Here is a 108,887-nt window from a genome sequence, read left to right as displayed (position 1 = left end):
TCAGATGGATGCCACGTGCCTTGGCGGCGTCGTACAGCGAGCGGTTCAGCGAACTGCCGCCGATGATCAGCTTCCAGCCGTTGAAATCCACGCCCTGGGCGGCCTTGGCGTTCATCACCATCTGCAGGATGGTCGGCACGCAGTGGGAGAAGGTGACCTTCTCGCGACGCCACAGCTCCACCAGCAGTTCCGGATCGTAACGCCCGGGGTAGACCTGCTTGACCCCCAGCATGGTAGCCACGTACGGCACGCCCCAGGCATGCACGTGGAACATCGGGGTGATGGGCATGTACACGTCATCGTTGGCCATCAGGCTCGGGCTGTGCACCGAGCCCATCATGCTGGCCATGGCCATGGTGTGCAGCACCAGTTGGCGGTGGGTGAAGTACACACCCTTGGGGTTGCCGGTGGTGCCGGTCGTATAGAAGGTGGTGGCGAGGGAGTTCTCGTCGAAGTCGGGGAAGTCGTAGCGGGTGGAGGCGGCGGCCATCAGGGTTTCGTATTCGCCGACGAGGTTCGGCAGGTCGGCGCTCTTGTCGGCGGCGTCGGTCAGCAGAAGGGTCTTCTCGACCGTGGTCAGCTGGCCCTCGATGGCCTTGTAGATCGGCACGAACTCGCTGTTGACCAGCACGAAGCGGTCCTCGGCGTGGTTCATGGTGTAGAGGATCTGGTCCGGGGACAGGCGGATGTTGATGGTGTGCAGCACCGCGCCGATCATCGGGATGGCGAACATGCATTCCAGGTAACGGTGGCTGTCCCAATCCATCACCGCCACGGTGTCACCCGCCTTTACGCCGGCATCGGTCAGCAGGTTGGCCAGGCGCGCGACGCGCTCGTTGAAGGTGGCGTAGTTGTAGCGCACCAGATCGCGGTAGACGATTTCCCGGGTCTTCTCGTAGCGGCTGCCGGAGAGCAGCAGGCCTTTGATCAGCAAGGGGTACTGGTAGGCGTTGTCGGCCGGTTTGATGACTCGGGTCTGCACCATGGAAATGCACCTGCGCGCTAGGGATGTAGTTATTGATTTCTCCGCACTCTAGGGCCCTGCGTCCAGGCATAAATCAGTCAAAAGAATGATTTGCACGTGACCCTTTGGCCACTTTCGGTCACGAGATAGAATCCGCCCCATCGGCCAGTCTCGGCCCATCACCCGAAGAGGTAGGAACAAGATGTCTGAGATCGTAATCGTCAGCGGCGCCCGCACCCCGATGGGCGGTTTCCAGGGCAGCCTTTCCGGCGTTTCCGCCGTGGACCTGGGCGCGGCGGCGATCCGCGAAGCGGTGGCCCGTGCCGGTATCGACGCCGCCGACGTGCAGGAAGTGATCATGGGCTGCGTGCTGCCCGCCGGCCTCAAGCAGGGCCCGGCCCGCCAGGCCTCGCTGAATGCCGGCCTGCCCGCCGCCACCGGCTGTACCACCATCAACAAGCTGTGCGGCTCCGGGATGAAGGCCGTGATGCTGGCCCACGACCTGCTCAAGGCCGGCAGCAACAGCGTGATGGTCGCCGGCGGCATGGAGAGCATGTCCAACGCCCCCTACGTGCTGGAGAAGGCCCGCACCGGCCTGCGCATGGGCCACGGCGAGATCAAGGACCACATGTTCCTCGACGGCCTCGAAGACGCCCGCACTGGCCGCCTGATGGGCTCCTTCGCCCAGGAAACCGCCGACACCTACAACGTCACCCGCGAGGAGATGGACGCCTACGCCATCGAATCCCTCAAGCGCGCCCAAGCCGCCATCGCCGACGGCTCCCTGGCCGCCGAGATCGTGCCGATCACCGTCACCACCCGCAAGGGTGAGACCCTGGTGAAGGACGATGAGCAGCCACTGACCGCCAACCTCGACAAGATCCCCGGCCTGCGCCCGGCCTTCCGCAAGGACGGCACCATCACCGCCGCCAACGCCAGCTCCATCTCCGACGGCGCCAGTGCCCTGGTGCTGATGACCGCCGAGGAAGCCCAGCGCCGCGGCCTCAAGCCCCTGGCCAAGATCGTCGCCCACGCCACCCAGAGCCAGGACCCGAGCGAGTTCACCCTCGCCCCCATCGGCGCCATGGCCAACCTGTTCAAGAAGACCGGCTGGACCAAGGACGATGTGGACCTGTTCGAAATCAACGAAGCCTTCGCCATGGTCACCATGCTCGCCATGCGTGAACACGGTCTGGACCACACCAAGGTCAACGTCTACGGCGGCGCCTGCGCCCAGGGCCACCCGGTGGGTTCCACCGGTTCGCGCATCATCCTCACCCTGATCAACGCCCTGCGTAACAAGGGCGGCAAGCGCGGCGTCGCCTCGCTGTGCATCGGCGGCGGCGAAGCCACTGCCGTGGCGGTGGAACTGCTGTAACTCGCCCGCACGGCCAATGAAAAGGGGCTCCCGGACGTTGGTCCGGGAGCCCCTTTTCATTCCGCCCGGGCGCGCCTCAGGCGGGCACCGCCTTGGGGGCGTGGGCCGGCGTCCTCGGGAAGACCAGCGCCGCCGCGAAGGTCAGCGCACCGAACACCGCCAGCACGAGGTACAGCCCCACCAACCCCTGGCGCGGTTCGATGAAGGCGATCATCGGGATGGCCGCTGCACTGGCGCCGAAGGACACGAAGTAGCGCAGGGCGAAGACCCGCGCCTGCCATTGCGGCGCGACGAAGTTGGCCACCATCGCGTCATTCACCGTCACCTGGCCGAACACCGCGAACATGAAGGCGGCGCCCAGGGCGATCACCATCCAGCCGTCGGCGTAGGCCATCGCCACCAGCAACGGGCCCTGGCACAGGGTCATCACCACGAAGGGCAGTTTCAGGCTGCAACGGTCCAGCACCCGCCCCATCAGCAGTTGCGCCACGGCGCCGAAGGCATAGGCGATGCTGACCACGATGCCCAGGCTCTCGGGCGACGAGAACAGCTCCACCAGACGCTCCTGGAACAGCTTCGGGTAGGTCATGGTCGAGGCATTAAAGATCACCCCGCCGGTGGCGGTCACCAGCGCCAGCACGCCGAACACCAGGCGCATCGACACCTGCCCCGTACCGGCACCGCGCTTCGCCCCGGCGGCCGCGACGGGGGCTGCCTCGTCCCGCACGCAGAAGGCGAACCAGACACCGATGGCCACGGACAGCGCCCCGGGCAGGATGAAGGCCGCGCGCCAGCCGAAATGAGCGGTGAGAAAGCCCGTCAGCAGCGCGGAGAAGGCCACGCCCAGGTTGCCCCACATGCCGTTGATGCCGATCTCGCGGCCACGGTTCTCCGCATGGGCCACCAGCATCGCCGTACCCACCGGGTGATAGATGGCGGCGAAGACACCCACCAGCGTCAGCCCCAGCACCAGCATCGGCGTGCTGTTGCTCAGCCCGGTGAAGATGGCGGCGGCGCCAATGCCGATGAAGAACGCCAGCATCATCTGCCGGCGGCTCCATTTGTCCCCCAGCCAGCCGGCCGGTAGCGAGCAGGCACCGAAGGCGATGAAGCCGCCCAGGGACAAGCCAATCAGTTCGGCATAGGACAGCCCGAAGGTGGCGGTCATGCCCAGCACGGCGGCAGGGAAGATGAGCATGAACATGTGATCGATGATGTGGGCGGCGTTGATGAAACGGATGACGGTACGCGGTCGGTTCATGGCAGTTTCGCTGCTGTTTGGTTGTTGTGGACCGTCATGCTAGGTTGGCCGACCGGCAGCTTTCTGCCAAAAAGATCATCGGATCAGCCATGTTCATCGACCACCTACCGCTGGGCCGGATCGGCGCCGTTGCCCTGGACTATCCCGACAACGCCCACGTCGACCTGCACCTGCACAACCAGGCGCAGTTCCTCTATGCCGCCCAGGGGCTGATGCGCCTGGTTACCGAAGCCGGCGCCTGGGTCATTCCGCCGACCCGCGCGGTGTGGATCCCACCGGGCATCGAGCACCAGATATTCATGTCCGGGCAGGTGCAGATGCGCACCCTGTTCATCGCCGCCGAGGCCGCGCCGCCAGCGCTGGATACCTGCTGCGTGCTGGCGGTGCCGCCGCTGTTGCGCGAGTTGATCCTGCGTCTGGTGGAGCTGGAGGCACGCGACGCCGACGACGAGCACCGCACCCTGGTGCAGCGCCTGATCCTCCACGAGATCGCCGCCCTGGAGCGCATGCCGCTACACCTGCCGATGCCCCGCGACCGCCGCCTGCAGGCCATCTGCCTGGCCCTGCTGGAGACGCCGGACAGCAGCCGCACCCTCGACGACTGGAGCCTGCAGGTGGGCGCCAGCACCCGCACCCTGTCCCGCCTGTTCGCCCAGGAACTGGGCATGAACTTCAACGACTGGCGTCAGCAGCTGCGCCTCACCGAGGCCCTGCCACGCCTGCTGGCCGGGCACAGCGTGCAGAAGGTCGCCAGCGACCTGGGCTACGGCAGCGGCCGCGCCTTCAGCGCCATGTTCCGCCGTCTGTTGGGGGAAAACCCGAGGGAATACGTCGCCAGCCTGGGGTTGCTGGCGACGCTGGAGAAGGAGTGAAGCCTGGACTTCGGAGGGTTCAGTGCGGATCGCGGTGATGGGTTTCGCGGAGCTCTACCCATCCTACGAATACGTGCGCCGTGCGGTGCGGTGATCGGAGCGCGCCCCCTTACTTCATCGAAGTGAACGCCAGCTTGACCCCCAGCCCCACCAGCACCGCACCCATCAGCCGGTCGAACCAGTGGCCCATGCGAGCGAAGCCGCTGCGCACCCGTTGCTGGCTGAACAGCAGTGCCACCAGGCAGAACCAGATGGCCGTGGCGCAAGCCAGGTAGAGGCCGTAGCCGGCCTGGATGGTCAGCGGTGTGTGCGGGTTGATGACCACGGTGAACAGTGAGAGGAAGAACAGCGTCGCCTTGGGGTTCAGGCCATTGGTGATGAAGCCGGTAACGAAGGCCCCGCGCGGGCTGCGCTCGGCGGCGGTGAGGTCGGCCTCGGTGGCGACCGGGTCCGCCGGCTTGGCACGCAGTGCCTTGATGCCGATGTACAGCAGGTAGGCCGCCGCCAGCCACTTCAGGGCATTGAAGGCGACGATGGACTGGGAAACGATCAAGCCGATGCCCAGCAGCGAATAGGCCACGTGGACGAAAATGCCGGTGCCCACGCCTATGGCCGTCCAGGTGCCGGCGCGGCGCCCGTGGGCAACGCTTTCGCGCACGACGATGGCGAAATCCGGACCGGGGCTGGCCACGGCCAGCAGGTGGATCAAGGCAACGGTGAGGAATTCCGCCCAGTACATGGGACCTCCGAATAATGGGAAAGGCTCTGATAGGCTGGCAACCTTACGCCTACCTCTGCTTCGGAAAAAGGTACAGCTGATGACCAACAGCCTCCGCGCGGTCTTCCTCGACCACGCTTCCCTCGACCTCGGCGATCTCGACCTCGCGCCACTGCGCCAGCACTTCGCCGACCTGCAGCTGCACGACCAGACCAGCCACAAGGATGTCGTCGAGCGCCTGCACGGCGCCCAGGTCGCCATCAGCAACAAGGTGACCATCGATGCCGCCGCCATCGCCGAGCTGCCGGAGCTGAAGCTGATCCTGGTCAGCGCCACCGGCACCAACAACATCGACCTCGCCGCCGCCCGCGCCCGTGGCATCACCGTGTGCAACTGCCAGGGCTACGGCACCCCGTCCGTGGCCCAGCACACCCTGATGCTGCTGCTCAACCTGGCCACCCGCTTCGTCGACTACCGCGAAGCCGTGCGCCACGACCACTGGCAGAAGGCGACCCAGTTCTGCCTGCTGGACTTCCCCATCGTCGAACTGGAGGGCAAGACCCTCGGCCTGCTCGGCCATGGCGAACTGGGCAGCGCCGTGGCACGCCTGGCCGAAGCCTTCGGCATGCGCGTGCTGCTCGGTGCCCTGCCCGGCCGGCCGCCTCGCGAAGACCGCCTGCCCCTGACTGCACTGCTGCCCCAGGTGGACGCCCTGACCCTGCACTGCCCGCTCAACGAGCACACCCGCAACCTGATCGACGCCGAGCAACTGGCGCTGATGAAGCCCGGCGCCTTCCTGGTCAACACCGCGCGTGGCGGCCTGGTCAACGAACACGCCCTGGCCGACGCGCTGCGCAGCGGCCACCTGGGTGGTGCCGCCACCGATGTGCTGACCCAGGAGCCGCCGAAGGACGGCAACCCGCTGCTGGCCGTGGACATCCCGCGGCTGATCGTCACCCCGCACAACGCCTGGGGCAGCTGTGAGGCGCGGCAGCGCATCGTCGTGCAGATGGCGGAGAACCTGGATGCCTGGCTGAAGGGAACGCCTCGCCGCACGGTCAGCTAAGGCCTAAAAGATTCTGATAAAATTCGCGGTTTTTATCAGGATCTACCCAATGGACCCGCGCAGCGAAGTACTGCTCCGACAGGCCGACCTGTTCCTTGGCCCGCTGCTTCTGGCGGGCCTTCCCGCCGACGACCTGCTGGGCGAACTGCCCCAGGCACGCGGCTGGACCTGGCACATCGGCGAGCAGAACGCCCTGGAAGCGCGCTTCCCCGGGCGCTGCGAATTCAGCGTCAACGCGCCCGAAGCCCCCTTCGAAGCCGCCGTGCTGTTCCTGCCCAAATCCCGCGAGCTGACCGACTACCTGCTCACCGCCCTGGCCGCGCGCCTGCCCGGCAAGCCGCTGTACCTGGTAGGCGAGAAGCGCGCGGGCATCGAACGTGCCGCCCGCCAGCTGGAGCCCTTCGGCAAACCTCGCAAGCTCGACAGCGCCCGCCACTGCCAGCTCTGGCAGGTGCAGGTGGACCAGGCGCCGGCGGTGCCGGACCTCGAAGCCCTGGCCCAGCGCTACAGCCTCGACCTGGCCGACGGCCCGCTGCAGGTGGTGAGCCTGCCCGGCGTGTTCAGCCACGGCCGCCTGGATCGCGGCAGCGCCCTGCTGCTGGACAACCTGGCCAAGCTGCCCACCGGCAAGGTGCTGGATTTCGGCTGCGGCGCTGGGGTGCTCGGTGCGGCGCTCAAGCGACGTTATCCACAGAGCCAGCTGGTGATGCTGGATGTCGACGCCTTCGCCATCGCCGCCAGCCGGCTGACCCTGGCCGCCAACGGGCTAGAGGCCGACGTGATCGCCGGTGACGGCATCCACGCCGCGCCCAAGCTGCTCTCGGCCATCGTCAGCAACCCACCCTTCCACCAGGGCGTGCACACCGACTACCAGGCCAGCGAAACGCTGCTGCGCGAGGCCGTGCGCCACCTGCTGGTGGGCGGCGAACTGCGCCTGGTGGCCAACAGCTTCCTCAAATACCAACCCCTGATCGAACAGGCGCTCGGCGGTTGCCGCACCCTGGCCGAAGGGGAGGGTTTCCGCATTTACAGCGCCCGCCGCTGACAGGCGGGTACCCGCGCACCATCCATACTCGAGCGGCACCCGATAGCCGCAACACGCCCGGCGAAGCACCGGGCACCTGGAGTTTTTCTTGACTGACCTCGACACTGCCGCCCCCACCGCCAGCAGCGGCCTGCACCGTTCGCTGAAGCCCCGCCACCTGAACATGATCGCCATCGGCGGCTCCATCGGTACCGGCCTGTTCGTCGCTTCCGGCGCCACCGTGGCCACAGCCGGCCCGGGCGGTGCCCTGCTGGCCTACGCGCTGATCGGCGTGATGGTCTACTTCCTCATGACCAGCCTCGGCGAGATGGCCGCACACATGCCGGTTTCCGGCTCGTTCAGCACCTATGGCAGCCGTTTCGTCGACGATGGCTTCGGCTTCGCCCTGGGCTGGAACTATTGGTACAACTGGGCGGTGACCATCGCCGCCGAGCTGGTGGCAGCGCAGCTGATCATGAGCTTCTGGTTCCCCGACACGCCGGGCATCTACTGGAGCGCACTGTTCCTGGCGCTGATGTTCCTGCTCAACGTCATCTCGGTGAAAGGCTTCGGCGAGAGCGAGTTCTGGTTCGCACTGATCAAGGTGGTGACGGTGGTGATCTTCATCATCATCGGCCTGGCCACCATCTTCGGCGTGATGAGCGGCATGGAATCCCCCGGTTTCAGCCACTTCACCCAGGGTGACGCGCCCTTCGTCGGTGGCCTGCAGGCCATGGTCGGGGTGGCAATGATCGCCGGCTTCTCCTTCCAGGGCACCGAGCTGATCGGCATCGCCGCCGGCGAGTCGGAGAACCCGCGCAAGAACATCCCCATCGCCATCCGCCAGGTGTTCTGGCGCATCCTGATGTTCTACGTCCTGGCGATCTTCGTGATCGGCATGCTGATCCCCTACACCGACCCGAGCCTGCTGCAGAACGACGCCAGCGACATCAGCGTCTCGCCCTTCACCCTGCTGTTCGAGCGCGCCGGCTTCGCCGCCGCCGCCGGGGTGATGAACGCGGTGATCCTCACGGCCATCCTCTCGGCCGGCAACTCGGGGATGTACGCCTCCACGCGCATGCTCTACACCCTCGCCACCCAGGGCAAGGCGCCACGCCTGTTCGCCCGCGTTTCCGCCAGCGGCGTGCCGCGCAACGCCCTCTACGCCACCACCCTGGTGGGCGCGCTATGCTTCTTCACCGCGGCCTTCGGCGAGTCGACCCTCTACACCTGGCTGCTCAACACCTCGGGCATGTGCGGCTTCATCGCCTGGCTGGGCATCGCCATCTCCCACTACCGCTTCCGCAAGGGCTACCTGCTCCAGGGCGGGCGCCTGGAAGACCTGCCCTACCGCGCCAAGCTGTTCCCCTTCGGCCCGCTGTTCGCCTTCGCCCTGTGCCTGGTGATCACCCTCGGGCAGAACTACGAGGCCCTGGTGGGCGAGCACATCGACTGGGCCGGGCTGGCTGCCACCTACATCAGCCTGCCGCTGTTCCTCGCCATCTGGTTCGGCTACCGCCTGAAGAACGGCAGCCGCACCGTGCGCTACGCCGAGATGGACGTGCGCGCCACCGACAGCTGACGAACAGCGCAACGGCGGGCTTGCCCGGCACGCCCGCCTTGTGCAAAATGCGCCCCGTCCTAGGGGAGTAGTCTCCCGCGAGCGCCCTGCTCGCCAGGCACGCGTCAACATACTTGGTCCACAGACCATGGCGCGTGCGACCCAAGCCTGCCTAGACAGGCCAGCGGTTTGACAAGACCTATGACACGAACAACCTGGCCCGGGGCGGGCAGGCTGTACGTGTCATGGTGATTAGTCGAACCCGCCCCCGTAGGAACCCTGATGCTGGAATCCCTGTTCGTCCCCACACTGATCGTTGCCCTGGCGGAAATCGGCGATAAGACTCAATTGCTCGCCCTGCTCCTGGCCGCGCGCTTCCGCAAACCCTGGCCGATCATCTGGGGCATCGTCGCCGCCACCCTGGCCAACCACTTCGCCGCCGGCGCCGTGGGCAACTGGGTCGCCAGCTTCTTCTCCGCCGCCACCCTGAGCTGGATCCTCGCCGCCTCCTTCGTCGCCGTGGCGCTGTGGACCCTGGTGCCCGACAAGCTGGACGACGACGAGGAGTCCGGGCTGAAGAAATACGGCCCCTTCCTCACCACCCTCATCGCCTTCTTCCTCGCCGAGATGGGTGACAAGACCCAGGTCGCGACCGTGATGCTGGCCGCTCAGTACCCGCATTTCATCCTCGTGGTCGCGGGCACCACCCTGGGCATGCTGCTGGCCAACGTGCCGGTGGTGCTGGCCGGCAACTTCGCCGCCGACAAGCTGCCGCTGACCCTGATCCGCCGCCTCGCCGCCCTGGCCTTCGCTGCCCTGGCCATCTACGCCGTGTACAAGGCGCTCACCCTCGGCGCGGCCTGAACCGCGTCACCGGCCTGACGCCAGTTCGCTGGCGTTTCGGCCAATGGCAGCGCCGCGCCAACTGGTAGATTCCTCGCCCTACTGCCGGCCCGACCAGGGAGGAGGAAAGCAGATGACGTCGACCGACGACCGCAAGCGCGTGGCGCGCCAGCATATCGACCTGTCCTGGAACAAGGGGCGCGTGGCGCTCGCCGAGCAGTTGCAGAGCAAGGACTTCCTCTACAAGAGCTCGTTCATGCCGGGCCCGCTGGACGGCGAGGGCTACCGCGAGATGGTGCTGAAGATCCGCGACGCCATGCCCGACCTGGAAGTGGTGGTGGAGGAATGCATCGCCGAGGAAGCCCATGTCTTCACCTGGTGCACCCTGATCGGCAGCATCCACAAGCCGGCCCTCGGCTACCCGCCCAGCGACCGCATCCTCAGCATCTCCGCCATGGCCTTCTGGACCTTCAACAGCCGGGGCGAAGTGCAGGAGATCTGCACCATGTTCGACATGGAAAGCTTCCGCGCCCAGCTCGGCCTGAGCAACCGCGCCTATGCGGAAAAAGCCCTGCCCTGATCAGCCCTCCACGGGTAGCCCGGGCTTCAGCCCGGGACGCCCCGTCCAACGCGTTCAGACATACCCGTTCTCACCGAACCAGCGGATGGCCCGGCGCAAGGTGTCGTCCAGCGCCACCTCCGCCTGGAAGCCCAGCTCGGCTGCAGCCTTGGCACCATCTAGAAACTGCCCGCCGGCCATGGCGGCGATGCTGGTCGGGTCGATTTTCGGCGCCTCGCCGCTCATGCGCTGGCGCAGGCGCTGCAGGGCCGCCATGCCCCGAGCCACCGCCAGTGGCATTGGCGTGGGCGCAGCCACCTCCAGCAGCCGGGCGATGTGCGCGGTCAGCTCGGCCATTTCGATGTTGGTCCCGGTGATCAGGTAGCGCTCACCGACACGGCCCTTCTCCATGGCCAGCAACAGCCCACGCCCGGCCTCGCCGGCATCGATGACATTGCGCTGCCCCTCCACGTAGCGGCTCATGGCGCCACTGGCGATGGCCGTGATCAGACGCCCGCTGGAAGGGCCGGCATCGAACTCGCCCAGGGCCATGCCGGGAATGCCGATCACCACCGGCAAGCCGGCACGGGCCTGCTCGCGGGCCTGTCGGTCCAGCGCCCATTTGCACAGCAGGTAGGGGTTCTTCCAGCGCGGCATCTCGTCGTAGAACAAGCCCTCGTGCCCCGGCTCACCGTCGGGATGGCGCGGCAACGCGACCGATGCACCGACATGGAGGATGCGCGGCACATGGGCCGAGAGACAGGCGGCGTAGAAATGGTTGGTTTCGTCGAGGGCGCTGGCCACGGCATCCTGCCAGCGCCGGTGCCGGGCGGGTGCGTCGTCGGGGCAGAACACCACGCCGTCCAGGTCGGCCAGGGCGCGGCTCAGTTGCGGGTGGTCGAACAGCGCGGCGGAACGCAGCTCCGGGTCGAGGTAGCCCAGGCGCTCGATGCGCGAGTCGGGGTGATGGATCAGCACCAGCTCGTGGCCCGCCGCACGGATGGCGCGAGCGGTGTGATGGCCCAGCAGGCCGGTGGCGCCAAGGACTGCGATCTTCACGGGAGACCTCCAGTACACGCCGCCTGCGTCATGCAGGCGGCGAGCCGCCTAGGACGGCCTTTACAAGGCCGCCGGCCTCACTTGCCCTTGGCTTGCTGATAGAACGGCATGACCTTGGGAATGGCCGCCTGGAGGGACGAGATACGCGAGCTGGAAGACGGGTGGGTGCTCATGAATTCCGGCGGCGCGCCTTCGCTGGCCTTGCTCATCTTCTGCCACAGGGTGATGGCGGCGTTGGGGTTGTAGCCGGCCCGGGCGGACAGCTCGAGGCCGATCAGGTCCGCCTCGTTCTCGTTGCCGCGGCTGTTGGGCAGGGTCATCAGGTATTCGACACCCTGGTTGGCCATCTGCAGGCTCTGGTCGCCGGCCCCCAGCAGGGAACCGAGCTGGGTGGCCATCTGCACGCCATAGGCCTTGGACATGGCTTCACGGCCGTGCTCGCGCAGGGCGTGGGCGATCTCGTGGCCCATCACCGCCGCCAGTTCGTCGTCGGTGAGCTTGAGCTGATCGATCAGGCCGCTGTAGACGATGATCTTGCCGCCCGGGCCGCAGTTGGCGTTGAGCTCTTCGCTGTCGATCACGTTGGCTTCCCAGGCCCAACTGCCGGCATCGGGGCGGAACACCGTGGTCTGGGCGATCAGCCGCTTGGCGATGGCCGAGACGCGCTTGGCGTCGGCACTGTTCTTGTCCAGCACACCCTGCTGCGACGCCTCGGACAGGGTCTGCTGGTAGGACTGGGCGTACATCTGGTTCACCTGCTGTTCGGACAGCATGCTGAACATGTACTGCTTGCGCTCGACGCCGACTGCGCCGCCGCTGGTGGTATTCACTGCCTGGCATCCGGCCAGCAGCAGGGACAGCGCGAGGCTGCCGAGGATGTGAGACTTCGTCACTGTGACTCTCCTGTGAAAACTGCGCCGTACTCTATGCCTGCGCCACACCCCGGAGCAACCGCAGGCCTTGCCATCCAGCGACTTGCGTTCTTTTCTTGTGAAGCAGGCTCATGCTTCGCCGACTGTCGGCCGATATGTCATGGACCAAGGCTGTACCTGAGACCCCGGGAGTTCCCATGAAATTCAGATCGATCCAGTTTTCGGTCGCGACGCTGGCCGGTGCCAGCGTGCTCGCCGTGGTGGTGGCCCTCGTCCTCTACGCGCTGTTCGCCGGCGCCCGGACCCAGGAGCTGGTACAGACACGAACCCAGGCGCTGCTCGAGCAGATCATCAGCGAGCGCCTGCTCAGCCTCGCCGCCTCCCAGGTCTCGGACATCCAGCGCGAACTGGCCTACCCGATGACCGTGGCCAGCAGCCTGGCGCAGACCAACGCCCTGGCCGGCGAGACCGACGAGAACGGCGCCGTGGCGATGGAAAGCAGCCGCAAGGAGATGATCAACCTGTTGCACCACATCCTCGCCAACAACCCCAAGCTGCTGGATGCCTATATCGGCTGGGAACCCAACGCCTTCGGCGAAGACGCCGCTTCCATCGGCCAGCCCGGGCAGAACGAGGGCGGCCGTTTCATGCCCTGGTGGTACCGCGACGCCGCCGGCAAGCTGGTGATGGAGCCCATGGGGGACACCCTGGAAAGCACCAAGGTGTTGCCCACCGGCGTACGCGAGGGCGAATACTACCTGTGCCCGCGCGACACCAAGCGCCCCTGCGTGGTCGACCCGGCGCCCTACGAGATGGGCGGGAAGATGGTGATGCTGGCGTCCTTCAACGCGCCGATCATGGTCAAGGGCCAATTCCGCGGCATCGCCGGCGCCGACCTCTCCCTCGACTTCATCCAGCAACTGCTCACCAGCGCCAACCAGAAGCTCTACGGCGGCGTGGGCGAGATGGCCCTGCTCTCCAGCAACAAGCGCCTGGTGGCCTACACCGCCGATGCCAGCAAGAACAGCGAACCGGCCGACCGCGTGCTGGGCAGCGCCGTGGCCGAGAGCCTCAAGTCCCTGCAGGGCGACCAGCCCGTCTACCGCGTCGATCGCGACAGCGGCCGCATCCTGCTGCTGGTCCCCTTCAAGGTCGCGGGCACCGACGCCACCTGGACCCTAAGCCTGAACATGCCGCTGGACACCGTGATGGCGGACCTGCACAAGCTGGAGACCGACCTCTCCACCCAGCGTGACGAGGACATCTTCGGCATGTCGGTGGTCGGCCTGCTGATCGCCGCCCTCGGCCTGGTGGTGATCTGGTTCGTCGGTTTCGGCATCGCCAGCCCGCTGCGGCAGATGGTGGCCATGCTCGACGACATCGCCCAGGGCGAAGGCGACCTCACCCGTCGCCTGCACTCCGAGCGCGCCGACGAACTGGGCTCCATCGCCAGCGGCTTCAACACCTTCCTCGCCAAGCTGCAGACCATGATCAGCCAGGTGGTGAGCTCGGTGCAGAAGGTCAGCGACTCCTCGGAGCACACCGCCGACATCGCCATTCGCACCAACCAGGGCGTGCAGAAGCAGCTGGCGGAGATCGAACTGGTGGCCACCGCCGTCCACGAGATGACCGCCACCGCCCAGGACGTGGCGCGCAACGCCACCCTGGCCGCCGAGGCCGCCAGCCATGCCGACCAGGCCGCCAACCACGGCAAGCGCATCGTGCAGAGCACCACTGCGGCCATCACCGCCCTGGCCGGCGAGATCAGCCGGGCCGTGGGCGTGGTGCAGAACCTGGCCAAGGACAGCGAGAACATCAACGCCATCCTGGTCGCCATCCGCGGCATCGCCGAGCAGACCAACCTGCTGGCGCTCAACGCCGCCATCGAGGCCGCGCGCGCCGGTGAGCAGGGCCGTGGCTTCGCCGTGGTCGCGGACGAGGTGCGCAACCTGGCGCAGAAGACCCAGCAGGCCACCGAAGAAATCCAGACCATGATCCAGCAGTTGCAGCAAGGCACCCGCGACGTGGTCAAGGTGATGCAGGACAGCCAGGACAAGACCGACACCAGCGTGCAATCCGCCAGCGAGGCGGCCCATGCACTGGAGTCCATCACCCAGGCGGTGTCGGTGATCAACGACATGAACACCCAGATCGCCAGCGCCGCCGAGGAGCAGAGCGCGGTGGCCGAGGACATCAACCGCAACGTCACCAACATCGGCCAGGTGGCCAATGAAGTGGCCGGCGGCGCCGACGAAGCCTCCCAGGCCAGCGCCGAGCTGACCAAGCTGGCCGAGCAGCAGCGCCGGTTGATCAATCAGTTCCGGGTGTAGATCGACTCAGTCGGGGCCCCGCGCTCGCGGGGATGACGCAGGGAGAATGGATTGTAGGGGCGACTTCAGTCGCCCAGGGCAACGCAGTTGCCCCCTTCCATTCGCCTGTCCCGCATGACTCCGCTGAGCAGCCCTTCGGCCTGCCTGGCGAATGAATTCGCCCCTACAGGGTCCACGCCGTTCTTTCGCGAATAAATTCCCACAAGACGCGCTCTGTAGCCCGGGCTTCAGCCCGGGAAGATCCGATCACGCCGGCGTCAGGCACTCCGGCCCATCCAGCTTGGGGTCGTTGACAAGGGTGGCCAGCGCCCGCTCGCGCAGGGGTGGCGAGGCGGCGGTGAGCAACGCGCGCAGCTCTTCCGGATCACTGTCCGCCGCCAGCCACAGCTGCTGGCCGGCTTCGTCCAGCACCAGCGGCCGACGCAGGTCCGCAGCGGGGCGGGTGATCATCGCCAGGCTGAGGTATTCGGCATCGCCCACCGGGAAGGGCTCCCAGAGTGCGGCGAAATGCAGCAGCGACGTTTCGCCGCTGACCCAGTAAGGCCGCTTGCGCACCCCGCGCCACTCGTAGAAGCCGTTGGCCGGGATCAGGCAGCGCCGCTGACGGAAGGCGTCGCGGAACATCGGCTGTTCCACCAGGGTTTCGGCACGGGCGTGGGCAGGCGTCTTCGACAGGTCGGTAAGCCAGGCCGGGGTCAGGCCCCAGCGGGCCAGGTCCAGGCGCTGCTCGCCGGCTTGCCCGCGCAGCATCAACACCCGCGCACCGGGCGCCAGGTTCCAGTGCGGCTGCTGCTCGGCGGGGAAACCGGGCAACGCGGCGAATGCGGGCGACCAGCGAAACAGGGCGAAGCGTCCGGACATCAGGCAAAGGGCTCGGGCAGGTTCAGCACAGCAGGGTGCCGGGGTAGCTGTCGGGCTCATCGCCCGGCATGGGTTGCGCGGCATTGTACGTGGCGATCAGCAGCCGCGCCCGCTCGGCGTCCTCATCCTCCACCAGCAGGCCCAGCAGCCCCATCAACGGCAGCTCGCCGATGCCGCCCAGCAGGTGCCCGCCGGCCAGGTGGGCCTCGATGCCCTCGCTGGCCAGCATGCCCAGGAGCAGCTCCGCCTCGATCAGGTCGCCGGGCTCATAGATGCGCTGCATCAGTCGTCCTCCCGGCGCACGTCGAGGCTCCAGTCCTCACCGTCGGTGGCGAGCGCGAAGACGATGGGCCGACAGCACACCGGGCAATCCTCGATGTACTGCTGGTCGCCGGCGGAAAGGTCGAGCACCGCTTCCACCGGTTCGCCGCAGTAGGGGCATTCATAGGCCTGGGTTTCCAGCATGCGAAACTCCCGTGTGACTTGGCTGTATAATCGCCGGTCTATTTCAGGCCCCGTGATTCGGGGCGCCACCCTTATCTCCAGCCGCAGCACAACAAGAGAACCCGATGGGCGAATTCGAAGCCATCCGACCCTACGACGATGCCGAGGTGGCCGAGGTGCTCGCGCGCCTGTCCGCCGACCCGGCTTTCCTCGGCGCCCTCACCCGCTATCGTTTCCCCCGCCTGGCAGGCCCGCTCGGCTGGCTGCTCAAGCCTGTTATAGCTCATCGCCTGCGTCGCGAGTTCCGCGGCATCGCTTCGGTGACCGCGCTGCAGGACAAGATCGAGCCCTACGTCGACCACACCATCGAGCGCGCCACCGACGGCGTGACCTACTCGGGCGTGGACAAGCTCAAGCCCGGCAGCCCCTACCTGTTCGTCGCCAACCACCGCGACATCGTCATGGACCCGGCCTTCGTCAACTACGCCGTGTACCACGCCGGGGTGCCCACGCCGCGCATCGCCATCGGCGACAACCTGCTGCAGAAGCCCTTCGTCAGCGACCTCATGCGCCTGAACAAGAGCTTCATCGTGCACCGCAATCTGGCGGGCCGACGCGAGAAGCTGGCGGCCTTCCAGTTGCTGTCGGCCTATATCAACCACTCGATCCGCGTGGACGCCCAGTCGATCTGGATCGCCCAGGCCGAGGGCCGCGCGAAGGACGGCGACGACCGCACCGATTCGGCGATCCTCAAGATGTTCCACATGAGCCGCAAGGACGAGCCCTTCGCCGCAGTGATCCACGACCTGCACGTGGTGCCGGTGTCGATCAGCTACGAATACGATCCCTGCGACCTGGCCAAGGCCCGCGAGCTGTATATCCGCGCCACCACCGGCGGCTACGAGAAGGCGCCGGGCGAGGACGACACCAGCATCGCCCTGGGCATCACCGGCTACAAAGGCCGGGTGCACATCGCCTTCAACGACGAGATCCGCGAGGACATCGCTGACGCCAAGCTGCTGGCCGCCGAGATGGACCGTCGCATCCTCGGCGGCTACCGGCTGTTCCCGGTGCACTATCTGGCCTACGCCATGTGGAGCGAGCGCGACCCCGAGCTGGCAGTGCCGACGCTGGAAAGCCTGTTCGGCACGGACGAGATCGCCCGCGCCCGCGCCGAGTGGCAGAAGCGCCTCAACGCCTGCCCCGAAGAGCAGCGCCCCTGGCTGGTGCTGCAATACGCCACCCCGGTGCGCAACCAGTACCGCATCAAGGCCGGCCTGCCGCTCTGACGGTAGCGCGCAATGCAAAACGGCGACCCTCGGGTCGCCGTTTTCATGTCCAGCCGGTCACCGGCAGCGCCGGGATCGCTCAGAGCTGGGTACTGGCCCAGGACACGCCAAGGGCCACGGCCAGGCTGAAATAGCCGAAGGCGTAGAAGAAGCGGTTCAGCCGCCGGGTGGTCTCGTCCTGCATCAGCGCCGGTTGCGCCATCCCTTCCACTTCGCTGTCGGCGGCCAGGCGCCCGGCGACGCGCTGCTCACGCAGGCGGGTGGCGACCAGCAGCCAGGAACCGACCAGGGCGAAGAACAGCGCCAGGGCGTTGACCACCTGGTGGGGATGGGCGAGGTAGACAGACCAGAGGTCCTGCAGGGACATCTTCAACTCCGAGCAGGCGCGGCCTGCGAGGTGGAAATGCGGCCGCGCGGGGAGCGGGCCATCCGGATTCGGCGGCGAGTCTACCCGAGCGCCCCGCTCCCCTGCGGCGTTTCCGACGAATCGCGCAGGCAAGAAAAAGCCCGGCACGGGGGCCGGGCTCGTTCGCAGCGGTGCAGCCTTACTGCGCCAGCATCTGCCCGATGGTCGGGTCCTTGAAGGCGCGGGTCAGGGCGTCGCTGAGCACACCGGATACCAGCTTGGTATTGGTTTCCTGGTTCGGCGCGGTGCCAAACTGCTGGGCCAGGGAGGCGCTGTAACGGCCGCTGTAGCGACGGCTGGCGTTCTGCACGTCGACACGGAAGGTGGCGCTGATGTCAGCCTTGGTCACGTAGACGCCTTCCTTGGGCGACTGGTACTTCAGGTCGGCCAGGGTCAGGGTCAGCTGCGGGGCGTTGAAGGCGTTGGGCGACGGCGTGAAGCCCAGGAGGCGCACGGCGGCTTCGGCTTCGGTCTGCAGGCGCGGCAGGATGTCCTGGCCCTGAACGGTGATGTTGCTGGTGTCCGCATAGAGGCCGCCACGGGTGCCGAGCACCGGCGAGGAGCGCCCATCGGCGACACGAACCACTACCGGCTGGCCCTGGCCGACGGGCGTGAGCGGGCCGGTGAGCTTGGGTTGCGGGCTGAGTTGTTGCGGGCTGAGGGCACAGCCGACCAGGGTCAGGCTGAGGCCGGCCAGCAGGCCGAGCAACGCGCGATTCAGCATGCTTGTTTCTCCAGGTTGGACGCGGAAGGCCGGGAGTATAACCAGCCGGCACGCCTACTGACAGAGCGCCATCAGTGGCCTGGAATGAGACCGTTGGGAGGCCCGGCGGGTTCCTGTAATGCCCCTGTCACGCAGGGATGGGATAAAGCGGCATACCCAAGGAGAAAGCCGTGATGATGTTCATCTGGTCCCTGTTCGCCCCTCGCGCCAAGATCCGCTGCTTCGCCCTGCTCGACGACAAGGGCCTGTGCCGTGGCTTCCACCAGGCTGCCGAGGCGCCCGCGCGGGGCCGATGGGTGCAGGTCCGCGAACAGCGCCTGTCGTGGATCGGCCAGCAACTGCCCGCCTCCGCGCTCATCCAGCAGGTCGTCCAGCAGTCACGCGGCGCGCGAGCGTTGGCGGCCTGACCGATGGATGAATAAAAGTCACGTACAAACGCTCAATTCCTCCTATTTCTTCGCTACAATCGCCCCCCGATTATAAGGTCGTCTCCTGATCGGGCCTCGCAACACCGGCCGAGCCTTCGCTTGGCACCCGCACAGCCCCACAGAGAGCCGTCCACTTTCGCTGCCATCACTGGCCTGCCGCACCTTCCGCCCGACGTGCAAATCCTTTTGCATGGACGCAGCGCCACCCGCGCTGATGGAAGCGGCCTGCCCCCGGTAGGCGATCTTTTGAGGTTCACGTCTCCAAAAGAGCGTGAGATGACGGTTTTTCACTACTTCACGAGAGAGTGGCGAGCAAATGGCGCAAGACGATTACCAAGCAGTGGACGTGTTGCTGGTCGGGGCCGGCATCATGAGCGCCACACTGGCGGTCCTGCTGAAGGAACTCGATCCAGGCATCAAGCTGGAAATCGCGGAGCTCCGCGAATCCGGTGCCATCGAGAGCTCCAACCCCTGGAACAATGCGGGTACCGGCCATGCCGGCCTGTGCGAGCTGAACTACACCCCCCAGGCCGCCGATGGTTCCATCGACATCAAGAAAGCGGTACTGATCAACACCCAGTTCGAAGTCTCCAAGCAGTTCTGGTCCTACCTGAGCGACAAGGAAGGCTTCGGTTCGCCCCGTGACTTCATCAACTCCGTGCCGCACCTGTCCTTCGTGCGCGGCAAGGACATCCCCTTCCTCAAGACGCGCTTCGAAGCCATCACCAAGCACCACGCGTTCGCCCACATGGAGTACTCGGAAGACCGAGCCACCCTGGCCGAATGGATGCCGCTGATGATGCCCGGCCGCCCTGCGGACGAAGCGGTCGCCGCCACCCGCGCGGCCAACGGCACAGACGTCAACTTCGGCGCCCTGACCAACCAGTTGCTGCAGTACCTCGCCACCCAGGCGGATACCCGCGTCAGCTACTTCCAGAAGGTCACCGACCTCAAGCGTACCGATGACGGCTGGAAGGTCAGCATCAAGAACACCCAGAGCGGTGCCAACCGCGAAGTCGCCGCGCGCTTCGTGTTCCTCGGTGCCGGTGGCGGCGCGCTGCCGCTGCTGCAGCTGTCGGGCATTCCGGAAGGCAAGGGCTTCGGTGGCTTCCCGGTCAGCGGCCAGTGGCTGCGCTGCGACAACCCCGACGTGGTCAAGCACCACCAGGCCAAGGTCTACAGCCAGGCCGAAGTGGGCGCCCCGCCGATGTCCGTGCCGCACCTGGACACCCGCGTGGTCGACGGCAAGAAGTCCCTGCTGTTCGGGCCTTATGCCGGCTTCACCACCAAGTTCCTCAAGCACGGCTCGTTCCTCGACCTGCCGCTGTCGGTACGCCCGAGCAACCTCGGCCCGATGCTGGCCGTGGCGCGCGACAACATGGACCTGACCCGCTACCTGATCAAGGAAGTGATGCAGTCCCAGGAACAGCGCCTGGATGCCCTGCGCAAGTTCTACCCGGAACTCGACCCGGCCGACTGGCGCCTGGAGGTGGCCGGCCAACGCGTGCAGATCATCAAGAAGGACGCCAAGAAAGGCGGCATCCTGCAGTTCGGCACCGAACTGGTGGCCGCGGAGGACGGCAGTATCGCCGCCCTGCTCGGCGCATCCCCGGGTGCTTCGGTGACCGTTTCGATCATGCTCAACCTGATCGAACGCTGCTTCGCCGAGCAGGCCCGCTCGGCCGAGTGGAGCGCCAAGCTGAAGGAGATCTTCCCCGCTCGCGAGAAAGAGCTGGAGACCGACGCCGAGCTGTACCACCGCGTCAGCCAGCACTGCGATGCGCGCCTGGGCATCGCCACCGCCAAGCCGGCCGAAGCCAGCGCCGCCACTGCGGGCTGAGCTTCAGCGCCATGAAAGAACCGCCCCTCGGGGCGGTTTTTTCGTTCTGGGGCAGAGCCAGCCCGCAGGATGGGTAGAGCGGAGCGAAACCCATCATGCAGAGCAATGGTCTTCGCGCCGATCACCACGCCAGCGGCGTTTCCTCGCCCTTCCAGAACAGCCAGCGGCGACGCTCGCGGTGCTCACCGGTGCCGATCTGCCACTCCGGGCGGCCAGCCTCCAGGTCGATGATGGCGATGATGCCGGCGTAGCTGGACGCCACCAGGGTGCGGCCATCGGCGGAGAGGTCGATGGCGCACAGGGTCGAACCGAGGAAGTGCTGCCAGATAGGCTCGCCCGTGGCATCGACGCAACGCAGGTAGCCGTAGGCGTCGCCGAGGATGAAGCGATCGCCCAGGGAGGCACCGGCGTAGACGCGCGCGCCCTCCTCCACCAGGGTCACGCCCTCCACCTCCTCGTAGTAGTCCGAATCCAGGCCCGGTGCCTGGGCGAGGTCCACGGCTAGGGTGCCGCCGTTGTAGAAGTGGCAGGCGTTGAAAGCGACGCTGCGGCCATCGCCACTGAACAGGGCGTAATGCGGGTACTCGCCATGGGGCCCGATGGCCGCCACCGGCTGCAGGTCGGCGTCGAACAGGTGATGGCGACCGTCCTGGCCGCCCACGGCGATCCAGCGACCATCCGCCGACACCGCGCCGTGCTCCATGCTCAGGCCCGTGGAGTACGGCGGCTCGTAGTCGGTAGCCTCGGCGTATTCCTTGAGGGAGGCGTTGTCCGGGTACAGGCGGCGCGCGCCTTCCGGGGCCAGCACGAAGATGCCCGAGCCGCTCACCAGCAGCACCCGGCGCCCGTCCGGGAAGGGTTGCAGGCGCGTGGGGCGCGGCGTCTCGGCGAAGGTTTCCAGCTCCACGCCCTCGGGCGCATCCTCGGTGCCCAGCGGCCAGGGGCAGTGCAGCACCACCGGGCCGTCCCAGCCATCCCGCACCTCCACGCCCGTCTCCCGCGCCAGGGCGTAGAAACGTCGATTGGGGCAGGCGCCGAAGAACGCCAGGCCCGGTACATCCTCGACCCGATCACCGACGATGCGCACCACGTGTCCCGGCTCCCAGGTGGCGCCGATGCGCGCGACGATGGAGCCATCATCCAGCAGCGCGAGCATGGGAATGGCCTGGCCCTGTTCGTCGAGCACCTCGTGCAGCGGCGCATGGGCCGGTGGCCAGGCTTCCTGCAGCCCTTCCAGGTGGCCACTGCGGTTGGCCTCGCGCAAGGCTTCCAGCAGCGCGGGAACCAGCTTCTCGCGCCCGGCGGAACTGGGCTCCTTGCCCGCGTTGTCCCAACCCTCGCGCAGGCCCTTCTCGACATAGGCGTTAATCGCGCGGGCGTAGGCGATGGTCTTCTGCTGCCAGCGTTGCGATGCGTCTTCCTTGCTCATGTGCACCTCCTCGTTCGTGCGTTGGGTCACTGTTTTTGCCAGGCCCAGAAAAGCAGAAACCCGCTCGAAGGCGGGTTCCTGTGGATAACTCGGGTCAGCCCCGGGCGGCCTGAACGGCCTCGATATAGGGTTCGGCCAGGCGCTGATCCTTGATCAGGGCGACGAAATCATTGCCCTGCTCGTCCTTGGCGCCGAGGTCGTAGCCGGCCTCGAGGAAGAACTGCAGGAAGCGTTCGAAGTCATCGATGCGCAGGCCGCGATAGGCCTTGACCAGCTTGTGCAGGGACGGCGGCGTCGCATCGGCCGGCTCCACCGTGAGGAACAGCTTGATCGAGTCCTCGCTGATTTCTTCGCCGATCACCTGCTTCTTGTCTTTGCGCATCGCTCACTACTCTCTGGCCGGAACACACGGGGCCCGAAGTTTACCCCCGCAGGCCGATGCCGCTCAACGCAGGCGTACGGGCCCCAGGTGCAGGTCGGCCCAGACATGGCCGTTGGGGTAGGCGGCGAACTGGCAGAACACCGTGCCGCTGCGCAGCAGATCGAGCACCGCGCGGTACTGGGCCTGCGGGTAGTGCAGCGTCAGTTTGCGGGTGGCTTCGTCGTAGGTCGCCTTCTTCAGGCTCTTGCCGTCGGCCTCGAAGTCGATCTGCACATCGACCGCTTCCGACCCCTTGCCGGTCGTCTTGCCCACGGGTGCGGCGCGCAGCTGGATCAGCATCGGCGTGGTGATGGGGATCGGCTGCTGGTTGGATTGGCGCTGGTTGCCCAGGGTGACGCGGTAGCTGACCACCTTCACCACCAGTTGCTGCTCGGGCTGCTCCTGGCGCAGGCCCTGTTCGTCGGGGGGCAGGAAGTCGGTCTGCAGGAGTGTGGTCGCCCCCTTCGGGGCCCCGCTCGGGGCGGCGGCCAGGGGCAGGCTGGCGGCGAGCAGGAGGATGGCAGCGAAGCGGGTACGGCGAGACATCGGCAACTCCCGGCAGAAACGAGCGCAGCACTCTAGCATGGGCCCTTGGCCTGTAGTCATTGGACTCAGGTCAAGGTGGCAAGCGCCACGCAGCCCCTATAATCGGTGCCTTCCGCCGAGGAGTCGCCATGTCATTACCCATGCCGCCACTGTTCGCTGCCCTGCGCCAGAGCCTGCGCAGCGGCTATTCCTGGAAATCCCTGCGCAGCGACCTGGGCGCCGGCCTGACGGTGGGCATCGTCGCCATCCCGCTGGCCATGGCGCTGGCCATCGCCGTCGGGGTCGCGCCGCAGCATGGCCTCTATACGGTGCTGGTGGCCGCCCCGCTGATCGCCCTCAGCGGCGGCTCGCGCTTCAACGTCTCCGGCCCCACCGCCGCCTTCGTGGTCATCCTCCTGCCCATCACCCAGCAATTCGGCCTCGGTGGCCTGCTGCTGTGCACCATGATGGCCGGGATGATCCTCCTCGCCATGGGCCTGGCGCGCTTCGGCCGGCTGATCCAGTTCATCCCCTACCCGGTGACCCTGGGCTTCACCGCCGGCATCGGCATCGTCATCGCCACCCTGCAGATCAAGGACGTGTTCGGCCTGGAGCTGGCCCACCCGCCACAGAACTACGTCGAGCAGCTTGGCCTGCTGGCCCAGGCACTGCCAAGTGCACACCTGGGCGACGCGCTGGTGGCGCTGGCCTGCCTCGCGGTTCTGCTGTTGTGGCCGCGCCTGGTGCCCAAGGTGCCGGGACACCTGGTGGCCCTGGCGGTCGGCGCCCTGCTGGGCCTGGCCCTGGATTACCTGGGCCTGCCGGTGGCGACCCTCGGCGAGCGCTTCACCTATGAACTCGATGGCATGGTGCACCCCGGCATCCCGCCCTTCCTGCCGAGCTTCGCGTGGCCCTGGGAGTTGCCGGGCGCCAGTGGCGCGCCGCTGGTGATGTCCTTCGAGCTGGTGCGTCAGTTGCTCGCCCCGGCCTTCGCCATCGCCATGCTGGGCGCCATCGAGTCGCTGCTCTGCGCCGTGGTTTCCGACGGCATGACCGGCACCCGCCACGACCCCAACGCCGAACTGCTCGGCCAGGGCCTGGGCAACCTGGTGGCGCCGCTGTTCGGTGGTATCACCGCCACCGCCGCCATCGCCCGCAGTGCCGCCAACGTCCGCGCCGGCGCCGTGTCGCCTATCGCGGCGGTGATCCACGCCGGGGTGGTGCTGCTGGCCATGCTGCTGCTGGCGCCGCTGTTCAGCTACCTGCCGATGGCCGCCCTGGCGGCGCTGCTGCTGATGGTGGCGTGGAACATGAGCGAGGCCCGCCACGTCGCCCACACCCTGCGCATCGCCCCGCGCAACGACGTGCTGGTGCTGCTCACCTGCCTGGTGCTGACGGTGCTGTTCGACATGGTGCTGGCGGTGGGCGTCGGCCTGCTGCTGGCGGCGGCCCTGTTCATCAAGCGCATGAGCGACCTCACCGACGCCCAGCCCCTGCCCGCGCACCTCGGCCAGGCGCTGGAGGGCCTGCCGGAACAGGTGGTGCCCTATGTGATCCGTGGCCCGCTGTTCTTCGGCGCCGCGGAAAAGGCCCTGAGCGTGCTGCGCCGGCTGAACCCGCAGGTGAAGGTGGTGATCGTGGAAATCAGCGCGGTACCGCTGCTGGACATGACCGCACTGGCGGCCATCGAGAACCTGCTGAACGACTACCACAAGCAGGGGATCGGCCTGGTGCTGGTGGGCACCACGACGCGGGTGCGGCTGAAGCTGCGCCGTGCCGGCATCCGTCGCGAGGACGGCCGCCTGGCCTATGTGCGTGATCTGGAACAGGCGCGGGCCAAGGCCCTGCGCTGGCTGGAGCCTCAGCCGAACTGAGCGCGCATCCAGGCCAGGTAGTCGAGGGCGGCGGCCTCGCCTTCGCGGGGCGCCCAAGGGGCGAACTCCCCATCCACCAACGGGCGATAGGGGCCGGCCTTGCATTCGAAGAGCAGGCTGTCGGCCTCCAGCACCACCAGGGCATGGAACTGGCCGGGCGTGAGATCGACCCCGACGCACTCGCCCCCGGCACGCAGCTCACGGGTCTGCTGCACGGCACCGTCCTCGCTGAACAGCAGCAGGCCCAGGGCGCCCTTGAGCACCAGCAGGGTCTCGGCCTTGTCGGCGGACAGGTGGCGATGGGGGGCGATGTAGGTGCCGGGTTGCAGCCCCACCGCCATGCGGTGGCAGGGCTCTTCCATGCCGTGGAAGTTGTGGTGCAGCCGCTGGCGCGGGCTGGCCGCGGCCCCTGCGGCCAGGTCGGCGAACAGGGCCTGGTCGAGGAAGCGCACAGCCACGGGCTTAGAGCCCTTTGACGGCGAAGATGCCGGCGGCGTTGCGCCAGTAGCCCTTGTAGTCCATGCCGTAGCCGAAGATGTAGCGGTCCACGCAGGGCAGGCCCACGTAGTCGGCCTTGAGGTCCGGGCGCGCCTTGCGGTCGTGGGTCTTGTCGATCAGCACGGCGGTGTGCACGTGGGCGGCGCCGGCGTGTTTGCAGAAGTCGATGATCGCCGCGAGGGTGTGCCCTTCGTCGAGGATGTCGTCGATGATCAGCACGTCGCGGTCGATGAAGGAGATTTCCGGCTTGGCCTTCCAGAACAGCTCGCCGCCGCTGGTTTCATTGCGGTAGCGGGTGGCGTGCAGGTAGGACAGCTCCAGGGGGAAGTCGAGCTTCGGCAGCAGCTTGCCGGCGAAGATCAGGCCGCCGTTCATCACGCAGAAGACCACGGGGTTGCGCTCGGCCAGCTCGCCATTGATGGCGCCGGCGATCTGGTCGATGGCGGCTTCGACCTGGGCATCGGTGTACAGGCAGTCGGCTTCGGCCATTACCTGGCGGATGTGGGCGAGATCGGCGGGCATGGCTTTTCCTCTGTTTTTGAGCGGCGTTGGCCCTGGCTTCCCGTGGGAAGTTGATCGGGGCGTCAAGATAAAAGTCGGCAAAGGTACTCATCCGTCTGTCCGGGAGCAAGCCCTGCCGGACGAGTGTCGAGGATAGTTTGTCGCAGCCCCGCAGGCCTCGTCATGCAACGCCCCAAAGGTCGCGCGACCGGCCAGTCAGTCACGACATGGCACAGGCAATGCTTTAATCTAACGCAATTTTTTTGCCAGCCCGCCGGAGTAACACCCCATGCCTATCCGAGAGATCCGCCACCCGCTGATCCGCCACAAAATCGGTCTGATGCGCCGCGCCGACATCAGTACGAAGAACTTCCGCGAACTGGCCCAGGAAGTGGGCGCCCTGCTCACCTATGAGGCGACCAACGACCTGCCCCTGGAAAACTACGAGATCCTCGGCTGGGCGGGCCCGGTGCAGGTGGAGAAGATCGCCGGCAAGAAGATCACCGTGGTGCCCATCCTGCGTGCCGGCATCGGCATGCTCGATGGCGTGCTCAGCCTGATCCCGGGCGCCAAGGTCAGCGCCGTGGGCGTGGCCCGCAACGAGGAAACCCTCGAAGCGCACACCTACCTGGAGAAACTGGCCCCCGAGATCGACGAGCGCCTGGCGCTGATCATCGACCCGATGCTGGCCACCGGCGGCTCCCTGGTCGCCACCATCGAGCTGCTCAAGCGTGCTGGCTGCAAGGAAATCCGCGCCATGGTGCTGGTGGCCGCGCCGGAAGGCATCAAGGTGGTCAACGATGCCCACCCGGACGTGATGATCTTCACCGCCTCCATCGACGAAAAGCTCAACGAGCATGGCTACATCATTCCGGGCCTGGGCGATGCCGGCGACAAGATCTTCGGCACCAAACAGAAGGACACCTGATCCATGAGCGATGAATTCAACGAACCGCTGTGGCGCCAGGTACTTTCTGGCGCGCAGATGCTCTTCGTGGCCTTCGGCGCCCTGGTGCTGATGCCGCTGATCACCGGTCTGGACCCGAACGTGGCGCTGTTCACCGCCGGCATGGGCACCCTGCTGTTCCAACTGGTGACCGGTCGCCAGGTGCCGGTGTTCCTGGCATCGAGCTTCGCCTTCATCACCCCCATCATCCTCGCCAAGGGCCAGTTCGGCCTGGCCGCGACCATGGGCGGCGTGGTGGCGGCGGGCTTCGTCTACACCTTCCTCGGCCTGGCGGTGAAGATCAAAGGCACCGGCTTCATCGACCGCCTGCTGCCCCCGGTGGTGATCGGCCCGGTGATCATCTCCATCGGCCTGGCCATGGCCCCCATCGCCGCCAACATGGCCATGGGCAAGGCCGGTGACGGCACCGAGCTGATCCCCTACGCCACCGCCATGTGGATCTCCATGCCGGCGCTGCTGACCACCCTGGTGGTGGCGGTGTTCGGCAAGGGCATCTTCCGCCTGGTGCCGATCATCTCCGGCGTGCTGGTGGGCTTCGCCCTGTCGTTCTGGTTCGGCGTGGTCGACACCGCCAAGATCCTCGCGGCGCCCTGGCTGGAACTGCCGGCCTTCACCGCCCCCGAGTTCAATTGGCAGGCCATCCTGTTCATCGTCCCCGTGGCCCTGGCCCCGGCCATCGAGCACATCGGCGGCGTGATCGCGGTGGGCAGCGTCACCGGCAAGAACTACCTGAAGACCCCCGGCCTGCACCGCACCCTGCTGGGCGACGGCCTGGCCACCTCGGCCGCCGGCCTGTTCGGCGGCCCGCCCAACACCACCTACGCCGAAGTCACCGGCGCGGTGATGCTGACCAAGAACTACAACCCGAAGATCATGACCTGGGCGGCGCTGTTCGCCATCGGCCTGGCCTTCATCGGCAAGTTCGGCGCCATCCTGCAGAGCATCCCGGTGCCGGTCATGGGCGGCATCCTCTGCCTGCTGTTCGGCTCCATCGCCGCGGTGGGCATGAACACCATGATCCGCCACAAGGTGGACCTGGCCGAGGCGCGCAACCTGGTGATCGTCTCGGTGACCCTGGTGTTCGGCATCGGCGGCGTGCTGATCGGCACCGGCACCGGCCCGGACGACTTCGGCCTCAAGGGCATCGCCCTCTGCGCCATCGTTGCCATCGCCCTCAACCTGATCCTTCCCGGCCACGACGCCTGGAAGCACAAGGCGGCGGACGACGCGCCGGACATCTGAGCCCCGCGCCACAAAAAAAGCCCCGCAATCGCGGGGCTTTTTATTGGCAGCGTGGCGTCATCGATGACGAGGCTCTCCGGGCTCATACCCCGTTCGGTAGCCTCCGTAGGATGGGTAGAGCGGAGCGAAACCCATCGATCAGGCATCCACCAGCTTGGCGCCCGGCACCGAACTCGGCGCCACCCACTGCTTCAGGCGCTCGATGCTTTCGCGGTAGGGCTTGAGCCCCATCCACAGCAGCACCACCGAGCTGAACACCGCCAGCGAGGTGACGATCAGCAGCGAGTAGCGCAACGCCTTGTCGTCGGCGAATACGTAGTCGGTCACCAGAGCCACGGCGGTGGGGCCGAGGCCCAGGCCGATCAGGGTGATGACGAACAGGTAGATGGCCGAAGCCTGGCCACGCATGGAGTTGGGCATGATCTCCTGGATCGCCGCCGGCGCCACGCCGAAGGGCATGCTGAGGAAGAACACGGTCGGCGCCATCAGCACGGTCACCCAGTTGGCGTTGTCCAGCAGCGGGAACACCAGCACCAGCGGCAGCGCGCCGAGCGCGGCGATGAGCCCGACCCGCATGTTGGCGTCGCAGCGCCCGCGCCTGGCCATGCGGTCCGCCAGGCGGCCGCCGAAGACGATGCCGAGGCAGCCGAACACCGCGACGATGCTGCCGTAGACCACGCCCACGTGGCCGGCATCCCAGCCATAGGTGCGGATGAAGAAGGTGGGTATCCACGCCGCACTGCCATAGCCGGCGAAAGCCAGGCCGGCGAAGCCGAAGTTGTGGCAGAGCACGGTGCGGCGGTTGGCGCGGATGTAGCGCCCCACTTCAGAGAAAGGCACCGCGACACCGGCGCCCACGCCGCGCCGGGCCGGCTCGCGCACCGCCAGCATCAGCAGGGTGAAGAGCACGCCAGCACCGCCGAGGATGAGGAAGATCAATTGCCAGGGGCGCACGTCACCCAGCAGCGGCAGGTGCACGTCGCCCTGGGCCGAGGCGAACTTGATCACCAGCCCGCCGAGCAGGAAGGCCAGCCCCGAGCCGAGGTACACGCCCATGGAATACACGCTGATGGCGGTGGCGCGGCGCTCCTGGGGGAAGCTGTCGGCGATCAGCGAATAGGCCGCCGGCGACAATGCCGCCTCGCCCACGCCCACGCCGATGCGGCAGACGAGGAACTGCCAGTACAGCTTGGCCATGCCGCAGGCGGCGGTGGCGGCGCTCCAGAACAGTACGCCGATGGCGATCAGCCCGCGGCGGCTGCGGGTATCGGCCAGGCGCCCGAGGGGGATGCCGCAGACGGTGTAGAACAGCGCGAAGGACAGGCCCATCAGCAGGCTCATCTGCGTATCGCTGATGACCAGATCACGGCGGATGGGCTCAACCAGCAGGTTGAGAATCTGCCGATCGATGAAGGAAAGCACGTAGGCCACCATCAGGATGGCGACGGTGGTCCAGGCTCGCAGGCCCGAGGGATAGCCATTGTTGTTGTTCTGCATGGGCTCTCCTCGGCGCCGCCGGTGCGGCGCACGACGGTGGAAGAAGCGCCCAGCTTAGGTGCAGGCGGGGTGAAGCAGCGGCTTTATAGGCCAGGCGAATGCCCGGGCTGTCCCCGGGCTGATGCTCAGAGCAGGCGCTGGGCCTTGCCGGAAAGGCTGGCCAGTGCCTGGGCCCATTGCGGGTGATCGTTCATGCAGGGCACCAGTACCAGGTCCTCGCCGCCAGCGGCGATGAACTGCTCGCGCCCGCGGTCGCCGATCTCCTCCAGGGTCTCGATGCAGTCGGCGACGAAGGCCGGGCACATCACCAGCAGTTTCTTCACCCCCTGTGCCGCCAGTTCGTCGAGGCGGCTCTCGGTGTAGGGCTCGATCCACTTGGCGCGCCCCAGGCGCGACTGGAAGGACACCGACCACTGCCCCGGCTGCAGCCCCATGCGCGCGGCAAAGCCTTCGCTGGTGCGGTAGCACTGGGCACGGTAGCAGCGGGCGAGCACCTGGCCCTCGGCACGCTGGCAGCAGTCCGCGCCCTTCAGGCAGTGGCTGCCACTGGTGTCGGCCTTGTGCAGGTGACGCTCGGGCAGCCCGTGGTAGCTCATCAGCAGGTGATCGAAGCCCTGTTCCAGGTGCGGGCGGGCGCTGGCCACCAGGGCATCGAGGTACTCGGGCTGGTCGTAGAAGGGGTCGAGCACCTGCACCTGGAGCTTGAAGCCATGGGCGGCGATGACCCGGCGCGTCTCCTGTTCGACGGTGGTAGTGGTGCTGTCGGCGAACTGCGGGTAGAGCGGTGCCAGCGTCACGCGCTTGACGCCCTGGCGCACCAGTTCCTGCAGGGTGTTCTCGATGGAGGGCTCGCCGTAACGCATCGCCAGGGCCACCGGCCCATGGGGCCAGAATGGCTGGGTGGCGGTCTGCAAACGGCGGCTGAGGGCGACCAGTGGCGAGCCTTCGGGCCACCAGATGGAGGCGTAGGCATGGGCCGACTGCGCGGGGCGCCTGATCAGGATCAGCGACACCAGCAGGCGCCGCAGCGGCCAGGGCAGGTCGATGACGTAGGGGTCCATGAGGAACTGGTTGAGGTAGCGACGCACGTCCCCCACCGAGGTGGAAGCGGGTGAGCCCAGGTTGGCCAGCAGCAGCGCGTGATCAGTCATGCAACGTCCTTAGGCCTCAGCACATCGGCGAGCGCCGTATCCAGATCGGTGAAACGAAAGATGAAACCGGCGTCCAGCAGCCGCGCCGGCACGGCGCGCTGGCCGCCCAGCAGGAGGATCGACATCTCCCCCAGCAGCAGGCGCAACGCGAAGGTCGGCGCCGGCAGAACGGCCGGCCGCCCCAGCGCGCGGCCCAGGCTCCGGGTGAAATCACAATTGCGCGCAGGGTGCGGAGCGCACGCATTATAGGGACCACTGGCCCCCTCCAGCCGCAAAAGAAAATCCATCGCGGCGATTTGATCCTGCAGGTGAATCCACGGCATCCACTGGCGGCCACTGCCCAGGCGGCCACCGAGGCCGAGGCGGAATGCCCGGAGCATGTCGCGGAGGAAACCATCATGGGCCGCGAGCACCAGGCCAGTGCGCAACAGCACCACGCGGATGCCCAGTGCCTCGGCGCGTTGCGCGGTCTCTTCCCAGGCGATGCACAGGGCGCTGGCAAAATCGCCGTTGCCGGGTGGCGCGTCCTCGCGCAGCTCGCGCTCGCCGGCGTCGCCATACCAGCCCACCGCCGAGCCGGACAGCAGCAGCGCCGGGCGTTGCTCGCGGGTCTCCAGCCAGGCCAGCAGGCGCTCGGTGAAGGCCACCCGGCTGTCGAGAATCTTCGCCTTGCGGTTGCGCGTCCACAGCCCGCCGGCCACCGGTTCGCCGGCCATGTTGACCAGTGCATCCAGGGGCCCGTCACCGTATTCGTCGAGGCTGCCGATGGCCCGCACCACGGGCCCGCAAAGCCCCGCCACGCGCTGCGGCGTGCGGCTGAGCACGGTGACCTGGTGGCCCTGCCCGCTCCACAGCCGGCAGAGCTCACGGCCGATCAGGCCAGTACCGCCGGTCAGCAATATGTGCATGGCATCCTCCTCGCATGGTGCTAAGTGGAGATATCGCCCTAGTCTGAATCAAGACAGGGCACGGGTTGAGTCCGCCATGGTCACACCTTTATGAGCGGCACTCGAATTGGAACCGATAGCCCTGTACAACGCAACAAAAGTGTATAGGTTTATCGAACACCTGATCAGCAGTCGCTACAGCACAAGGTAAAGAGGTAACCATGAGCACTCCCATCGCCATCATCGGAACCGGCCTCGCGGGCCTTTCCGCCGCCCAGGCGCTGCATGCCGCCGGGCACGCCGTGCAGCTCTTCGACAAGAGCCGCGGCAGTGGCGGTCGTATGGCCAGCAAGCGCAGCGACGCCGGTTCGCTCGACCTCGGCGCGCAGTATTTCACCGCCCGTGACCGCCGCTTCACCGAAGTCGTCCAGCAATGGCGCGACCGCGGCTGGGTCGCCGAGTGGACGCCCACCCTCTACAACTTCCGCAACGGCACCCTCTCGCCCTCCCCGGACGAACAGGTGCGCTGGGTCGGTACCCCACGCATGAGCGCCATCACCCGGGCCCTGATGGGGGCGCTGCCGGTGAACTTCAGCTGCCGCATCACCGAGGTGTTCCGCGGCGAGCAGCACTGGAGCCTGCAGGACGCCGAGGGCCAGAGCCACGGCCCCTTCAGCCACGTCATCATCGCCACCCCCGCGCCCCAGGCCACCACCCTGCTGGCCGCCGCCCCCAAGCTCGCCGGGGTCGCCGCCAGCGTCGCCATGGAGCCCACCTGGGCCGTGGCCCTGGCCTTCGAGAAGCCGCTGGAGACACCCGTCGAAGGCTGCTTCGTGCAAGGCAGCGGGCTCGACTGGGTGGCGCGCAACCGCACCAAGCCCGGTCGCGACAACAGCCAAGACACCTGGGTGCTGCACGCCACCAGCGCCTGGAGCCGCCAGCACCTGGACCTGCCCAAGGAAGCGGTGATCGAGCAGCTCTACGGCGCCTTCGCCGAGCTGATCGGCTGTGCCGTATCGTCGCCGGCCTTCACCCTGGCCCACCGCTGGCTCTACGCGCGCCCGGCCCAGGCCCACGAATGGGGCGCCCTGGCCGATGCCGACCTGGGGCTCTACGCCTGCGGCGACTGGTGCAGCTCCGGCCGCGTGGAAGGCGCCTGGCTGAGCGGGCAGGACGCCGCCCGCCGCCTGCTCGAACACCTCTGACGGTCGCACACCGTCCCACCGGCGACCCCGGGCAGGTCGCCGGAAAAGTTGTACAAGGCTATTGATTTGTACAATGACACGCCTATGATGAACACAGGTTGTACAAACAACAGAACCTGTACAAGTTCATCCGAGGCACCGCATGTCCAGCGCCCCCACTGCCCAGCCCCCAAAGATCGGCATCAGCGCCTGCCTGATGGGCGAGGAAGTCCGCTTCAATGGCGGGCACAAGGAATCCCGCCTGTGCAGCCAATTCCTCGCCCGCCACCTGGAATTCGTCCGCGTCTGCCCGGAGGTCGGCATCGGCCTCGGCACGCCGCGCCCGACCCTGCGCCTGGTGGGCGACCCCGCCGCCCCGCGCGCCGTGGGCAGCCGCGACGAGCGTGACGTCAGCGATGCCTTGCGCGACTACGGCCGGCAGACCGCCGAGCGCCTGGACGACCTGGACGGCTTCATCTTCATGCAGAAGTCACCTTCCTGCGGCCTATACCGCGTCAAGGTCTACCAGGACAACGGCTACCCCGCCGAAGGCGGCGGGCGCGGCCTGTTCGCCGAGACCTTCTGCGCCGCCCGCCCCGACCTGCCGGTGGAGGAAGAAGGCCGCCTGTGCGACCCGGTGCTGCGGGAAAACTTCCTCACCCGCGTCTACGCCCACGCCGATTGGCGCGCCCTGCTGGCCGAAGGGCTGACCCGGCGCGGCATCCTCGAATTCCACGCCCGCTACAAGTACCAGCTGATGGCCAGCGACCCCGCGCGCTACCGCGCCCTCGGGCGGATGCTCGGCAGCATTGGCGAGCACCACCCCGAGGAACTGGCACCGCGTTACTTCAGCGAGTTGATGAAGGGCCTCAGCCGCTGCGCCACCCGGGGTACTCACAGCAACGTGCTGCAGCACATCAGCGGTTACCTGAAGGGCGCCCTGGGGCGTGACGAGAAGGCCGAGATGCAGCGCCTGATCGAGCAGTACCGCACCGGTATCGTGCCGCTGGTGGTGCCGCTCACCCTGCTCAAGCACCACTTCGCCCGCCACCCGCATCCCTACATCGCGCAGCAGGCCTACCTGCAGCCGCATCCCGAAGACCTCAGCCTGCGCAACGCCATCTAGCCATGGACGATTACGACGACACGCCGCTCGACGGCGACTTCCAGGCCGCACTCGCCCGGGGTCTGCTGCCCATCCGCGAGGTGGCGCGGCTCACCGGCGTCAACCCGGTGACCCTGCGCGCCTGGGAACGCCGCTACGGCCTGGTGCTGCCCCAGCGCACCGCCAAAGGCCACCGCCTGTATGCGCCGGAGCATGTGGCGCGCATCCACGCCGTGCTCACCTGGCTCGACCGTGGCGTACCGGTGGGCCAGGTGAAGGGGTTGCTGCGGGGCGGTCAGCACGCCGGACTCTCGTCTTCCTCGCTGTGGGACGAGCAGCGTCATCAGTTGCTGGAGGCCATCGGCGCCCTGGCAGAGCGCCGCCTCGACGAGCGCTTCAACGCCGCGTTGTCGATCTACCCGCCGCTGACGCTGTGCCAGCAACTGCTGCTGCCCCTGCTCGAAGCACTGGAAACCCGCTGGGGCGATGCCTATGGCGCGCGCCTGGAGCGGGTGTTCTTCAACGCCTGGCTGCGCAGCAAGCTGGGCGCGCGCATCTACCACAACAACCGCCAGCACGGCAGCGCCCCGCTGTTGCTGCTCAACCCCTGTGAACACCCCATGGCGCCGGGCCTGTGGATAAGCGCCTGGCTGGCCAGCAATGCCGGCTGCGCGGTGGAGGTGCTGGAGTGGCCGATACCCGCCGCCGAGCTGCCCCTGGCCATCGCCCGTATCGAACCCCGCGCCCTGCTGCTGTATGCCGAACAGGCCCTGGCCGGCCCCAGCCTGGCACGCCTGCTGGCCGACCACGGCTGCCCGCTGGTGCTGGCCGGGCCCGCCGTGCGCATCCACCAGCGCGAGCTGCAAGAGCTGGCCGCACAAGGCATCCGCCCCCCTCTCGCCGACGACCCGGTCGCGGCCCTGCAAACCCTGTCCAGCCTTGGTGTGCTGGCCAGGCCCGAGGATCTTCCATGCGCCAACTGATGTGGTTCCGCTGCGACCTGCGCGTCCAGGACAACACGGCCCTGTCCGCCGCGATGGCCGCCGGGCCGACCCTGGCCCTCTACCTGCTCAGCCCCGGCCAGTGGCTGGAACACGACGACGCCCCGGCCAAGGTGGACTTCTGGCTGCGCAACCTGGCCTCGCTGCAGGCCGAGTTGGCGCGCCTCAACGTGCCACTGCTGATCCGCCGCGCCGACCACTGGGACGAAGCCCCGGAAGCCGTCGCCCGCCTGTGCCACGAGCACCAGGTCAGCGCCGTGCACGTCAACGAGGAGTACGGCATCAACGAGAGCCAGCGCGATGCCGCCGTCAAGGCACGCCTGCAGGCCGACGGCCTGCGCCTGCGCAGCCATCTCGACCAACTGCTGTTCAAGCCGGGCAGCGTGCTGACCAAGAGCGACAGCTACTTCCAGGTCTTCAGCCAGTTCCGCAAGGCCTGCTACGCGCGGCTGCACAGCGCCCTGCCCCACAGTGCGCCGCTGCCGAAAAAGCAGGAGCCGCTGGGTATCGAAAGCAGCGCCGTACCCGCCACAGTGAAGGGCTTCCACAGCCCGCCTGCCAGCCTGCAAGCGCTCTGGCCCGCCGGCGAAGAGGAAGCGGGCCGCCGCCTGGAGGCGTTCGCCGACCAGCAGATCGAGCACTACCAGGACGAACGCGACTTCCCCGCACACCCCGGCACCAGCCAGCTGTCGCCCTACCTCGCCGCCGGCGTGCTGTCGCCAAGGCAATGCCTGCATGCCGCGCTGCGCAGCAACCAGGGCGAGTTCGAGTCGGGCAACGCCGGCGCCGTCACCTGGATCAACGAACTGCTCTGGCGCGAGTTCTACAAGCACATCCTCGTGGGCTACCCACGCGTCAGCCGCCACCGCGCCTTCCGCGCCGACACCGAAGCGCTGCGCTGGCGCGATGCCCCAGAAGACCTGGAAGCCTGGCAGCAGGGGCGTACCGGCATCCCCATCGTCGACGCGGCGATGCGCCAATTGCTGGCCACCGGCTGGATGCACAACCGCCTGCGCATGGTGGTGGCCATGTTCCTCACCAAGAACCTGCTGATCGACTGGCGCGAGGGCGAGCGCTGGTTCATGCGCCACCTGATCGACGGTGACCTGGCGGCCAACAACGGCGGCTGGCAGTGGAGCGCCTCCACCGGCACCGATGCCGCGCCCTACTTCCGCATCTTCAATCCGGTCAGCCAGTCCCAGCGCTTCGACCCGCAAGGGGTGTTCATCCGCCAGTGGCTGCCGGAGCTGGCAAGCCTGGACAAGAAGGACATCCACGACCCGGCCGCCCGTGGCGGGCTGTTCCTGCCGGAAGGTTATCCACAGCCGATGGTGGACCTCTCCTCCAGCCGCGACCGGGCCATCGCCGCGTTCCGCAGCCTGCCCAAGGCGGTCACGGCATGAGCGCCTTCCTGCAACGTTTCGCCGAGGACTTCGCGCGCCTGGGCCGCGACAACCTCGACTTGCTCGCCACGCTGTACAGCGAGGACGCCCAGTTCACCGACCCGCTGCACCATGTCGAAGGGTTGCCCGCCATCCGCCGCTACTTCGCCGGGCTCTACGAGAACGTCAACGACCTTAACTTCGAGTTCCACGGCTATGACCAGGCGGGTGAAGGCCAAGGCTACCTGCGCTGGACCATGACCTATCGCCACCCACGCCTGGCAGGCGGCCGCCCGATTGCGGTGGAAGGCTGCTCGCACCTGCGCTGGAACGAACGGGTGTACTACCACCGCGACTACTTCGATGCCGGCGCGCTGCTCTATGAACACGTGCCGCTGCTGGGCGGGGTGGTCCGCTTGCTAAAGGGGCGACTGGCATGAACGACTCCCGACGCATCTGGCTCACCGGCGCCAGCAGCGGCATCGGCGCCGAACTGGCCGAACTGCTGCTCCGGGACGGGCACCGTCTCGCCCTCAGCGCCCGCCGCAGTGGCCCGCTGGAAACCCTGCAGCAGCGCTTCCCCGAGCAGGTACTGCTGGTGCCGGGCGACCTGACCGACGCCGCCCAGGTCACCGCCATGGGCGAACGCATCGCCCGGCACTGGGGCGCGCTGGACTGCGCGATCCTTAACGCCGGCACCTGCGAATACCTGGAAGCCGGGCGGTTCGACGCCGACCTGGTCGAGCGCGTGGTAGCCGCCAACCTGCTCGCCCCGGCGCGCTGCATCGAAGCCGCCCTGCCCCTGCTGCGCAAGGGCGAACGGCCGCACCTGGTCGGCGTGGTCAGCGCCGTCACCCACTTCGCCCTGCCTCGCGCCGAAGCCTATGGCGCCTCCAAGGCCGGCTTGCGCTACCTGCTGGAATCCCTGCGCGTGGACCTGGCCCACGAAGGCCTCGACGTCACGCTGGTGAGCCCCGGCTTCGTCGACACGCCGCTGACCCAGCGCAACGACTTCCCCATGCCCATGCGCTGGTCGACGCAACGTGCCGCGCACCACATCGTCCGGCGGCTGCAGCGGCGGCCGCTGGAAATCGCCTTCCCGGGCCCCTTCATCCTCGCCCTGCGCCTGCTCGCCCGGCTGCCGGCGCGGATGCGCCTGGCCCTGGGCCGACGCCTGGCCCGTAACGGAGCTCCCCAATGAAAGTCGCCATCATCGGCAGCGGCATTTCCGGTCTCACCTGCGCCTGGTTGCTGGCCCGCCAGCACGACATCCAGCTGTTCGAAGCCAGTGACTGGATCGGCGGCCACACCCACACGGTGGACGTGCACCTGCACGGGCGTGACTACGCCGTGGACACCGGCTTCATCGTCTTCAACGACTGGACCTACCCCAACTTCATCCGCCTGATGGAGCGCCTGGGCGTGGCCAGCCAACCCACCGAGATGAGCTTCTCGGTGCACGACCCGGCCAGCGGCCTGGAGTACAACGGCAACAACCTCAATAGTCTCTTCGCCCAGCGGCGCAACCTGCTCTCGCCGGGTTTCTGGGGCATGCTGCGAGAAATCCTGCGCTTCAACCACGACGCCCAGGCGGACCTCGACGCGGGCCGCATCAACCCCGCCATCACCCTCGGCGACTACCTGCGCATGGGCGGTTATGGCGAGCGCTTCCGCGATCACTACCTGGTACCGATGGGGGCGGCGATCTGGTCCATGCCGCTGGACGACATGCTGGCCTTCCCGCTGCAGTTCTTCGTGCGCTTCTTCAAGAACCACGGCCTGCTATCGGTCAACGACCGCCCGCAATGGCGGGTGATCAGCGGGGGCTCGCGCAGCTACGTGGCGCCACTGACGGCCAGCTTCGCCGACCACATCCGCCTGTCCTGCCCGGTGACCTGGGTCGAGCGCGATGCCGAGGGCGTGACCCTGCACAGCGCCGCCGGCAGCGAGCGCTTCGACAAGGTGGTATTCGCCTGCCACAGCGACCAGGCACTGGCCCTGCTGGCCCAGCCGAGCGCGACCGAGGCCGAGGTACTGGGCGCCCTGCCCTATGCCGACAACGAGGTGGTGCTGCACACCGACACGCGCCTGCTGCCGCGCCGGCCACTGGCCTGGGCCAGCTGGAACTACCGCCTGGGCGGCCCTCGCCAGCGCCCGGCGGCCGTGACCTACAACATGAACATCCTCCAGGGCATCCAGGCGCCGGAGACCTTCTGCGTCAGCCTCAACCAGGGCGAAGCCATCGACCCCGCGCGCGTCCTCGCCCGCTTCAGCTACGCCCATCCGCAGTTCAGCCTCGAGGGCGTCCGCGCCCAGGCGCGCTGGGAGGAGATCAACGCCAAGCAGCACAGCTACTTCTGCGGCGCTTACTGGGGCAACGGCTTCCACGAAGATGGCGTGGTCAGCGCCCTGCGCGTGGCCCGCGAGTTCGGGGAATCCCTGTGAACAGCGCCCTCTACAGCGGCTGGGTCAGGCACCGGCGGCACCAGCCCCGGGCCCACGCCTTCCGCTACCGCATCGGCCTGCTGTACCTGGATCTGGACGAGCAGGAACAGGTGCTCGGCCTCTCTCCGCTCGCCGGACCGGGACGCTTCGCGCCCTTCGCCTTTCGCGAGCGCGACTTCCTGCCGCAGTTCACCGGCACCGGCATGCGCCTCGCCGAAGCCGTGCGCCAGCGCGTCGGCGAGGCCCTGGGGCGGCGCCCCGAAGGCGCCATCTGCCTGCTGGCCCAGGCCCGCAGCTGGGGGCTGGCCTTCAACCCGGCGAGCTTCTTCTACTGCCATGACGCCGACGGAACGCTGATGGCGATCCTCTGCGAGGTGACCAACACGCCCTGGCGCGAGCGCTACCACTACGTGGTGCCGGCGCAGGGCGAGGGCCACCAGCGAGTGCGGGTGGACAAGGCCTTCCACGTCTCGCCCTTCCTGCCCCGCGAACTGGAGTACCGCATGGCCTTCAGCCCGGTGGGCCCACGCCTGGCGGTGCACATGGAGGACTGGCAGGGCGACACCCGGCTGTTCGACGCGACCCTCGACCTGGAGCGCCACGAACTCGACCGCGCCAGCCTGCACCGCTACCTCGCGCGCTTTCCCTGGATGACGGCCAAGACCGTCCTGGGCATCTACTGGCAGGCCCTGCGCCTGCTGCTCAAACGCCTGCCTCTGTTCTCCCACCAGGCGGCGGACGGCGCCTACCGCGTCGCCACCACGCATTCGAAGGAGCATCACCATGAAGAGCACTAGTCTCGGCATCAAGCCGGGCCTGTTCGGCACCACCGGCCTGGCCGGCGGCCTGTTGCGCCGGCTGGTGCTGGCCCAGCTGGAAGGGCTGCGCCACGGCCAGTTGACCGTGCTGGAGGACGGCGAGGAACGGGTCTTCGGCGACGCTCAGGCTGAACTCAGGGCACGTATCGAGGTGCAGGATGCGGCGGTCTGGCCGCTGGTGGCGGCCAACGGCTCCATCGGCTCGGGGGAGGCCTATATCCACGGTTACTGGACCACGCCGGACCTCACGGCGGTGATCCGCGTGTTCGTCGCCAACCTCGATGTGCTCGACGGCATGGAACGCGGCCTGGCTTTGCTGGGGAGGCCCCTGGTGCAGGGCCTGCACTGGCTCAACCGCAACACACGGGCCGGCTCGCGGCGCAACATCGCCGCCCATTACGACCTGGGCAACGACCTGTTCGAGCAGATGCTCGACCCGACCATGATGTACTCCGCCGCGCAGTTCGCCAGCCCCGAGCAGAGCCTGGAGCAAGCCCAGTTGAACAAGCTGGAACGCATCTGCCGCAAGCTCGACCTCAAGCCCGACGACCACCTGCTGGAGATCGGCACCGGCTGGGGCAGCATGGCGCTCTACGCCGCCACCCACCACGGCTGCCGGGTGACGACCACTACCCTGTCCCGCGAGCAGTACGAGTACACCCGCCAGCGCATCGAGGAGCAGGGCCTGCAATCACGCGTCACCCTGCTGCTGCAGGACTACCGCGACCTCGACGGGCGCTTCGACAAGCTGGTCTCCATCGAGATGGTCGAGGCGGTGGGCCACCGCTTCCTGCCCGCCTATTTCAAGCAGTGCGCACGCCTGCTCAAGGACGACGGGCTGATGCTGCTGCAGGCCATCACCATGCGCGACCAGCGTTACGAGCAGGCCAAACGCAGCGTCGACTTCATCCAGCGCTACATCTTCCCCGGGGGCGCCCTGCCCTCGGTGCAGAAGATGCTGGAGGTGATCACCCGCGACAGCGACATGAACCTGCTGCACATGGAGGACTTCGGTCCCCACTACGCACGCACCCTGCGCCACTGGCACGACAACCTGCGCGCAGCGCGCGGGCGCCTGGAGCAACTGGGCTACGACGAAACCTTCTACCGGCTCTGGGAGTTCTACCTGTGCTACTGCGAGGGCGGCTTCCTGGAGCGCGCCATCGGCACCGCGCAGCTGGTGCTGGCCAAGCCCGGCGCGCGCCCGTCGTCACTGCTCGGCCGCCTGGATGCCTAGGCAGCTGGCCAATGCGGCGTTGTTCCAGCTGGGCTGGTTCGCCTGCCTGTTCGCCGCCAACCAGCCGCTCCTGTTGCTGGTGGCGCCGGCGATCCTGGCGCTGCATTTCCTCTGCATCGGCTCCTGGTCGGAGGATGGCCGCCTGGTGATCGCCGTGACGCTGCTGGGCAGCCTGCTGGACTGCCTGTTGCTCAACCTCGGCCTGTTCGACTTCGGCTACGGCGGGCACCTGATCCCGCCCTGGCTGGTATTGCTCTGGGCACTGCTGGGCACCACGCTCAACCATTGCCTGGCCTGGACTGCCCGGCCCTGGTGGCTGGCCAGCCTGCTGGGCGCCATCGCCGCACCGCTGTCGTACCTGGCCGGCGCGCGCGTGGCCGGGGTCGGCCTGCCCTTCGGCACGCTGCCGAGCCTGCTGGTACTGGCGCTCATCTGGGCGGCGCTGCTACCTCTGCTGCATCGCCTGGCGAGGCAGTTGAAGCGGCCAAGGCCGAACACCTGATCGCCCCGGCAACCGGAACGCATGCCTTTGCCGTAAACTCCGCGCCCATGAGCCCTTCGCTGATTCCCGTCCAACAACTGCCTGCCGCCCCCGAGATCACCTGCGCCACCTGCGCCGCCTGCTGCTGCCAGCTGGAAGTGATGCTGATCACCGACACCGGCGTGCCCGAACGCTTCATCGAAACCGATGACTGGGGCGGCGACGTCATGGCGCGCCTGGACGACGGCTGGTGCGCCGCGCTGGACCGCGACACCATGCTCTGCACCATCTACGAGAATCGCCCGCTGATCTGCCGCGAGTTCGAGATGGGCGAAGCCGATTGCCTGGATGAACGCCGGGGCATCGACAGCGCCTATGGACGCGTGGTCTGACCGGTACCTGGCCTCCGGAATGGCCCCGGGCTGAAGCCCGGGCTACGCGGGGCAGCACCCGTCGCGAATGAATTGGCTCTGTCTGCGTTAGCTGTTGTGGTTTTAATGCAAGCGCTCAAGCACGGTGCTATCCGGGCATTTATGGATTTCTTCCACCTCCACAGCATGGGTTTCGCTTCGCTCTACGCCATCCTACGAAAGCCGCCGCTACGTGCACGTTGGGTTGGTGCGCACATCAATGTGTGGATTTGAGCAGAGAAAGTTGGAGCAGCCGCCAACGCCCCTCCAGGAGGCCGAACGCAGTCGTTGCGCCGGGGGACGAGCGGCATGGATGCCGCGAGAGGCGCGCCAGGCCAGGGATGGCCCATCGCGCCGGCCCCCAGACGACGCTTGCGGCGAACGCACTTCAGTGCGGCCCGAAGGGCGAGCGTAGCGAGTAACGACGATGGAGTGAGGGAACCCGACGCAGTCGGGCCGGATGATGGGGCAAGCCCTTTTGGTTCCTTTTCTGGCGACTGAGAAAAGGGACTCGCCCGGGTGGGCGAAACCAGAAGCATCACCAGAACTCGGCAATCAGCTGAGCTCAAATCCTCTAGCAACACTTAACGCAGACAGAGCCAATGAATTCGCTCCTAAGGCCGCACCGCCAGGTGCTCAGGGTTATCCACAGGCCATAAAAAAACCGGGCGCTGGGCCCGGTTCTTCGTGTCACTCGCGCTTAGAAGGAAACGCGGTAGTGCAGGCTGTACGCCTCGACGCCATCGTTCGGCTGCTTGATGCCGGCGTTGGAGTAGTGGATGGCGCGAACGCCGACTTCCTGGTTGCTGAAGCGCAGGCCGGCGCCGATGCGGTCTTCGAACTGGAAAGAGGAGCCCAGCTCGTTGTCTTCCAGTTCGGTATTGGCGAACAGGGCGACACCGATGCCGGCTTCGACATAGGGCTTCACGGTTTCACCGGCGAATTCGTAGACGAACACCGGTGCGAAGGAAATGCTGTGGTTGCTGGAGGTCTTGTCGCCGTCCCAGTAGGTGTAGCCGGCATCCCAGTAGCCGGTCAGGCGACCGACGTCGGTCTGGAACCAGCTGGTGGAGAAATCGAACTGGGTAGCGAGGCGATAGACCATGGTCGATTCGCCGGTCTGACCAACATCGAGAGAAACATCAGCTGCCTGTGCCGCAACAGCTTGCCCTACGCAAATGGCTGCAACGGCAGCCAAAGAGAACAGTTTCTTCATGGAAACTTCCTTATTCAGACTTAATCGACAGGTTAAAACGTACGAATTGGAGCGATTATAGATACGTTTGGACTAAGAGAAAGACGGCTACCAGCAAGTTCAAGGTTTTTTTAAAAGCCGAGATCCGCCACGCAAACGCTCTCGTTTCCCCATAGTGCAGGCAGCACATTCTGCATCGCTGCAGGCTCACCGCTGCTCCAGAAACGACAGGCTTGAGCCGGCCCGCGCGCCAGCAGGTCACGGGCTTCGAGCAGGCGTTGCAGCTGCCGCGCCACCGCGGCGCCGGTGTCCACCAGGCGTACCGACTCGGGGACCATGCCGGCCAGCAACGGACGCAGGAAGGGGTAATGGGTGCAGCCGAGGATCAGCGTGTCGCAGCCCTCGGCCAACAGCGGCTGCACGTAGCTCCAGAGCAGCGCACGGGTCGCCTCGCTGTCGAGGTCGCCTATCTCGATGCGCTCCACCAGGCCCGGGCAGGGCTGGGTGACCACACGCACGTCATTGGCGAACCGGTCGAGCAGCGCGGCGAACTTGGCGCTTTTCAGGGTACCGGTGGTGGCGAGCACGCCGACCACGCCGGAGCGCGTGGCGGCCGCTGCGGGCTTGACCGCCGGCTCCATGCCGACGATGGGCAGCTGTGGATAACGCGCCCGCAGGTCGGCGACCGCCGCCACCGTGGCGGTGTTGCAGGCCAGCACCAGCGCCTTGGCACCACGCTCCAGCAGGAAGCGGGTGATCGCCTGGCTGCGCTCGCGGATGAAGTCCTGGCTCTTCTCGCCATAGGGGATATAGCCGCTGTCGGCCACATAGAGCAGGGATTCATTGGGAAGCAGGCCGCGGATCTCACGCAGCACGGAGAGGCCGCCAACGCCGGAGTCGAAGACGCCGACGGGGGCCTGATCAGGCATGCCCATTCCCACAGACGGTACAGCCCGGATCGCGCTTGACCCGCAGCTCGCGGAAGCGGCTGCCGAGGGCCTCCACCAGCAGCAGGCGGCCCACCAGGGGCTCGCCGAAACCGGCCAGCAGCTTGAGTGCTTCCAGGGCCTGCAGGCTGCCGACCATGCCCACCAGCGGGCCGACCACACCGGCTTCGCTGCAGGTCAGTTCGGCTTCGCTGCCGTGGCCATAAAGGCAGTGGTAGCAGGGGCTGTCATCGCGTCGCGGGTCGAACACCGAAAGCTGGCCTTCGAGGCGGATCGCAGCGCCGGAAACCAGCGGCTTGCGCGCGGCCACACAGGCGGCGTTGACCGCCTCGCGGGTGCCGAAGTTGTCGGTGCAGTCAAGCACCAGGTCCACGGCCGCGACGGCAGCAGCCAGGGAGTCGACATCCAGCGCGGCGCGGTGAGGCACCAGGCGCACTTCGGGGTTGAGCGCGGTAAGCCGGGCCATGGCCGAGTCGACCTTGGGCTGCCCGACGCTCTGGCTGTCGTGGATGATCTGGCGCTGCAGGTTGGTCAGGTCGACGCTGTCGAAGTCCGCCAGGTGCAACTCGCCGACACCGGCAGCAGCCAGGTAGAGAGCGACCGGCGAGCCGAGGCCACCGACGCCGACTATGAGTACACGGGCCTGCTTCAGGCGCAGTTGGCCGTCGACGTCGATCTGCGGCAGGAGGATCTGCCGGCTGTAACGCAGGAGCTCTTCATCGCTCAGCATGGCAGGCGGCCCAGGCTGATGCGCTCGTGGCCGCCCAGGTCGCGACGGCTTTCCACCGCCTCGAAGCCCTGGCGGGACAGCAGCTCGCGTACGGCAGCGGCCTGGTCGTAGCCATGTTCCAGCAGCAGCCAGCCACCGGCACTCAGGTGTACGGGCGCTTCGCTGATGATCAGGCGGATGTCGTCCAGCCCGTCGGCGCCGGAGACCAGCGCACTGGCCGGCTCGAAGCGCACGTCACCTTCGCTCAGGTGCGGGTCGCGGGCGGCGATGTAGGGCGGGTTGCTGACGATGAGGTCGAAGCGCTCGCCAGCCAGGGCGGAGAACCAGTGGCTCTCGCGGAATTCGACGTTGTCCAGCTTCAGGCGTACGCGGTTGCGCTCGGCCAGGGCCACGGCATCACCGATGCGGTCGACGCCGATCAGGCGCCAGCCCGGGCGCTCGCTGGCCAGGGCCAGGACGATGGCGCCGCTGCCGGTGCCCAGGTCGAGCACGCGGGCGGGGGTGGCCGGCACCAGGGCCAGGGCGCTTTCCACCAGCAGCTCGGTGTCGGGGCGCGGGATCAGGGTGTGCGGGGCGACTTCCAGGTCCAGGCTCCAGAAGCCCTGCTGACCGAGGATGTAGGCCACCGGTTCGCCGTTGCGCCGGCGCTCCAGGTAGCTGGCATACAGCTCGGCGGCCTCGCCACTGACCACACGCTCGGGCCAGGTATGCAGGAAGCTGCGCGGCTTGCCCAGGGCGGCGGCGAGCAGCAGCTCGGCGTCCAGGCGGGCGCTCGGCGAGCCCGGCAGGCGGGCCTCGCTGAGCAGGCTGGCGATGATGGTCACGTCAGTCTCCCAGGGCGGCCAGCTGGTCGGCCTGGTATTCGGCGAGCAGCGGCTCGATGACCGCTTCGACGCCGCCGGCGAGCACGTCGTCCAAGGCGTAGAGGGTCAGGTTGATGCGGTGATCGGTGACCCGCCCCTGGGGGTAGTTGTAGGTGCGGATGCGCTCGGAACGGTCGCCGGAGCCCACCAGCAGCTTGCGGGTGTCGGAGATTTCCTTGTGCGCAGCGGCTTCCTGCTGGTCGTTCAGCCTGGCTGCCAGCCAGGCCATGGCCTTGGCGCGGTTCTTGTGCTGCGAGCGCTCCTCCTGGCACTCGACCACGATCCCGGAGGGGATGTGGGTGATGCGCACGGCGGAGTCGGTCTTGTTCACGTGCTGGCCGCCGGCGCCGGAGGAGCGGTAGGTGTCCACGCGCAGGTCGGCCGGGTTGATCTCGATGGCGGCCTGTTCGTCCGGCTCGGGGAGCACGGCGACGGTGCAGGCGGACGTGTGGATGCGGCCCTGGGATTCGGTTTCCGGCACCCGCTGCACGCGGTGCGCGCCGGACTCGAATTTGAGCTTGGCGTAGACGTTGTCGCCCTCGACGCGGGCGATCACCTCTTTATAGCCACCGTGCTCGCCTTCGTTCTCGGAGAGGATCTCCACCCGCCAGCCCTGGCGCTCGGCATAGCGCGAGTACATGCGGAACAGGTCGCCGGAGAAGATCGCCGCCTCGTCGCCACCGGTGCCGGCGCGGATTTCGAGGAACACGTTGCGACCGTCGTTGGGGTCCTTGGGCAGCAGCATGCGCTGCAGGCGCGCCTCCAGCTCGACCAGCTGCTCGCGGGCCTGGGCGACTTCTTCCTCGGCCATCTCGCGCAGGTCCGGGTCGCTATCCTTGAGCAGCGCCTGGGCGCCCTCGAGATCGGACTGCACCTTGCGGAATTCACGGAAGGCCAGGTAGACGGGCTCGACCTCGGCGTATTCCTTGGAATACGCGCGGAACTTGCTCTGGTCGCTGATGACTTCGGCATCGCCGAGCAGGGCCGTGAGTTCCTCGAAACGATCCTGGAGGATGTCGAGCTTGTTGAGCAGTGACGCTTTCATTGGGCTTGCTTGTCCGTGCCCTCGTCGAGGGCGAAGAGTTCCTGGGCCACGGCCAGCGCATCGAAGCGGCCGTCGGCGGAGAGTTTTTTCAGCTGCACGCTGGGGGCATGCAGCAGCTTGTTGGTGAGCCCGCGGGCGAGCTGGGCCATGACGTCTTCGGCGGAGCTGCCGTTGGCCAGCATGCGCTGCGCCTTGGCCAGTTCCTCGTCACGGGTGCGTTCGGCCTGCTGGCGGTAGGCGCGCAGCACGTCCACGGCAGCCAGTTCGCGCAGGCGCTGCATGAACTCGACCACACCGCCACCGACCAGCTCCTCGGCGGCCTGGGCGGCGCCCTGGCGACTCTTGAGGTTTTCGGCGACCACTTCGTGGAGGTCGTCGACGGTATAGAGGTAGACGTCGTCCAACTCGCCGACTTCGGGCTCGATGTCACGCGGCACGGCGATGTCGACCATGAAGATCGGCTTGTGCTTGCGCTGCTTCAGCGCGCGCTCGACTGCGCCCTTGCCGAGGATCGGCAACTGGCTGGCGGTGGAACTGATGACGATGTCGCTGTTGACCAGCTCGTCGGGGATATCGGCCAGCAGCACGGCGTGGGCACCGAACTGCTCGGCGAGCATGCTGGCGCGTTCGAGGGTGCGGTTGGCGACGACGATGCGCTTCACGCCCTGCTCGTGCAGGTGGCGGGCGACCAGGGTGATGGTTTCGCCGGCGCCGATGAGCAGCGCCTGGCTGCGGTGCATGTCGGTGAAGATCTGCTTGGCCAGGCTGACTGCGGCGAAGGCTACGGAGACCGGGTTCTCGCCGATCGCGGTGTCGGTGCGCACGGTCTTGGCGGTGCTGAAGGTGGCCTGGAACAGCCGGCCCAGCAGCGGGCCGACGGTGCCGGCCTCGCGCGCCACGGCGTAGGCGGACTTCATCTGACCGAGGATCTGCGGCTCGCCGAGGACCATGGAGTCGAGCCCCGACGCGACGCGCATCATGTGGCGTACGGCGGCATCGTCCTGGTGCACGTAGGCGCAGGCACGCAGCTCTTCGAGGCTGAGGTTGTGGTAGCCGGCCAGCCAGGCCAGGACTTCGTCGGCGCTGATCTGCTCCTGCTCCAGGTACAGCTCGCTGCGGTTGCAGGTGGAGAGGATCGCCGCCTCGCGGCTGGCCGTGAGGTTGCACAGCTGCCGCAGCGCCTCGACCAATTGCTCGGGAGTAAAAGCCACGCGCTCACGTACATCCACGGACGCGGTTTTGTGGTTGATACCGAGGGCAAGAAAGGCCATGCAGGGTCGCTAACGGAAACGGGAGGCGCGCAATTGTCCTCCTTCAACAGATTGAGAACAACCACCGCTCGCTATTGTCACAATCACCATGAACCGGCCCAACAATGTATCGGCCCTTGCCCCATGGGCTTGCCCAGCCGCTTGTGTCATGATGCTCCGACCGCAGGTTAGTCGCCTTTTCCCCTATGAATAAATCCTTCGCGTTGCTGACCGCCCTCCTGCTCGTTGGCGGTTGCCAGACCCTGGCCCCCACCTCGCCGGACGGCACGCCGCCGGTGGAAGACACCAGCCAGGCGCCCGATTCCAAGCCGGAAGTCTATGGCTCCTTCAGCCGCGACACGCTGTTCGCCCTGCTCTCCGCCGAAGTGGCCGGGCAGCGCAACCGCTTCGATATCGCCCTCGGCAACTATGTCCAGCAAGCCAATGCGACCCAGGACGCCGGCGTCGCCGAACGCGCCTTCCGCATCGCCGAGTACCTGGGTGCCGACCAGGCCGCACTGGACACCGCGCTGATCTGGGCGAAGAACGCGCCGGACAACCTCGACGCCCAGCGCGCCGCCGCCGTACAGCTCGCCCGCGGCGGCCGCTACGACGAATCCATGACCTATATGGAGAAGGTGCTACAGGGCCAAGGCGATACCCACTTCGATTTCCTCGCTCTCTCTGCCGCCGAGACCGACCCGGATACCCGCACCGGCCTGCTGCAAAGCTTCGACCGCCTGCTCGCCAAGTACCCGGACAACAGCCAGCTGGTGTTCGGCAAATCGGTGCTGCTGCAACAGGACGGCCGCACCGAAGACGCGCTGGCGCTGCTGGAAGACATCCCCTCGAATGACCAGCAGATCCCGCCGATCCTCCTGCGCGCGCGCCTGCTGCAAAGCCTGGACCGCACCGACGAAGCCCTGCCGCTGCTGCAGAAAGGCATCAAGCAGCACCCGGACGACAAACGCCTGCGCCTGACCTACGCGCGCCTGCTGGTGGAAGAGAACCGCCTGGACGAAGCCAAGTCCGAGTTCGCCGGCCTGGTGCAACAGTTCCCCGACGATGACGACCTGCGCTTCTCACTGGCGCTGGTGTGCATGGAAGGCGAGGCCTGGGACGAAGCCCAGGTCTACCTCGAAGAGCTGGTCGACCGTGGCAGCCACGTGGACTCCGCCCACTTCAACCTGGGCCAGGTCTACGAAAAGCGCGGCGACAAGGAAAGCGCACTGATCGAGTACGCACTGGTCGGTGCCGGCAACGACTACCTGCCGGCCCAGTTGCGCCAGACCGAGATACTGCTCGACGCCAACCGTCCGGACGAGGCCGCCGCGCACCTGGACAAGGCTCGCGAGGCGCAGCCCGACTACGCCATCCAGCTGTACCTGATCGAGGCCGAAAGCTTCGCCGAGCGCCAGCAGCAGGACCGTTCCTGGAACGTCATCCAGCAAGGCCTGCAGCAATTCCCGGATGACCTCAACCTTCTCTATACCCGCGCGATGCTCGCGGAGAAGCGCGGCGACCTGGCGCAACTGGAGCGCGACCTGCGTTTCATCCTCGAGCGTGAACCGGAAAATGCCATGGCGCTCAACGCCCTCGGCTACACCCTGGCCGATCGCACCACGCGCTACGAGGAAGCCCGCCAACTGGTCGAAAAGGCATACCAACTCAAGCCGGACGACCCCGCCATTCTCGACAGCCTCGGCTGGATCAACTTCCGCCTGGGCAACATGGATGAAGCAGAACGCCTGCTGCGCCAGGCCCTGAAGGAATTCCCCGATCACGAAGTGGCCGCCCACCTGGGCGAAGTGCTCTGGGCCCGTGGCAAGCAGAGCGAAGCTCGCGAAGTCTGGTCCGAAGCCCTCAAGACCCAACCCGACAGCCCGATCCTGCGCGGCACCCTGCAGCGCCTGACCGGCTCCGAGACTCTTTGATCCATGCGTCTACGTTCACTGCTAGCCGCCGGCGCCCTGCTCCTGCTCACGGGCTGCGCCGGCCTCACCTCCCACGAAACCGTTGACGGCCAGGGCGACCCGGCGCAATGGAAAGTTCATAAGGAACAGGTCGCCGCGCTCGACGGCTGGCAGATCGCCGGCAAGGTCGGCATCCGCGCACCGAAGGACTCCGGCAGCGGCACGCTGTTCTGGCTGCAACGCCGCGACTATTACGACATCCGCCTTTCCGGCCCCCTGGGTCGTGGTGCAGCCCGCCTCACCGGGCACCCGGGCGCCATTACCCTCGAAGTGGCCAACCAGGGTCGCTATGAAGCCGAAACCCCCGAAGCCCTGCTGGAAGAACAGCTCGGCTGGCGCCTGCCGGTGTCCCACCTGCAATGGTGGGTGCGCGGCCTGCCCGCCCCGGATAGCCGCAGCCGCCTGACCCTGGACGGCAAGAGCCACCTGGCGAGCCTCGAGCAGGACGGCTGGCAGGTGCAGTACCTCAGCTATGTGGAGCAGAACGGCTTCACCCTGCCCGAGCGCATCAAGCTCAAGGGCGCCGACCTCGACGTCACCCTGGTGATCAAGGACTGGCAGCCGCGCCAGCTCGGCCAGTAGGCGCACCATGCAGGACGCACAGCTGATCCTCCCGGCTCCGGCCAAGCTCAACCTCATGCTGCATATCCTCGGCCGCCGTGCCGACGGCTATCACGAGCTGCAGACCCTGTTCCAGTTCCTCGAACACGGCGACGAACTGGGCTTCACCCTGCGCCAGGATGGTGAAATCCACCTGCGCACCGAGGTGCCGGGCGTGCCCCATGAGAGCAACCTGATCGTCCGCGCCGCCAGGCGCCTGCAGCAGGAATCCGGCACCGCTCTCGGTGCCGACATCTGGCTGGACAAGCGCCTGCCCATGGGCGGCGGCATCGGCGGCGGCAGCTCGGATGCCGCCACCACCCTGCTCGGCCTCGACCACCTCTGGCAAACCCACCTGGGCGAAGACCGCCTCGCCGAACTGGGCCTGGCCCTGGGCGCCGATGTGCCGGTATTCGTGCGCGGCCGTGCGGCCTTCGCCGAAGGTGTCGGCGAGCGCCTGCAGCCGGTCACCCTGCCCGAGCCCTGGTTCCTCGTCGCCGTACCGCAAGTCTTTGTCAGCACAGCGGAAGTTTTCACCGATCCCGAGTTGACACGGAATACTCCGCCCATTAATCTTCGCAGCCTTCTTGAGGGGGGCGGTCGTAATGACTGTCAACCGGTAGTCGAGAAACGTTACCCGGATGTTCGTAACGCGCTGATCCTGTTGAATAATTTCACAGCAGCTAGACTGACCGGCACTGGAGCTTGTGTGTTTGGGAGCTTCCCAAACAAGGACGATGCTGATAAAGTCGCCCGCCAACTTCCAGCCACTCTGCCGAATTTCGTCGCGCGAGGAAGCAACATCTCGATGTTGCACCGCAAGCTCGGAATCCTGGCTTGAAAGAAGTGTTGCAAGTCCTCCGGTTATACCGATACAGGGGCGTCGCCAAGCGGTAAGGCAGCAGGTTTTGATCCTGCCATGCGTTGGTTCGAATCCAGCCGCCCCTGCCATAACCCTCCAAGGGTTCGGTACGACAAGGTCTTGCAAAGAGAGTTGAAACAGATAGGGGCGTCGCCAAGCGGTAAGGCAGCAGGTTTTGATCCTGCCATGCGTTGGTTCGAATCCAGCCGCCCCTGCCATACACGAGAAAGCTGTTCAAAAAGCACCTGTGCATTTTGAACAGCTTTTTATTCATCAGGTCCACCCTCAGCCGGCAGGTACTGCGCGTGTCCAAGATGATGGTCTTCACGGGGAACGCCAACCCCGATCTGGCGCGTCGCGTCGTACGTCAATTGCACATCCCCCTCGGTGATGCCTCCGTAGGCAAATTCTCCGACGGCGAGATCAGCGCTGAAATCAATGAAAACGTTCGCGGTAAGGACGTCTTCCTGATTCAGCCCACGTGCGCGCCCACCAACGACAACCTGATGGAACTGGTGGTGATGGCTGACGCCTTCCGCCGCTCCTCGGCGTCCCGTATCACTGCAGTGATCCCCTACTTCGGCTATGCCCGCCAGGACCGCCGCCCGCGTTCCGCTCGCGTGGCGATCAGCGCGAAGGTAGTGGCCGACATGCTCACCGTGGTCGGCGTCGACCGCGTGCTGACCGTCGACCTGCACGCCGACCAGATCCAGGGCTTCTTCGATATTCCGGTAGATAACATCTACGGCTCCCCCGTTCTGGTGGATGACATCGAAGACCAACGCTTCGACAACCTCATGATCGTCTCCCCGGACATCGGTGGCGTGGTGCGTGCTCGCGCCGTTGCCAAGTCCCTGGGTGTCGATCTGGCGATCATCGACAAGCGTCGTCCCAAGGCCAACCAGTCCGAAGTCATGCACATCATCGGTGATGTGGATGGCCGTACCTGCGTCCTGGTCGACGACATGGTCGATACCGCCGGCACCCTCGGCCACGCTGCCAAGGCCCTGAAGGACCACGGCGCCGCCAAGGTCTACGCCTACTGCACCCACCCGGTGCTGTCGGGCCGTGCCATCGAGAACATTGAAAACTCCGTGCTGGACGAGCTGGTGGTGACCAACACCATCCCCCTGTCCGCCGCGGCACAGGCCTGCTCGCGTATCCGCCAACTGGATATCGCGCCGGTCGTGGCTGAAGCGGTCCGCCGCATCAGCAATGAGGAATCGATCAGCGCGATGTTCCGCTAAGCGGACATCCCTGACGAAAACGCCCCGCTTCGGCGGGGCTTTTTTGCCCAACCGCCCAAGATGCTGGTCGCAAGCACTCGGGGCGGTTTGGCTATTTTGGAGAAACGTAATGACTGATTTTGCCCTGAATGCCGAAGCGCGTTCCGACCTGGGGAAAGGTGCGAGCCGCCGCCTGCGTCGTAATGCCAACCTGGTTCCCGCCGTGGTCTACGGTGGCGAGAAAGCCCCGGAATCCGTAAGCCTGCTGGCCAAAGACCTGGCCAAGCTGCTGGAAAACGAAGCCGCCTTCAGCCACGTGATCGCCCTGAACGTTTCCGGCAAGACCGAAACCGTTCTGATCAAGGCCCTGCAGCGTCACCCGGCCAAAGGCTTCGTACTGCACGCTGACTTCCAGCGCGTCGTTGCCGGCCAGAAACTGACCGCTCACGTGCCCCTGCACTTCCTGAACGAAGCGACCGCCGTTGGCGTGAAGACTGGTGGTGGCGAGATCTCCCACACCATCTCCGAAGTCGAAGTCTCCTGCCTGCCGAAAGACCTGCCGGAGTTCATCGAAGTCGACCTGGCCAAGGTTGAACTGGGCCAAATCGTTCACCTGTCCGACCTCAAGCTGCCGAAAGGCGTCGAGCTGGTCGCACTGGCGCACGGCAACGACCTGGCTGTGGCTAACATCCACGCCTCCCGCGTTGTGAAAGACGAAGCAGAAGGCGCAGCCGAGTAATCACTACTCGCCAGCCTGAGGAAGGGCCCCTGTCGTGACTGCCGTACAACTGATCGTCGGCCTGGGTAATCCAGGCCCTGAATACGACCAGACCCGGCATAACGCAGGGGCCCTTTTCGTTGAGCGCGTGGCAGACAGCCAGCGCGTCAACCTCTCCCTCGACAAGAAGTATTTCGGCCTGGTCGGCAAGTTCAGCCATCAGGGCCGCGACGTTCGCCTGCTCATCCCCACCACCTACATGAACCGCAGCGGCCAGTCCGTAGCGGCGCTCGCCGGTTTCTTCCGCATCCCGGTCGAGGCGATCCTGGTGGCCCACGACGAACTCGACATGCCTCCCGGCGTCGCCAAGCTCAAACTGGGCGGCGGGCACGGCGGGCACAACGGGCTGCGCGACATCATCGCCCAGCTCGGCAATCAGAACGGCTTCCACCGCCTCCGGCTCGGCATCGGCCACCCGGGGCACAGCAGCCTGGTCTCCGGCTTCGTCCTCGGCCGCGCCCCGCGCAGCGAACAGGAAAAGCTCGACTCCAGCATCGACTTCGCCCTCGGCGTGCTGCCGGAAATGCTCGCAGGTGACTGGACCAAAGCGATGCAGAAGCTGCACAGCCAGAAGGCCTGATCACACCTCTTTATCGCCAATCAGCGCGAGGGACATAGCATGGGATTCAATTGCGGCATCGTCGGCCTGCCCAACGTCGGCAAGTCCACCCTGTTCAACGCCCTGACCAAATCCGGCATCGCGGCGGAGAACTTCCCCTTCTGCACCATCGAGCCGAACAGCGGCATCGTGCCGATGCCCGACTCGCGCCTGCAGGCACTGGCCGAGATCGTCAAGCCCGAGCGCGTGCTGCCGACCACCATGGAATTCGTCGACATCGCCGGCCTGGTAGCCGGCGCCTCCAAGGGTGAAGGCCTGGGCAACAAGTTCCTCGCCAACATCCGCGAGACCGACGCCATCGCCCACGTCGTGCGCTGCTTCGAAGACGAGAACGTCATCCACGTCTCCAACAGCGTCGACCCCAAGCGCGACATCGAGATCATCGACCTCGAACTGATCTTCGCCGACCTCGACAGCTGCGAGAAGCAACTGCAGAAGGTCACCCGCAACGCCAAGGGCGGCGACAAGGACGCCCTGGCGCAGAAGGCCCTGCTGGAAAAACTCATTCCCCACTTCAGCGAAGGCAAGCCCGCACGCTCCCTGCTGAAGAACCTGGGCGATGAAGAGAAGCGCATCGTCCGTGGCTTCCACCTGCTCACCAGCAAGCCGGTGATGTACATCGCCAACGTCGCCGAAGACGGCTTCGAGAACAACCCGCACCTCGACGTGGTGAAAGCCATCGCCGAAGAGGAAGGCGCCATCGTGGTACCGGTCTGCAACAAGATCGAAGCCGAGATCGCCGAACTCGACGACGGCGAAGAGAAGGACATGTTCCTCGAAGCCCTCGGCCTCGAAGAGCCGGGTCTCAACCGCGTGATCCGCGCCGGTTACGACCTGCTCAACTTGCAGACCTACTTCACCGCCGGCGTGAAGGAAGTGCGCGCCTGGACCGTGCGCATCGGCGCTACCGCCCCGCAGGCCGCCGCCGTGATCCACACCGACTTCGAAAAAGGCTTCATCCGCGCCGAAGTGGTCGCCTATGACGACTTCATCCAGTTCAAGGGTGAAGCCGGCGCCAAGGAAGCCGGCAAATGGCGCCTGGAAGGCAAGGAATACATCGTCAAGGACGGCGACGTGATGCACTTCCGCTTCAACGTCTAAGCCCTCCCCGCTTCACCCGAAGCCCCCTGCGGACCTGCGCCGCCGGGGCTTCGTGCTTCAGGCCGCCTCGCCCCGCTGCTCGAACACCTCCCGCGCCACCGCCAGGCCATTCAGCGCGGCCGGAAAGCCCGCGTAGACGGCCATCTGCATGATCGTCTCGATGATCTCCGTGCGGCTGGCGCCGACGTTCAGCGCGCCGTGCACGTGGACCTTCAGTTGCGGCGCGGCGTTGCCCAGGGCAGTCAGTGCCGCCACCACGGCGATCTCCCGGCTCTTCAGGTCCAGCCCCGGGCGGGAATAGATGTCGCCAAAGGGGAACTCCACCAGGTAGCGCGCAAAGTCCGGGGCAATGCCCACCAGGCTCTCCACCACCCGCTCACCGGCCTCGCCGTCGATCTCCTTCAGTTTCGCCAGCCCACGCTGGTAGCGGCTCTCATCGTTCATGTGCGTTGTCCTTCTCGGTTGATGGCTCCAGCGCCAGGGCCTGCTCGCACGCGCGGTAATGCTCGATCTTCGCGTGCAGCGCATCGGCGGCCTGGCGCATCGCCTCGATCTCGGCCAGGACCTCCGCAAGGTGGCCCTCCAACATCTGGCGACGCGCCGGCACCGTTGGGTCCCCGGCGCTCCTCAGCGCTGCGAACGCCTGCATCTTGCCGATGGGCATGCGGGTCGTGCGCAAGCGCAGCAGGAACTCGATCCAGGCCATGTCCGAAGCCGCGTAACGCCGCTGCCCACCCGGCGCCCGGCCCACCGGGGCGATGAGCCCGATGCGCTCGTAATAACGCAGGGTGTGAGCCGTGAGCCCGGTGCGCCGGGCGACTTCGTCGATGCTGAGATGAGGTTCCATGGGGCGATCCTAGAAGTTCGAGTGCGCTCTAAGTCAACCCTTTGCCGGCGCCGCGTCAAGCACAGCCCCTCAGCACCTTCGAAAACGCAGGGGCAGCCCCTGGCAATCTTGGCCGAAATGTCCCTGGTGCCAGCCCAGCTGGCCCGACACCAGCGTGGTGCGCACCGCGTGGCGGAAGGACCGGCCCTGGAACGGCGTCCAGCCACATTGCGCGTGGATCGGGTCCGCCTCCACCGGCCGGGGCTCGGCCAGGCGCTCCACCAACACCAGGTCCGCCCAGTAGCCCTCGCGCAGGTAACCGCGCTGCTCGATGGAGAAGCGCTCCGCCACCGCGTGGCTGGTCTTGTGCACCAGCAGCGTCAGCGGCAGCAGCCCGTCGGCCACCAGCTCCAGCAGCGCCGGCAGGCTGTGCTGCACCAGCGGCAAGCCGGCGGGCGCCTGGGCGTAGGGCCGGGCTTTCTCCTCCCGGGTGTGGGGCGCGTGGTCGCTGCCGATCACGTCCAGACGCCCGTCCAGCAACGCCCGGCGCAGGGCATCGCGGTCGGAGGGTGTCTTGATCGCCGGGTTGCACTTGATCAGGTGGCCCAGGCGCGGGTAGTCGCGGTCATCGAACAGCAGGTGGTGCACGCACACCTCGGCGGTGATGTGCTTGCCCGGCAGCGGCCCGGGGGTGAACAGCTTCAGCTCCCGCGCGGTGGTGATGTGCAGCACATGCAGATTGGTGTCGAAACGACGGGCCAGCGCCACCGCCCGGCTGGAGGAGCGGTAGCAGGCCTCCGCATCGCGGATCAGCGGGTGCGCCTCGGGCGGGATGGCATCGCCATGGCCGGCCGCCCATTGCGCCTCGCGCTCGCGGATGCGCGGCGCGTCTTCGCAGTGGGCCAGCAGCAGCGTCGGGCAGTCGCGGAACAACCGCTCCAGGGAGGCCTCGTCGTCCACCAGCAGGTTGCCGGTGGAGGCGCCCATGAACACCTTCACCCCCGCCACCCGCTCCGGGTCGAGCCGGGCCACGGTGTCGAGGTTGTCCCGGCTCACACCGAAGTGAAAACCGTAGTTCACCGAGGAACAGGCCGCCGCGCGGCGTTCCTTCGCCACCAGCGCCTCCAGGTCCAGGGTCGGCGGCTGGGTATTGGGCATGTCCATCACGCTGGTCACGCCCCCGGCCAGCGCCGCGCGGGACTCACTGAGGAAAGTGCCCTTGTGGGGCGCGCCCGGGTCACGGAAATGCACCTGGTCATCGATCATCCCCGGTAGCAGGTACTGGCCCTTGGCGTCGATCACGCACATATTCGGGCGGGCGCTGATGCTGCGGTCGATGCGTTCGATACGGCCGTTGTGCACCAGCAGGTCGGCCTCCCATTCGCAGCCTTCATTGACCAGGCGGGCATTGCGGATCAGCAGGTTGTGCATGGCTAGAACTCGTTCTGCAGGGCCTTGTAGCCACGCACCAGATCGATGTTGGTACGCGCCACGTCTTCGGAGAATTCGGCGGCGGAGACGCTCACCCGGGGCAGGCTGTCCAGGTCGGTCTTCGGCCCGATGCGCTGGGTCGAGGTCACGTGGAAGCCCGGTGGCAGGTCGCAGCCGTCCACCACCGCGTTGTGCCGCACCACGCAGCCATCGCCCACGGTGCAGTTGAACAGCACGCTGTTGAAGCCGATGAACACCCGGTCCCCCACCTGGCAGGGGCCGTGGATGATCGAGCGGTGGGCGATGGAGGTGTGGCTACCGATGGTGACCGCCGCCCCGGACTTGGAGTGGATCACCACCCCGTCCTGGATGTTGGAGTTGGCGCCGATGACGATCGGCTGCATGTCACCGCTCGCGTCCACCTCATCCGCGCGGATCACCGCATAGGGCCCGATGAACACGTTGTCCTGCACGATCACCTTGCCGCAGAGGATGGCGGTCTTGTCCACATAGGCGGACTCGGCAATCACCGGCAGGTGGCCGGAAGGGTTCTTGCGGATCATGGATGGCCTCCCGCAGAGGGTGCCGGCACCGAGCTCATCACCCGCAGCCCAACGTCGGACAGTTGGTTGTAGAAACAGGAGCGACGCCCGGTGTGGCAGGCCGGGCCGGCCTGGTCCACCTGCAGCAGCAGCGCATCGCCGTCGCAATCCAGGTGGGCGCTCACCAGGTGCTGCACATGCCCGGAGGTGTCGCCCTTGCGCCACAGGCAGCGGCGCGAGCGCGACCAGTAGCAGGCCCGACCCTCCTCCAGGGTGAGCCGCAGGGATTCGGGGTTCATCCACGCCAGCATCAGCACCTCGCCGCTGTCGTACTGCTGTGCCACGGCGGCGATCAGACCGTCGGCATTCCAGGGGATGGCCGCCATCACCTCCTCCAACGGTCGCGCGGTGCCGGCCGGGCTCCGCTCCAGTTGCAGCCAGAAGCTCATGGCGCCAGCGCCTGCAACAGCCGCTCCACGTTCTGCCGGTACATGCCGAGGTAAGTGCTGGCCGGGCCCTCGGCCGCCAGCGCATCGGAATACAGCGTGCCGCCCACACGCGCCCCGGCCTCCTCGGCGATCTGCTTCACCAGCCGCGCATCGCGGATATTCTCCACGAAGATGGCCCGCACGCCCTCCGCCCGCAGCTGGCGGATCAACCCCGCCACCTCGGCAGCAGAAGGCTCGGCCGCATCGCTCACGCCCTGGGCCGCGAGGAACTGCAGGCGCCACTCCTGGGCGAAGTAACCGAAGGCATCGTGGCTGGTCAGCACCCGGCGCCGCTCCGGCGGCAACGCCATCAGGCGCGGGGCGATGCTCTGGCGCAACGCCCCCAGGCGGCCCAGCCAGGAGTCCCGCCGCGCCTCAAAGGCCGCCGCGCGGGCCGGCACCAGCTGCACCAGCGCCTGGGTGATGTTGCGCGCGTAGATCTCCGCATTGCCCAGGCTCTGCCAGGCGTGGGGGTCCACCAGACGCTGGTCGTCCTCCAGCACCGTCATCGGCACCACGCCCTTGCTCGCGTCGATGCGCGTACCGCGCGCCTCGCCGTTGGCCAGCAGGCGCTCCAGCCAAGGCTCAAAGCCCAGCCCGTTGGCGATCACCAGGTCCGCCTCCAGCACCGCCCGCACCTGGGCCGGCGCCGGCTCAAAGACGTGGGCATCGGCATCCGCCCCCACCAGGTTGGTGAGCTGGATGTCGTCCCCGCCGATCTCACGGGTGATGTCCGCCAGGATGCTGAAGGTGGTCACCACCCTCGCCTTCTCCGCAGCGGACAGTGAAACGGGCAGGCACAGCAACAGCACAACGCACAGGCGCATGAACATGCGGGGGCTCCTCAACAGGGCACGGGAAGGGGCGCGCGTCGCAGCAAGCCGTGGACCGGCCCGACGAACACCGAAATCAGGTAAGCGAGCCCCGCCAGCAACACGATGCAGGGCCCGCTGGGCAGGTTGGCGTGGAACGACAGCAACAGCCCCAGCCACACGCAGCCCGCGCCGATGTCCGCCGCCGTCAGCAGCAGCACCGGCAGGCGCCAGCTCCAGAAGCGCGCGGCAGCCGCCGGCAGCATCATCAGCCCCACCACCATCAGCGCGCCGATGGCGTGGAAGCCGGTCACCAGGTTGAGCACCACCAGCGCCAGGAACAGCGCATAGGCCGGCGCCCCGAAGCGGCTCACCCCACGCAGGAACACCGGGTCGAAGCTGTCCCACAGCAGCGGGCGGTAGATCAGCGCCAACAGCGCCAGGCTCGTGCCGGCCACCGTCAGCATGCTGCGCAGCGTCTCGCCGTCCACCGCCAGGGCCGAGCCGAACAGCAGGTGCAGCAGGTCGATCCGGCGCCCGGCCAGCCCCAGCAACAGCACCCCGCCCGCCAGGGAAATGGGGTAGATGGCCGCCAGGCTCGCATCCTCCCGCAGGCCGGTGCGGCGGGTGATCCACGCCGCCAGCCCCGCCATTCCCAGCCCCGCTACCAGGCCGCCGAAGGTCAGCGCCGGCAGGCTCAGGCCGAAGAACCAGAACGCCAGCGCCGCGCCGGGCAACACCCCATGGGAAATGGCATCGCCGATCAGGCTCATGCGCCGCAGCATCAGGAACACCCCGAGCGGCCCCGCGCTGCACGCCAGCGCCACCCCGCCCAGCAGCGCCCGCTGCAAAAAGGCGAACTCCGCAAAGGGTTGCCAGAGCGCCGCGAGCATCAGGCCACCTGCTGGCTGGCCGACGCCGGCAGCAGCACGCGGCTGGCGCCGTGACGGCAGCCGTCGGCGCGGATCAGCAGGCAGCGCGGCAAGCGCTCGCGCACCGCCTCCAGGTCATGGCAGACCACCAGTTGCGTGCGCCCCTCCCGCTGCCAGCGGGCGATGCGCTGCCAGAGAATCGCCTGGCCCTCCGCGTCCAGCGCGGCGTCGGGCTCGTCCAGCAACAGCAGCGGCGCGTCCATCAGCTCCAGCCGCGCCAGCAAGGCCCGCTGCAACTCCCCGCCGGAAAGCGCCAGCAGCGGCTGGTCGGCCAGCGCCTCCAATTGCCAATCCGCCAGGGCCGCCTCGCAGCGCCGGCGCCGCTCCACCCGGCTCAAGCGGCTGCGCCACAACCCCGCCATCGCCAGCTCCCCCAGGCTGAGGGGGAACTGCCGGTCCAGCGCCTGTTGCTGCTGCAAAAAGCCCACTGCCCCCAGGCCCGCCGCCCCGACGCTCACCCGCCCCGCCAAGGGGCGCTGCAAACCGGCGATCACCCGCAGCAGGCTGCTCTTGCCACACCCGTTGCGCCCCACCACCGCCGTGAGGCTGCCGGCCGGCAACGCCAGGGAAAGCGGCGGCGCCAACGGCCGCGCAGGCGGCCCCCATTGCAAGGCATCGAACTGAAGCATCGTCAGGTCCTGGGCGTGGGAGAAAGGGCTGTAGGAAATCGCAAATGTTATAAAGTAACATTTCACGCTTCACAACCCTTTCCTCGCGCACGCCCCCTCCCCTTTTCCAACCCGAACGCCAACCGGCACCCACCGCTAAGCGGTTGATCGCCCTTCGAAAAATTCTGAAAAGTGGGGTTGACAGAGGCAGGAAGCGAGAGAATAATGCGCGCCACGTTGGCTACGTAGCTCAGCTGGTTAGAGCATAGCATTCATAATGCTGGGGTCCGGGGTTCAAGTCCCTGCGTAGCCACCATACAAAACAAGGGTTTACCGAAAGGTAAGCCCTTTTTTGTTTGGGCCGGTGACTACAAAGTGACTACGGGGTGTCCACATCCCGTCCTGGCAATCCTCCAGCCAGAAAAAAAGCCCCGCGTTCGCGAGGCTCTCTCCTTCCATCTGTTTTCAGCCGTGTGCAGCCAAGGGTTCGATCTCCTGCTCGATCTCTTCCCCGTTTGCCGCCAATGCAACAGCCAGTGAGTAGTCAGACTGCAGGTTCATCCAGAACTGAGCGGTAGTGTCGAAGTACCGGCCGAGCCTGATTGCGATATCCGCAGTGACGCCACGACGCTCACGGGCAATGTCGTTAATGGTGGGTGCCGATACGTGAAGTGCACGAGCAAGAGCTGCAGGAGTGATTCCAAGCGGTTCAAGAAACTCTTCACGGAGCACCTCACCTGGATGGACCGGACGCATACCGTTGATCAGCATGGCTTCCTCCTCAGTGGTAATCGATGATTTCGACATCTGCCGGGCCGCTGTCAGTCCATACGAAGCAGATGCGCCATTGATCGTTGATCCTGATGCTGTGTTGACCTGCTCTGTCTCCAGCCAGTGGCTCAAGCCTGTTACCGGGCGGTGAGCGCAGATCTCGCAATTCATTCGCGGCATTCAGCATGGCCAGTTTGCGGGAGGCCACGGAGAGGATGTTGCCCCAGCGCCTGGATCGCCCGGTGAGGAAGAGCTGCTTGCTGTCCTCACATCTGAAGCTTCGAATCATACATTAACCCTTAACGTTAAGCATTAATCTCAGCTGTTTCCCTGTCAACCCTGGGCACCAGGTGGCTGCTGATCTCATGGCCGATAAGTGCCAAGGGCGAGAGCCGCAAAGCCGACTCAAGATGGTCCGGCGACAGGTGCGCGTAGCGCATGGTCATGGTGATCGAGGAGTGCCCGAGGATCCGCTGCAGGCCCAGGATGTCCCCTCCGCTCATCATGTAGTGACTGGCGAAGGTGTGCCGCAGGATGTGGGTGAGCTGGCCCGGGGTATTGAAGCCACAGCGCTTGTAGGCACTTCGGAAGGCGGACCTGCAGGACATGAACAGCCGCCCGTTTCCCGGCATCCCCAGGCTCAATGCGAGCGCCTCTACTTCCGGCGGGATAGGCACCGAGCGGGACTGTCGGTTCTTGGTCCGATGGAAATGCGCCTTGCCACCGAAAAGTGCATTGCGCTGCAGCGATTCGGCTTCATCCCATCGAGCGCCGGTAGCCAGGCAGATCAAGGCGACCGGGTAGGTGTGGTTGTTCGTTGAGTGCCTGCACTCTTCCAGCAACTGCTCGACCTGGTCCAGGGCGAGGAAGGTCAGCTCGGTCTGGTCGACCTTGATCTGGCGGACCTTGGCCAATGGGTTGATGCCATGCCAAGCACCCAGGCGGATCAGCTCGGAGAACACCGCCGAGAGGTAACGCTGCTCATGGTTGACCGTACTGGGTGACGCCTCTTTCAGCCGTGACTGGCGATAGCGGGCCCAGGACAGCGTGTTGAAGTCAGAGACCAGGGGATCGCTCAGCCGCTCGACTACCGCCAGGGTGCGGGAGAGTCTTGTCTTGCTGTCCTTGAGCGAGCAGCCGTGCAGTTCATGCCAGAGGTTGACCAGGTCGGAGAGGCGATCATCCAGTGGGCGGCCCGTCTGCTTGAGAGCAGCGAAGTAGTCCGACTCGAAACGCTGGGCTGCAGCCCTGGTAGCGAAGCCCTTCTTACGGATGCGTTTGCCAGATCGCCCATCCTCGTAGAAATCGGCGGTCCAGGTCCTGCCGTCCTTGCGGGCAGTCATATCGCTCTCCCCCACCTCACCGTCCGTTCCGCCAAGAGCTTCTGGATGTGCTTGTAGAGGTCTCCCTCACTCATCTCCTTGTCGGCGTAGTGGTCGCGGATCACAGGCCAGCACTCCCATTTTCTCAGACTGGCAAAGGCTTTCTGGGCGCCCACTCGCTCACGGGCAAGCAGGCTGATGAAGTTTCCCAGGAAGAGCTCCACGTTCTTGCCGCTGAAGCCCTGTGAGGTTTTGAAGTGGCGCTTGTAGTGGGTCTGCCCGGCGAGGGATTCGGCAGGGATGGAGACCTTTACGTCCTGGCGCATCAGGGTCCAGAAGGCATCGAATACGCCCTTGCTCGAGCAGAGCCGGAAGGACTCGAGACCGTATTGGAAGAGCCCGTCGAGATGGCTGGCCAGCTCCGCGAAAGTGCGGCTTTCAAGGATTTCTCCAGTGCGGGTATCGGCCGAGCCATCAGCGAACTGCTGGACGATGGAGTGGTGGTAGCGCAGCTCGATACGCCACACCGTCTCATCCGGGTTGTAGTTCTGGTCGTCTTGGGCGTCGAAGGGGTTGTCCATGCCGGACCAGACCGAACGCCAGTAGTCGAGCTTGTCAGTGCTCCAGGCCTGGAGCGACTTGTTGTAGATGGCGAGCTGCATGCCGGAGGCGGAACCGAACAGGAAGGACTGCCCTTTCCCATAGGTGACTGCCTCACCGTCGTAGTGGACTTCCTTAATGCCGGAGAGATCGCGGCGGGTGCGGGCCCGGCACAGCAGGCGCTCCATCAGATCGACCGGAGGAGCCCAACCTTGTACGTCCAGGGCAAGGTGAACGGCGCATTGGTTGGTCTCGACGTGGTGCATGGCCTCATGGGCGAAGCGGTCCATCCACTCCTGCAGCACCTCGGGCGGGCACGATTGGATGGCGTGGGGGCTGACCTCGATCTTCATGTGCGCACCGATCACATCGATCTTCACGTTGAAGTTCTTTAGCAGCAGGACGAACCCCAAGTCGGCGTTCTGGAGCTTGTACTGGTAGCCCGAATCCCGACCTACACGTCCAGCGTGCCAGTGGTGTCCGGCAAATATCACGATGCCGCCCTCCTCCACCACAGAGAGCACTTCGGGGCGGATCATCCCCCGATAGAGCTGGCGGACCGTATCGACGCGGCAGCCCAACAGGCGGACGCTCGACAGGTCGGTGATGCGGGCGGTCTTCTTGTTCAGAAACAGTCGCCCATGTGCTGACTCCTCTGCGGTGAGGGCATCCAGACGCATTTGATCAACTGCCTTACTCACTTCGTATTCCTCTTCACTGTGGTGCAACGGGGTTGCCAAAAGCGGTTAATAAGACGTGCTACAGGGACGTCTCAGCGCCAGGGCCGAGACGTGTATTCCGAGTCACCGACCACGGTGACTCGGGGTGCGGTTGAGGCTCCGCCATTCGCCGCGGAGCGCGGGGCGGCCGGCGCTGGCAAGCCAGCGGGCGGCCGTCCCGCGCTCCGGGCTTGAGTAATGGCGGGGTTGGAGACGCGACCGAAGATGTCGATGGGCCAGGACCGGAGGATGTGCTCGACGCCTTCCTTGGTGATGCGAAAGCCATAGGCAGTGCGTTCGATATCCCAGCCGAGGGCGTATACCTCTGCGGCCCCGAATCGCTCACGCACGTGGTAGGTGTTGTCCATGGCCTCGAGCACGAAGTCCCATTTGCGCTTGCCCGGGGTGTCGTCCTGTCGTTCGAGGTAGGCACCGATGCGCAGTCGGTGGGTCTGGGCGAGGTTGTCCAGGTAGTCGATGGCGCGGCGCTCTTTCTCTTCCTCGACCGTGGGCGGGGGCGTGGCTTCGGGGAGCAGCTCGGTGACGGCGATGGGCTCGGTGTCGACCGGTTCTGGCGTTGCTGCAGCGACGATCTCGGCGGGGTTCTGTGTCTCGGCCGTGGTGTTGCCCATCTCCGGATCGGGGTGGAACCACTGCCACATGTAGACGCCTCCGCAGAGCAGGAAAACGCCGTACACCGCCATCCAGAACTTGTGCTTGTCCTGGAACACGGAGTAGCGGCCGTCCTTGTAGTTGGACAGGTTGCCGGTCTCGTCGCGGACGGACTTGTACCAGCCGAAAAAGGCCTTGTTGTACGGCTTGCTGCCGGAGGCGGTCTGCTTGAAGCGGCCACGGCCGGAGTTTGCAAGGCTGGCCCAGTGGTACTCGTGCTCCTTGCCCATCATGTCTTTCTTGGTCAGACGGGTGTAACGCTGCAGGCGCTTGCGCCAGGTGGAGTGGAGTTCGGTGAGGTCCTGGCCCATGACCAGGATGTCCATGCCCAGGTGGCGGTGCTCGGTGACGAACTTGGCCCACTCGGCCGGGAGGGCGTTGCGGTCCGGCGGCCAGTACTGGTTGATCTCGTCCCAGATCCACAGGCAGTCGTTGATGCGCCGCTCGTAGAACGCCTGCTTCACCCAAGCCACGGCCTGTTCATCATCCAGCTCGTCCGGGACCTCAAGGCCGATCAGCAAGCGCTCGACGGTTTCGAGCGGGAGGGCCAGGGACTCGGAGATGAGTTCGTAGTTGAGGCCATAGATGTTGGTGACCACGGTACGCCCGGCGAGCAACGCGTCGTGGATGTGCTGCATGGATTCCAGGCTCTTGCCGGAGCCGGGCAGGCCTTCGAGTCCGAAGATCATGGCTGGCTACCTCCTTACCACTGTCCCAGGGTCAGCACCTTGCGCAGCAGGCGGAAGGCGACACCGGCGGAGATGATCAGGAAGACCAGGTGCAGGTTGAACGCGCCGACGAAGAACTGCAGCGCGGCCGGTAACGCGGCGAACATTGCACCGAGCGAATAGCTGGCGAGGAAGTCCGGCACCGGGATAGCGGTCAGCAGGTAGAGCGCGCCTTCCATGACGCCCTTGAAGACGACCAGGGGCAGGTCCAGGAAGAACTCCATGACATCCAGGAACAGGCCCTTGAGCCATTCGAAGATGCGCAGGAAGAAACGAGCGATCGCGCCCAGCCAGCTGGCGATGGTGTTGATGATGGCGTTCATTCGAGGATCCCCCATCGGAAGGCGACCCAGGCGGCCACCAGGCAGAGCACCGACGAGGCCCAGGGATAGAGACCGAGGGCAAGTTCGGTGCAGAAGAAGTCGAAGGTCAGCGTCCAGTCGAGCGCGGTGAAGCCCATGTCGGCGTAGACGTGCTGCGACCAGATCGGGCAGGCGGCGTTGCCACTGACGTCGAAGAAGCCACCGACGGCAGCGAGGATGGGGGCGGCTCTGGCCCGGGCCATGTAGTCGTCGATGATGCTTTCGCGGGTCTGGCTGGTGGGCTCGTAGAGGTCCTGATAGGCGGGCCCGTCGCAATCGCCGCCGCAGGGCATCGGGGTGGCGTGCTCGTCGTCTTCGGGGCTCTGCTCGTCTACCGGCTCATCGCCTTCGGTGGTGGTTTCTTCGCCGGTCTTCTGGCCGTCCTTGTAATGGATGACGGTCTTGTTCTCGGTCCAGTCAAAGTGGGTCGGCCCGTATCTGATGTTGTAGGTGGTGTTGCTGGTGGTCTGGGTCGTGCCGGTGGTGCCATCCGGGCGGGTGTAGGTGCCCGTGGTGGTGGTGGACTCGCCGGGGACGGTGGCCGGGCCGCTGGTGGAGACGTTGTCGCGCAGGCTCTGCATACAGGCTTCGGGGGAGAGTGAGCCGGCGCAGGATTCCCGCAGCAGCGAGTTGAGCCAGTCAGCGTCCTGGGCGGCGGCGAAGTCGCCGAACTTCTGGTCGATCTCTTCGTCGGTCACCGGGACCGTGGACTCAGGCGAAACGACCAGGGGAAAGTCTCTCTCCAGGGCGGAGGAAACGTATTTGGGCACGCAGTTGTTGATGTATGAGAAAGGCGCCTTTGTATAAGGCGTGTCGCTCTGGACGATGAAGATCCAGCTTCCGCCCCAGCGATAGACGCCATCGGGGTTGGCATGGGCGAAACCGCAAGAGAAGTCGCCTTCGCCGTAGTACGGCAAACCGACTCCGTGCACGGTGCCCGGTACCTTCTTGACCAGCTGCGGCTCGGTGCCGCCACCGGGTTTGACGCCCTCCTCCATGAGCCAGTCAACGGATGCGAGTGCCCCGGCAATAACACCGCCGAGCACCACCTGCCCGAGGTTGGCCTTGAGCAGGCCCTTGGCCTGGTTGATGGTGCGCGGGATGGAGTAGTCGATGGTCTTGAGTACCTTGATCGGCACCTTGCGGTTCATGCGGTTGGCGGCGATGTATTCGCCTTCCATCACGCCGACGTGAAGCACGCCCTGCCCTTTCGTGGCGACGCCCGTCGCAGTGGCGGTGAGGTTGCTGGGCATGGTGACGTGCTGGCGGGTAGCGGCCTGGGCTACCGGTAGAGTGCAAAGCAGCAGACCCCACCACAGACAAAGCCACCGAAGGTGAGCAGTAACAGCCATATCATCGCGAGCTCCAGGAAGAGAGGGGCCGAAGCCCCTCCCTGGTTGGCAGGTGCCGGTTCCGTTAGCGGAAGAAGCCGGCGACCTTGTTGGCGCCCCAGCGGGCGAAGTTGGGCAGAGCCTTCAGGCCACCTTGGGCGACCATGGCGACGACGAGGCCACCGACGGCGATGCCGGCATAGATGCCGCTGAAGTCGGGGCCGTCCGCAGCGAAGGCGGGAACAGCGGTGATGCCGGTGACGGCAATGGCGATGCCGGTACGAGCCAGCAGGTTCTTGAGGTTGGTCATTACAGTTCTTCCTGTGTTGAGTCCCAGAATCCCGCTACAGCGCCGACTGCGCTGGCCACGTAGGCCAGGGCGAGGCAGAGCATGAACGGGGTTGTAAACGCCACAGCAGCCATTCCCGGGTCCGGTAGCGCGAACAGCTGTGCGACGGTCATCGAGCCGGCCCAGTCGGCCGGGGTGATGAGCAGGTAGCCCGTGCATTCGCCGGTGAACTCGCCCGCAGCGACAAGCGCGTTGGTGACTGGGTCGAGGTGAACGCACAAGGGCAGCATCAGTCGTCAATCTCCTGGTCGGTTGCCACGTCCGAATTGCAGAAGGCGCAGAGGCATTCGCCGTCTTCGAAGTAGCCGAACTCGGCTTCGAGGCCGTCTTCGTCGAAGTCGGCGCCGCATTCATCGCAGGTGTACATGGCGGTCTCTCCTGTCAGAGCAGGGTGCTCAGCCCGCTGGACCAGCCCCAGGCGTATCCCGTGGCGAGGCCGGCGGCGAACATCCAGAGGTATCTGGTCATCGGGGGTTACCCTCAGCTCTTGGGCTGGTCGGTGGTGGTCTTGTCAGCGGCGGCCGGGGTGGTCGGTTGGGGCTGCTGCTGACCACGCGGTTGCTGTGTCTGCGGGCGCGAAGTGTGGGCGGGTTGGTCGTCGACGATGGCGACGATGACCTGCTTGTTTTCGATGCGGCCGTATTGGTCGCGGGTGGGGCGGACGGCGGTTTCGAACTTCATCTTCACGGGGCCGCGGGTGAAGTCGATCTGCTCCAGGACGTTGGGGTCGCAGGCGTAGCCGGTGAACTCGAAGCCCCGGGCGTTGGGGCGTTCTTTGGAGACGGCAGGGATCGGGGAGAAGCCCTGCAGGCTGGCGAAGACTTCGCCTGTGTCCTTCTTGGCGTACCAGTCGGTCTGGACGACGAGGATTTCGAGGGTGGCTTTGGCAGTTGGGATATCGAACATGGGTAGTTCCTCTCTCGGTTGCGCGTTATTGCGCGGTCAGTGATCAGCCGTGGGCGGAATTTGGCGTGCAGGGTCCCTCGACCCGTGTGTGGCCGTTTCAGCGGTTGGCTGTGAGTGGTGCGTTATGGGTCAGTGCTGGGAGCGGGTGCCGGCTGTGAGGCCTTCAACACCAAGGGCGCTGCCCTTGTCATCCCGCTCTTGCCGCCGAGGGCTCGGGAGCAGGGAGGGTGGAGCTTCTCCCTGCTCTCCGGCTGAGGCTGTTTCAGGGGGGCGCATGGTCAAGGGTGCGCTGCGCCCGGCGCTCCGTTTGGCCGAACGGTGAAGCGTGTTCGGACAAGCCGGTGCGGCGGCCCTGGACCGGATGGAGCCAGGCGCGGGTGGCGGGGGCCAGGAGGTAGATGCTGAACAGGCAGGGCACGACGAACAGCAACCAGATGACGAGGAAGCTTAGGACGTCAGTGGTCATGGCTCAGTCCTCGAAGGGCTCGTGGATGGGCACGAAGGGGGTGGGTGCTCCGCTGTCGTAGACAACGTACCAATACGTCGGGGCGCGGCGCGCGGGCATGTGTTTGGCGCAGATAAAGCCCCGTTCCACCCGGTACGTCGCATGCACGGAGCGCCACTTTCCCCAGATGTGAGCCAGCGTAATAACGACCGGAAAGAGCCTGGTACGGCGGCAGTCGGTGCAGGGTGTGGATGGGCAGGGCTCGGGCTTCACCTGTGCCCGCGCGGACCAGCAGACAGAGCAGTCGCAGTTCGCGCGGTGCGTTAGGTGCGGGTAGCAGATGGAGTACACGGCTCATGTCCTGACCCCGCGCACTCGGTAGCCCTGTCGGGCGCGCTCGCGGGTGAGGCAGAAGGAGCGGCGGGCTTCTTCTTCAGTCGGGTAGTGCGAGGTGACCTCTTCGATCCATTGTTGGCAGTCGGCGCGGGAGTCGCCCTGGTGCACACGGTGCCAGCGGCGTTGGCGGGTCGGGCCATGGAGGGTGCACATCTCGACGAGGTAGCGCGTTTTGCGGGGCGGTTGGCTCTGGGGGCTGAGGGGCTTAGTCATCGACGTAATCCCCCTGGCAGAAGACTGTCTTGCCGCGGTCCAGGTCCCTGCGGATGCGGTGCAGGTTGATGACCCGGCGGCGGCCGATCTTGGCGGTGGGGATGGTCTTGGTCTCGACCCAGCCGCGCACGGTGTCCTCGGTGATTTCTTCGAGGCCCAGCATTTCAGCCAGGACGAGTTGCGTGCAGAACGGTGCGTCGCGGAAATCGGTGATGCGTACGGGATTCCCTTCGAAGGTAAGCCCCACTATTCCAGACTGTTCCATAGCTTTTGACCTATAATTGAGAGCATCATTAACTAAGTAATAGTTACTACGTAGCCAACCATACCACACCAGCTACTTAGTACAAGTTACTATTTAGATCAAAATGGAATGATAAAAGACAGACTTATAAGTCTTTTCGACTCAAAGCGTACTAGCGTCTGGTTCGAGAAAGAGACCGGCATTGATCGCTACCGCTGGGGAAATATTCGCAGCGGTAAAGCTCGCCTTTCGGATGCGGAAATCGAGGCGGTAGTGAAGCTATTTCCGCAGTACGCTCTCTGGCTGGTCAGTGGTGAGGTGATCCCCGAGTCAGGTCAAGTAAGCCCTGAATACGAGAAAGTTAATCGAAACTTGTCCAATCAGAACGCGGGATAGCGATTACCAAGAAGGTAACTAGGCGCTGGTTTGCCCGAAAATGGCAGGATCGATGCTCTGACAACTAAACTCTTTAATTTTAAATTATTCCATAGGCTTTTTAGATGCTTGAACAAGCAGAAGTAGTGCGACGGGAAATAACACCCAAGATTTCTCGCGCCTATAAAGAGGAACTTGGCCAGTTCCTAACCCCATCTGATATTGCGAGGTTCATGGCCTCACTTTTCTCAGAGGAAAGCCTTGCACAATGCAACATATTAGATGCAGGCGCAGGGGTGGGCGCTTTATCTTGCGCTTTGCTAGACCGCCTTCCTAAAAAGAAAGAGCTGGATGTGTCGGTAACCGCGGTGGAAGTTGACTCCGCGCTAATCCCGCACCTAAGTCAGCACCTAGGCGGATACAAAGGCTGCTCCATGACAATCATTCAAGAGGATTTTATAGAGTTTGCAGCCCGAAAAATCACTTTTGAACCGTATGAGACATTTACACACGCAATCCTCAACCCGCCATATAAGAAAATACATAGCACATCCAAACATCGAAAGCTTTTGCGCACAGCTGGTATCGAGACGGTCAATCTTTATTCGGCTTTTGTTGCCTTAAGCCTTAAGCTAATGAAACCAGGCGCAATTGTCGTTGCTTTAATTCCCAGAAGCTTCTGTAGCGGTCCCTACTACAAAAAATTTAGGGACCTCATACTCGAAGAGTCCTCAATTCAACATATACACCTATTTAACTCTCGAACCAAAGCATTCAAAGATTATAACGTTCAACAAGAAAACGTTATCATCGTCCTTCAGAAGAAGGGAACACAAAGAAAAGTCAGGATCACGACATCCACAGATGAAAAGCTAAGTGATCTTACCGACAACCTGCTAGACTTCGACGAAATAGTTCAACCATCCGACAAAGAAAAATATATACATATTCCCACGCGCGAACTGATCATCACCGAAGAGCAGCTCTCTAAAATAATCCACTCCCCTGAAGATCTTGGCTTCCAAGTTTCCACTGGACCGGTTGTGGATTTCAGAGTTAAAAAATATCTTACAAATGAAAATCGGGAAAACTCTGCACCATTAATACACCCGATAAATTTAAGAGACCATGAAGTCCAGTGGCCAATTACTGACACCAAACGCCCTTCAAATATAGAAATTGAAAAAGACACCTTGCGCCAGTTGCTCCCCATGGGGTACTACTGTGTTGTAAAAAGATTCTCACCTAAAGAACAAGAGCAAAGAATAGTTGCCAGCACAATTAACCCTGCAAACTTCCCTGATCATGAAAAAATCGGGATAGAAAATCACCTCAACGTACTACACCACAACAAGCAAGGCCTAGACGCAGAATTTGCAATGGGATTAACAGCATATTTGAACTCCTCCATCGCAAACCTGATATTCAAAAAATTCAGTGGGCACACTCAAGTGAACGCCGAAGACCTAAGGAAACTTAAGTATCCTTCCGCCGAAGCATTGAGGGAACTTGGGAGCTGGATAAGAAATCATCCATCCCCATCCCAGAATGAAATCGACACTACGCTACTTAACTTATAGAAAGGGAAATCAAAATGCAGCGCCGCCCCTCTACTCAAGATATTACCTGGCTCCTAGACCTGCATCAGAACAATCAGCTAAATCTCACTCCACCCTATCAGCGTCGGAGTGTCTGGACGAGCCGGGACAAGCAGTTTTTCCTAGATACAGTATTCAGAAACTATCCAAGCCCCGCTGTTTTTCTCCATAAAACGATAAGCGAAACAGGTAAGGCCACGTATCACGTGGTTGATGGTAAACAGCGAATTCAAACCATTCTTGATTTCGTTGAGAACAAAATCCGCGTCGGCAAAGAATTTGGTGATGCTCGACTAGACGGTAAAAGATGGAAAGACCTAAACGCTGAAACAGATCTTAAGCAAAGATTCTGGAATTATCAGTTGACTGTAGAGCTCATAGACTGGGTTGATGGAACCGTTGTAAACGAAGTTTTCGATCGTTTGAACCGTAATGCCAGAAAGCTTACAAACCAAGAGCTTAGGCACGCCAAATTCGAGGGTTGGTTCTTAAAAGAAGCGGAGTCGGAGTCAGAGCGTGACGATTGGCGAGCCTTGGGCGTTTCCACAACCGCCCGCGTAAAGAGAATGCTTGATACGCAGTTCATTTCCGAACTTATGCTTGTAGTTATAGACAATAGTGTTCGCGGCTTCGATCAAGAAGGATTGGATGAAGCTTATGCAATGTATGATGATCCTGCCGAGACTGCCCCTGAGTTAGATATTGACGAATTTAAACGCCGTTTCGCAGAAATCCGTCAGCATATTATCGAGATGGAAAGTCATAATAGCTGCATCACTACACACGCCAGAGGAGTAGGTCATCTCTACACTCTGTGGTCAGTATTTGCACTAAGCCAAAACTGGCCTTCAGCCCACGAATCGGCAGAGCTGTACGCAAACTTCATGCGAAAATTTGAGGAAATTGCGGAACAACAGAATCTTGAAGAGTTTCTCGCTCAAAAACCTCAAGGAGAGTACACAAACGTCATTCAATATTTCAATTTCTCTAGAGGCGCCAGCACCGACGGCGGGCCGCGCATTGAGCGTCTTAACGCTCTCATGCCGGAGATCATCAGAGAATGAAAATCCCAGCATCTATTCGAACCATCTATGAAGATCAACGCGACCTCAACGAAAAATTGAAGCTCGAAATTGATAGCAAGATAAAAGGGCTAATCGAGCCAAGATGGCACTACGAAAGTAGGGTTAAGGAGCTTATTAGCTTTGCTATAAAACTTGAGACCGGCCGAGTTCTCAAACCTCACGAGCTAGAAGACTTCTTCGCCTGCACCATCGTAGTCCAAAATGCATCACAGATTAATGTTGCATATGAGAGAATAAGTGAAAATTTCGTAATATGCGAAAAGCGCCCGAAATCAGATGACTTTACCAGCAAAGCATCAAACTCCTTCCCATTTGACGACTTAAGGCTTTATTGTAAACAAAAGCCAAACCCGATACTGCCGCCAAAAGAACTCTCTGAAGTAATCTTCGAGATACAGATAAAGACTTTTCTCCAGCATGCCTGGTCAATTGCAACGCACGACCTAGTTTATAAATCAGATGATGCGAACTGGAGTCAAGAACGCATTGCCTATCAAATAAAAGCAATGCTGGAACACGCAGAGGTTTCCATTCAGCAGGCTTCAGACCTAGCAAACTGCGAAGCACTTAAGAAAGATAATCGAGAAATTCTATCAATCAAAAAATCTATCGATATAATAAAAAAGAATTGGAGCAAAGAAGATCTTCCTCGCGACATTCGACGAGTCGCACAAAATATCTTGAGCGCTTGCCAGCTGATAGATATCTCCCTGGAGGTTCTAGACGCACTACTAGATGAAAAAAAACAACAACGAGGAGGGACTCACCCTCTAAATACCTCTCCCTACTCTACAGTTGTTCAATACATAATAGAAAGCAACGAAGCTGGATTTCTGGCAGCGATCCAGTCAACAAAAAAACGCGGAAAAATACTGATCCCATCAGAGCTAATTCTTCCGACCACACTCGATAGAACCAGATCCGTTAACGCAATATTTCTCTAGCAGCCCCAAACATCGGTGACTACATCGAAGGCTTCTCACGAAAGACTGTGGTTCTGTGAGGTTGGCATAAGGCTACAAGCCCCGATTTATGGGTCTTTGGGTAGCGGTAGGTCGCCCCTCACATAATTCATAATGCTGGGGTCCGGGGTTCAAGTCCCTGCGTAGCCACCATACAAAACAAAGGGTTAGCTTCGGCTAACCCTTTGTGCTTTCTGGGGTGTTCATTTCTTGACGCCTCTCTTCCTAGATCCGCTTTACCTCCCCGAAGAAACTCCCTTAACCTCCTGTGGCCTTTTGGCATTACTTACAAGGAGGTTTTGATGTTCGGTATCCCATGGAACGAATTGCTTCTGCCATTCGCCTGCGCAGTAGGTGCGATTTTTGGCAGTATCGCTCAAGCAATAGTCGCCACCATTCAGATTGATGGCCCCCCGAACAAGCTCGGCATACTCGAAATAGCCCCGCCGGAACTCGCAAAGATCAGAGGAGTATGGATTTCCATGCGAATCTTTGTCGGCGCGGTATTGGGTTTTGTCGTTGGCCTGTACTTCATCGGAACACTCAATAACGAAACCGGCACTTTCGCCCGAATTTGGGCGCTTTCGTTCGGCGTAGGGTACGCAGCGCCAAAAATCTGGGTTGCTCAAGAAAAGGCTCTGCTAAAGCGAATCACCTCCGACGAAGCGCGTGTACCCGATCCCCAGGATAAACCGCTATGAGCGCAGCCCTCAGCGAACAGCAAGAGCGCATCATTCTGAAAATTGGAAAGATGATGCTCAACCTCCAGAACTTCGAGCGAAAGCTAAAGGCAATTCTCACAGCACGAGAGTTGCAGGGACCTGTGGACGAGCTACCTGCCATCAGCCAAGCGAGGCATTCCAGTTATGCCAAAACTATGCTTGGCCTCTTAGCAGGGGAACTAACGAAGAAGGCCATTCGCTTTTCAGGTGACCATGAGGAAGAATGCGAAGTACCTGCTGACCACTTTCGAATGTCACTCACCTTTCACCTCTCGCCTGCTGAGCTTGATGAGTTCACGGAGCAGTTAAGAGCATTAGTCGATGACCGCAATAAGCTAACCCACAAATTCACTGAAATGTTCAATCTTCAGGCCCCAGAACAGTGGGACACAGCAGAAAAATTCCTAGACGGCCTCCGAGCTAAATTTACTCCCTTGAACTCGAAGGTTGATCACTGGATATCGATGTTTCCTGCCATATTCAAGGCGCTTGATGAAGCCATGGAAATGACCTAGATAGCTCATCCTCTAGTTGAAGCCGACGCAATCGAAGATGCCCCTGAGCAACTGCACTAGCGGCATTACCCTAACCAGGCCAGAGAAAAAAGCAATGCGACTCCACTTATTTCTACTAATGCTCTTTTGCTCTGGATGCATACCTACAAAACAAATAACCCCAACTACCGACGAGGGTAGCTTCATCTTAAAAGAGGACATCCTTGAATTTCACAAAGGTGGCTTCGGGGATTTATACCTTTCAGGCTTGATAAAAGGTGAGTACATCGCAATAGGGCATGACAAGAGCGGAATTTACTACCGTGGCCCACGTCGATGCCTAGTCTTGCTCGACGAAGAGCAAGGTCGTCATTTCCTAGCTACTGGTGAGCGCCCAAGCGCAATAGAAGACCCTAATAAAACCAACGTCCTAACCGGAGACGAAGGTGGCGTCTATGTTCCTTACAACATGGATGAGGAAACACCTTGGTACTTCTATTACGGTGATTACCGACATGTAACAGGAGACACTGACTCCAAAATACCACCGTTACCAAAATCCGATATAAATGCACCAACACCAGAGACTACTCCAGCCGCTGCTAGAAGCGAACGAAACTCCTTATACTTCAACAATCAAACCAGCTATGGCTCCGCATCACCAAGTGACGTCGCTATGGGAAATGCCATAGGAGCTGCTATCGGTCGCCAATGGGGCTTATCTGGGCTTCGAGATGCACAGGGCGGAATAATCCAAGGAGGAAATGTTAGAAGCAATAAAATCCTTGAGATTATTCGTGCCGCTAGAGCGGCGCATATGTCGACTAATAGATAGGGAAGCCAACCATGGATAAAACTCAGAAAGCTAGTTGGCCTCTTGTTTCGGATAGTCCCAGCTTCACTAGCCAAGCCCAGACGGTGTGCGCAGTTTCAACTGCCTTCGCTACTCCATGCCCCTGATCATTTCCGTTCAAATGGTGCGTCACAAAGGCATCGCGCCCCGAACCACAACTCGATAAGTTCCATCCTGTGTCTGGCTGGTAGGCCAGCATGATGGGCGTCAGAGGCTAATGGCCAAGCGCCTCAGAAGGGCAAAGAAAAAATTGCAAAGGAAGCAGTATGAAAAAAGTGATGCTGGCACTCGCACTCTTGGCAACGACCGCTCATGCCGAGGACTTCGACATGAAGTCGTACGTGGACAGTGCGTACCAGAAAGGTGATTCCGTTCCCTTCAAATGCGTAGAGGCCGATGGCTCTTTCGACTCCTTAGATCTCTACGGCGAAGAGGAGATGCTTTGGACCAGATACGTGGGGGGTGATCCGGTCGCGAGGCAGTTCGTAAAGCCCAGAATCTCGAAAGACAAGGTCGTGATTCCGCTCGAAAGCACTTATGAAGGCGCCTCCGAGCGAGTGTTCACCTTTGTAGCTAAGGAAGGGAACAAGGTGACCTGGAACCACGGGAAGCCTTGCACAGTGAGCCTGTAGCCCGGTCCGCCTCGGGCTGGGTGCCCATGCCCTTATCCACACCTCCCACATATAAAGCTCCTCCGGCAGCACATAGCCCCAGCGCCCCCGGATATCGGCACGGGGCGCGCGGGGGCGGCGGGGGGCGGCTGGGACGGGGCGCCATTGGCCGTAGGCCGTGGGGGTGAGGATGCAGAGCAGGCGCAGTGCGGGGTGTGCCTGCTGGGGGTGAACGGCCTTGTTCATATGAGCTCCCGGTTATGGCGGTTGGTGCGCTGGTGGTAGGCGTTGAAGGCGAGGCAGTCGAGGCGCTTGATTTCGGTGGTGTCGAAGGTGTTTGTGTCCTGCAGGGCGTCGAGGTAGCCGCTCATGCGGATGTAGTAGGCGAGCGAGCGCTCCGAGTCGGCGTAGCGAATGGCCTTGAGGAGCAGGCGCAGTTGAACGTTGATGGCTTTCATTGGGCGTAGTCCCCCGCGCTGAAGACTGTTTTGCCGCTCTCCAAGTCGAGGCGGATGCGGTGCAGGTTGATGACGCGGCGTCGGCCGATCTTCACGGTGGGGATGGTGTTGCTCTCTACCCAGCCGCGCACCACGTCTTCGGTGATCTCCTCGATGCCGCACATTTCAGCCAACACCAGCTGCGTGCAAAACGGCGCACAGCGGAAATCGCTCATTCGCTCAGGCTTTGCGCCCGTGCTGAACCTCACTACTCCAGACTGTTCCATACAGACACCCTATAATCGGCCACTCTAAGCCATTCCGAGTAATAGATACTCAAAGCAATCTAGGGCACTGCTGCTTTCGAGTAAAGGTTACTCAAGTCGAGAAAAATCAATGGATGACGTAAGAAACAGAGCACTTCAACTGATTCGGGCTGTAGGACCGAAGCACTTGAGCGAACTCGGGGGCAAGAACTACGAGCGCTGGCGGAACATCAGCGGCGGCAAAATCAGGATCAGCACCGAGGAAGTGGGCATCCTGGCTGAGGCTTATCCACAGTTCGCGCTCTGGCTGATATCCGGGCGCACGGAGCCCGAGAACGGGCACATCAGCCCGGATGACGCGCCTTCTGCGTGATAGCAGAGGGGTGAAGCCGGACCAGGGGCAAACCAGCCCCGAACACGACGGTCTGATCGCCCCGCCCTCCTAGGCCCTAGCACCGCCTTTCACCTTCCCACGCTCGATGCCCACGTCATGGGGCGCCGGGCGTTCCTCTCCTGATCACTCGCCTTCACTCCCGCCCTCCCCAGCGACGCGCCACCAACTGCTCATGCAGTGACCACGCGACGGCGTAGGACTGGCAGATTCGACCGGGAGCCAGGAGTCTGGATCAGTTTTCTGACTTGGTAGCGCACGTCCTGCAGTGACGAGGCGGTAATTCCAAATCTGCGCCGCATGAAGAGAAGCGTCGGCTCATCTCACTCCCAACTGCTGGCCCCCCTTCCCTGCCCGGCCACCCGTGCGGCTTCCAAGCGAAGGTTTCGCGCAGGTAGAGGCCGGCAGGTAACGCCAGTCCCCAGCGCCCTTGAACATCGACCCAGGGTGCGCGTGCCCTCAGCGTCGTGACAGGCACCGCATGCAGTGATCCCGTGGACGACGGCACCAGCAGGCAGAGCAGGCGAAACTCCCTGCGCCTGCGAAAATTCAGGACATTTCCTTTCATCACTCCCTCACAAGATTCCGGCCACGGCGCTGCGCAAACGCGTTAAGCCCGAGCTGATCGAGGCGCCGCAACGTCTCTGCTTCATAGGCGCCCGTGTCCTGCAACGCATCCACATAACCGGTAAAGCGCATGAACTGTGCGAACGCCCGATCCGGATCCGAGTAGCGAATCCTCCGCAGAAGCAACAGCAGCTGATGGGCAGTCGTCCTATTCATTCGCGTAGTCCCCTGCGCTGAAGACCGTCTTGCCCTGATCCAGGTCGCTGCGAATGCGATGGAGATTGATCACCCGGCGACGCCCGATCTTCACGGTGGGGATCGTTCTGGTTTCGACCCAGCCGCGCACCACGTCCTCGGTGATCTCCTCGAGGCCGCACATCTCCGCCAGGACGAGTTGAGTGCAGAACGGCGCACAGCGCGCGTCGTTTAATCGTTCAGGCTTTCCATCAGCGCTAAGCCCCACTACGCCAGACTGTTCCATATAAAGCTCCTATAATCGGCTCTATATTTGGACGAGCCGTGTACTTAATACACGTCTCAAATACACGCAAATAATACATTAAACCGAAAAAGCATAAATGTAGGAAAAGTCTGGGAATAGTGTATGAGCGAAGGAATTACGCAGCGCGCCATGCAACTCTTGGAAATGGCCAGCATCACCGAATTATCAGAAGCAGGTAGTACGGGATATGTTCGCTGGCAGAACATAAAGCGTGGGCGTGCTCGCCTTGGTGCTGATGAGATAGGAGTACTAAGCAGAGTTTTTCCGCAGTATCAGTGCTGGTTGATCAGCGGAGAGTTGCGTCTCCAAGACGGACAAACCAGCCCCGAACACGACGGTCTGATCGCCCCGCCCTCCTAGGCCTAGCGCCGCCTTTCACCTTCCCCCGCTCGGTGCCCACGTCATGGGGCGCCGGGCGTTCCTCTCCTGATCCCCCGCCTTCACTCCCGCCCTCCCCCGCGACGCGCCACCAACTGCTCATGCAGTGACCACGCGACGGCGTAGGGCTGCTCGCGCGGGTTGAGGGCGTCCCCTGCCTTTCGCCAGCGAGCTTCATCCAGCCCGCTGCGGGCGATTTCGTGGGCGAGTGCATCGATCTGCCGTTCTAGCGTGCTGCCCAGGCCGGCGGTAACGGTCAGGGGCAGGCCGAACAGCGGCCGCCCGATAAAGGCGAGGTGGCGTTCCTCGGGCACATCGAGGCCGGTGGCCTGGATGCCCAGCAGGACGACACGGCTCTCGGCATCCACCACCTCCAACCCGTACGAGCCGCCATCGCTCAGGGCCCAGCCGTCGAGGCGCTGGAGGGGGTAGGCCAGGCGGGGCACCTGGGTGAGGTAGAGGTAGCCGGCGCCTGCAGCACTGGCGGCGAGTGCCAGGGTGAGTGAGGTAATCCCTAACGCGCGTTTCATCGAGGCCTCCTTGCGGGTGGGCGAAGCCTACAGGGCGCGGGGCCTGGCGGGCCATGGCGGCTTGCCGGGGCGCTGAAAGCGGAACTGGCCGGTCATCCCCCCGGCGGGAAAAAGTTGTACAAACCCCTTGTACAAACTTATACGCAGCAGTAGAAAAGCTATACAAATTCACTCAATGTACAGCTTTAGAGGACTCCACCATGCCGGCCTACCGCGCGCCGCTCCGCGACATGCGCTTTGTGTTCGATGAAGTACTCGATGCCTATACGCACCTGCAGGCGCTGCCGTCCCAAGGGGAATTCGGCGGGGACCTGGGCAGCGCGATCCTCGAAGAGGCGGCGCGCCTGGCTGAAGGCGTGCTGGCCCCGCTGAACAGCTCGGGCGACAAGGAAGGCTGTCATTACGACCCGGCGACCCGCGCGGTGAAGACGCCCGAGGGGTTCCGCGAGGGCTACCGCCAGTTCGCCGAAGGTGGCTGGACGGCGCTGGCCTGCCCCACCGAGTTCGGCGGCCAGGGCCTGCCTCATGTGCTGAACATGATGGTGGAGGAGATGGTGTGCTCGGCGAACCTGTCGCTGGGCATGTACCCGGGCCTGACCCACGGCGCCATCAATGCCCTCACCGCCCACGGCACCCGCGAGCAGCAGGAGACCTATCTGCCGAAGCTGATCAGCGGTGAGTGGACCGGCACCATGTGCCTGACCGAGCCGCAGTGCGGCACGGACCTGGGGCTGATCCGCACCCGCGCCGAACCCCAGGCGGACGGCAGCTACGCGCTGAGCGGTACGAAGATCTGGATCACCGGCGGTGAGCACGATCTGGTGGAGAACATCGTCCACCTGGTGCTGGCCCGCCTGCCCGATGCGCCGGCCGGGGTGAAGGGGATTTCGCTGTTCCTGGTGCCCAAGTTCCTCGCCGATGGCAGCCGCAACCCGGCCTTCTGCGGCGGGCTGGAGCACAAGATGGGCATCAAGGGCTCGGCCACCTGCGTGATGAATTTCGAGGGTGCCAAGGGCTGGCTGATCGGCGAGCCCCACAAGGGCCTGCGCTGCATGTTCACGATGATGAATTCGGCACGCCTGATGGTCGGCATGCAGGGCCTGGGCATTGCCGAGAACGCCTACCAGATCAGCCTGGGCTTCGCCCGTGAGCGCCTGCAGAGCCGCTCGCTGAGCGGGCCGAAGGCGCAGGATAAGCCGGCGGACCCGATCCTGGTGCACCCGGACGTGCGGCGCATGCTGCTGCGCCAGAAGGTGATGATCGAGGGCAGCCGCGCGCTGGCCTACTTCACCGGCCTGCATCAGGACATCGCCCACGACCACCCGGACGCGGAGGTGCGCCAGCAGGCGGACGACTTGGTGCAACTGCTGACGCCGGTGGTGAAGGCCTTCCTCACCGACGAGGGCTTCGCCTGCGCCAACGAAGGCCTGCAGGTGATGGGCGGCTCGGGCTTCACCGAGGACTGGGGCATCGAGCAGCTGGTGCGGGATTGCCGCATCACCCGCATCTACGAAGGCACCAATGGCATCCAGGCGCTGGACCTGGTGCGCCGCAAGCTGGCCCTGGGCGGCGGCCGTGCGGTGCGCGGCTTCTTCCAGTTGGTGGGTGAGTGGCTCAAGGCCAACCCCGAGGCGGCCCACGTGGCCAAGGTGGACAAGGCGCTGCGCCAGTTGCAGCAGGCGACGATGTGGCTGGCCACCGAAGGCATGAAGGACCCGGAACAGGCCGGCGCTGCGGCCACGCCCTACCTGCGGCTGTTCGCACTGACCGCGCTGGCCTGGCTGTGGGCCCGCATGGCTCAGGTGGCCCAGGCCAAGCTGGACGCGGGCAGCGAGGAGAAGACCTTCTACGGCGCCAAGCTGAAGTCCGCCGACTTCTACATGACCCGAACCCTGACCGAGACCGACGGCCTGCTGGCCGAGGTGATGGCAGGCAAAGCATCCCTGATGGCGTTCAACGAGGACGAGTTCGCCGCATAGCCAACCCTCTCCTCCGTATGCGCACGCCGGCAATCCCTCCCCTTTTGATTGCCGGTTTTTTTTGCCCGGAATTGGGTCGGCCCCGGGGCTGGCCGGGGCCGTCGGGTGGGCTTCAGCCCACCGGCCAACACCGAGCGGGACCGATGCGGTTCGCCGAGTTCACCGCATCCTACGAGCAGGCGATGTGCCGTTTTTTGGTGGGTGCGTCATGGGGCCGTAGGGTGGGCTTCAGCCCACGCTGTCTGCCTCTGGTGGGCTGAAGCGGAACGCCGCCCGGCCCACCCTACAAGGCATACGCAGAACGCCATTGGTGGATGGAAAGAGCGCCATCCACCCTACGCCCCGAGAGGCGATGTGCCGGTTTGTGGGGGTGAATTCATTCGCGATTGGTGAGATGGCCGAGGTGGCGAGTCAGCGTGTCGATCAGGAACCAACCTGAAAGCGGCAGGCCGATGAACATCATCGGTACGCTCAGGAACAGCGCTCGCCCAACCCAGGCGGTCATGTCCTGCCCGTTCGACAGGCAGTCGTGCAGCCGCAGCCCCTTGGTGTTGCCTTGGCAGTCGAAGTGCTCAAAGGCCCAGATGCCCCATTGCCATCCCAGCCAGGTAACGCCCACCGGGAGCAAGGCCAGCGCGTAGCGGCTCAACCAGCCCAGCCGCTCGGCACGCCTCCAGAGCAACCAGGGCGGCGCGAACAAGAAGGTGACGAGCAGTGGCCAGAACAGCAGGTCGATCATGGGGTACGTCCTGTACAGAGAGCGTCCAAGCAAGGGGCACGATCTTAGCGTCGTCGGGGCCGTGTCGGGTGCCTGAAAGAGATCCACTGGCATGAGCACAAAGCAGCCTGTCATGCTTGCCCGAAGCGACAACCACCTGAAAGGAAGCATCTTGAAGAAAACTACGCTGGCACTCGCGCTCCTGGTAACCACCGCTCACGCGGACGACTTTGATATGAAGTCATACGTGGACAGCGCCTATAAGAAAGGCAACTCCGTCCTCTTCAAATGTGTCGAGGCCGATGGCTCATACGACTACATAGATCTCTATGGCGAAGACGAGATGCTGTGGACGAGGTACGTGGGGGGTGATCCGGTCACAAGGCAGTTCGTAAAGCCCAAAGTCTCGAAAGACAAGGTCGTGATTCCATTCGAAAACGCTTATGAAGGTGCCTCGGAACGAGTGTTCACCTTCGTGGCCAAGGACGGGAACAAGGTGACCTGGAACTACGGGAAGCCATGCACCACTGAACTCTAGTGGCCTCATGTTCCCGGAAGGCTAAAGCGAGCCCTCCGGGAACCATTAGCAATTCACTTTCCCAGTCTCGATAGCGCTAGAGCCGTCCCAAACCCCGCCCCCGCCACCATCACCGGCAACACCGCATACCCCAGCACCTCGATCGCCATCTCCAGGCTCGTGTAGGTGCTCCAGCTCGCCACCCGGTTGTCGAAGATGCTGATGTCCACCAGGTACCACGCAAGCATCGCCAGCAAGGTGGCCAAGGCCACCCTGAGCAGGCGGTGAGTGATGCGCTGGCCGAGCCAGCGGGCGAGCAGCAGGAGCGGGATAAGCAGCAACGCATGCACCAGCAGCTCCTCGGCGAGCGAGTAGCGGCCCATGTCCGAGGGCGGGTTGCTGGCGAAGGGCGCGAGCGCCCAAAGGCCCTGGAGCAGGGTGCCGATGATGAAGAGCAGGCTGATCGCCAGTGCGCGGCTGGCGGTGTGGAGTCCGTTGCCCACGAAGTGATCCGTACTGTGGATAAGGTGCCCATTGTAAGCCGTGAGCGGGAGGTGAACCGCCAAGGCATTCGCGCCTGCCCAAATGAAAACACCCCGCACCAGTCGGGGTGTTTGGGTGCATCAGCGCGGCGGTCAGGAAGCCAGATTGCCTACCGCACTGTCCGCTTCGACCTTGGCCTTGAGGTTGAGCACCTTGTACAGCACGGTCAGCAGCACGAGGAACGCCGGGCCGATGTACAGGGCGATGCGGGTTTCCTCGAAGAAGGCCATCAGCACCACCACCAGCACCAGGAAGGCCAGGGCGAGGTAGGAGCTGAGGGGGAACAGCCACATCTTGAACTGCAGCTTGCCCTGTTCGGCCGGGCTCAGGCTGCGGCGGAACTTCATCTGCGCGAGCAGGATCATGGCCCAGGTCCAGATGGCGCCGAAGGTGGCGATGGAGGTGACCCAGACGAACACCTTCTCCGGCACCAGGTAGTTCAGCAGCACGCCGAGCAGCAGGGCGCCGATGGACAGCAGCAGCGCGTTGCGCGGTACGCCGTTACCCGAGGTCCGGGCGAAGGGCTTGGGCGCCTGGCCGTGCTGGGCGAGGCTGTAGAGCATGCGACCGGTGCTGAAGATGCCGCCGTTGCAGGAGCTCAGCGCCGCGGTGATGACAACGAAGTTGATGATGCCGGCGGCGGTCTTGATGCCGAGGCGTTCGAAGGTCATGACGAAGGGGCTGCCCTGGGTGCCGATCTCGTTCCAGGGGTAGATGGACATGATCACGAACAGCGCGCCGACATAGAACAGCAGGATGCGCCAGAACACCGAGTTGATGGCGTTGGGGATGGTCTTCTGCGGGTTGCGCGCTTCGCCGGCGGTGAGGCCGATCATCTCCACGCCGAGGTAGGCGAACATGACCATCTGCAGCGACATGAGCACGCCCTGGATGCCGTTGGGCATGAAGCCGCCATGGTTCCACAGGTTGCTGATGCCGGTGGCGATGCCGCCATTGCCGATGCCGAAGACGATCATCCCGGCGCCGGCCACGACCATGGCGATGATGGTGACGATCTTGATCAGGGCGAACCAGAACTCGAACTCGCCGAAGGCGCGCACGGTGATCAGGTTGATGGTGCCCATGCTCGCCAGGGCCAGCAGGGCCCAGATCCAGCGGTCCACGTCGGGGAACCAGATCTGCATGTAGATGGCGACGGCGGTGATCTCGGCGACGCAGGTCACCAGCCAGAGGAACCAGTAGTTCCAGCCGGTGAGGAAGCCGGCCAGCGGGCCGAGGTAATCCTGGGCGTAGCGGCTGAAGGAGCCGGCCACGGGGTTGTGCACGGCCATCTCGCCGAGGGCGCGCATGATCACGAGGATGGCGAGGCCACCGATGATGTAGGAGAGCATGATGGCGGGGCCGGCCATCTGGATGGCCTTGGCGGAGCCAAGGAACAGGCCGACGCCGATGCAGGCGCCGAGGGCCATGAGGCGGATGTGCCGCTCACCCAGGCCGCGTTGCAGTTCATGTTCGCTGCTGGACATGTGAACCTCTTATTTTTGTAAAAGGGCTGGCACCCGCCGAGGGGTAACCCGGCAGGGCTGACTGTTGTTTCCGGTGACCGGGTCGCGGGACCAGAAAGCAGAAGTCGCCCGTTCGGCAGCAAAGACAAGGCAGGCTTTGTCGGCCGGATACGGACGGTTGGCTGTTGTATAGAGGGGGCACCGAGGGGGCAATGCGACAATCGGCTTCCCGATTAAAACAGCTGAATCTGCCGCGCGAACTATACAGGGCGAGAGAAATAACTTCGATGCGACCTTCTGACAGGCGGAGTCGTTCTGGTACGGCGGTTCTTGGAGCGAAAGAAGTCGACGCTACAGGTTCCTGGCCGTTTCGCCAGGAACGGCCAGCGTGATGGGTTGGCCCAATCTGAATGACCAAGATTGCGGAAGCGACAGGACAAGGTGATCCTGCAAGCCCTCATTCAAGGATGAAGCGAATGACCCGTGCCATTGCCCTGCTGGCCGCTCTGCTGAGCTGCCTTCCTGCCTGGTCCAGCAATGACCACCTTGATCCAAACGAGCAAGCAGATCGATCAGTGGCTCTTGAGCAAGCCAAGCGATATGTCTTTCGACAGGCGTTTGAGGAAGGCACGCTGTTCAATACCATCCTCAGCCCCGCCCTCTCCCTGGAATCCGTTGCCGGAGTCGCAAAGCACGGGACTGTCACGGAGGCATTCGTGCTCATCCCAAGCACGGACATACGTTTCTCCTTGAGGCTTCAAAAATACGAAGCCGAAAAGGATGCGTCCCGCCGCGCAATGCTGATCTCGACACCAGGACTCTATGAACAGGTACGCGCAACCACACCCACGAACTATCGAGAGATCAAGACAACACGCATCGCCCGCCCGTTGACGGAAACAAGGGCCCAGGCGCTGAGTGACATCTGGAGAGAAGAACTGGCAGGCACTCGCCCCGAAAGCGATAGCAACCTGACTCTGGATGGCTACAGCATGTATTTCTTCATGCCGTCGCCCAGTGGCGAATGGCTCTCAGGCACGCTCTCGAGTCCCGGCGAGGGATCCAGGATGGAAGCCTTGGGCCGGCTTGGCTGGGAGCTGCGGCAGTATGCAGAAGGCAAGATCACCGAGCAGGAGCTGGACCAGCGCATCGCCGCTTATCAAGAGCGCTACCTGAAGCCCTGATTCGCAGGCTGGCGCTGAGCCCAGCGGAGCACGGGTCGAGCCGCAGCACGGGGTCCCAGCACCTATCTGGGATCCGGCGAAGGCGCTTCCCTGCCCCGCCGGACCCCGTTGCCCTACTTCAGCGGCATGCAGATGCAGGTCTGCAGCTGCGCGGGCGGGGTGGTGCGGGGGTCGTTCATGTACATCTCGAACATGGGGAAGTTCGACGGTTCGTGGCCGCTGGCGGGCAGCCATTGCGAGAACATCCAGTTGTAGGGCTTTTCCATCTCGTTGTACGGGCCGGTGTAGGTCAGTACGGCGCAGCGGCCAGCGGGGATTTCGAAGCGCAGCAGCTCGTCGCCCAGCACGGCATCGGGCGCCACCGGGACGCAAGCCATCGAGCGCAACTCGTGCTCGGGCACCTGGGCGGGGTCGTCGAAGTAGATGCCGTAGCCGACCGACTCGGGCTGGGCGATGCCGCGGGTGGCGGCGAGCATGAAGACGCGGGCGAACTGCGGGCCGATTTCCTGGTAGCTGCCGCGATGGGCCAGGGCTGCCAGGGTGACGCCGGGTAGGGTTTCGATCTTGATGGGGTACATGCCGAGCTCCTTGGGGTCGAAGGGTCGGGAGCGGGCTGCGCGATAGCGCCCCGGCGGGATGCCGAAGGCGGTGCCGAATGCCCGGTTGAACGCCGCGTCCGACTCGTAGCCGGCGCGCTGCGCCACATCACGCAAGGAAGCCTCGGGGTTGCCCAGTGCCACCGCCGCGCGGTGCATGCGGATGCGTTGCACCGTGGCGTTCACCGTCTCCCCCATCAAGGCGCGGTAGACGCGATGGAAGTGGTACGGCGAAAGGCAGGCCAGGTCCGCCAGCCGGTACAGGTCCGGGTCGGCGTCGGGGTGGCGAGCCAGCCAGTGCAGGACGGGTTCCAGGCGCTGGCCATGGTGGTTCAGGGTCTCGGGCTTCATGCGGTCTCCTTGGAACGCACTGTAGCGACGGCGGTTTTGCAGATTTTGCGCTTTTTACGGGCGAGGCCGAAGGCGCCAGTGGCCTACTTCGCCCGCTGGCGGGTACCCAGCAGCAGGCCGGCGAAGATCATGCCGCCGCCCACCCAGTGGTAGCCCTGCAGCGCTTCACCGAGGATGAGGAAGCCGAGGATCGCGGTGAACACCGGCATCAGGTAGTTGGTCAGCGAGGCCTTGGCCACGCCGAGCACGGCGATGCCGTGGTTCCACAGCAGGTAGGCGATCAGCGAGGCGAAGGTGCCGGTGTAGCCGATGGCGACGAGGTTGCGCAGGCTGGGTTCGAAGTGGGCGCCACTGGCCAGTTCCAGCAGGTAGAAGGGCAGCAGCAGCGGCACGCCGCAGAGCGCCAGCGCACCGAGGAAGGCCAGCGGCGGGATGCCCTGGAACCAGGCCGCCCAGCGCCGTTGCAGCAGGGTGTAGAGCGCCCAGTCGAGCACCGCCAGCAGCATGATCAGGTCGCCCGGGTTGAAGCTCAGGCTGGCCAGCGAGGCCAGGCTGCCGCGGCCGATCAGCACCAGCAGCCCGAGTATGGCCACCGCCATGCCCAGCCAGGCACGCCGCGTCGGCCATTCACCCAGCAACAGGCCGGCACCGATGAAGGTGGCCAGCGGCAGGCAGGTGTTGAGCAGGGTGAGGTTGATCGCCACCGTGGTGCGCGCGGCGCAGTACAGCAGCACGCTGTAGGTGCTGATGCCCATCGCCGCCACCAGTACCAGGCGCCAGCCGGCTCGACGCACGGCGGCGCGGTGCTGCCAGAGGGGGCGGGCGACGAAGGGCAGGAGAATGGCCAGGGCCAGGCTCCAGCGCCAGAAGGTCAGGGCGATGGGCGGGATGTCGTCATGGAAGGCCCGCGCCACCAGGGCGTTGCCGGCCCAGCAGGCGCTGGCCAGCAACAGGCCGGCCCAGGCCAGGGCCGGGGCGCGTGTTTCACTCATCGGTCAGCCCTGGCCCAAGGGGCGCAGGCGGTATTGCGGCGGCAGTTGCTCGATGCCGCTGACGGTGACGTTGAGGTTCTTCCAACGGCCGTCCTTGATGCCGTAGATGCAGCCGTGCACGGACAGCTCCTGCCCACGGTGCCAGGCGTTCTGGACGATGGAGGTGTGGCTGACGTTGGCTACCTGCTGCATGACGTTGAGCTCGCACATGCGGTCGACGCGCTCTTCCTCGCTGGTGAACTGCGCCAGGTGCTCGCGCTGGTCGTAGTAGAGGTCACGGATGGTGCGCAGCCAGCCGTCGATCAGGCCGAACTGCACGTCCTGCATGGCCGCGCGCACGCCGCCACAGCCATAGTGGCCGGTGACGAGAATGTGCTTCACCTTGAGCACGTCCACTGCGTACTGGACCACCGACAGGCAGTTGAGGTCGGTGTGCAGCACCACGTTGGCGACGTTGCGGTGGACGAAGAGGTCGCCCGGCAGCATGCCGACGATCTCGTTGGCCGGCACGCGGGCATCGGAGCAGCCGATCCACAGGTATTCGGGCACCTGCTGCTTGGCCAGCTTCTCGAAGAACTGAGGGTCACGTTCCTTGATGTTCTCGGCCCAGCGGGCGTTGTTGTCGAACAGCTGCTGCAGGTCGCTCATCGGTCTTCTCCTCATTCTTATGGCCGGCGCACCTTACGGAGGGTGCCAGGCTTTGACAAGCGCCCGCCGCGCGCCGTCACAGCGGCTCAGCCCGCCGCCAGCACTTCCGCTACCGCACGCTCGGCCGCCTCCACGGCGCCGTCGAAATAGCCCATCCAGCGCGTGGCGGTTTCGGTACCGGCGAAGTGCAAGCGCCCATGGGGCTCGCGCAGGCGTGCCGCCCCCGTGGTCCATAGCCCCGGCGGGAAACAGGCGGCGTAGCAGCCCCGGGCAAAAGGCTCATCGGCCCAGCACTTGTCCACATACTCCAGGGGCGCCAATGCCTCCTGGCCGAAGTAGCGAGCGAAGCACTCGAGCACCACGGCGCGACGCTCGTCCTCGCTGCGCATGGACCAGTGCCGCGCCTCGTCACCCTCGATGAAGCCCAACAGCACGCCGCCAGGGGAGCCGGGCAGGCTGTTGTCGAAGGTCAGCCGTACCGGCCCCACTTCGCTGGTGGCCTGGCCGGAGAGCCCGCGCTCGCGCCAGAAAGGCCGCTGGTAATGCGCCATGCATTTGATCGAGGCGCCCTGGGGCTGGCGTTGCAGCATCTGGTCTCGCCAGCCGGGCAGCAACGGCGCCTGGGTGATTCTCAACAGCTGGGTCGGCGGCACGGCGAGGATCACCCGCCCGGCCTGGTAGCGCCCGCTGTCGGTGAGCAGCTCGACGCCTTCCCCATCCTGGCGCAGCGCCCGCACCGGCTGACCGAGGCGCACCGCATCGCCCAGACGCGCGGCCAGTTCCAGGCAGATACGTTGCGAGCCGCCCTGGATACGGTCCTGCTGGGCGCCGTTCTCGACGCCGAGGATGCAGTCGAAACCACTGCCGGCCTGTACGTAGAACAGCACATGAAGGAAGGACAGGTCGTGGGGGCTGGCGGCGAACACGGCGCCGCTCATCAGCTCGAACACCTTGCGCCCCTGGGCGGTCTTCAGGGTGCGGCGGATCCACTCGGCGAAGGTCATCGAGTCCCATTCTTCCGCACGCGGGTGGCGGGCCGGGTCATCCAGGGGGATCTGCCGTGACAGGCGCTCGAAGCGCATCTGCGCCTGCAGTACATCCAGCAGCACCAGCGGCGAGAAGCGCGGGATGGTGCCGCGATAGGGCTTCAGCCGGCCGCCGAAGAAGGTCAGGTTGTCGCCCTGGTTCCACAGCGGGAAGGTGGAGAGATTCAGCTCGCCCAGCAGCCCGAGGATGCGGTCCTGGGTCGGGCCCACCCACTGGCCACCCAGCTCCACCACATCGCCTGTGGATAACCCATGGTTGAGGGTGCGCCCGCCGACCCGCTCGTTGGCCTCCAGCACCTGCACGCGCTTGCCGGCACAGGCGAGGCGCCAGGCGGCGGTCAGCCCCGAGATACCCGCCCCGACCACGATCACGTCCGTTTGCTGCATGGCGACCTCCTCGCCTGATGGTGGCAAAAGGGTACGCCGGTACCAGAAGTCGGAAAATGGCCGTAAATGCCAGACTGGCCGACGGATCGGGGCAAATGGGGGGAATCTTTCCGCGTGGCGGCCGTCCACCCTCCATAGCCACAGCGTGGAGGCCACGCCATGAGCCAGCCAGACCCGACCCGCAATAACCCCGCAACGGACGAGGAGCACGATCCCAAGGCCCCGGAGAAGTCGCTGACCGAAGCGCCTGCCGGCAGCGGCCCGGTGGAGGAGTTCCCGCCGCGTCAGTTGCGTGAGGCCGGCCTGACCCGGGGCGGCACACCGCACCCGCCGAAGGATTTCGACTTGTCGCCGGAAGAGCTGCTGGAGGATGAGACCGATGAGCCGCTGGCTAAGCCTAGCGGCACGTTGTCACGGGATTTCGACCTCAGCGTCACCGGTGACGAGGAAGAGGAGCTGCACGAGGAAGAGCAGCCCCGCTACGCCCGGCGTGCCCGCTAGCTTCTAGGGACGTCGTCGAGCGCAGGCATTTTTCAGTCCAGCAGGGTGCAGGCCATCACCAGGGCATCCTCGCGGCCACCCACCGCCGGGTAGTAGCCCCGGCGCCGGCCGATCTCGTTGAAGCCATAGCGCTCGTAGAGCCGGTAGGCCGACTCGTTGCTGGCACGCACTTCGAGGAAGCATTCGCCGGCCTTGAGTTCCAGCGCGCGCTGCATCAGGTGCTCCAGCAGGCGCAAGCCCAGCCCTCGCCCCTGGCTTTCCGGCTTTACGGTGATGTTGAGCAGGTGCGCCTCATCGATGATCACGTTGATCACCCCGTGGCCAACCTGCTGGGTGCCTTCGAACATGATCCAGCAGTCGTAGGACTTCAGGCCGTCGGCAAAGATGCCGCGCGTCCAGGGATGGCTGAAGGCGGCGTATTCGATCTTGAGCACTGCATCGAGATCCGCCTCGGTCATCCGGCGGAAGGAAACGGCATCGGTCATTCAGCGGACTTCCAGCGTCGCGTCACCCGGCGCATGGCTTGCCACAGCTCGGCCTTGCGTTGGGGCTCATCCATCAGCAGCTCCAGGCCGGGCACGGCCCAGGCAGCGCCCAGGCCTTCGACCTGGAGTTCGCGGCAGTAGGCATCAGCGTCGGCTTCCCCGGCAAAGCGGATCGCCGGCAACCCCACCAGCCACAGGCAACTGCAACCGGCACCTTCTTCCATGCGTGCAGCGACGAAGCCCTGGAGGAAATCACGTGCAGCGTCTGGCCCCTGGTCCATGTTGCCGCGCACCAGCAGCGGCCAGCGCACCGGCTCACCGATCATCTGTGGCGCATCCGGCAGGCCGGCGGCACGCAGCAGGTCCTTGAGCAGCAGGTAGGCCGGGTCGCGGCTCTGGAAGCCTTCGCCGGTGGGCAGTTCGACCAGTAACAGGCAACTGCCGGCACGCAGCAATTGCAGGGAGAAACGCGGTGGCGCCACCGGAGCGGTTTTCACCGGCTCCGGGGTCGCTTCATTGGCGGGCTCCGCCGTCGGCTCGGGATTAACCGCTACGCGCGGCGTGGTGCCGGGGCGCGGTACCTCGATCTTCGGTCTCGTGGGTGCCTGCACCGGTGCCTCGGCTGCGGCCGGATTGGCCTGGGTCGTGGCAGCGGCGGGAGTGTGCACCCGCGTCGGTTCAGGTTTCGGCGCGGCCTCGGGCTGCACCAGCAGCTCGGGGCGCGAAGGCGCAGCGAAGGGCAATACCGTGCGCGGCAGCCAGGTGGCGACCTGCATGGCATCGAGATAAGCGCGGCGACGGAGCTCTTGGATCAAACGTCAGCTACCTGTGGATGGGCTTTGCGTACGCCGGCCTGCATGAGGTTCAGCGCGTTGAGATAGGCCTTGGCGGAAGCGACAACTATATCGGTATCCGCACCGTTGCCGTTGACGATTCGTCCGGCTTTTTCCAGACGCACCGTCACCTCGCCCTGGGAGTCGGTGCCCTGGGTGATGGCGTTGACCGAATACAGCTGCAGGTTGGCGGCCGAAGCAGCGAGGCTTTCGATGGCCTTGAAGGTGGCGTCCACCGGGCCGGAGCCGTCGGCGCTGGCCTCACGCTCGACACCGCCGATGCTCAGTACCAGCCGCGCGTGGGGCACCTCGCCGGTGCGCGAGACGACTTCCAGGTGGGCCAGGCGGAAGTGCTCCGGCGCTTCCTCGCCGAGGCTGTCGGAGACGATGGCTTGAAGGTCTTCGTCGAAGATTTCGTGCTTCTTGTCAGCCAGCACCTTGAAGCGGGCGAAGGCGGCGTTGAGTTCGGCCTCGCCGGGCAGCTGGATGCCCAGCTCCTCCAGGCGGGTACGGAACGCGTTGCGCCCGGAGAGCTTGCCGAGGGACAGCTTGTTGGTGTGCCAGCCGACGGACTGCGCGGACATGATCTCGTAGGTTTCGCGGTGCTTGAGTACGCCGTCCTGGTGGATGCCCGATTCGTGAGCGAAGGCGTTGGCGCCGACGATGGCCTTGTTCGGCTGCACCGGGAAGCCGGTGATGCCGGAGACCATGCGCGAGGTGGCGAGGATGTGCGGCGTGTCGATGCTGGTGTGCACGCCGAGGATGTCGGCGCGGGTCTTGATCGCCATGACGATCTCTTCCAGCGCGGCGTTGCCGGCGCGCTCGCCCAGGCCGTTGATGGTGCATTCCACCTGGCGTGCACCCACCGCTACCGCCGCCAGGGAGTTGGCCACGGCCAGACCCAGGTCGTTGTGGCAATGCACGGAGAACACCGCCTTGTCGGCGTTGGGGATGCGCTGCAGCAGCTGGCGGATGGTCTCGGCGTACTGGTGCGGGATGGCGTAGCCGACGGTGTCGGGGATGTTGATGGTGCGCGCGCCGGCGTCGATGGCCGCCTCGATGATGCGGCAGAGGAAATCGATTTCCGAACGCCCGGCGTCCTCGCAGGAGAACTCGACATCCGCGCACAGGTTGCGCGCGTGGCGCACCGCGCGCACGGCCTGCTCCACCACCTGGTCCGGCTGCATGCGCAGCTTGTACTGCATGTGGATGGGGCTGGTGGCGATGAAGGTGTGGATACGCCCGGAGTTGGCGCCCTTGAGGGCTTCGGCGGCGCGCTCGATGTCGGCCTCGACTGCACGGGCCAGGCTGCACACGGTGCTGTCCTTGATGCTGTCGGCGATGGCCTTGACCGCTTCGAAGTCCCCCGGGCTGGCGATGGCGAAGCCTGCCTCGATCACGTCGACGCGCAGCCGCTCCAGGGCCTTGGCGATGCGCAGTTTCTCTTCCCGGGTCATGGAGGCGCCGGGACTTTGCTCGCCGTCCCGCAGGGTGGTGTCGAAAATGATGACGCGATCGTTATTGTTCATTGTGGTCACTCCTCATGTCCCCACCGTGGATGCGGCCGGGGCGCTGGCTAAAGACGCCGCAGCTTGTGGCCGCGACGACGGATGACGAATTGTGGCGCGAAACGCGCGAGGCGGGAAGGCACGGGCGGCGCGCGGAAGGCGCCGCCGGGCGGGCGGCTCAGTTGATCGGCGTGGCGGTGAGGTTGGCGCGGATATCGGCGTTCTGCAGCTTCACCCCGTACATGGAGGTGACGGCGCCGCCGGTGGGGTGCACGTGCTGGATGCGGTCGATGTTCACTTCCTTGAAGTGGATGCGACCGTTGACCGCGAAGCCCAGCGGGTCGGGGGTAACGGCGGTGCAGGTGCTGCCGTTCTTGGTGCAGACCTTGGTCGGCGCGACGTCGAGGTTGAGGTCGGCGTTGAGGCCGTAGGTGTTGGCGTTGGGGTCCTTGGGGTTGCCGTCGGAGGTGTAGAAGTTATCCACAACCAGCTGGCTGCCGGTGCCGTTCACGCCGTTGACGCGGTCGGTCTCGATGATCACCTGGTTGCGCTTCTCGTCGGTGGCCACGCCATTGACCGTGCTGTCGATGGCGGTATCGCGCACGTAGACGTTCTTCAGCTTGACCGAGACGCCCTCGTTGCCACGGTCTTCCCAGCGGCCGCCGCTGGCGGAACAGGCGCTGGAAGTGGAGCCGCTGCCGCCCACGCAGAGGGCACCGGCACCGCCGGAGCTGAGCGCCAGGGTGGAGCCCTGTTCGTAGCGCTTGAGCACCAGCCGGCCGAGGCTGGTGCCGGTGGCGCGGTCACCCCAGCGCAGGTCGGCGACATCGAGGTTGGACCAGTAGGTGCCCTTGCGCAGTTCGACGCCGTTGTTGCTGACGTCCACCGAGCCGTCGCGGAAGTGCATGTCGTAGCGGGTGCCGGAGAGCCACAGGCCCTTGCCGGTCTCGTCCACGGTGATGGCGGCGCGGGCGTCGGTGATGAAGAAGTCGGCGTTGTAGCTGATGCCCGAGCCGCTGCTGCCGCCCGGCTGCAGGGTGAGTTGGCCGTTGAGGGTGAAGTCGTAGGCGGGGAAGATCTCCATCAGCACCAGCAACTCGGTGCCGCCCTGCAGCGGCGCGTTGGCGCTGCCCACGCGCAGGCCATCGAAGCTGTAGCTGCCCTTGACGTTGTTCAGGCCCAGGCGCAGGCCATCGAAGTGGCCGCTGTAGCTGCCCTTGCTCATGTCGCTCTGGGTGCCGGCGTAGCACGAGGTGGAGGCGCCGGCCGCGCAGCTCTTGGTGATGTCCAGGGTGACCTGCCCAGTGCCGTTGGTGCGCAGCCCGCTGAACCACATGCTGTTGCCGTTATCGGTGAGCGAGACCGAGCTGTTGGCCATGTTCCAACTGACATCGGCGGTGATGCCCTTGAGGCCCGAGTTGGGGTCGCCACCTGGGCGCAGCTTGAAGATGTTCTTCTTCGCACCGTCGTCGACGAAGTTGAGGTCGATGCCCAGGCTGCCGAGCTTCTGGTTGGTGGGGTTGCCGATGATCAGGCCGCCCAGGGTGGCGTTGAGCTTGAGATCGGCGAAGGCGACCTGGACGAAGCTGCCGTTGGCGTCCTGCATCAGGTCGAGGGTCAGGCCGGAGAGGCTGCGCAGAGTGCCGGAGAAATTCTCGGCACGCAGGATGCCTTCGTCCTGGTACTGGAACAGGCTGTTGACGATGTTCACGTCGGGCCGGATGCGCAGGCCCGAGCCACTGGCACCGCCGCTGGAGATGCTGACGCTGCCGCCCAGGCGCAGGTCCATGTTGAGCTTGCCGAAGCTCTTGCTGGCATTGGGGTCGCGCAGGTCCGGTGCATCGGGTGTCACCGGCAATGCAGTGGGGTCGCCATGGGCCAGGTCCAGGCCGATGCCATTGATGGCGGCGACGAAGCGCGAGTTGCCCAGGTCGAGGCGTACTGCCTGGCCATCTCCGCCGCTGACGATGTCGATGTAGGCGTTGTTCAGGTAGGCGTCGAGGCTCATGCCTTTGACGATCAGGTCGAAGCCGTTGTCGCGGTAATAGAAGGTGACATCGGAAAGCGAGAGCCGGCTGTCGTCCACCGAGATGCCGGTGACGCCGCTGGCGCCGCCGCCCTTGATCTTCAGCGTCGCACCCAGGGTGTAGAAGGCGCGTAGGGAACCGAAGCTCTTGGTGCTGCCGCCCATTTCGATATTGGTGACGCTGAGCGCCTGGGCGCTGCTGGCGTGCTCGATCTGCAGGCGCTGGTTGACCACGTCCACCTTGGTAGTGGAAGTGATGCTGGAGCCACTGCGCGGCTGGTTGCTGACGCCACGCAGGTTGAGGCTCTGGCCGTCCTCGCTGTAGCTGATGTTGCTGGCCGACCAGCCGGCGCTGGTGGTTTCCAGGCTGATGCCGTCCTGCCCGGTGACGTCGGACAGCGCCGTGTCATCCAGCGCCTGCATGGCCTGGGCCAGGGGGCTGAGGAGTACCGCGAACAACGCAACTGCACGCATCGCCCTGCTCCTTGTTATTTGGGGAAGACCAGCACGCTGCCCTGCATGCGGATGTCGCCGTCGATCTTCGCCGAGAAGATGTTGGTCTGCTGGAAGGTGGAGTCGCCGCCATTGGCGGTGGTGCCCACCTTGTTGCGCCAGCCGCCCTGGTTGGCGACGGCGAAGGCGAAGCTGCCGTCCTTGAAGCGCACGTTGTTGGGCAGGCCCAGCTCGATCACGTCCTGGTTGAAGCCGGCGGCACTGTCGTTGATCAGCCGGGTGCGCAGGGTCAGGCCTTCGAAGCTGAACACGCCCTTGAGATTGTCGAGCACGTACCAGCCGCCCGCTGCCTCGGTGCGGATGGCGATGCGCATGCCGCAACTTTCCGGGGTGCTGGAGCCCGCCGTGGCGCAACTGCGCTCGCCGATGGTCCATTGCGCGGCGTTGTTGGTGGCCGGGGTGCTCCAGAGCACGCCGCCGCCCTTGTTGATACTGAACTCGCCGGAAAGGTAGACCCCACCCTGCCCGCTCGTGGCGCTGAGGTCGGCATCCGCCATGGGCTTGAGCTCGGCCTGCGCGCAACCGGCGGCAAGCAGCAGGACCAGTGGGAGGAGTCTAGAGGTCATGGCTGGTCACCTTCAGGTAGTTGATGCTGAGGCCGCCGATCTCGTTGTAGCCGAAGTTGTAGCCACCAGTGCTGAAGTTGCCGGTGCCCACCTTGAGGTTGTTGAAGATGATGCTGGTGCGCGGCGCGTTGGCGTAGAAGTCGTCCGCCAGCGCCTGCTTCTGGGCGGCCGTGGTGCCCGAAGCCGTGGGGTTCTGCAGCTCCAGCACGAACTGGCCGTTGCTGCTGACATCGAACAGCAGTGGCTGGCTCTTGCCGTAACCCAGAGCGACGGTGGCGTAGGCACCACTCATGAAGATAGTGCGGTCACGTTGCTGCTCGGCGGTGGTGCAGCTGGCGCTACCTGCCGCGCAGGACATCAGCTGGATGCTCTTGGCGAACAGGTTGATGCGCATCTCGCCGACCATCTGGCTCTTGGCCTTGTCGCCCCAGAGACGCAGGTAGGACCCGTCCATGGCCAGCTCGGAGATATCCAGGTTGAGCACGTCGGTGCGGCCGGCGGCGACCTGGAAGTCGAAGCGGATGCCCAGGTCGACCTTCTCCGTGGCGCGGCTGGAGCAGGTGTTGCCGCCAGTGGAGTAACCGCTGATGCAGGCCGAGCCCCCCGTGGTAAGGCGCTCGGGGAACATGAACTCCAGCACCGAGACACCGTTGGGGGTGGTTTGCACCCACTGGCCGGCATCGTTGAGGGTGCGCAGGGTCTCGCCGCGGGCCAGGTTGAGGGCGAAGGGGTGGTCCAGCCGGCCAATGGTCACGGCATTGAGGTTGGCGCCGTTGTTGCTGCCGATGGCGCCGAGGTAGAACTCCTTCACCGCGATGGGCACGTTCTGCCCGCTGCCGTTATTGATGTCGTTGAGGGTGATGGTGGCGTTGCTGGCATCCAGCAGCACCTTGTCCAGCACGAAGCCGATGCCGGCGCCGTCGACGCTGGACAGCTCCTCGTCATCCAGCGCCCTGAGCTCGGCCTGGGCAACCGAAGCCGCCAGGGCCAGCAGGACTGCGATCGAAACCCGGCTCATGCTCAGCACCCCTTGGTGGCGGAGCCCAGGCAGGTGTCCTGCCGGGGAATACCGTTGAAGGCCTGGTTGAAGTCGATATTGATCGGAGAAACCAGGTTGCCGTTGGCGTCCCGGTACTTGGGCATGTTCATGAAGGCGCCCTTGAGAGCGGTCATGAAGGCGTTGCTGTCCATATCACGCCAGGCTACGTCCTGGGTCTGCAGGGAGATGAAGAAGCCCTTGGCCGCTCCCTCCATATTGGTCATGTTGCTTGTGTTACCCACCGGCAGCGACTGGAACTGAGACAGATTGAAGCAAGTCTGGATACCGAGAATGCTGCAGTTATTCGAAGCAAAAGCCCCAAGCAATGCGTCAGTCCACCCCCCCGCGCAGCCAGATGTACAGTTGAGACCGTCACCGTTCTTGATCCCCGCCATCGTTCCTCGTACCGGATCGAGGCTCCCCCCCGAAGTCACCAGGTTGGCATCCGCCTCTACGACGCTGGACGTATAGACCCCCGCAAGAAACAGCGCACTTTGCTGTATGAAGTTCGACTTATCGTAGATTGCCTGCCCTGTCCCCTTGATATGCACGGGAATGTTCCCGGTCAGACTCTGGATATCTCCGGATAACACGCCCTTGGCCTCGCCGAAACCGATGCGCACACCCACCACCTTGTTGCCGGAGTAGGCCAGTTCGAGGAAGGGATTGGAGATGCGGAACGGGTTGATCGAGTTGTCGGCATTGACGGTACCGAGAGCGAAGTTGTTGATCAGGATGTCCGACGAACCGGCGACCTCACCGGGCCGGGTGACGCTGTCGTTGTACTGCCCCAGCTGCAGTTTCTTCATGTTCAGCTGGGTATCGAGATCGACGCCCAGGTTGATGCGGGTGTAGTTGATCCCGGCATTGGCGTCGGTGGTCAGATTGATGAAGGCCTGCCCGGTGACGTTGGAAAGCTCCGCGTCATCGAGCGCCTCCATGCGAGCCTGGGCCGAGGCGGCCAGCAGGCTGGTAGCGAGCACGAGGAAAAGGCGTTTGGCGGGACTGCGGGTCAGGCGCATGGCGAGTTCCCTCTACTTCTTATAATTATGGCCGAGCACTGGCGGCTCGATTACGTGATGCCACTATAGGGAAGCGTCCGCCATAAGGGCCCGACCCATAGGCGGGAAAAAGGTGGGATTTTTGAAGTTCGCTCTCGGCTCGCCGATGCGGTTGTTACCCAAATCCACACCTCGTACGCCGCCCCTAGCTTCAGGTTGGTCGACACGCCGAGCAGGCGCGGCCTCCTGTCCGCCAGCCTTTGGATAGCTGGGCGTGAAGCGGGGCAACTGGTCCACTGCCGGCTCCATAAAACAAGGAGTCGTTGCAATGTCTATTCAAAGAATCCTGCTATCTCTGCTCATAACCTTGCCACCTATCGCCTTCGCGGCTTCCCCCCAAAGCCAGTCCCTGATTGAGCGTCAGATAGCTCAAATGGCAAAGCAGAGTTATCCGGCCGCCTCCCCTTCGGCACCGATGAGCGGCACTATCACGATTGGAAAGCTGATTACTTATGACGTCGTCAACTACAGCCCCTACGACGGTGCCCCCGCTGATATGAGTGCGCTCAATGCAACGTTTATTGGTTACTCCAGTGAGGCCCCGTCAACGGGAAGCCTGGCCGGCCAAACCGGTATTCAGGGACTGACCTTGGCTCGAATGATCAAAATCTCGTCATTTGTCCCCATCCCTGAAGCAGATCTGATGTGCAATCTAATGCTAAGAACCGCAGATGAAGTGTCGGGAGTGAAGTTGGGGGATTACTACTTCCCCCTCACTAGAGCCTCTAGCTTCGTTCGCAATGGGGTCACTTATTTCGACTATGTAGCAGTTCGTCAGAGCGGCCCGGGCTTTCAACCTATTCTTGAGCAGAACGCCTTCTGCACCACCTTCGAATCCTTCAACAACACCTATTCCAATGGTTCCACCGTGGCAGTGACCTTAATCCCCTAAGCGGTCAAGGCTCCCCCCTCACAGGTGCGCATGAGTCCACCTCGTGCGCACCTGCCTCCAGAATTTCCTGCATCCGTCCGACAAGTGACCATCCTCGTCAGATTGCGACCGCTCTAGAATGTCGAATGTGAGCTGGAGCACGCTCCAGCCCCATTCCAAGCCCTTGAATTGCCTGGCATGTTTTCTGCCTTGTTACAGATCAGATGCCGTATTGACCGAGTCCATGAACGCCAACTCCAAAGCCGATTCCGATTCACACTGGGACGAATTGCAGAACCAGAGCGACCTCGCCTGGGACCTGGATGCCATTACCGACCGCCAGCAGGCGATCGATTTCCTGCTGCGTTTCGAAAACCGCCTGTGTGTCTATTCCGGCTATGTCGAGAAGCTCTACAGCAACTACAGCTTCGTGGTGCCGGAGGAAGAGCACGGCAGCATCACCATCCTCCCCGACGAGCAGGCCTGGCACGACACCTTCAATGAAATCCCGCCCGAGGCGGTGGAGCCCACCGGCATCCACATCCTGCCCGGCGAGACCATGGGTTATTCCGGCCTGTACCTGAAGATCCCCGGTGAGCACCGCCTGGCCGCTTCACGCGAGCTGCCGTTCCAGGAAGGCCTGAAGCTGCTGATCCAGCGCTACCAGGCGAAGAACGACCACTTCCTGCCGGTGCTGGTGAAGGGCGACCTGCGCGAATACGAGGCACGCATGCCTTCGCTGCACCTGCACCGCATCAATACCGAGCGCCTGGGCCATACCTCGCAGCTCAACGTCAACGCCATCAAGGCCGCCATCGCCGACCACCTGATCGGGCTGTTCCGCCAGAGCTGAGCCTGCCGCGGCGGCGCAAACCCTGGCGTTGCCTGGCCGTTTTCCATGCGCTCCATCCCTCCCGTCCGCCGACGTGCGAACCAGCCGTCCTTTGATCAGCTCGGGCTGAGTCGAGCCGGCGGTCATGCAGTACAATCGCGTCTTTTTCCTTAGGCAGGGACCGTCTCCCCCGATGATCGAACCCAAACGCGTTTTGCGCGCCCTCGCCGAACACTGGGCGCTGCTGGAGCCGCTGTGCGAGCGCTTCGATGCCGGCACCTTGAGCCTGGCCGAGCTGCGCTTGCAGCTCGGGGCCCAGTTGCCCCAGGGCACGCCCACGGACGTTACCGCGCTGCTCGACCAGTGGATCCGTCTGGACATCCTGGTGCCGGTGGCCAAGAGCCCCAACCGCTTCGAGCTGAACGCCCAGATCCACGACTTCCTCGCCTACCTGCGCCGTGAGCACCGCCTCGGCCTGTGCCTGGAGATCGAAGCCTATCTGCGCCACCTGGAGCGCCTGGCCGGCTACATCCAGGAAGCCTTCGAGATCCGCGACGGCAACGACCTGGCGCGCCAGCTGCGCCTGCTCGACATGCGCGTGCGCGATGTATTGAAGAAGCTCGACAACGATGAACAGGCCCTGGTGGCCGTGGCCGAACGGGCCAAGACCAGCGACCGGCAGATTCCCCTGCGCCAGCGCTATGCCGAGGTCCTGGCGACCTGGGACGAGTACGTCGAGCCGATGATCCAGCTGGTGGCCGCCGATGGCGCCTTCGAGCAGGGCGTGCGCCGCGTCGAGCAGGTGCTGCTCAAGCTGCTCGGCGAACAGCAACGCCTCGGCCAACTGGTGGACGACGACCTGCTGCTGCGCACCCACGCGCGCATCCTGGAAATGCAGACCACCGCCCAGCTGACCCTGCGCAAGGCCCGCGAGCTGCTGCTGCCACTGCGCGAAGAAGCCCGCCGGCACAATGCCGTGACCCGTGGTGCCGCCCTGGCGCTGTCGGTGATCCGCAAGAAGGGCCTGGATGCCGTGCCCCAGGCGGCGCTGCCGTTGTTCACCCGGCCGCAGAGCACCTTCCTCGGCAGCGCCTCGCAGGTGGAGGCCTATGTCTACGCCCTGGCGCGCTTCGAGCCGAAGCCGGCGCACTTCCCCAAGGCCTCCGGCGGCCGTCGTGGCGAAGCGCCGCGTGCACCGCGTACCGCCCGGGAAATGATCGACCGTTGCGAGCAGGCCCTGCCGCTGCCGGACCTCATGGCCTGGCTGCTGGAGCAGGAACCGGAAGGCGCCACCGACGAGCTGCTCTACTGGTTCTCCCGCCTCTCCCGCGAAAGCCGCTTCCAGCGCGACCGCCTGGAACGCCGCGACTACCTCACCGCGGAGCATCAGGTCAGCCTGAGCTCCTTCGCCCTCATCAAGAGCGAAAAACATGCATCTTAATCTCACCGAAATGACTCAGCTCTCGGCCATCTTCCGCGAGCTGTTCAAGGGCTATCACCTCTCGCGCAGCGAGCCGGAATGCTACGCCCAGCTGTCCACCATGCAGGACCAGTACCGCGCGCTGTTCAAGGCCCTCGGCTTCGAGCTGGTGTGTGATCCGCGTGGCTTCTATTACTTCGTGCCCGAGCAGATGGGCGCCCAGGTGAACAAGACCGCCCAGCGCCTGGCGCTGTTCACCTTCATCCTGGTGGAACACCTGGCCGACCAGGGCCGTGACCCGCTTTCCGTGCTCGACGGCGGCAGCATCGGCCGTGACGAGCTGCCGGCACTGCTGGAGAAGTACCGCGACCTGTTCTTGCAGGCCGAGGTGACCACCCATGAAGAGCTGGAGGAGAAGGTCATCCGCCGCCTCACCCAGCTCGGCTTCGCTGAGGACAGCAACGGTATCTACCGCTTCCTGCCGCCCATGCACCGCTTCCTCGATGTATGCCTGGCCGTGCAGCACGACCGCGACCTGGCCGCCAACCTGCACAGCAGCGACCTGGCCCTGCAGGCCCCGGTGCTGATGGACGACGAGGGCGAAGAGCCGATCGTCTCGCTGGAGGTCGATGAGCCGGCCGCCGTTGAATCCGATGAAGATGCCCTGGCCCGTGCCATGGCCGAAGAGCGCGCCGCGCAGGAGATGGACGCATGAGCCAGGAACGCTATGGCATCCGCCGCTTCGCCCTGCTGAACACCGCCGGTTACAGCCTCGGCCTGTTCCCGCTGGAAACCCCGCTGTCGGTCTACGGCGCCAACAACCTGGGTAAATCCGCGTCGATCAACGCGCTGCAGTTCCCCATCTTGGCGCGCATGTCGGACATGAGCTTCGGCAAGTACAGCCTGGAGCAGTCGCGCAAGTTCTACTTCGCCACCGACACCAGCTACATCCTGGTCGAAGTCTCCCTGCCCCACGGCCCCCATGTGATCGGCGTTGCCGGTCGCGGCCCGGGCGGCGGTTTCGGTCACCAGTTCTTCGCCTACCAGGGCAGCCTGGACCTGGATCACTACCAGAAGAACGGCACCTGCCTGCGTCAGCGCGAGCTGTTCAATAACCTCGAGCGCGAGGGCATCAAGGCCTACGAGCTGAAGCCGGACGAACTGCGCCGCCTGCTGGTGGGCGGTCACACGTCCATTCCGCTGGACCTGACGCTGATCCCGCTGCGCTCCACCAGCGAGCAGAGCCTGAAGACCTTCCGTTCGCTGTTCATCAACCTGCTGCACATGCGCGAGATCACCGCGGCCAAGCTCAAGCAGCTGTTCCTCGATGCCTTCGAGCACAGCCTGCGCTCGGGCAGCGTCGACTACATCGCCGCCACCGAGGAAGCCTTCCGCGACGTGCGCCGCATGGAGCAGGACTACCAGGCCCTGGTGGCCGCCGGCCCGCTGGTGGAGGCGCTGGCCAACGGCGTGACCCAGCGCGAGACCCTGCGCGGCAAGTTGCACCGCCTTTCGCCCCTGCTGGATAACCTGCTGGGCACCTGGCACGACTACTCCGGCGCTCGCCGCGAGGAACTGGTGATCCAGGCCGAGCACTACCGCAACGAGCAAGACGGCCTGCAGCACGAGCAACGCGGCGGCACCCAGGAGCTGATGCGCCTGGAGCGCGAGATCAGCGAGATCCAGCGCTGGCTGGGCGAGCTGGCGGTGCTGAAGAACCGCTTCGCCCTAGTCAACGACATCAAGGTGCTGGAGCAGCAGTTGCTGGCCGCCAAGGACGCCCACGACGAACTGGCCGGCGCCCTGGCGCAATCCCGCCAGTTCTCCTCGGAAGACCTGGAAGAGCGCCTGCGCGACCTGGAGAAACGCCTGAAGTCGGTGAAGCAGCAGCTCGACCACGCCGACAACAACAGCTACTCGCGCCTGCGCGAGGAGTTCTCCCAGGCCGACGTCGACCGCCTGATGCGCCTGTTCAACGGCCAGCTGTTCAGCCTGCCCCTGGGCGAGAAAGGCATTCAGCTGGATGAAGAAGACGCCTGGGTGAAATCCCTGGAAGCCATTCTCGACCGCTTCAAGGGCGAGCACTTCCAGGTGCCCGGTCTGGATATCGACCTGTCCAACATCGAACCGCCAGCCCTGCAGGCCCTGGCCGACCGTGCTGCCCTGCGCGACCAGAAGGACCGCCTGGAGCGCGAGCTGAAACAGCTGAAGACCCAGCAGTCGGTCGCCTCCGACCGCGCCGCGAGCAAGGCCCAGGCCGAGCAGCTGTACCAGGCCGTGCTGGATGCCCAGAAGGCCCTGGAAGACTTCCGCAAGGCGCAGACGCTGTCTGCCGAGGAAGGCGGCAAGATGGAGCTGCTGGCCCAGCGCGAAGCCGCACAGGATGATCTCAAGCGCTCCAGCGACGCCTTCACCGAACGCGTCCAGCAGCTCTCCGCCAAGCTGCAGCTGGTGGGCCGTCAGTTGGCCGACCTGGAAGCCAAGGAGCGCACCCTGGAAGACGCGCTGCGCCGCCGCCAGCTGCTGCCGGCCGACCTGCCCTTCGGCACGCCCTTCACCGACCCGGTGGACGACAGCATCGACAACCTGCTGCCGCTGCTCAACGATTACCAGGACACCTGGCAGGCGCTGCAGCGCATCGATGGCCAGATCGAGGCGCTCTACGCCCAGGTACGCCTGAAGGGCGTGGCCAAGTTCGACAGCGAGGACGACACCGAGCGTCGCCTGCAACTGCTGATCAACGCCTACGCCCACCGCCAGGACGAGGCCTTGACCCTGGCCAAGGCGCGCCGTGCGGCTGTCACCGACATCGCCCGGACCCTGCGCAACATCCGTAGCGACTACGACAACCTGGAACACCAGCTGGCGCTGTTCAACCGCGAGATCAACAAGCGCCAGGTGTCGAACTTGCAGAGCTTCCGCATCGTGCTGGCGCCGAACAAGGATGCGCTGCGCCACATCGACCAGATCATCCACAGCGCCGGCCAGTACGAGGAAGGCGAGACCCTGTCGGTGTTCGACCTGTCGCAATCCTCCGAGCAGGACGCGAAGAACGAGGAAGCCAAGGAGTACCTGGCGCGCCTGGTAGCCGCCAATGGCAACCAGCTGGGCCTGAAGGACCTGTTCGAGCTGGCCTTCGAGATCACCAAGGTGCATGGCCAGCCGATCATCCACACGGACATCGATGGCGCCGCCTCCAACGGCACCACCATGACCATCAAGGCGCTGACCAACATGTACCTACTACTGCACCTGATGGACCGCGAGCAGGCCGGCCGCATCCGCCTCCCCTACTACCTGGACGAGGCGGCGGACATCGACGAGCGCAACCAGCAGGCGCTGATCGAGACCAGCGCCCAACTGGGCTTCACGCCCATCCTGGCGTCGGTGAAGCCGCAGGTTTCGGCCGATGTGGCCATCGACCTGGAAGGGGGCAGCGGCCCCAATGGCATCTATATCGACGAGGCGGACTGGAAGTTCATCAAGCGTCGCGAGCAGGCCAGCCAGCAAACCCCGGCTGCCAGCGAGGAAGCCGAGCCGGCGTGAGTTGAAGCCGCAGTAACGAAAAAGGGCCGCAGATGCGGCCCTTTTTCATGCTGGGTGGATCACTTCTCGATGGATATCTTCGGTGCCCACTTCAGCCATTCTTCGTTGAGTTCGTCATGCAGGGCGAAGGTCTGCCCGGGGATGGCCGGTGCGCCCATCTGGGCGTTGTCCGGCGTGGCGAAGGCAATGCCACCCTCGATCAGCGCTTCCAGGGATTCGGTGCGCACCTTCACGCCCTTGAACAGGCCCGCATCGATGCCCACGCCACTGGCGTTCCAGAAGCGCGTGCCGCTGCGTACCAGGGAGGCATAACGCGGCTCGATGAGCACGTGGATGAGCACGCGGTCGGCGGTCTTGCCCAACTCGAAACGCACCACTTTGCCCACCGGGACCTCGCGGTAGCTGACTACGACACCGGGCTTGATGGAGCCACGGCGTGCGGTGCTGAGGACGATGCGCAGGCCTTCTTCACGGGCGATGGCCGACGGCGGCTCGCTGAGTACGGTGAACTTGGTCTGCATCGGGCCCTTGGCCGAGGCGGGCTGCACTTCCAGGTACTGGCCGCTGACCAGGGTGTCGAGGTTGGCGGTACGCACCAGGCCGAGCTCAGGCTTGACCACCCAGAACTGGGTGCCGGTGCGAGCGATGCGATCGGCCGCCTCGGTGATGCGCGCGGTGACCACGACGCCGCCTAGGTCATCGGCCAGGGTGATGCGCTCGACGCTGCCGACATCCAGGCCCTTGAAGCGCACGGGCGTGCCTTCACGCAGGCCGTCGGCCTGGGTCATGCGGACCTCGACCACCGTGCCTTTGCCGAGGGCGAGGTTCTCGTTGTCATAGAGGGTGAAGCGACGCGGCTTGGTCACCGGCGTGGCCTTGGAATCCGGCGTGCTGAAGGAGATACCGCCGGCCAGGAGGGTCTGCAGCGACTCGCTCTTCACTTCAACACCGGACAGGCCGCCCTTGATGCTGACGCCGCTGACATTCCAGAAGCGGGTGGATTCGTTCACCAGCTTGGCGAACTCCGGCTCGATGTGGACGCCAACCACGACGCGTTGCTGGTCACGGGAGAGCTGGTAGCTCTGCACGCTGCCGACACGCATCTGCTTGTAGAGGATGGGGCTGCCGACATCGAGGGAGCCGAGCTTGTCGCTGGTGAGCACCAGGTGCAGGCCGGGGGCATCGGTGTTCAGCGGCGGAGCCTTGGGGCGGGCGGTGAACTCGCGGGTGGGGGTGCCGCTCTTGGCGAAACGCACGGCAATGTAGTTGCCCTTGACCAGGGCCTCGATACCGCTGATGCCGGCGAGGGAGATGGAGGGCTTGACCGTCCAGAACTCGGTGCCTTCGACCAGGAACTCCTCGGTGCGCGGCTCCATGGTCAGCTCGGCGGTGGCGCCGGCGAAGTTCTTGTCCATGTCGAGCTTCTTCAGGGTGCCGACCTGGACGCCGTTGTACATGACCGGGGTGTTGCCGGGGTTGAGGCCGCTGACGTCTTCCATGCGCAGCATGACCTTGAGGCCGGCTTCGGCTGCTTCGAAACCGTCGTAGAGGCGGAAGGGGATGGTGGAATCCGTGGGCGGGCTGTCCTGGCGGTTCTCGGGCGTGGCGAAGGCGATGCCGCCGGCGGCCATGCTGAGCAGCGACTCGGTGCGGATCTTCACCCCGGACAGGCCGGCGGTGACGTTGAGGCCGCTGGCGTTCCAGAAACGCGTGTGTTTGCGCACGAGCTGGGCGTAGGGCTGCTCGATGTGCACCTTGATCTCGACCGTGCGCTGGTCTTCGGCCAGCTCGTAGCTCTTCACCTGACCGACCTGGATCTGCCGGTAGTAGACGGGGCTGCCCTGCTCCAGGGAGCCGAGGCGCTCGGCCTTGAGGGTGAGGTGCAGGCCGGGCAGGTTGTCGGAGAGCGGCGGCGGCTCGGACAGCGCATGGTATTTGCGCTCGGGCTCGCCCTTCACCGGGTCGATGGCGATGTAGATACCGGAGACCAGGGTTTCCAGGCCAGTGACACCGGCGAGGGACACGCGTGGGCGCACCAGCCAGAAGCGGGTTTCCTTGCTCAGGTAGGGCTCGGCTTCCTTGAGCACTTCGACCGTGGCGACGACGCCATTGATGTCCTCGCTGACGTGCAGGTCGGTGACCTTGCCGACCTGGATGCCCTTGTACATGAGCTGGGTCTTGCCGACCTGGATGCCTTCGCCGTTCTCGAAGTAGATCTTGATGTCGATACCGGCATCGTTCATCGACTTCCAGCCCAGCCAGAGGCCGATGCCGAGGGCGATCAGGGGCAGGACCCAGATGGCCGACCAGTTGGTGGTTTTCTTCGTCTTGGGCTTTGGCAGGTCAGCCATTCTCGTCGTCCATATCGGTGTTGTCCCAGATCAGTCGGGGATCGAAGGTTACTGCTGCGGTCATGGTCAGGACCACGACGCTGGCAAAGGCGGCCGCACCGGGATTGGCTTCGATGCTGGCCAGGTTGCCGAAGTTCACCAGCGCCACGAGGATGGCGATGACGAATATATCCAGCATGGACCAGCGACCGATCCATTCGATGAAGCGGTACATCAGGATGCGTTGCCTGGCCGACATGGGCTGGTGCCTCTGCACGGAGTAAAGCAGCAGGGCGATGCCGACGAGCTTGAAGGTGGGCACCAGGATGCTGGCGGTGAAGACCACCAGGGCGATGGGCAGCATGTCGGCGTGGATCAGCTCGATGACGCCTTCCATGATGGTGGAGGGCGAACCGTTGCCGAAGAAGTTCACCGTCATGATCGGCAGCACATTGGCCGGGATATAGAGGATGGTGGCAGTGAGCAGCAGCGCCCAGGTGCGGATCAGGCTGTTGGGCCGACGCTCATGGAGGCGCGAGCCGCAGCGGGTGCAGGCGGGGGCGTCGTCGTCCTGATCCGGGCGGTTCAGTTGGTGGCAGTCACCGCAGACGAGGATGCCGGCATCAAGCGCTCTCATTGGCGTGACCTCCGGCATCGAGTGAATCCCAGACTTGGTGCGGGGACATGGTGACTTCCAGCCACACCTGCGACAGCAGCAGGCCGATGAAGCAGGCGAGGCCGACGCCCAGGTGCAGGTCGGCCATGTCGATGAGTTTGACGATGCTGACCAGGATGCCCATCAGGTAGACCTCGAGCATCCCCCACTCACGCATGTGGTGATAAAGGCGATAGAGCTGCAGGCCAAGCCCCTGCATGACCTGCCAGCGGATGCACAGCAGCACCGCGAGCTGGCAGAGCAGCTTCAGCAGCGGAATGACCATGCTGCAGAGGAAGACCAGGACGGCTACGCCATCCATGCCGCTGTGGTAGAGGCCGAGTACGCCGCTCCAGATGGTGTCCTGGGTCGTCTGGCCGAGCAGGTTGAGCTTCATGATCGGCAGGAAGTTCGCCGGGACGTAGAGCATCAATGCGGTCAGCACCAAGGCCAGGGCGCGGCGCTCCATATGGGCACGGTGAACGATGAGCTCATAGCCACAGCGCGGGCAGCAGGCCTTGTGTTCTTCTTCGACGTGCTGACGATGCATCAGCAAGTCGCACTCCGGGCAGGCGACCAACTCCTCAAGAGGGCGTTCGGACAACGGGCGGGAATCGGCCGAGTCAGGCATACAGGGGGCTCATATGAATTCGCGCCTATTCTAGACGAGCGCAGCGGCAATGGGTCTGCCTGACTGTGACCCGATTTGCCATTAACAGGTTCGAAACGGGTGGGGAATGGCAGCGGACCGGCATATCGGTAGCCCGGATGTAGCCCGGATGTAGCCTGGACGTAGCCCGGACTTCAGTCCGGGGCTTTCTTGGCGACTGAAGTCGCCCCTACAAGTCGCCCCTGCGAGCCGTGCCATTGCACCTTGGCTTCCATTCTCGGACGTCCGCTCTGCCAGGCGTTTATATCGCCGCACCAACTTTTCCACGGCCCAAAGTCAAACCCCCGACCTTCTTGCGAAGATCGGGGGTTTGGTATAGGTGCTTGACGATGACCTACTCTCACATGGAGAAACTCCACACTACCATCGGCGATGCATCGTTTCACTACTGAG

119 protein-coding genes, 3 tRNA genes, 1 pseudogene and 1 riboswitch (1 of these 124 running past the window's edge) are annotated in these 108,887 nt (G+C 64.6%); of the genes and pseudogenes, 54 read left to right on the top strand and 69 right to left on the bottom strand.

The genetic code is table 11. The features are described 5' to 3' along the window. Positions 1–985, bottom strand: partial view of a fatty acid--CoA ligase gene (locus RTW82_RS22295; RefSeq protein ID WP_316926516.1) — the 5' portion only. It extends 698 nt beyond the left edge of the window; 985 of the gene's 1,683 nt are visible here — the first part of the coding sequence; the start codon lies at positions 983–985; its stop codon lies beyond the left edge, outside the window. 181 nt (positions 986–1,166) lie between these two features. On the opposite strand from RTW82_RS22295, the gene RTW82_RS22290 reads away from it, so the two are divergent. Beyond that, on the top strand, positions 1,167–2,342 hold the full coding sequence (locus RTW82_RS22290; RefSeq protein WP_316926515.1) for an acetyl-CoA C-acyltransferase: 1,176 nt from the start codon (positions 1,167–1,169) through the stop codon (positions 2,340–2,342). 76 nt (positions 2,343–2,418) lie between these two features. Here the strand turns inward: RTW82_RS22290 and RTW82_RS22285 are convergent, their stop codons facing one another. Next, the gene (locus RTW82_RS22285) at positions 2,419–3,603 is read right to left on the bottom strand and encodes an MFS transporter (RefSeq protein WP_316926514.1); all 1,185 of its coding nucleotides are present in this window, start codon (positions 3,601–3,603) and stop codon (positions 2,419–2,421) included. A gap of 89 nt (positions 3,604–3,692) precedes the next feature. Here RTW82_RS22285 and RTW82_RS22280 point away from each other — a divergent pair, with 89 nt between their 5' ends. Further along, positions 3,693–4,475 carry an AraC family transcriptional regulator gene (locus RTW82_RS22280; RefSeq protein WP_184487398.1) on the top strand — a complete coding sequence of 261 codons (783 nt, stop codon included), beginning with the start codon at positions 3,693–3,695 and terminating at the stop codon, positions 4,473–4,475. 109 nt (positions 4,476–4,584) lie between these two features. Here the strand turns inward: RTW82_RS22280 and RTW82_RS22275 are convergent, their stop codons facing one another. Then, positions 4,585–5,214, bottom strand: a complete 630-nt coding sequence (locus RTW82_RS22275) for a LysE family translocator (protein ID WP_263402670.1) — start codon at positions 5,212–5,214, stop codon at positions 4,585–4,587. 79 nt (positions 5,215–5,293) lie between these two features. Here RTW82_RS22275 and RTW82_RS22270 point away from each other — a divergent pair, with 79 nt between their 5' ends. From RTW82_RS22270 to RTW82_RS22250, 5 genes are all read left to right on the top strand, one after another. Then, the gene (locus tag RTW82_RS22270) at positions 5,294–6,259 is read left to right on the top strand and encodes a 2-hydroxyacid dehydrogenase (protein ID WP_316926513.1); all 966 of its coding nucleotides are present in this window, start codon (positions 5,294–5,296) and stop codon (positions 6,257–6,259) included. Positions 6,260–6,308: 49 nt separating this feature from the next. Then, positions 6,309–7,304 (top strand): class I SAM-dependent methyltransferase, encoded by a 996-nt coding sequence (locus RTW82_RS22265; protein WP_043246536.1) that lies wholly within the window; start codon positions 6,309–6,311, stop codon positions 7,302–7,304. Positions 7,305–7,392: 88 nt separating this feature from the next. After that, on the top strand, positions 7,393–8,865 hold the full coding sequence (locus tag RTW82_RS22260; protein ID WP_081711651.1) for an amino acid permease: 1,473 nt from the start codon (positions 7,393–7,395) through the stop codon (positions 8,863–8,865). A gap of 50 nt (positions 8,866–8,915) precedes the next feature. Next, positions 8,916–9,047, top strand: a riboswitch (yybP-ykoY riboswitch). An 82-nt stretch (positions 9,048–9,129) separates the two neighbouring features. After that, positions 9,130–9,708, top strand: a complete 579-nt coding sequence (locus RTW82_RS22255; RefSeq protein ID WP_031288843.1) for a TMEM165/GDT1 family protein — start codon at positions 9,130–9,132, stop codon at positions 9,706–9,708. 112 nt (positions 9,709–9,820) lie between these two features. Then, on the top strand, positions 9,821–10,267 hold the full coding sequence (locus tag RTW82_RS22250; RefSeq protein ID WP_021222272.1) for a ketosteroid isomerase-related protein: 447 nt from the start codon (positions 9,821–9,823) through the stop codon (positions 10,265–10,267). Between the two features lie 54 nt (positions 10,268–10,321). Here the strand turns inward: RTW82_RS22250 and RTW82_RS22245 are convergent, their stop codons facing one another. Next, entirely contained in the window at positions 10,322–11,305 is a 984-nt protein-coding gene (locus tag RTW82_RS22245; protein ID WP_316926512.1) for an NAD-dependent epimerase/dehydratase family protein, read from the bottom strand. A gap of 77 nt (positions 11,306–11,382) precedes the next feature. Then, positions 11,383–12,198 carry a M48 family metallopeptidase gene (locus RTW82_RS22240; protein WP_271658989.1) on the bottom strand — a complete coding sequence of 272 codons (816 nt, stop codon included), beginning with the start codon at positions 12,196–12,198 and terminating at the stop codon, positions 11,383–11,385. Between the two features lie 110 nt (positions 12,199–12,308). On the opposite strand from RTW82_RS22240, the pseudogene RTW82_RS32260 reads away from it, so the two are divergent. Together RTW82_RS32260 and RTW82_RS32255 are read left to right on the top strand one after the other, a co-directional pair. Next, positions 12,309–13,649 (top strand): annotated as a pseudogene (locus tag RTW82_RS32260) (HAMP domain-containing protein); the annotation flags it as partial. A 15-nt stretch (positions 13,650–13,664) separates the two neighbouring features. Continuing rightward, positions 13,665–14,507: a methyl-accepting chemotaxis protein gene (locus RTW82_RS32255; protein WP_374981947.1), complete on the top strand. Its 843-nt coding sequence runs from the start codon at positions 13,665–13,667 to the stop codon at positions 14,505–14,507. 246 nt (positions 14,508–14,753) lie between these two features. Here RTW82_RS32255 and RTW82_RS22230 read toward each other — a convergent pair whose 3' ends face one another. From RTW82_RS22230 to RTW82_RS22220, 3 genes are read right to left on the bottom strand one after another with little or no spacing between them, the layout of a single operon-like run. Further along, positions 14,754–15,368 carry an SOS response-associated peptidase gene (locus tag RTW82_RS22230; RefSeq protein ID WP_271658991.1) on the bottom strand — a complete coding sequence of 205 codons (615 nt, stop codon included), beginning with the start codon at positions 15,366–15,368 and terminating at the stop codon, positions 14,754–14,756. 22 nt (positions 15,369–15,390) lie between these two features. Further along, complete coding sequence (locus RTW82_RS22225; protein ID WP_265169714.1) at positions 15,391–15,651, bottom strand: DUF2007 domain-containing protein; 261 nt, start codon at positions 15,649–15,651, stop codon at positions 15,391–15,393. After that, positions 15,651–15,833 (bottom strand): CPXCG motif-containing cysteine-rich protein, encoded by a 183-nt coding sequence (locus tag RTW82_RS22220; RefSeq protein WP_184487390.1) that lies wholly within the window; start codon positions 15,831–15,833, stop codon positions 15,651–15,653. Before RTW82_RS22220 ends, RTW82_RS22225 begins: the two co-directional genes overlap by 1 nt. A gap of 104 nt (positions 15,834–15,937) precedes the next feature. On the opposite strand from RTW82_RS22220, the gene RTW82_RS22215 reads away from it, so the two are divergent. Then, entirely contained in the window at positions 15,938–17,101 is a 1,164-nt protein-coding gene (locus RTW82_RS22215; RefSeq protein ID WP_316926510.1) for a 1-acyl-sn-glycerol-3-phosphate acyltransferase, read from the top strand. Positions 17,102–17,180: 79 nt separating this feature from the next. On the opposite strand, the gene RTW82_RS22210 is transcribed toward RTW82_RS22215, so the two are convergent. Together RTW82_RS22210 and RTW82_RS22205 are read right to left on the bottom strand one after the other, a co-directional pair. Further along, positions 17,181–17,468: a hypothetical protein gene (locus tag RTW82_RS22210; protein WP_184487388.1), complete on the bottom strand. Its 288-nt coding sequence runs from the start codon at positions 17,466–17,468 to the stop codon at positions 17,181–17,183. Between the two features lie 178 nt (positions 17,469–17,646). After that, on the bottom strand, positions 17,647–18,231 hold the full coding sequence (locus RTW82_RS22205) for a YajG family lipoprotein (RefSeq protein WP_021222263.1): 585 nt from the start codon (positions 18,229–18,231) through the stop codon (positions 17,647–17,649). A 173-nt stretch (positions 18,232–18,404) separates the two neighbouring features. Here RTW82_RS22205 and RTW82_RS22200 point away from each other — a divergent pair, with 173 nt between their 5' ends. After that, the gene (locus RTW82_RS22200) at positions 18,405–18,638 is read left to right on the top strand and encodes a hypothetical protein (protein WP_021222262.1); all 234 of its coding nucleotides are present in this window, start codon (positions 18,405–18,407) and stop codon (positions 18,636–18,638) included. 337 nt (positions 18,639–18,975) lie between these two features. Next, entirely contained in the window at positions 18,976–20,499 is a 1,524-nt protein-coding gene (gene mqo / locus RTW82_RS22195) for a malate dehydrogenase (quinone) (protein WP_021222261.1), read from the top strand. A 121-nt stretch (positions 20,500–20,620) separates the two neighbouring features. Here mqo and RTW82_RS22190 read toward each other — a convergent pair whose 3' ends face one another. The 3 genes from RTW82_RS22190 to RTW82_RS22180 all read right to left on the bottom strand — a co-directional run bounded on the left by RTW82_RS22190 (position 20,621) and on the right by RTW82_RS22180 (position 22,895). Continuing rightward, positions 20,621–21,928 carry a WD40 repeat domain-containing protein gene (locus RTW82_RS22190; RefSeq protein ID WP_316926509.1) on the bottom strand — a complete coding sequence of 436 codons (1,308 nt, stop codon included), beginning with the start codon at positions 21,926–21,928 and terminating at the stop codon, positions 20,621–20,623. 94 nt (positions 21,929–22,022) lie between these two features. Beyond that, positions 22,023–22,310, bottom strand: coding sequence for a PA4642 family protein (locus RTW82_RS22185; RefSeq protein ID WP_316926508.1), 288 nt, complete (start codon positions 22,308–22,310; stop codon positions 22,023–22,025). A 63-nt stretch (positions 22,311–22,373) separates the two neighbouring features. Then, positions 22,374–22,895, bottom strand: coding sequence for a hypothetical protein (locus tag RTW82_RS22180; protein ID WP_316926507.1), 522 nt, complete (start codon positions 22,893–22,895; stop codon positions 22,374–22,376). Between the two features lie 128 nt (positions 22,896–23,023). Here RTW82_RS22180 and dauA point away from each other — a divergent pair, with 128 nt between their 5' ends. Further along, positions 23,024–24,748: a C4-dicarboxylic acid transporter DauA gene (gene dauA, locus RTW82_RS22175; protein WP_316926506.1), complete on the top strand. Its 1,725-nt coding sequence runs from the start codon at positions 23,024–23,026 to the stop codon at positions 24,746–24,748. On the opposite strand, the gene RTW82_RS22170 is transcribed toward dauA, so the two are convergent. Together RTW82_RS22170 and RTW82_RS22165 are read right to left on the bottom strand one after the other, a co-directional pair. Further along, positions 24,736–25,206 (bottom strand): WbuC family cupin fold metalloprotein, encoded by a 471-nt coding sequence (locus tag RTW82_RS22170; RefSeq protein WP_316926505.1) that lies wholly within the window; start codon positions 25,204–25,206, stop codon positions 24,736–24,738. The two genes, dauA and RTW82_RS22170, sit on opposite strands and share 13 nt — an antisense overlap. 4 nt (positions 25,207–25,210) lie before the next feature. After that, positions 25,211–25,768, bottom strand: a complete 558-nt coding sequence (locus RTW82_RS22165) for a hypoxanthine-guanine phosphoribosyltransferase (RefSeq protein ID WP_021222255.1) — start codon at positions 25,766–25,768, stop codon at positions 25,211–25,213. A 268-nt stretch (positions 25,769–26,036) separates the two neighbouring features. On the opposite strand from RTW82_RS22165, the gene upp reads away from it, so the two are divergent. Then, positions 26,037–26,675 (top strand): uracil phosphoribosyltransferase, encoded by a 639-nt coding sequence (gene upp, locus RTW82_RS22160; protein WP_263402655.1) that lies wholly within the window; start codon positions 26,037–26,039, stop codon positions 26,673–26,675. A 3-nt stretch (positions 26,676–26,678) separates the two neighbouring features. Then, entirely contained in the window at positions 26,679–27,956 is a 1,278-nt protein-coding gene (locus RTW82_RS22155) for a uracil-xanthine permease family protein (protein WP_316926504.1), read from the top strand. A 138-nt stretch (positions 27,957–28,094) separates the two neighbouring features. Here the strand turns inward: RTW82_RS22155 and RTW82_RS22150 are convergent, their stop codons facing one another. The 3 genes from RTW82_RS22150 to RTW82_RS22140 form a co-directional block, all read right to left on the bottom strand. Continuing rightward, positions 28,095–29,453, bottom strand: a complete 1,359-nt coding sequence (locus tag RTW82_RS22150) for an MFS transporter (RefSeq protein ID WP_316926503.1) — start codon at positions 29,451–29,453, stop codon at positions 28,095–28,097. A gap of 125 nt (positions 29,454–29,578) precedes the next feature. After that, positions 29,579–30,604, bottom strand: coding sequence for a ferrochelatase (hemH, locus tag RTW82_RS22145; protein WP_316926502.1), 1,026 nt, complete (start codon positions 30,602–30,604; stop codon positions 29,579–29,581). Then, positions 30,601–31,512, bottom strand: a complete 912-nt coding sequence (locus RTW82_RS22140; RefSeq protein WP_316926501.1) for a TIGR01777 family oxidoreductase — start codon at positions 31,510–31,512, stop codon at positions 30,601–30,603. Before RTW82_RS22140 ends, hemH begins: the two co-directional genes overlap by 4 nt. 200 nt (positions 31,513–31,712) lie before the next feature. On the opposite strand from RTW82_RS22140, the gene RTW82_RS22135 reads away from it, so the two are divergent. From RTW82_RS22135 to RTW82_RS22085, 11 genes are all read left to right on the top strand, one after another. Beyond that, positions 31,713–32,696: an NAD(P)/FAD-dependent oxidoreductase gene (locus RTW82_RS22135; protein WP_316926500.1), complete on the top strand. Its 984-nt coding sequence runs from the start codon at positions 31,713–31,715 to the stop codon at positions 32,694–32,696. Positions 32,697–32,838: 142 nt separating this feature from the next. Beyond that, positions 32,839–33,801, top strand: a complete 963-nt coding sequence (locus RTW82_RS22130) for a YbgA family protein (RefSeq protein WP_271659004.1) — start codon at positions 32,839–32,841, stop codon at positions 33,799–33,801. 2 nt (positions 33,802–33,803) lie between these two features. Further along, positions 33,804–34,763, top strand: coding sequence for a MerR family transcriptional regulator (locus RTW82_RS22125; protein WP_316926499.1), 960 nt, complete (start codon positions 33,804–33,806; stop codon positions 34,761–34,763). After that, the gene (gene phrB, locus RTW82_RS22120) at positions 34,751–36,184 is read left to right on the top strand and encodes a deoxyribodipyrimidine photo-lyase (protein WP_316926498.1); all 1,434 of its coding nucleotides are present in this window, start codon (positions 34,751–34,753) and stop codon (positions 36,182–36,184) included. Before RTW82_RS22125 ends, phrB begins: the two co-directional genes overlap by 13 nt. After that, a complete protein-coding gene (locus RTW82_RS22115; RefSeq protein WP_021222245.1) occupies positions 36,181–36,603 on the top strand; it encodes a nuclear transport factor 2 family protein in 423 nt (140 codons plus the stop codon). The genes phrB and RTW82_RS22115 overlap by 4 nt, the downstream gene beginning before the upstream one ends. After that, positions 36,600–37,364 carry an SDR family NAD(P)-dependent oxidoreductase gene (locus tag RTW82_RS22110; RefSeq protein WP_021222244.1) on the top strand — a complete coding sequence of 255 codons (765 nt, stop codon included), beginning with the start codon at positions 36,600–36,602 and terminating at the stop codon, positions 37,362–37,364. The genes RTW82_RS22115 and RTW82_RS22110 overlap by 4 nt, the downstream gene beginning before the upstream one ends. Further along, a complete protein-coding gene (locus RTW82_RS22105; RefSeq protein ID WP_316926497.1) occupies positions 37,361–38,608 on the top strand; it encodes an NAD(P)/FAD-dependent oxidoreductase in 1,248 nt (415 codons plus the stop codon). The genes RTW82_RS22110 and RTW82_RS22105 overlap by 4 nt, the downstream gene beginning before the upstream one ends. Continuing rightward, the gene (locus RTW82_RS22100; protein WP_316926496.1) at positions 38,605–39,405 is read left to right on the top strand and encodes a DUF1365 domain-containing protein; all 801 of its coding nucleotides are present in this window, start codon (positions 38,605–38,607) and stop codon (positions 39,403–39,405) included. Before RTW82_RS22105 ends, RTW82_RS22100 begins: the two co-directional genes overlap by 4 nt. Further along, positions 39,392–40,663, top strand: coding sequence for a cyclopropane-fatty-acyl-phospholipid synthase family protein (locus tag RTW82_RS22095; RefSeq protein ID WP_316926495.1), 1,272 nt, complete (start codon positions 39,392–39,394; stop codon positions 40,661–40,663). The genes RTW82_RS22100 and RTW82_RS22095 overlap by 14 nt, the downstream gene beginning before the upstream one ends. Then, the gene (locus RTW82_RS22090; protein ID WP_316926494.1) at positions 40,656–41,165 is read left to right on the top strand and encodes a DUF2878 domain-containing protein; all 510 of its coding nucleotides are present in this window, start codon (positions 40,656–40,658) and stop codon (positions 41,163–41,165) included. Before RTW82_RS22095 ends, RTW82_RS22090 begins: the two co-directional genes overlap by 8 nt. 47 nt (positions 41,166–41,212) lie before the next feature. Further along, on the top strand, positions 41,213–41,536 hold the full coding sequence (locus RTW82_RS22085) for a YkgJ family cysteine cluster protein (protein WP_184487373.1): 324 nt from the start codon (positions 41,213–41,215) through the stop codon (positions 41,534–41,536). Positions 41,537–42,254: 718 nt separating this feature from the next. Here RTW82_RS22085 and RTW82_RS22080 read toward each other — a convergent pair. The 6 genes from RTW82_RS22080 to hemA all read right to left on the bottom strand — a co-directional run bounded on the left by RTW82_RS22080 (position 42,255) and on the right by hemA (position 47,605). Further along, a complete protein-coding gene (locus RTW82_RS22080; RefSeq protein WP_316926493.1) occupies positions 42,255–42,770 on the bottom strand; it encodes an acyloxyacyl hydrolase in 516 nt (171 codons plus the stop codon). A 110-nt stretch (positions 42,771–42,880) separates the two neighbouring features. Continuing rightward, a complete protein-coding gene (gene murI / locus RTW82_RS22075) occupies positions 42,881–43,678 on the bottom strand; it encodes a glutamate racemase (RefSeq protein ID WP_316926492.1) in 798 nt (265 codons plus the stop codon). Then, positions 43,671–44,426 (bottom strand): molybdopterin-synthase adenylyltransferase MoeB, encoded by a 756-nt coding sequence (locus RTW82_RS22070; RefSeq protein ID WP_316926491.1) that lies wholly within the window; start codon positions 44,424–44,426, stop codon positions 43,671–43,673. The genes murI and RTW82_RS22070 overlap by 8 nt, the downstream gene beginning before the upstream one ends. After that, a complete protein-coding gene (gene prmC / locus RTW82_RS22065) occupies positions 44,420–45,250 on the bottom strand; it encodes a peptide chain release factor N(5)-glutamine methyltransferase (protein ID WP_316926490.1) in 831 nt (276 codons plus the stop codon). The genes RTW82_RS22070 and prmC overlap by 7 nt, the downstream gene beginning before the upstream one ends. Before the next feature lies 1 nt (position 45,251). Then, a complete protein-coding gene (prfA, locus tag RTW82_RS22060; protein ID WP_021217947.1) occupies positions 45,252–46,334 on the bottom strand; it encodes a peptide chain release factor 1 in 1,083 nt (360 codons plus the stop codon). After that, entirely contained in the window at positions 46,331–47,605 is a 1,275-nt protein-coding gene (gene hemA / locus RTW82_RS22055) for a glutamyl-tRNA reductase (protein ID WP_031287209.1), read from the bottom strand. Before hemA ends, prfA begins: the two co-directional genes overlap by 4 nt. Before the next feature lie 185 nt (positions 47,606–47,790). Here hemA and RTW82_RS22050 point away from each other — a divergent pair, with 185 nt between their 5' ends. The 9 genes from RTW82_RS22050 (at position 47,791) to ychF (ending at position 54,743) form a co-directional block, all read left to right on the top strand. Then, positions 47,791–49,518 (top strand): tetratricopeptide repeat protein, encoded by a 1,728-nt coding sequence (locus RTW82_RS22050; protein WP_316926489.1) that lies wholly within the window; start codon positions 47,791–47,793, stop codon positions 49,516–49,518. 3 nt (positions 49,519–49,521) lie between these two features. After that, positions 49,522–50,139 (top strand): lipoprotein insertase outer membrane protein LolB, encoded by a 618-nt coding sequence (lolB, locus tag RTW82_RS22045; RefSeq protein WP_316926488.1) that lies wholly within the window; start codon positions 49,522–49,524, stop codon positions 50,137–50,139. 7 nt (positions 50,140–50,146) lie between these two features. Beyond that, on the top strand, positions 50,147–50,998 hold the full coding sequence (gene ispE / locus RTW82_RS22040; RefSeq protein ID WP_021217951.1) for a 4-(cytidine 5'-diphospho)-2-C-methyl-D-erythritol kinase: 852 nt from the start codon (positions 50,147–50,149) through the stop codon (positions 50,996–50,998). 35 nt (positions 50,999–51,033) lie between these two features. Continuing rightward, a tRNA-Gln gene (locus RTW82_RS22035) sits at positions 51,034–51,108 on the top strand. Positions 51,109–51,162: 54 nt separating this feature from the next. After that, a tRNA-Gln gene (locus RTW82_RS22030) sits at positions 51,163–51,237 on the top strand. An 87-nt stretch (positions 51,238–51,324) separates the two neighbouring features. Further along, entirely contained in the window at positions 51,325–52,266 is a 942-nt protein-coding gene (locus RTW82_RS22025) for a ribose-phosphate pyrophosphokinase (RefSeq protein WP_021220434.1), read from the top strand. 109 nt (positions 52,267–52,375) lie between these two features. Further along, a complete protein-coding gene (locus tag RTW82_RS22020) occupies positions 52,376–52,984 on the top strand; it encodes a 50S ribosomal protein L25/general stress protein Ctc (RefSeq protein WP_263404501.1) in 609 nt (202 codons plus the stop codon). A gap of 34 nt (positions 52,985–53,018) precedes the next feature. Beyond that, on the top strand, positions 53,019–53,603 hold the full coding sequence (gene pth, locus RTW82_RS22015) for an aminoacyl-tRNA hydrolase (RefSeq protein ID WP_031288103.1): 585 nt from the start codon (positions 53,019–53,021) through the stop codon (positions 53,601–53,603). A 39-nt stretch (positions 53,604–53,642) separates the two neighbouring features. Then, the gene (ychF, locus tag RTW82_RS22010; protein WP_021220431.1) at positions 53,643–54,743 is read left to right on the top strand and encodes a redox-regulated ATPase YchF; all 1,101 of its coding nucleotides are present in this window, start codon (positions 53,643–53,645) and stop codon (positions 54,741–54,743) included. A 57-nt stretch (positions 54,744–54,800) separates the two neighbouring features. Here ychF and RTW82_RS22005 read toward each other — a convergent pair whose 3' ends face one another. The 8 genes from RTW82_RS22005 to RTW82_RS21970 form a co-directional block, all read right to left on the bottom strand. Further along, positions 54,801–55,187 (bottom strand): carboxymuconolactone decarboxylase family protein, encoded by a 387-nt coding sequence (locus tag RTW82_RS22005; RefSeq protein ID WP_316926487.1) that lies wholly within the window; start codon positions 55,185–55,187, stop codon positions 54,801–54,803. Further along, entirely contained in the window at positions 55,177–55,590 is a 414-nt protein-coding gene (locus tag RTW82_RS22000; protein ID WP_316926486.1) for a MerR family transcriptional regulator, read from the bottom strand. Before RTW82_RS22000 ends, RTW82_RS22005 begins: the two co-directional genes overlap by 11 nt. A 69-nt stretch (positions 55,591–55,659) precedes the next feature. Further along, positions 55,660–57,000, bottom strand: coding sequence for a dihydroorotase (locus RTW82_RS21995; RefSeq protein ID WP_316926485.1), 1,341 nt, complete (start codon positions 56,998–57,000; stop codon positions 55,660–55,662). Between the two features lie 2 nt (positions 57,001–57,002). After that, a complete protein-coding gene (locus tag RTW82_RS21990) occupies positions 57,003–57,563 on the bottom strand; it encodes a carbonate dehydratase (RefSeq protein WP_043245640.1) in 561 nt (186 codons plus the stop codon). After that, on the bottom strand, positions 57,560–57,940 hold the full coding sequence (gene hisI, locus RTW82_RS21985; RefSeq protein WP_316926628.1) for a phosphoribosyl-AMP cyclohydrolase: 381 nt from the start codon (positions 57,938–57,940) through the stop codon (positions 57,560–57,562). Before hisI ends, RTW82_RS21990 begins: the two co-directional genes overlap by 4 nt. Before the next feature lie 47 nt (positions 57,941–57,987). Further along, entirely contained in the window at positions 57,988–58,857 is an 870-nt protein-coding gene (locus RTW82_RS21980) for a metal ABC transporter solute-binding protein, Zn/Mn family (protein ID WP_044404512.1), read from the bottom strand. Positions 58,858–58,874: 17 nt separating this feature from the next. Further along, positions 58,875–59,735 carry a metal ABC transporter permease gene (locus RTW82_RS21975; RefSeq protein ID WP_316926484.1) on the bottom strand — a complete coding sequence of 287 codons (861 nt, stop codon included), beginning with the start codon at positions 59,733–59,735 and terminating at the stop codon, positions 58,875–58,877. Continuing rightward, positions 59,735–60,403: a metal ABC transporter ATP-binding protein gene (locus tag RTW82_RS21970; protein WP_316926483.1), complete on the bottom strand. Its 669-nt coding sequence runs from the start codon at positions 60,401–60,403 to the stop codon at positions 59,735–59,737. Before RTW82_RS21970 ends, RTW82_RS21975 begins: the two co-directional genes overlap by 1 nt. 218 nt (positions 60,404–60,621) lie before the next feature. On the opposite strand from RTW82_RS21970, the gene RTW82_RS21965 reads away from it, so the two are divergent. Beyond that, positions 60,622–60,698, top strand: a tRNA-Met gene (locus RTW82_RS21965). A gap of 149 nt (positions 60,699–60,847) precedes the next feature. Here the strand turns inward: RTW82_RS21965 and RTW82_RS21960 are convergent. The 15 genes from RTW82_RS21960 to RTW82_RS21890 all read right to left on the bottom strand — a co-directional run bounded on the left by RTW82_RS21960 (position 60,848) and on the right by RTW82_RS21890 (position 69,461). Next, entirely contained in the window at positions 60,848–61,153 is a 306-nt protein-coding gene (locus RTW82_RS21960) for a HigA family addiction module antitoxin (protein WP_301154121.1), read from the bottom strand. Positions 61,154–61,163: 10 nt separating this feature from the next. Next, positions 61,164–61,442: a type II toxin-antitoxin system RelE/ParE family toxin gene (locus RTW82_RS21955; RefSeq protein WP_236205811.1), complete on the bottom strand. Its 279-nt coding sequence runs from the start codon at positions 61,440–61,442 to the stop codon at positions 61,164–61,166. Positions 61,443–61,458: 16 nt separating this feature from the next. Beyond that, complete coding sequence (locus RTW82_RS21950) at positions 61,459–62,496, bottom strand: tyrosine-type recombinase/integrase (protein ID WP_316926482.1); 1,038 nt, start codon at positions 62,494–62,496, stop codon at positions 61,459–61,461. Continuing rightward, positions 62,493–63,755: a hypothetical protein gene (locus tag RTW82_RS21945; protein ID WP_316926627.1), complete on the bottom strand. Its 1,263-nt coding sequence runs from the start codon at positions 63,753–63,755 to the stop codon at positions 62,493–62,495. The genes RTW82_RS21950 and RTW82_RS21945 overlap by 4 nt, the downstream gene beginning before the upstream one ends. Positions 63,756–63,847: 92 nt before the next feature. Then, a complete protein-coding gene (locus RTW82_RS21940) occupies positions 63,848–65,155 on the bottom strand; it encodes a zonular occludens toxin domain-containing protein (protein WP_316926481.1) in 1,308 nt (435 codons plus the stop codon). Between the two features lie 14 nt (positions 65,156–65,169). Beyond that, positions 65,170–65,517 carry a hypothetical protein gene (locus tag RTW82_RS21935; RefSeq protein ID WP_316926480.1) on the bottom strand — a complete coding sequence of 116 codons (348 nt, stop codon included), beginning with the start codon at positions 65,515–65,517 and terminating at the stop codon, positions 65,170–65,172. After that, positions 65,514–66,809, bottom strand: coding sequence for a hypothetical protein (locus RTW82_RS21930; protein ID WP_316926479.1), 1,296 nt, complete (start codon positions 66,807–66,809; stop codon positions 65,514–65,516). The genes RTW82_RS21935 and RTW82_RS21930 overlap by 4 nt, the downstream gene beginning before the upstream one ends. A 163-nt stretch (positions 66,810–66,972) precedes the next feature. Next, the gene (locus tag RTW82_RS21925; protein ID WP_316926478.1) at positions 66,973–67,197 is read right to left on the bottom strand and encodes a hypothetical protein; all 225 of its coding nucleotides are present in this window, start codon (positions 67,195–67,197) and stop codon (positions 66,973–66,975) included. Continuing rightward, entirely contained in the window at positions 67,197–67,466 is a 270-nt protein-coding gene (locus RTW82_RS21920; RefSeq protein WP_316926477.1) for a hypothetical protein, read from the bottom strand. Before RTW82_RS21920 ends, RTW82_RS21925 begins: the two co-directional genes overlap by 1 nt. Then, a complete protein-coding gene (locus RTW82_RS21915) occupies positions 67,466–67,603 on the bottom strand; it encodes a hypothetical protein (protein WP_316926476.1) in 138 nt (45 codons plus the stop codon). The genes RTW82_RS21920 and RTW82_RS21915 overlap by 1 nt, the downstream gene beginning before the upstream one ends. 113 nt (positions 67,604–67,716) lie before the next feature. Then, entirely contained in the window at positions 67,717–68,142 is a 426-nt protein-coding gene (locus tag RTW82_RS21910) for a DNA-binding protein (protein WP_316926475.1), read from the bottom strand. Positions 68,143–68,404: 262 nt separating this feature from the next. Then, positions 68,405–68,608 carry a hypothetical protein gene (locus RTW82_RS21905; protein ID WP_316926474.1) on the bottom strand — a complete coding sequence of 68 codons (204 nt, stop codon included), beginning with the start codon at positions 68,606–68,608 and terminating at the stop codon, positions 68,405–68,407. Positions 68,609–68,611: 3 nt separating this feature from the next. Next, the gene (gene pflM / locus RTW82_RS21900) at positions 68,612–68,938 is read right to left on the bottom strand and encodes a lysogeny maintenance protein PflM (protein ID WP_316926473.1); all 327 of its coding nucleotides are present in this window, start codon (positions 68,936–68,938) and stop codon (positions 68,612–68,614) included. 3 nt (positions 68,939–68,941) lie between these two features. After that, entirely contained in the window at positions 68,942–69,196 is a 255-nt protein-coding gene (locus RTW82_RS21895) for a hypothetical protein (RefSeq protein WP_316926472.1), read from the bottom strand. Next, positions 69,189–69,461, bottom strand: coding sequence for a helix-turn-helix domain-containing protein (locus RTW82_RS21890; RefSeq protein WP_236205822.1), 273 nt, complete (start codon positions 69,459–69,461; stop codon positions 69,189–69,191). The genes RTW82_RS21895 and RTW82_RS21890 overlap by 8 nt, the downstream gene beginning before the upstream one ends. A 479-nt stretch (positions 69,462–69,940) precedes the next feature. On the opposite strand from RTW82_RS21890, the gene RTW82_RS21880 reads away from it, so the two are divergent. The 7 genes from RTW82_RS21880 (at position 69,941) to RTW82_RS21850 (ending at position 76,161) form a co-directional block, all read left to right on the top strand. Continuing rightward, positions 69,941–71,395, top strand: coding sequence for an Eco57I restriction-modification methylase domain-containing protein (locus RTW82_RS21880; protein WP_316926470.1), 1,455 nt, complete (start codon positions 69,941–69,943; stop codon positions 71,393–71,395). 14 nt (positions 71,396–71,409) lie between these two features. Continuing rightward, the gene (locus tag RTW82_RS21875) at positions 71,410–72,477 is read left to right on the top strand and encodes a DUF262 domain-containing protein (protein ID WP_316926469.1); all 1,068 of its coding nucleotides are present in this window, start codon (positions 71,410–71,412) and stop codon (positions 72,475–72,477) included. Continuing rightward, positions 72,474–73,442 carry a hypothetical protein gene (locus RTW82_RS21870; protein ID WP_316926468.1) on the top strand — a complete coding sequence of 323 codons (969 nt, stop codon included), beginning with the start codon at positions 72,474–72,476 and terminating at the stop codon, positions 73,440–73,442. The genes RTW82_RS21875 and RTW82_RS21870 overlap by 4 nt, the downstream gene beginning before the upstream one ends. Positions 73,443–73,762: 320 nt before the next feature. Next, positions 73,763–74,161, top strand: coding sequence for a hypothetical protein (locus RTW82_RS21865; RefSeq protein WP_316926467.1), 399 nt, complete (start codon positions 73,763–73,765; stop codon positions 74,159–74,161). Beyond that, positions 74,158–74,697: a hypothetical protein gene (locus RTW82_RS21860; protein ID WP_316926466.1), complete on the top strand. Its 540-nt coding sequence runs from the start codon at positions 74,158–74,160 to the stop codon at positions 74,695–74,697. The genes RTW82_RS21865 and RTW82_RS21860 overlap by 4 nt, the downstream gene beginning before the upstream one ends. A gap of 37 nt (positions 74,698–74,734) precedes the next feature. Further along, positions 74,735–75,511: a hypothetical protein gene (locus tag RTW82_RS21855; protein WP_316926465.1), complete on the top strand. Its 777-nt coding sequence runs from the start codon at positions 74,735–74,737 to the stop codon at positions 75,509–75,511. A gap of 284 nt (positions 75,512–75,795) precedes the next feature. Continuing rightward, positions 75,796–76,161: a hypothetical protein gene (locus tag RTW82_RS21850; RefSeq protein ID WP_316926464.1), complete on the top strand. Its 366-nt coding sequence runs from the start codon at positions 75,796–75,798 to the stop codon at positions 76,159–76,161. 221 nt (positions 76,162–76,382) lie between these two features. Here RTW82_RS21850 and RTW82_RS21845 read toward each other — a convergent pair whose 3' ends face one another. After that, positions 76,383–76,598 carry a hypothetical protein gene (locus RTW82_RS21845; protein ID WP_316926463.1) on the bottom strand — a complete coding sequence of 72 codons (216 nt, stop codon included), beginning with the start codon at positions 76,596–76,598 and terminating at the stop codon, positions 76,383–76,385. Further along, on the bottom strand, positions 76,595–76,864 hold the full coding sequence (locus RTW82_RS21840) for a DNA-binding protein (protein ID WP_165680330.1): 270 nt from the start codon (positions 76,862–76,864) through the stop codon (positions 76,595–76,597). Before RTW82_RS21840 ends, RTW82_RS21845 begins: the two co-directional genes overlap by 4 nt. 166 nt (positions 76,865–77,030) lie before the next feature. Between RTW82_RS21840 and RTW82_RS21835 the strand changes: the two genes are divergently transcribed. Then, complete coding sequence (locus RTW82_RS21835; protein WP_021220418.1) at positions 77,031–77,216, top strand: hypothetical protein; 186 nt, start codon at positions 77,031–77,033, stop codon at positions 77,214–77,216. 585 nt (positions 77,217–77,801) lie between these two features. Here RTW82_RS21835 and RTW82_RS21830 read toward each other — a convergent pair. After that, entirely contained in the window at positions 77,802–78,017 is a 216-nt protein-coding gene (locus RTW82_RS21830; protein ID WP_043245652.1) for a hypothetical protein, read from the bottom strand. Next, entirely contained in the window at positions 78,010–78,282 is a 273-nt protein-coding gene (locus RTW82_RS21825; RefSeq protein WP_316926462.1) for a DNA-binding protein, read from the bottom strand. The genes RTW82_RS21830 and RTW82_RS21825 overlap by 8 nt, the downstream gene beginning before the upstream one ends. A gap of 123 nt (positions 78,283–78,405) precedes the next feature. Between RTW82_RS21825 and RTW82_RS21820 the strand changes: the two genes are divergently transcribed. Continuing rightward, complete coding sequence (locus RTW82_RS21820) at positions 78,406–78,663, top strand: DNA-binding protein (RefSeq protein WP_316926461.1); 258 nt, start codon at positions 78,406–78,408, stop codon at positions 78,661–78,663. A gap of 80 nt (positions 78,664–78,743) precedes the next feature. Here the strand turns inward: RTW82_RS21820 and RTW82_RS21815 are convergent, their stop codons facing one another. Continuing rightward, on the bottom strand, positions 78,744–79,211 hold the full coding sequence (locus RTW82_RS21815; protein WP_316926460.1) for a hypothetical protein: 468 nt from the start codon (positions 79,209–79,211) through the stop codon (positions 78,744–78,746). Positions 79,212–79,411: 200 nt separating this feature from the next. Between RTW82_RS21815 and RTW82_RS21810 the strand changes: the two genes are divergently transcribed. Then, positions 79,412–81,190 carry an acyl-CoA dehydrogenase C-terminal domain-containing protein gene (locus RTW82_RS21810; protein ID WP_316926459.1) on the top strand — a complete coding sequence of 593 codons (1,779 nt, stop codon included), beginning with the start codon at positions 79,412–79,414 and terminating at the stop codon, positions 81,188–81,190. Between the two features lie 376 nt (positions 81,191–81,566). Here the strand turns inward: RTW82_RS21810 and RTW82_RS21805 are convergent, their stop codons facing one another. Continuing rightward, positions 81,567–81,929 (bottom strand): hypothetical protein, encoded by a 363-nt coding sequence (locus RTW82_RS21805; protein WP_316926458.1) that lies wholly within the window; start codon positions 81,927–81,929, stop codon positions 81,567–81,569. Positions 81,930–82,020: 91 nt separating this feature from the next. On the opposite strand from RTW82_RS21805, the gene RTW82_RS21800 reads away from it, so the two are divergent. Then, the gene (locus RTW82_RS21800; protein ID WP_021220411.1) at positions 82,021–82,446 is read left to right on the top strand and encodes a hypothetical protein; all 426 of its coding nucleotides are present in this window, start codon (positions 82,021–82,023) and stop codon (positions 82,444–82,446) included. 53 nt (positions 82,447–82,499) lie between these two features. Here the strand turns inward: RTW82_RS21800 and RTW82_RS21795 are convergent, their stop codons facing one another. Further along, entirely contained in the window at positions 82,500–82,928 is a 429-nt protein-coding gene (locus tag RTW82_RS21795; RefSeq protein WP_316926457.1) for a hypothetical protein, read from the bottom strand. A 132-nt stretch (positions 82,929–83,060) separates the two neighbouring features. Then, positions 83,061–84,455, bottom strand: coding sequence for an amino acid permease (locus RTW82_RS21790; RefSeq protein ID WP_316926456.1), 1,395 nt, complete (start codon positions 84,453–84,455; stop codon positions 83,061–83,063). A gap of 455 nt (positions 84,456–84,910) precedes the next feature. On the opposite strand from RTW82_RS21790, the gene RTW82_RS21785 reads away from it, so the two are divergent. Continuing rightward, positions 84,911–85,618, top strand: a complete 708-nt coding sequence (locus RTW82_RS21785; protein ID WP_316926455.1) for a hypothetical protein — start codon at positions 84,911–84,913, stop codon at positions 85,616–85,618. Positions 85,619–85,731: 113 nt separating this feature from the next. Here the strand turns inward: RTW82_RS21785 and RTW82_RS21780 are convergent, their stop codons facing one another. The 4 genes from RTW82_RS21780 to RTW82_RS21765 form a co-directional block, all read right to left on the bottom strand. Beyond that, on the bottom strand, positions 85,732–86,565 hold the full coding sequence (locus RTW82_RS21780) for an AraC family transcriptional regulator (protein WP_316926454.1): 834 nt from the start codon (positions 86,563–86,565) through the stop codon (positions 85,732–85,734). An 83-nt stretch (positions 86,566–86,648) separates the two neighbouring features. Then, entirely contained in the window at positions 86,649–87,557 is a 909-nt protein-coding gene (locus RTW82_RS21775; protein ID WP_316926453.1) for a DMT family transporter, read from the bottom strand. A 3-nt stretch (positions 87,558–87,560) separates the two neighbouring features. Further along, complete coding sequence (can, locus tag RTW82_RS21770) at positions 87,561–88,205, bottom strand: carbonate dehydratase (protein WP_316926452.1); 645 nt, start codon at positions 88,203–88,205, stop codon at positions 87,561–87,563. Positions 88,206–88,291: 86 nt separating this feature from the next. Beyond that, entirely contained in the window at positions 88,292–89,638 is a 1,347-nt protein-coding gene (locus RTW82_RS21765) for a flavin monoamine oxidase family protein (protein WP_316926451.1), read from the bottom strand. Between the two features lie 159 nt (positions 89,639–89,797). Here RTW82_RS21765 and RTW82_RS21760 point away from each other — a divergent pair, with 159 nt between their 5' ends. Next, entirely contained in the window at positions 89,798–90,139 is a 342-nt protein-coding gene (locus tag RTW82_RS21760) for a hypothetical protein (protein ID WP_263404483.1), read from the top strand. Positions 90,140–90,171: 32 nt separating this feature from the next. On the opposite strand, the gene rimI is transcribed toward RTW82_RS21760, so the two are convergent. From rimI to RTW82_RS21725, 7 genes are all read right to left on the bottom strand, one after another. Further along, positions 90,172–90,624, bottom strand: a complete 453-nt coding sequence (gene rimI, locus RTW82_RS21755) for a ribosomal protein S18-alanine N-acetyltransferase (RefSeq protein ID WP_021220402.1) — start codon at positions 90,622–90,624, stop codon at positions 90,172–90,174. Further along, a complete protein-coding gene (locus RTW82_RS21750) occupies positions 90,621–91,439 on the bottom strand; it encodes an energy transducer TonB (RefSeq protein WP_316926450.1) in 819 nt (272 codons plus the stop codon). The genes rimI and RTW82_RS21750 overlap by 4 nt, the downstream gene beginning before the upstream one ends. Then, positions 91,436–92,986 carry a 2-isopropylmalate synthase gene (locus RTW82_RS21745; RefSeq protein WP_316926449.1) on the bottom strand — a complete coding sequence of 517 codons (1,551 nt, stop codon included), beginning with the start codon at positions 92,984–92,986 and terminating at the stop codon, positions 91,436–91,438. The genes RTW82_RS21750 and RTW82_RS21745 overlap by 4 nt, the downstream gene beginning before the upstream one ends. 157 nt (positions 92,987–93,143) lie before the next feature. Then, the gene (locus RTW82_RS21740) at positions 93,144–95,465 is read right to left on the bottom strand and encodes a DUF6160 family protein (protein ID WP_316926448.1); all 2,322 of its coding nucleotides are present in this window, start codon (positions 95,463–95,465) and stop codon (positions 93,144–93,146) included. A gap of 14 nt (positions 95,466–95,479) precedes the next feature. Continuing rightward, positions 95,480–96,070 carry a DUF6160 family protein gene (locus RTW82_RS21735; protein ID WP_271659035.1) on the bottom strand — a complete coding sequence of 197 codons (591 nt, stop codon included), beginning with the start codon at positions 96,068–96,070 and terminating at the stop codon, positions 95,480–95,482. Continuing rightward, positions 96,060–97,088, bottom strand: a complete 1,029-nt coding sequence (locus tag RTW82_RS21730; protein WP_316926447.1) for a hypothetical protein — start codon at positions 97,086–97,088, stop codon at positions 96,060–96,062. The genes RTW82_RS21735 and RTW82_RS21730 overlap by 11 nt, the downstream gene beginning before the upstream one ends. A gap of 2 nt (positions 97,089–97,090) precedes the next feature. After that, complete coding sequence (locus RTW82_RS21725) at positions 97,091–98,131, bottom strand: DUF6160 family protein (RefSeq protein WP_316926446.1); 1,041 nt, start codon at positions 98,129–98,131, stop codon at positions 97,091–97,093. Between the two features lie 307 nt (positions 98,132–98,438). Here RTW82_RS21725 and RTW82_RS21720 point away from each other — a divergent pair, with 307 nt between their 5' ends. The 5 genes from RTW82_RS21720 to mksF all read left to right on the top strand — a co-directional run bounded on the left by RTW82_RS21720 (position 98,439) and on the right by mksF (position 104,839). Then, entirely contained in the window at positions 98,439–99,062 is a 624-nt protein-coding gene (locus tag RTW82_RS21720) for a hypothetical protein (protein ID WP_316926445.1), read from the top strand. Positions 99,063–99,285: 223 nt separating this feature from the next. Next, positions 99,286–99,894: a hypothetical protein gene (locus RTW82_RS21715; RefSeq protein ID WP_021220394.1), complete on the top strand. Its 609-nt coding sequence runs from the start codon at positions 99,286–99,288 to the stop codon at positions 99,892–99,894. A 172-nt stretch (positions 99,895–100,066) separates the two neighbouring features. Further along, positions 100,067–101,314 (top strand): Mks condensin complex protein MksB, encoded by a 1,248-nt coding sequence (gene mksB, locus RTW82_RS21710; protein ID WP_184487340.1) that lies wholly within the window; start codon positions 100,067–100,069, stop codon positions 101,312–101,314. Then, positions 101,304–102,008 carry an Mks condensin complex protein MksE gene (gene mksE / locus RTW82_RS21705; RefSeq protein ID WP_263404474.1) on the top strand — a complete coding sequence of 235 codons (705 nt, stop codon included), beginning with the start codon at positions 101,304–101,306 and terminating at the stop codon, positions 102,006–102,008. The genes mksB and mksE overlap by 11 nt, the downstream gene beginning before the upstream one ends. Further along, the gene (mksF, locus tag RTW82_RS21700) at positions 102,005–104,839 is read left to right on the top strand and encodes an Mks condensin complex protein MksF (protein ID WP_316926444.1); all 2,835 of its coding nucleotides are present in this window, start codon (positions 102,005–102,007) and stop codon (positions 104,837–104,839) included. The genes mksE and mksF overlap by 4 nt, the downstream gene beginning before the upstream one ends. 59 nt (positions 104,840–104,898) lie before the next feature. Here mksF and RTW82_RS21695 read toward each other — a convergent pair whose 3' ends face one another. From RTW82_RS21695 to RTW82_RS21685, 3 genes are read right to left on the bottom strand one after another with little or no spacing between them, the layout of a single operon-like run. Then, positions 104,899–107,190, bottom strand: a complete 2,292-nt coding sequence (locus tag RTW82_RS21695; RefSeq protein WP_271659041.1) for a PqiB family protein — start codon at positions 107,188–107,190, stop codon at positions 104,899–104,901. Beyond that, complete coding sequence (locus tag RTW82_RS21690) at positions 107,183–107,806, bottom strand: paraquat-inducible protein A (protein WP_043246326.1); 624 nt, start codon at positions 107,804–107,806, stop codon at positions 107,183–107,185. Before RTW82_RS21690 ends, RTW82_RS21695 begins: the two co-directional genes overlap by 8 nt. Beyond that, on the bottom strand, positions 107,793–108,455 hold the full coding sequence (locus RTW82_RS21685; protein WP_043246328.1) for a paraquat-inducible protein A: 663 nt from the start codon (positions 108,453–108,455) through the stop codon (positions 107,793–107,795). The genes RTW82_RS21690 and RTW82_RS21685 overlap by 14 nt, the downstream gene beginning before the upstream one ends. Positions 108,456–108,887 lie beyond the last annotated feature (432 nt).

Source organism: Pseudomonas sp. zfem005 (genome assembly GCF_032621735.1).
Taxonomy (GTDB): Bacteria; Pseudomonadota; Gammaproteobacteria; order Pseudomonadales; family Pseudomonadaceae; genus Metapseudomonas; species Metapseudomonas solani.
Note: the sequence above shows the minus strand (reverse complement) of the source record. Positions and strands in the feature narration are given on the sequence as shown.

Excerpts from the sequence above, each read along its gene's own strand:
- RTW82_RS22290 (WP_316926515.1), top strand. The coding sequence starts at position 1,167 with ATGTCTGAGATCGTAATCGTCAGCGGCGCCCGCACCCCGATGGGCGGT.
- RTW82_RS22285 (WP_316926514.1), bottom strand. The coding sequence starts at position 3,603 with ATGAACCGACCGCGTACCGTCATCCGTTTCATCAACGCCGCCCACATC.
- RTW82_RS22280 (WP_184487398.1), top strand. The coding sequence starts at position 3,693 with ATGTTCATCGACCACCTACCGCTGGGCCGGATCGGCGCCGTTGCCCTG.
- RTW82_RS22275 (WP_263402670.1), bottom strand. The coding sequence starts at position 5,214 with ATGTACTGGGCGGAATTCCTCACCGTTGCCTTGATCCACCTGCTGGCC.
- RTW82_RS22270 (WP_316926513.1), top strand. The coding sequence starts at position 5,294 with ATGACCAACAGCCTCCGCGCGGTCTTCCTCGACCACGCTTCCCTCGAC.
- RTW82_RS22265 (WP_043246536.1), top strand. The coding sequence starts at position 6,309 with ATGGACCCGCGCAGCGAAGTACTGCTCCGACAGGCCGACCTGTTCCTT.
- RTW82_RS22250 (WP_021222272.1), top strand. The coding sequence starts at position 9,821 with ATGACGTCGACCGACGACCGCAAGCGCGTGGCGCGCCAGCATATCGAC.
- RTW82_RS32255 (WP_374981947.1), top strand. The coding sequence starts at position 13,665 with ATGATCAGCCAGGTGGTGAGCTCGGTGCAGAAGGTCAGCGACTCCTCG.
- RTW82_RS22230 (WP_271658991.1), bottom strand. The coding sequence starts at position 15,368 with ATGTCCGGACGCTTCGCCCTGTTTCGCTGGTCGCCCGCATTCGCCGCG.
- RTW82_RS22225 (WP_265169714.1), bottom strand. The coding sequence starts at position 15,651 with ATGCAGCGCATCTATGAGCCCGGCGACCTGATCGAGGCGGAGCTGCTC.
- RTW82_RS22220 (WP_184487390.1), bottom strand. The coding sequence starts at position 15,833 with ATGCTGGAAACCCAGGCCTATGAATGCCCCTACTGCGGCGAACCGGTG.
- RTW82_RS22215 (WP_316926510.1), top strand. The coding sequence starts at position 15,938 with ATGGGCGAATTCGAAGCCATCCGACCCTACGACGATGCCGAGGTGGCC.
- RTW82_RS22210 (WP_184487388.1), bottom strand. The coding sequence starts at position 17,468 with ATGTCCCTGCAGGACCTCTGGTCTGTCTACCTCGCCCATCCCCACCAG.
- RTW82_RS22205 (WP_021222263.1), bottom strand. The coding sequence starts at position 18,231 with ATGCTGAATCGCGCGTTGCTCGGCCTGCTGGCCGGCCTCAGCCTGACC.
- RTW82_RS22200 (WP_021222262.1), top strand. The coding sequence starts at position 18,405 with ATGATGTTCATCTGGTCCCTGTTCGCCCCTCGCGCCAAGATCCGCTGC.
- mqo (WP_021222261.1), top strand. The coding sequence starts at position 18,976 with ATGGCGCAAGACGATTACCAAGCAGTGGACGTGTTGCTGGTCGGGGCC.
- RTW82_RS22190 (WP_316926509.1), bottom strand. The coding sequence starts at position 21,928 with ATGAGCAAGGAAGACGCATCGCAACGCTGGCAGCAGAAGACCATCGCC.
- RTW82_RS22185 (WP_316926508.1), bottom strand. The coding sequence starts at position 22,310 with ATGCGCAAAGACAAGAAGCAGGTGATCGGCGAAGAAATCAGCGAGGAC.
- RTW82_RS22180 (WP_316926507.1), bottom strand. The coding sequence starts at position 22,895 with ATGTCTCGCCGTACCCGCTTCGCTGCCATCCTCCTGCTCGCCGCCAGC.
- dauA (WP_316926506.1), top strand. The coding sequence starts at position 23,024 with ATGTCATTACCCATGCCGCCACTGTTCGCTGCCCTGCGCCAGAGCCTG.
- RTW82_RS22165 (WP_021222255.1), bottom strand. The coding sequence starts at position 25,768 with ATGCCCGCCGATCTCGCCCACATCCGCCAGGTAATGGCCGAAGCCGAC.
- upp (WP_263402655.1), top strand. The coding sequence starts at position 26,037 with ATGCCTATCCGAGAGATCCGCCACCCGCTGATCCGCCACAAAATCGGT.
- RTW82_RS22155 (WP_316926504.1), top strand. The coding sequence starts at position 26,679 with ATGAGCGATGAATTCAACGAACCGCTGTGGCGCCAGGTACTTTCTGGC.
- RTW82_RS22150 (WP_316926503.1), bottom strand. The coding sequence starts at position 29,453 with ATGCAGAACAACAACAATGGCTATCCCTCGGGCCTGCGAGCCTGGACC.
- hemH (WP_316926502.1), bottom strand. The coding sequence starts at position 30,604 with ATGACTGATCACGCGCTGCTGCTGGCCAACCTGGGCTCACCCGCTTCC.
- RTW82_RS22140 (WP_316926501.1), bottom strand. The coding sequence starts at position 31,512 with ATGCACATATTGCTGACCGGCGGTACTGGCCTGATCGGCCGTGAGCTC.
- RTW82_RS22135 (WP_316926500.1), top strand. The coding sequence starts at position 31,713 with ATGAGCACTCCCATCGCCATCATCGGAACCGGCCTCGCGGGCCTTTCC.
- RTW82_RS22130 (WP_271659004.1), top strand. The coding sequence starts at position 32,839 with ATGTCCAGCGCCCCCACTGCCCAGCCCCCAAAGATCGGCATCAGCGCC.
- RTW82_RS22125 (WP_316926499.1), top strand. The coding sequence starts at position 33,804 with ATGGACGATTACGACGACACGCCGCTCGACGGCGACTTCCAGGCCGCA.
- phrB (WP_316926498.1), top strand. The coding sequence starts at position 34,751 with ATGCGCCAACTGATGTGGTTCCGCTGCGACCTGCGCGTCCAGGACAAC.
- RTW82_RS22115 (WP_021222245.1), top strand. The coding sequence starts at position 36,181 with ATGAGCGCCTTCCTGCAACGTTTCGCCGAGGACTTCGCGCGCCTGGGC.
- RTW82_RS22110 (WP_021222244.1), top strand. The coding sequence starts at position 36,600 with ATGAACGACTCCCGACGCATCTGGCTCACCGGCGCCAGCAGCGGCATC.
- RTW82_RS22105 (WP_316926497.1), top strand. The coding sequence starts at position 37,361 with ATGAAAGTCGCCATCATCGGCAGCGGCATTTCCGGTCTCACCTGCGCC.
- RTW82_RS22095 (WP_316926495.1), top strand. The coding sequence starts at position 39,392 with ATGAAGAGCACTAGTCTCGGCATCAAGCCGGGCCTGTTCGGCACCACC.
- RTW82_RS22090 (WP_316926494.1), top strand. The coding sequence starts at position 40,656 with ATGCCTAGGCAGCTGGCCAATGCGGCGTTGTTCCAGCTGGGCTGGTTC.
- RTW82_RS22085 (WP_184487373.1), top strand. The coding sequence starts at position 41,213 with ATGAGCCCTTCGCTGATTCCCGTCCAACAACTGCCTGCCGCCCCCGAG.
- RTW82_RS22080 (WP_316926493.1), bottom strand. The coding sequence starts at position 42,770 with ATGAAGAAACTGTTCTCTTTGGCTGCCGTTGCAGCCATTTGCGTAGGG.
- murI (WP_316926492.1), bottom strand. The coding sequence starts at position 43,678 with ATGCCTGATCAGGCCCCCGTCGGCGTCTTCGACTCCGGCGTTGGCGGC.
- RTW82_RS22070 (WP_316926491.1), bottom strand. The coding sequence starts at position 44,426 with ATGCTGAGCGATGAAGAGCTCCTGCGTTACAGCCGGCAGATCCTCCTG.
- prfA (WP_021217947.1), bottom strand. The coding sequence starts at position 46,334 with ATGAAAGCGTCACTGCTCAACAAGCTCGACATCCTCCAGGATCGTTTC.
- hemA (WP_031287209.1), bottom strand. The coding sequence starts at position 47,605 with ATGGCCTTTCTTGCCCTCGGTATCAACCACAAAACCGCGTCCGTGGAT.
- RTW82_RS22050 (WP_316926489.1), top strand. The coding sequence starts at position 47,791 with ATGAATAAATCCTTCGCGTTGCTGACCGCCCTCCTGCTCGTTGGCGGT.
- lolB (WP_316926488.1), top strand. The coding sequence starts at position 49,522 with ATGCGTCTACGTTCACTGCTAGCCGCCGGCGCCCTGCTCCTGCTCACG.
- ispE (WP_021217951.1), top strand. The coding sequence starts at position 50,147 with ATGCAGGACGCACAGCTGATCCTCCCGGCTCCGGCCAAGCTCAACCTC.
- RTW82_RS22020 (WP_263404501.1), top strand. The coding sequence starts at position 52,376 with ATGACTGATTTTGCCCTGAATGCCGAAGCGCGTTCCGACCTGGGGAAA.
- ychF (WP_021220431.1), top strand. The coding sequence starts at position 53,643 with ATGGGATTCAATTGCGGCATCGTCGGCCTGCCCAACGTCGGCAAGTCC.
- RTW82_RS22005 (WP_316926487.1), bottom strand. The coding sequence starts at position 55,187 with ATGAACGATGAGAGCCGCTACCAGCGTGGGCTGGCGAAACTGAAGGAG.
- RTW82_RS22000 (WP_316926486.1), bottom strand. The coding sequence starts at position 55,590 with ATGGAACCTCATCTCAGCATCGACGAAGTCGCCCGGCGCACCGGGCTC.
- RTW82_RS21995 (WP_316926485.1), bottom strand. The coding sequence starts at position 57,000 with ATGCACAACCTGCTGATCCGCAATGCCCGCCTGGTCAATGAAGGCTGC.
- RTW82_RS21990 (WP_043245640.1), bottom strand. The coding sequence starts at position 57,563 with ATGATCCGCAAGAACCCTTCCGGCCACCTGCCGGTGATTGCCGAGTCC.
- RTW82_RS21980 (WP_044404512.1), bottom strand. The coding sequence starts at position 58,857 with ATGCGCCTGTGCGTTGTGCTGTTGCTGTGCCTGCCCGTTTCACTGTCC.
- RTW82_RS21975 (WP_316926484.1), bottom strand. The coding sequence starts at position 59,735 with ATGCTCGCGGCGCTCTGGCAACCCTTTGCGGAGTTCGCCTTTTTGCAG.
- RTW82_RS21970 (WP_316926483.1), bottom strand. The coding sequence starts at position 60,403 with ATGCTTCAGTTCGATGCCTTGCAATGGGGGCCGCCTGCGCGGCCGTTG.
- RTW82_RS21960 (WP_301154121.1), bottom strand. The coding sequence starts at position 61,153 with ATGCTGATCAACGGTATGCGTCCGGTCCATCCAGGTGAGGTGCTCCGT.
- RTW82_RS21955 (WP_236205811.1), bottom strand. The coding sequence starts at position 61,442 with ATGATTCGAAGCTTCAGATGTGAGGACAGCAAGCAGCTCTTCCTCACC.
- RTW82_RS21950 (WP_316926482.1), bottom strand. The coding sequence starts at position 62,496 with ATGACTGCCCGCAAGGACGGCAGGACCTGGACCGCCGATTTCTACGAG.
- RTW82_RS21945 (WP_316926627.1), bottom strand. The coding sequence starts at position 63,755 with ATGCGTCTGGATGCCCTCACCGCAGAGGAGTCAGCACATGGGCGACTG.
- RTW82_RS21940 (WP_316926481.1), bottom strand. The coding sequence starts at position 65,155 with ATGATCTTCGGACTCGAAGGCCTGCCCGGCTCCGGCAAGAGCCTGGAA.
- RTW82_RS21935 (WP_316926480.1), bottom strand. The coding sequence starts at position 65,517 with ATGAACGCCATCATCAACACCATCGCCAGCTGGCTGGGCGCGATCGCT.
- RTW82_RS21930 (WP_316926479.1), bottom strand. The coding sequence starts at position 66,809 with ATGCCCAGCAACCTCACCGCCACTGCGACGGGCGTCGCCACGAAAGGG.
- RTW82_RS21925 (WP_316926478.1), bottom strand. The coding sequence starts at position 67,197 with ATGACCAACCTCAAGAACCTGCTGGCTCGTACCGGCATCGCCATTGCC.
- RTW82_RS21920 (WP_316926477.1), bottom strand. The coding sequence starts at position 67,466 with ATGCTGCCCTTGTGCGTTCACCTCGACCCAGTCACCAACGCGCTTGTC.
- RTW82_RS21915 (WP_316926476.1), bottom strand. The coding sequence starts at position 67,603 with ATGTACACCTGCGATGAATGCGGCGCCGACTTCGACGAAGACGGCCTC.
- RTW82_RS21910 (WP_316926475.1), bottom strand. The coding sequence starts at position 68,142 with ATGTTCGATATCCCAACTGCCAAAGCCACCCTCGAAATCCTCGTCGTC.
- RTW82_RS21905 (WP_316926474.1), bottom strand. The coding sequence starts at position 68,608 with ATGACCACTGACGTCCTAAGCTTCCTCGTCATCTGGTTGCTGTTCGTC.
- RTW82_RS21895 (WP_316926472.1), bottom strand. The coding sequence starts at position 69,196 with ATGACTAAGCCCCTCAGCCCCCAGAGCCAACCGCCCCGCAAAACGCGC.
- RTW82_RS21890 (WP_236205822.1), bottom strand. The coding sequence starts at position 69,461 with ATGGAACAGTCTGGAATAGTGGGGCTTACCTTCGAAGGGAATCCCGTA.
- RTW82_RS21880 (WP_316926470.1), top strand. The coding sequence starts at position 69,941 with ATGCTTGAACAAGCAGAAGTAGTGCGACGGGAAATAACACCCAAGATT.
- RTW82_RS21875 (WP_316926469.1), top strand. The coding sequence starts at position 71,410 with ATGCAGCGCCGCCCCTCTACTCAAGATATTACCTGGCTCCTAGACCTG.
- RTW82_RS21870 (WP_316926468.1), top strand. The coding sequence starts at position 72,474 with ATGAAAATCCCAGCATCTATTCGAACCATCTATGAAGATCAACGCGAC.
- RTW82_RS21865 (WP_316926467.1), top strand. The coding sequence starts at position 73,763 with ATGTTCGGTATCCCATGGAACGAATTGCTTCTGCCATTCGCCTGCGCA.
- RTW82_RS21860 (WP_316926466.1), top strand. The coding sequence starts at position 74,158 with ATGAGCGCAGCCCTCAGCGAACAGCAAGAGCGCATCATTCTGAAAATT.
- RTW82_RS21855 (WP_316926465.1), top strand. The coding sequence starts at position 74,735 with ATGCCCCTGAGCAACTGCACTAGCGGCATTACCCTAACCAGGCCAGAG.
- RTW82_RS21850 (WP_316926464.1), top strand. The coding sequence starts at position 75,796 with ATGAAAAAAGTGATGCTGGCACTCGCACTCTTGGCAACGACCGCTCAT.
- RTW82_RS21845 (WP_316926463.1), bottom strand. The coding sequence starts at position 76,598 with ATGAAAGCCATCAACGTTCAACTGCGCCTGCTCCTCAAGGCCATTCGC.
- RTW82_RS21840 (WP_165680330.1), bottom strand. The coding sequence starts at position 76,864 with ATGGAACAGTCTGGAGTAGTGAGGTTCAGCACGGGCGCAAAGCCTGAG.
- RTW82_RS21830 (WP_043245652.1), bottom strand. The coding sequence starts at position 78,017 with ATGAATAGGACGACTGCCCATCAGCTGCTGTTGCTTCTGCGGAGGATT.
- RTW82_RS21825 (WP_316926462.1), bottom strand. The coding sequence starts at position 78,282 with ATGGAACAGTCTGGCGTAGTGGGGCTTAGCGCTGATGGAAAGCCTGAA.
- RTW82_RS21820 (WP_316926461.1), top strand. The coding sequence starts at position 78,406 with ATGAGCGAAGGAATTACGCAGCGCGCCATGCAACTCTTGGAAATGGCC.
- RTW82_RS21815 (WP_316926460.1), bottom strand. The coding sequence starts at position 79,211 with ATGAAACGCGCGTTAGGGATTACCTCACTCACCCTGGCACTCGCCGCC.
- RTW82_RS21810 (WP_316926459.1), top strand. The coding sequence starts at position 79,412 with ATGCCGGCCTACCGCGCGCCGCTCCGCGACATGCGCTTTGTGTTCGAT.
- RTW82_RS21805 (WP_316926458.1), bottom strand. The coding sequence starts at position 81,929 with ATGATCGACCTGCTGTTCTGGCCACTGCTCGTCACCTTCTTGTTCGCG.
- RTW82_RS21800 (WP_021220411.1), top strand. The coding sequence starts at position 82,021 with ATGAGCACAAAGCAGCCTGTCATGCTTGCCCGAAGCGACAACCACCTG.
- RTW82_RS21790 (WP_316926456.1), bottom strand. The coding sequence starts at position 84,455 with ATGTCCAGCAGCGAACATGAACTGCAACGCGGCCTGGGTGAGCGGCAC.
- RTW82_RS21785 (WP_316926455.1), top strand. The coding sequence starts at position 84,911 with ATGACCCGTGCCATTGCCCTGCTGGCCGCTCTGCTGAGCTGCCTTCCT.
- RTW82_RS21780 (WP_316926454.1), bottom strand. The coding sequence starts at position 86,565 with ATGAAGCCCGAGACCCTGAACCACCATGGCCAGCGCCTGGAACCCGTC.
- RTW82_RS21775 (WP_316926453.1), bottom strand. The coding sequence starts at position 87,557 with ATGAGTGAAACACGCGCCCCGGCCCTGGCCTGGGCCGGCCTGTTGCTG.
- can (WP_316926452.1), bottom strand. The coding sequence starts at position 88,205 with ATGAGCGACCTGCAGCAGCTGTTCGACAACAACGCCCGCTGGGCCGAG.
- RTW82_RS21765 (WP_316926451.1), bottom strand. The coding sequence starts at position 89,638 with ATGCAGCAAACGGACGTGATCGTGGTCGGGGCGGGTATCTCGGGGCTG.
- RTW82_RS21760 (WP_263404483.1), top strand. The coding sequence starts at position 89,798 with ATGAGCCAGCCAGACCCGACCCGCAATAACCCCGCAACGGACGAGGAG.
- rimI (WP_021220402.1), bottom strand. The coding sequence starts at position 90,624 with ATGACCGATGCCGTTTCCTTCCGCCGGATGACCGAGGCGGATCTCGAT.
- RTW82_RS21745 (WP_316926449.1), bottom strand. The coding sequence starts at position 92,986 with ATGAACAATAACGATCGCGTCATCATTTTCGACACCACCCTGCGGGAC.
- RTW82_RS21740 (WP_316926448.1), bottom strand. The coding sequence starts at position 95,465 with ATGCGTGCAGTTGCGTTGTTCGCGGTACTCCTCAGCCCCCTGGCCCAG.
- RTW82_RS21735 (WP_271659035.1), bottom strand. The coding sequence starts at position 96,070 with ATGACCTCTAGACTCCTCCCACTGGTCCTGCTGCTTGCCGCCGGTTGC.
- RTW82_RS21730 (WP_316926447.1), bottom strand. The coding sequence starts at position 97,088 with ATGAGCCGGGTTTCGATCGCAGTCCTGCTGGCCCTGGCGGCTTCGGTT.
- RTW82_RS21725 (WP_316926446.1), bottom strand. The coding sequence starts at position 98,131 with ATGCGCCTGACCCGCAGTCCCGCCAAACGCCTTTTCCTCGTGCTCGCT.
- RTW82_RS21720 (WP_316926445.1), top strand. The coding sequence starts at position 98,439 with ATGTCTATTCAAAGAATCCTGCTATCTCTGCTCATAACCTTGCCACCT.
- RTW82_RS21715 (WP_021220394.1), top strand. The coding sequence starts at position 99,286 with ATGAACGCCAACTCCAAAGCCGATTCCGATTCACACTGGGACGAATTG.
- mksB (WP_184487340.1), top strand. The coding sequence starts at position 100,067 with ATGATCGAACCCAAACGCGTTTTGCGCGCCCTCGCCGAACACTGGGCG.
- mksE (WP_263404474.1), top strand. The coding sequence starts at position 101,304 with ATGCATCTTAATCTCACCGAAATGACTCAGCTCTCGGCCATCTTCCGC.
- mksF (WP_316926444.1), top strand. The coding sequence starts at position 102,005 with ATGAGCCAGGAACGCTATGGCATCCGCCGCTTCGCCCTGCTGAACACC.
- RTW82_RS21695 (WP_271659041.1), bottom strand. The coding sequence starts at position 107,190 with ATGGCTGACCTGCCAAAGCCCAAGACGAAGAAAACCACCAACTGGTCG.
- RTW82_RS21690 (WP_043246326.1), bottom strand. The coding sequence starts at position 107,806 with ATGAGAGCGCTTGATGCCGGCATCCTCGTCTGCGGTGACTGCCACCAA.
- RTW82_RS21685 (WP_043246328.1), bottom strand. The coding sequence starts at position 108,455 with ATGCCTGACTCGGCCGATTCCCGCCCGTTGTCCGAACGCCCTCTTGAG.